Genomic DNA, 100,128 nt, shown 5'->3' on the forward strand with positions numbered 1-100,128 from the left:
CTAAAGATATTGAATCTGCCACAGCATGGTTGCTTGAATACAACGCATGGTGCACAAGATGGGATTCGTTCTTAAGAGAATTCACCATAAAAGATGGCAAGAAACTTTGGACGCATGAGCGACTTCGTAAGGCAAGAGGTGTCTTAAACAGGCTTGTGAAACAGACAACGTTGTTCACCTTTATTGAAATGCAGCAAGAGCATGGCGGGCAGTGGCCCTCCACCAATAATGCTGTTGAAAGCGTAAACGCGAGACTGCGTGAGATGCTAAGGCTTCATAGAGGACTTCCGCTTATGCACCGCATCAAAGCAATCTTTTGGTGGTGTTACATGAAGTCTGAAAACCCGCTTCCTGCTTCTGAAATCGTACGCATTATGCCCACTGACGATGACATAGATGGGTTGTTTTCGAGTGCATCGAAAGATGCTGGCAAAGGTGAGGGCACACCCGACAGGTACGGCTCAGGCATCGTCTGGGAGGAGTTCCACATGCCTACGAATTACAGGCAGTGAATAATTGGATCGGACACACTTTTTGAAACATAACCCTTGGTTTTGGACTGCGAGCCCAGATTCGCCAAACATAAAAAAACAGGTCAGGCAATCACTGCCTGACCTGCGTAATTAGTGGTGGAGCCTAGGGGGATCGAACCCCTGACCTCATGGCTGCCAGCCATGCGCTCTCCCAGCTGAGCTAAGGCCCCTTCAAAAGTGCGAGGACTAGTATACCCGAATCAGATTAGGGGTCAAGCAGTTTTTTATAAAAATTTTCTCGCATAGGCAGACCGGACGCTCAAGACCCCCTCGAGGCCTCCTTCGCGCTTCCGAGACCGTGCGGCCGCTCATCCAAAACAAGGCGTCGCGCTGCACCCCGACGCCCACCCTAAGGGACGTCCGCACCGCCCGGGCAATCCGGGCTCGACCATTCGTCAACATGGCGAACCGAACGCCGGATCATGCAGTACAATAAGAAAAAGTAGCATGCTTATCAGCCATGTTGTCGGAAACGGAGCACCATGCGAGCACGGGACCGCATTGCCGCCTGGAGAGAGCGGACGATCTCCCGCAACGCTCTCGAAACGCTGCTTGTTTGCATTTTGACGGCGCTCGCCCTCCTGATCTTCTCCCCGACCGAAGCTTTCGCCGAAAACCACCCCGACCAAACTGGAAAGCGCGTCGTGCGCGTCGCCTGCTACGAAGACGGCACGTACATGTCGAAGAGCCAAGACGGCACCCGCAAAGGCTTCAACATCGATTATCTCCGAGCTATCTCCCTGTACGCGAACTGGAAGTACGAGTTCGTCGACTACCCCGGATGGGAATCCGCGCTCAATGCGCTCAAAGCCGGCGAGGTCGACATCCTTCCCATGGTCTACCAAACGCCGGAACGCCTTGAAACCATGAGGTTTTCCCACTCGTCGCTGTGCGAAACCTTCGAGACCGTCAACGTGCGGGCGGACGAAACGAGATTCGCCTACGAGGACTTCGAATCGTTCGAGGGAATGCGCGTGGGCGTCGTTTCCGACAGCTACGATGCGACCACGTTCCTGGAGTACTGCAACGAAAAGGGCTTCACGGCAAACATCGTCCCCTACGAAAGCACCGTCGATCTGACAAGCGCCCTGGACAACGGCGAAATCGACGCCGTCGCCGCCACGTACCTTGGAAGCGAATCCCGCTTCCGCATCGTTGCCCAATTCGCACCCCGGCCGCTCTACGTGGCCTTCCCGCTCGATCGGATCGAAATCGCCGACGAGTTCGATCTTGCCCTGGAAAGCCTCAAGCTACGCGATCCCGGCCTCATCTCCATGCTGTACGACCGCTATCTCAGCTTCAACCCGGAACAAGATCCCGTATTCACCCAACCGGAATACCGCTACCTTGACTCGGCCCCCGCCTTGCGCGTGGCCTACGATGCGCGAAACGCGCCCTTCTCCTACACCGACCCTGAAACCGGCACGTTCGCAGGCGTCGCGTCCAAGCTGTTCTCGGATATAACGCGCATAACGGGATTGCAATTCAAATACATAGCGGTCAACGGTCCGGAGGAAGCCTTCCGATTGATCGAAGAGCGGGCAGGCGGACATCGTGTACGGAACCGAGCGCGGCTCGGACCTCGCTCAAAGCAACCTGGTGACCACCACGGGACCCTATCTGCGGGACCCCGTCGTCTCGATCGTGGGCTCGAACCCTTCGGGAACTCGCATAGCGCTTCCCGAAGGGTTCGCTTTCGCGGACCGCATAGCGCAGAGCAAGGAAAGCAGCCGGATCGTTTATTGCGCCACGCCCAAAGACTGCATGGATGCCGTGCATTCGGGCACGGCCGACGCAGCCTACATCGATGCGCATGTGGCTCATTACCTGCTATCGGAGCCGCAATACGAATCGCTCACCATGACCACCATCACGGAGTTCTCGAACAACCTGAGCATCGCCGTGCGCAACGATGCGGACCCTCGGCTCCAAAGCATCCTCGATCGATGCGTCCAGTACACGTCGAACCGAACGATGGACGCCTGGATCTCCCAAAGCTCCCTGGCCATCCACCCCACCAGCCCCCTCGACTTCCTACGACAATATCCCCTGCAGATCATCTTTGCCCTTGCCCTGCTGTTCGCTGCCATACTGGGCGCAGGCGTCTATTTGGCGCGCGCGAAACTGCGCACGGCGCGCCAAATTCAAAGAATGTCGTTCACCGATCCCCTGACCGGAGGATGGAGCCTCGCCCGGTTCCGCACCGTCCTCAACGAACGGCTCGAAAACGCCCCCGACGAAACGTACGCGCTCGCCTACCTGGACATCAAGCGCTTCAAAAGCTTCAATGCCGCATTCGGATACGCAGCGGGCGACGAGCTGCTCAAGGGCCTTGCACGCACCATCGAGCGCATGCTGCACGAGGACGAGTACCTGGCCCGGATCACCGCCGACGAATTCGCGATACTCCTGAAGTGGGAGGGCTGGAAGCCCATGCTCGATCGCTTCAACGAACTGGACGAGCGGTTCAACAACCTGCCCGTGCTGAAAGACCTCTCGCATCGCTTGTCGCTGATCGCGGGACTGTGCGTGGTGCGCCGCTCGCCCGATTCATCGAGCATCCGCTCCCAAGACGTCATCGAGCTGATCGATTGCGCCCGCTATGCGCGCGAGAGCATCGATGAAACCGCCCACAGCGCCGCAGCTCTCTACACCTCCGACATGAAGGAGCGCGATCTAGCCGAACGCGCGCTCGTCGCGGCAGCTCAAGATGCGCTCAACAACGGCGAGTTCACCGCCTACTACCAACCGAAAGTAAGCATGAGAACCAATAGGATCCTGGGGTTCGAAGCATTGGCGCGTTGGGAATCGCCGGAGCGCGGGCTGGTGAGCCCCAGCGAGTTCATTCCGCTGTTCGAGCGAAACGGATTGATCATCGAGCTTGACCTGCGCTTGTTCGAGCTCGCTTGCCGGCGTATCCGAGCATGCCTGGACGTTGACGGACGAGCCCCTATCATCGCCTGCAACTTCTCGCGCCGTCACCTGGAAAACGACCGGTTCCCCGACACGCTCAAAGAAATCGCCGAACGCCATCGCGCACCGATCGCCAACCTCGAGCTCGAGCTGACCGAGAACATCGTCATGGCGGACCTCGAACGAACCACAAGCGTATGCGAGCGCCTGAAAGAACTGGGATTCCGCATCTCGATCGACGACTTCGGAAACGGGTACTCGTCGCTCGGAACGCTCAAGGACCTGCCGATAGACGTCCTCAAGCTCGATCGCTCGTTTTTGATGAGCAGCCAAAGCGAGGACCGCAGCAAGGCCATTCTGAAAGGCGTGGTGAACATCGCCGCGCTCTTGAACGTGCGCATCGTTGCAGAAGGCGTGGAAACCAAAGAACAGGCCGACATGCTGATGGCCTTGGACCCGCATATGGTGGCGCAGGGCTTCCTTTACTCGCGCCCCGTCCCGCTGCCCGAATCAGACGCGCAATTCAGGGCGGGCGCGCTCATGCCGAAAGAAGCAATCTAGAAGCGAACGACAGGCCGCGAAAAGCCATGCAGCGCACGGCCGCACCCGCGATGCATGGCGAAAAAGAGGGGCGACCGTTTCGCCGGCCGCCCCTCGACTGCGCTATTCGGTTTTCTCGGACGCGTAGAACGTCGCCTCGTCGAACAAATCGGCGATCGATTTCCCATCCGCAAAAGGAAGCGTCAGGAACTCGCTCACCGTAGGCACCAGATCGCTCGCGTCGACATAGTGTCCCTTGTCGTTGAGCCGGTCGGTAGCCTGGGCGCGCCAGTACCGATCGTTCACGTCGGTAAGGTAGTACGTTGCGCCGCCGACCTCCATGTACACGGAATGCTTCGCGTGCAGGTAGTTCGGCAGCTCGTCAAAGGATACGTCGAGCGCCTCCGCTGCTTTCGTTCCCATAACAACCCCTTTCATCCGGGATTACCTTGCGCTTATCATAGCAAGAAGCAAGCGGGGTTTCGTCGGAAAACGAATATTAGCCGATCGGGAACGTCGGGAACCAAGGAAACGAGCCCTCCATCCGCCGCTCGCAAGGCATCGGCCGAAACGAAGCCGCCTACCTGCGCGACGCGCTGCGCGAGCGCCCGAAGGGAACGAGCGTCAAGACGGCGCCGAGAACGCTCAGCACCCACACGACGACGGCCACCGCCAGCGAAACGTCGAGCACATGCACGCCCACCCCCACCAACGCCCAGACGAATACCAGCTGGAACACGATGTCGTCGAACCGGCGCCACATGAAAATCCCCAACGACACGACGCCGGCAGCCAGAGCAACCACAGAAGCGCCGTTCAGAAGAAGCATGCCGCCGTCAAGCGCCCGGGTAATGAGGATGGCCATGTTCGACAGCGTCGCCACGGTTATCCACGCCGTGTACAGCGATATGGGAACCCATCCCAAAGCCGACGAAGCTCCGGTGCGAACGTTCAGGTAAAGCGCCGCGAGGACGAGCCAATCCAGCAGGATGACCACGAAAGCAGGGACTATCATCTGGAAATGCCAAACAGCCAGCCAAAGAACGTTCAGGATGCTGCTGGCAACGAACAGCCCCGCAACCGGAGTGAAGCGGCGTGGACGCGAGGGAGCGCCCTTCGTATAGGAAACCAGCCATACGATAAGCGCCACGTAAATGAGCGACCAGATGGAGAACACGTACCCGGCGGGCGTGAACCAGGTGAACACGCCGTAGGCCACGGTAGCCGAGGTGACGCCGCCCAAACGACCGGCTTCGATGGCCACGTTGCCCGCGATCATGAGCACGTACGCAACCCACATGACCACCACCTCGAGCGTGAAGTAGCCGCGACTTCGCTCCCGGGCGCGCTCAGGCTGCGCCATGTGGGCGCGCTGCACGGCATCGGGAACCGTTGAAGCACGATGGGCATGACCGGACATGGTGCACCTCGCTTTCCTTGGGAGCAGCGCGATCGCTTTCGATCGATACCCTAGTGTAGCCCCGAAGGAGCGCCCGCATCGTAACGGCAACTTCTCAATGAGGAATCGCTTCGGTACGCTCAGTCCGCCCTGATGCGCAAGAAGTCTCCGCTTAGAACGGGGGCATCGACCAGGAACGCATAGCTCTCGGAAGCGCGGTTCGCCACGGCGACGGGCACAGGCGCGGGCACAAGATGCGGATCGTCCTTATCGGGCCGAGGCAGCCAGGCAAGATTGCGCACCGACGCGAAGCCGACCGGCTTGCGCGGCGAGAGAACCTCCAAGCCGTCCCCTTCGCAGAACCGGTTGCGGCAAACCGCGCGCACGCGCCACAGCCCCTCGCCCGCAGGTTCGCACGACTCGACCGTTGCGGCGTGCAGGCATTCCTTCAGATAGCCATCGCGATCAGGAGCCTGCTCCGCCTCCCCATAGTAGAACCCCGTGCCGTACGGACGGTGCGAGATGGCCAGCAACTCGGGCGCAACCTCGGCAGGGTCCGCGCCGTCGAGCACGGCACGGTACGCATGCACCACCGACGCCACGTAGAACGCGCGCTTGTTCCTGCCCTCGATCTTGCACGAGTCGACGCCCGCGGCGGCCAAGTCGTTCAAATGCGCCAGCATGTTGAGGTCTTGCGCGTTCATGACGTAGGAGCCGCGCACGTCCTCCTCGATGGGATAGTACTCGCCCGGGCGCTTCTCCTCCACCAGCGCGTAGCTCCAACGGCACGGCTGCGTGCAGTGCCCCTTGTTGCCCGAGCGCCCCGCCATGACCGAGCTGATCAGGCATCGGCCCGATACCGCCATGCACATGGCACCGTGCACGAACGCCTCGATCTCCAACTCCCTCGGCGCATCGGCGCGCATGCGGGCGATGTCCTCCATGCTCATTTCCCGCGCGCACACCACGCGCGACGCCCCCAGCTCGTGCCAAACGCGCGCCGCTTCGGCATTGGCTACGGAAGCCTGCGTGCTCACATGCAGCGCCACGCGGGGAGCATGCCTCTGCGCCAGGCGAAACGCTCCCAAATCGCTCACGATGAACGCATCCACCTGCGCGGCGGCAAGCGCCTCGAGGTATTCCGGCAACGCCGCCAGATCCTCGGCGTGCATGAGCGTGTTCATCGTCACGAACACGCGAGATCCCGCGGCATGCGCGAACGCGACCGCATCGGGGATATCGGTCAGCGCGAAGTTCTCCGCACGCTGGCGCATGCCGAACCGGTCAGCTGCCAAATATACCGCGTCCGCGCCGAAACGCACGGCCGCTTCAAGCTGCGCGCGCCCTCCAGCAGGGGCGAGCAGCTCGGGGACAGGGGAAGCATTCTCATCAAGCATTATGGACATCCTGGTCGTTCGCACCGTAAACAAGAAGCGCGGAAGCGCCCCGTCGCACCGTTGCGGGCCCCTCGCGCGCTGCCGCGCGCTCCGTCGGGCTTCCACGGTGGCTCGAGGCGCCTTCGCGCTTCGCACCATCAATCAAGTTCGCCGGCTTTCGAGCCGTCGAACGCCTACGCCAACGACACGCGCGGGCCCTGCGGGGTATCCTCGATGACGAACCCGAGAGCGCACAGGCCGTCGCGCACCGCATCGGCGCGCGCCCAGTCCTTCGCCGCGCGGGCCTCGGTCCGCGCGGTCAGCAGCGCCTCCACCGCCTCCGCGGCGTCCGCGCCAACGTAGCCGGCCACATCGGCGGCCAGGGGAACCACTTCGGCAGGATAGGCGTCGGCCTCTCCGCATTCGGCAGCCGCTTCCACATCGATGCCGAACACGCCCACCAGCTCCACGATGGTATTGCGCACTTCGCGCACGATGGGCACGTCGGAAAGCGAGAGCGTCTTGCCCGTTGCCTGCGCGTTCACGTCGGCCACCAGGTCGAACACCTCGCCCAGCGCGCGGCACGTGTTGAAGTCGTCGTCCATGGCCACGATGAACGAAACCTTGGCCTCCTTCGCGCGCTTCATGAGCTCGCGCGTATCGAGCGGCGACGGAACATCCTCCACGTTCTCAAGCTGCCAATCCAAGTTGCGAACCGCGTTCTCGATGCGCCCGAGGGCCGCTTCGGCCTCGGCCAAACGCTCGTCGGAAAAGTCCAGCGGGCTGCGATAATGCGTCTGCAGCATGAGGAAGCGCAGCACTTCGGGGCGCGTCGTGTCCAACACGTCGCGCAGCAGCATGAAGTTGCCCAGCGACTTGCTCATCTTCTCGGCGTTGATCTGCAGCATGCCGCCGTGCATCCAGTAGTTCGCGAACGTGCACCCGCAAGCCGCCTCGCTTTGCGCGCACTCGTTTTCATGATGGGGGAACACCAGATCGGCGCCGCCGCCGTGAATGTCGAAGGGCAGGCCCAGATACCGGCGCGACATGGCCGAGCACTCGATATGCCAACCAGGACGGCCTTGGCCCCAAGGCGATCCCCACGAAGGCTCGCCGGGCTTCGCAGCCTTCCACAGCGCGAAGTCGAGCGGATCGCGCTTGCGATCCTCGATGCCCTTGCCATCGGCGCGCAGTTCGCGGTGGCCGCATTCCATCTCGTCCACGTTGCGGCCGGAAAGCTGGCCGTACGCAGGGAACGAGCGCACGGCGAAGTACACGTCGCCGTCCACCTCGTAGGCATGGTCGCCGTCGATGAGCTCCTGGATGAGCTCGATCATGGCCGGGATCTCTTCGGTCGCCTTCGGGCGAATATCGGGATCGAGCACGTTCGCCCTGCGCATGTCCTCGATGAACGCAGCCGTGTACTCAGCCGCCACTTCGGCAGCTTCGCGCCCTTCCTCGTTCGCCTTCGTGATGATCTTGTCGTCCACGTCGGTGACGTTCTGCACGAACGTCACGTCGAAGCCGCGCCACATGAAGTAGCGGCGAATGACGTCGAAGCTGATGAACGTGCGCGCGTTGCCGATGTGAATGTAGTTGTACACCGTGGGCCCGCACACGTACATGCCCACCTTGCCGCACTCGCGCGCTTCGAACGGCACCTTTTCGCGCGCTTTGGTGTTGTAGAGTTTGATCATGAGCGCCCCTTCTGCTCCTCAAGTTCCTTCAACCTGCGTTCGAGCTCTTCTATGCGCTCGCATTGGTTCGCGCACCGCTCCTCGATGGGATCGGGCAGGTTCTCCCTATGCTGGGCCGCATCCTTCGCCTCGCTTTCGACGCGATGACCGTCGCGCACCACCACGCGGCCGGGAATGCCGACCACCGTGGAGTTCGGCGGCACGTCGTTCACGACCACGGCGCCGCCTCCCACCTTGGAGCCGTCCCCTATGGTGATGTTGCCGAGCACCGCCGCGCCCACGCCCACCAGCACGTTGTCGCCCAGCGTAGGATGGCGCTTGCCCGTCTCCTTGCCGGTGCCGCCCAACGTGACGCCTTGGTATAGCGTGCAATCGTCGCCGATGATCGTCGTCTCGCCGATGATGACGCCCATGGCGTGGTCGATGAAGAAGCGACGGCCTATCACGGCGGCCGGATGAATCTCGACGCCGGTCATGAAACGCGTGAACTGCGACGATATGCGCGCAAGGCTCTTCAAGCCGTGGTTCCACAGCCAATGTTCGACCACATGGGACCACCGGGCATGCAAGCCCGGGTACGTCAGCCAGATAACGAACGAGTTCTGCGCAGCAGGATCGCGGTCCTTGACCGCCCGAATGTCCTCGCCAATGGTTTTGAATATATTCATGAGTACCCTAACTGTCGATGTGGAATTGTAGCATAGCGAAGCGCGCCGGCCGCAATTCAGGGCAGCCGGCCCCTAACGACATCGACAGAGCAAACAGACTGCGGTAGCGGAAATGCCCTCTTCGCGGCCTTCGAACCCAAGACGTTCGGTAGTCGTGGCCTTCACGCCCACGTTCTCGATGGGCACGCCCATCGCGCGCGCCAGATTCTCGCGCATCCGATCGCGGTACGGCGACAGCTTGGGGGCTTGCGCCGCGATCACGCTGTCCACGTCGAGAATCTCGTAACCGCGCTCGCGCACGAACGCCGCCACGGCCTGCAGCAATTTGAGGGAGTCGGCATCCTTGTAGGCAGGATCGGTGTCGGGGAACAGCTTTCCGATGTCCCCGCCGCGCACGCCGCCCAAAAGCGCATCGGAGATGGCATGCGCCAATACATCGGCATCGGAGTGGCCCAGCAGCCCGTGCACATGGGGGATGTCCACGCCCCCCAAAATCAGCTTGCGCCCCTCGGCGAACGCATGCACGTCGTAGCCCTGCCCAATGCGCAGGCTCGACAACGGATTGTCGCTGCAGGACATGCTCATGAACGGACCTCCGGGATAGTCGTCGCGCCCGCCACTACTCTTCCATCCCCTTCATGTACATGGCCCGCACCGCAGCCACCAGCATGAGGTAATCTTCCGGCACCGTCAGCTTGATGTTGTCGCGCTTTCCTTCGACCACGAGCACTTTGCCGCCCAAGCGCTCGATGAGCGACGAGTCGTCCGTGCCCATGAACCCGTCGGACAGCGCGGATGCATGCGCACGGCGATAGATGCCGGCGCGAAACACTTGCGGCGTCTGCGCGTTCCAGAACACGCGCCGGTCGGGCGTTCCCATGATGACGCCGTTCTCCACTACCTTGAGCGTGTCGACCGCCGGATGGGCCACCACGGCGCCGTCCGATTCGATATTGCCCTTGAGCGTGTTGATGGTATGCGCGATAAGCTCCGGCGTGATCAGGGGTCGAGCGCCATCGTGCAAAATGACGTAGCCGTAGTCGTCGGGGACGTACTCGAGCCCGGAGAACGCCGATTCCTGACGGCTGGGACCCGCAGGAGCCATCACGATGGGCGTCACGAACGGAAACGGATCGATGGCGCGCTTCAGGTACTCGTCGCAGCGCTCTTCCGGGCACACGATGACGATGAGCCCGATATCCCCCACCGCATCGAACGCCTCCGCAGACCAGGTGAGAATGGGCTTGCCGGCAATCTCCACCAGCTGCTTGCCGCCCTCTTTGCCGAACCTATCGCCCGTGCCGCCCGCCAAGATGATGGCTGCGGTCTGCGGGTTCTTGTCGACCTCTCCCTTAAGACCCTCCATAGCCTGCGAGATCGCGTCGAAATCGAAATGATCGAAAGCAAGCTCCGGCGACTTGAGCACCGCCGAGGAGAATACGGGGTCGATGGTTTTGGTCATGGCGTTCCTTCTTGTAAGTCGTTCGTGGCGTCAAGCAGATCCGGCGGCTTGCGCCGCCGGAATCACCTTAGTCAGCTGCACCGCCGGACATGGAGCCCCCGCTGGACACGCCAGCATGGCCCAAGTCGTAGTTCGTCAGCAACAATTCTGCGTCTCTTGCTATGCTATCACGTTTCCGGGGCGCCGGGATAGATCCCGAGCCCGGCGCGAAGACCAGTTCGCCGTCGGCAACGTCCACGTCGATGACCGAACCGCTCGTCCACTTCCCTTCCAAGATCTCCTCGGACAGCGGATCCTCCAGCAAGCGCTGGATGGCACGGCGCAGGGGCCGGGCTCCATAGGCGGCGTCGGTGCCCTCCTTCGCGATGAGCCTGCAGGCGGCATCGGTCAGGTTGATGGACATGTTCTGTTCGATCAGGCGCTCGCGCAAATCGGCCACCATGAGCTTCACGATCTCCGCGATCTGCTCGTCGTTCAAGGACTTGAACACGATGATCTCATCGATGCGGTTCAAGAACTCGGGACGGAACAGCTTCTTCATCTCGGCCATGACGCGGCTCTTGATCTCCTTGTCGGACAAGCCCGCCTGCTCCTCGGTGGAGAAGCCCAGCGTGGTGGGCTGTGCGATTTCGCGCGCGCCCACGTTCGACGTCATGATGATGACCGCATTGCGGAAATCGACGGTACGGCCCTGGGCGTCGGTCAAACGGCCCTCCTCCAGAATCTGGAGCAAGATGTTGAACACGTCCGGGTGCGCCTTCTCGATCTCGTCGAACAGCACCACCGAGTAGGGACGCTGGCGCACGGCCTTCGTCAGCTGGCCGCCTTCGTCGAAGCCCACGTAGCCCGGAGGGCTGCCCACCAGGCGGGACACGCTGTGCTTTTCCATGTACTCGGACATGTCGAAGGACAGCAGCGCGTCTTCGGAATTGAACAGGAACTCGGCAAGCGCCTTGGAAAGCTCCGTCTTGCCCACGCCCGAAGGGCCCAGGAAGATGAACGAACCGGCCGGACGCTTGGGATCCTTGAGGCCGCTGCGCGAACGGCGAATGGCCTTCGACAACGCCGTGACCGCCTCCTCCTGGCCGATGACGCGCTCATGCAGCACGCCCTCCATGCGCAGGAGCTTCTCGGTTTCCGCTTCCGTGAGGTTCGACACGGGCACGCCCGTGGTCATGGAAACCACGTCGGCGATATCCTCGACCGTCACCTGATGGACGGACTTCTGCGCGTCTTCCTCCCACTGCTTCTCGGCCTCTTCGCGCTTCTTCTTGAGATCGGATTCCTGGTCGCGCAGCTGGGCGGCGCGCTCGAAGTCCTGAGCGCCGATGGCCGCGTCCTTTTCTCCGCGCAGCTTGCGCAGCTCTTCGTCCAGATCGCGCAGCTCCTTGGGCAGGGTCATGTTGCGGATGCGCATGCGCGCGCCCGCCTCGTCCAGCACGTCGATAGCCTTGTCGGGCAGGTAGCGATCCTGGATGTAGCGGCCCGCCAAGCTGACGGCGGCCTGCAGGGCCTCGTCGGTGAAGTGAACCTGATGGTGCGCTTCGTAGCGATCGCGCAGGCCCTCCATGATGCGCAGCGCCTGCTCCTCGTTCGGCTCGCCCACCGTGATAGGCTGGAAACGGCGCTCCAAGGCGGAGTCCTTCTCCAGATGCTTGCGGTACTCGTCGATGGTGGTGGCGCCGACCACCTGGATCTCGCCGCGCGACAGCGGCGGCTTCAGGATGGCGGCGGCGTCGATGGAGCCCTCGGCAGAACCTGCGCCGATGAGCGTGTGCATCTCGTCGATGAACAGGATGATGTCGCCCGCATCCATCACTTCCTTGATGCACTTCTTCAGACGCTCCTCGAACTCGCCGCGATACTTGGATCCGGCGACCAGCGCGCTCACGTCCAGCGTGAACAGGCGCTTGCCGCGCAGGATGTCGGGCACCTGGTTCGAAACGATGAGCTGGGCCAAACCCTCGACCACGGCGGTCTTGCCCACGCCCGGCTCGCCTATCAGAAGCGGGTTGTTCTTCTGGCGGCGCGAAAGCACCTGCATGACGCGCTCGATCTCGCCGGCACGGCCAATGACCGGATCGAGCTTGCCATCGCGAGCCTTCTGCGTGAGGTCGGTGCCGAATTCCTTCAGAACGCTATCGGACGTCCCTCCGGTGGGGTCGAAGGGGTTGCGACCCGCATAGACCGGGCTCTGCCCCACCAGATCGTTGAGCGCGCTGCGCACGTCGTCGCCGGACACGCCCAAGCGCGTAAGCACCTCGAGCGCCGTGCCGTCGCCTTCGCGCACGATGCCCAGCAGCAAGTGCTCGGTCGATATGTAGCTTTGTCCCATCTGCATGGCTTCGCGCAGGGAGTTCTCCAGCACGCGCTTCACGCGCGGCGTGAACGACAGGTGTCCGGATACGTCGGTGTCCTCGTCGATGGCGACCACCTGACGGATAGCCTGCACCACAGCGTCGTACTTGACGCTCAGGCGGTCGAGCGCCTGAGCAGCCAAGCCGTCTTTCTCCTGGATAAGGCCAAGAAGGATGTGCTCGGTCCCCACATAGGGCTGATGGAGCGAGCGCGCTTCGTCCTGGGCCAGGACGAGCACCTTGCGCGCCTTGTCCGTGAACTTCTCGAATGACATGTAAGCCTCGATTCTCGCGGCGATACTTCAGTGTTACCTCTCCATGTTAGCACTCGCAATATCCGAGTGCCAACTTGCCCGACCGCCCACACGGCGGCTCCATAAGTTCGAGCGCCTTGCCAACAGCCGGCCCGCACGGCAGCGAGCGGCCGGCTTCGCCGTTCGGTCGCGCCGTTGTCCATCCTACCACGACCGCCCGCGCACAATGCCCGAACGTGCAAGAAGGCCGCCCGGCGATATCGCGCGCGGGCGGCCTTCTTCGAAAGCGATTCTGCGAAGCTCCTTAGTACAGCTTCGCGCCGGCAGGAATGCGGTCGTCAACCATCAGCAAGTTGAGACGCTCCTCGCCCTCTTCCTCGTGAATGGCGGAAAGCAGCATGCCGCACGATTCGACGCCCATCATCTTGCGCGGCGGAAGATTGGTGATGGCGACGAGGGTGCGCCCCACCAGATCCTCCGGCTCGTAATACGCATGGATGCCGGACAGGATGACACGGTCGGACCCCGAGCCGTCGTCGAGCGTGAACTGCAGCAGCTTCTTGCTCTTGGGGACGGCGACGCATTCCTTGACCTTCACGGCGCGGAAATCCGATTTGCTGAACGTGTCGAAGTCCACCTCGTCCTCGAACAGCGGCTCCACGACAACCTTCGAGAAGTCGATGGGCTCGGCCGCCGGCGCCTCGGCAGAAACGTCCTGCGCAGCCGCGCGCGGACGGCCGCCCGCCGGCGCCTCGTCGCGCATGTGGGGGAACAGCAGCACGTCGCGGATGGACGGAGCGTCGGACAGCAGCATGACCAAGCGGTCGATGCCCACGCCCACTCCGCCCGCCGGCGGCATGCCGTACTCGAGGGCGCGCACGTAGTCGTCGTCGTAGCCCATGGCCTCGTCGTCGCCCAGATCCTTTGCAGCCACCTGCGCCTTGAAACGCTCGGCCTGATCGACCGGGTCGTTCAGCTCGCCGAAGGCGTTCGCGTACTCGTGCCCGCAAATGAACAGCTCGAAGCGCTCGGTCAGGTTCTCGTCGTCGGCCTTCTTCTTGGCCAGCGGCGACACCTCGAGCGGATGATCGATGACGAACGTGGGCTGGATAAGCTTCTCTTCGGCGACGGCTTCGAATATCTCGGCGATCAGCTTGCCCTTGCCCCAAGCCGCATCGGCATGTCCTCCGTTCTTTTCCAGAATAGCAACCAGCTCTTCGAGCGTACGGTCGAAGTTCACCGGCTCGCCCGCCCCTTCGGTGGCAAGCTCGATCATGGACTTGCGCGGCCAGTCGCCCGACAAGTCGATCTCCTGGCCCTGATACGTCACCTGCATGGTGCCGCATGCGGCCATCGCAGCAGCCTGAATGTAGCCCTGCGTAAGCTCCATCATGCCGTCGAGGTCGGAAAACGCCTGGTAGGCTTCCATCGTGGTGAACTCGGGGTTATGGAACGGGTCCATGCCCTCGTTGCGGAACTGACGGCCGATCTCGAACACCTTCTCGAACCCGCCCACCAGCAAACGCTTGAGGGGCAGCTCGGTGGCGATGCGCAGATAGTAGTCGCGATCGAGCGCATTGAAATGCGTGACGAACGGCTTGGCGTTCGCGCCGCCCAAGATGGGATGCAGAAACGGAGTTTCAACCTCATAGAAGCCCTGGTCCTCCATGTAGCGGCGAATGGCCGCCACGATCTTGAAACGCTTCTCGAACGTCTCTTTAACCTCGGGATTCATGACCAGGTCGACGTAACGCTGACGGTAGCGCGTCTCCTTGTCGGCCAAACCGTGGAACTTCTCCGGCAAAGGACGCAGGCTCTTGCTCAAAAGCTCGAACGACTGCACGGCCACGGACAGCTGCCCGCGCTTGGTGCGCATCATGGTTCCGTGCACGCCGATCCAGTCGCCCACGTCCAGGTCCTTGAGCTCCGCGAACGCATCCTCGCCCAAGACGTTGATGCGGCAGAACAGCTGGATGTCGCCCGTCGAGTCGCGCAGCTCCAAAAACGCGAGCTTTCCCTGATCGCGTTTGGCCATGACGCGACCGGCCACGTCCACCTCGTCCTCGGTGGAAGCGCCGTCTTCGAGGTCGGCGTACTGTTGGACAAGATCGGTCAAATGATGCGTGTACTCGAACGCGTGGCCGTAGGGGTTCTTGCCCGCAGCGATGAGAGCCGCTCGCTTCGCGCGGCGCACTTCAATGGGGTCGTCTTCGATGATCTGGTCGGTGGTGTCGCTCATCTGCGGTTCCTTTATCTTAGTGATCGATCTTCTCAATGGTGATGGTAACCTGGCGGCCGGTCGGGCCCGTCGTCTCCACCACATCGCCCTTCTTGCGGCCCAGCAACGCGGCGCCCACGGGAGACTCGTTGCTGATCTTGCCGGCAGCAGCATCGCTTTCCGCGCCGCCGACGATCGTGAACACGCGCTCGCGACCGCCCATGGTAACCGTGACCACCGAGCCGATGTTCACGCGCGATGAACGCTTCGGCGTGTTCACTACGGTCGCCTCGGAGAGGATTCGGCTGATCTCGGCGATGCGCGCCTCCATCATGCCCTGCTCGTTCTTCGCGTCGTCGTACTCGGAGTTCTCGGAGATGTCGCCGAACTCGCGAGCAACCTTGATGCGCTCGCCGATCTCGGCTCGTTTCTCGGTCTCAAGGTAGTGCAGCTCTTTTTCGAGGTTGTCCTTGCCTTCTTGTGTAAGAATGAAGTTTCCGTCTGCCATGTTTTCTCACCTGTCCCAATTACAAAAACAGGCACGCTCGTGCTTTCAAGCGTGCTTCCTTATATTTTTTGCTGTGATGAAATGCGCGGCTTCGGTGTTTCCGCACTGATATGAAAAAAGCGGTATGTGCGAGGCCAGACCTGCACATACCGCATACCGAACAAAACTGTTGAGCTATTCGGCCTTTTTCTTAGCGGCGGTGGTGGTCTTCCGAGCCGTCGTCGTCTTCTTAGCCGGCTGCTCTTCCACTACCTCTTCGATGATTTCTTCCTCATCGTCGGCGTCCTCGATGGACTTGCTGCCCATGCCGTCGCGAAGGTTCTTGACGGTTTTGCCAAGCGCGCTGCCAAGCTTCGGAAGGTTCTTCGGGCCGAAGATGAGCAAAATCACCGCAAGGATGATGAGAAGCTCCGGCATCCCCATTCCCAAAATTTTCATACGTTCCTCCAAATTGCTCGTGCAAAGGCCGCGCCTTACGACCCCGCCCCACCCTGCTTGTCAGGGTGATGTACCTATGCAAAAAAGGGATGCTGCAGAAAAGCACATCCCTTCCAAGCTCCATACCTGGGATGACGTGGCTTGGGATCGCTACACCGCATCCCAAAGCGGTTCGCAGCCAAGCCAGGTCGTCGTCCGAGATTCGTATAAGCGACACCGTCGGACAACTCTGGGTATATTACCGCAAATGCACCAGCATGAGAAGCATGCTTCCTGATTTTGCGAGAAATTGCCTTGCAGTCGCCATAGTATGCGAAAACGAAGCGGCGCTCCGGCGGAGGGTTCGCAGGTGGCCGCCTTAACGCCCTACCGATCGCCGCGACTCCGAAAACGAGAGAAAGCCGCCCGCGAAGCATCGTCCAAAGGCGCACGAAGCCGTTCGGCCTCCGTGGAAGATCGCGAAACCCCCTGGATGCGCTCCAAACGATCTGCAGCAGTACGGCTCTGCGGCACGCCCGCGATGCAACCCCAGCTCTACGCTGTCGATGCCCCGCGCTGCGCAGATGCGCCCCAGTTTTGCACGATTGAGCCCAACAGAGAAGAAAAAAGGTCAGCCGCGAACGACTGACCTGCAATTTCTGGTCGGGTTGACAGGATTTGAACCTGCGGCCTCTGCGTCCCGAACGCAGCGCTCTACCAAGCTGAGCCACAACCCGAAGTACTGCTTCAAGCAGCGACGGATATGATAGCACAACGAATCGAAAAGCAAAAGGAAAAATGACCCGAATTTCCGTCAGAATTTTCCCACCCGTTTACCGAACTCGCTTTCAGCCGTCTCTCCTGCAGCCTCACGGCCACTTCGGACAACAACGGCAGCGCGCTGCCCAACGGGAAAAGCCCACGATCGCGGCGCAGATCCCGTCATCAGCGCGCGGCGGCGCGCTCTTGCTCCTTCTGAGCAAGACGAGCAAGCGGCACGATCTTCGTCATGATCACGCCGTCGGACACCACATCGCCATCCTCGTCGTAAGCGACCACATTCCAATACTGCTTGATCCCGCCCGCGGTCGAAGGCTCCTGACGGTCAAGCTCGGCCACACCGCGCAACACGCCGTTCTTCCCGCTCTTGCGGTGGCGCACATGCACGTCGATGCCGAAAGGACGCTCGCTATCGAAATCGGTGTTCTGCTCGGTCCCGATGCTCGCCACCGTTTCAAGCAAGGCGATGGTCGCCCCGCCGTGCAGGTAGCCATGCGGCTGGTACAGGTCCGGCGTGATGGGCATTACCGCTTCAACGCGGGTTTCGCAAACGTCGGTCGCCTTAATATGCAGGGTATCGGTCAAGGCCATAAGGCTCCTCCTTACTGATCCGCATCGTGCGGATCCACCATGTTCGAGCCTTAGTATACCCGTCCGACGCCAAAGCATCCCCGGCCAGTCCCGCGAAGCCGTCCGGCCTTACCGAGCGCCCTCGGAACACGACCTGATAAAGCGCTTGACCTCGTCCGGAATGTCACGAGGATGCTGCTCGGGACGCGCGATCAGATACCCTTGCAGGTAGTCAACGCCCAGATCGAGCACAGCGCGCAACTCCGTTTCGGTTTCCACCCCTTCGGCAACCACGCGGATGCCGCGGTCGTGAGCGTATCCTACCAAGTTGCGGGCTATGTCCTGCTGATCCTTCTGGCAGTCGATTCCTCGAACGATGCATGCGTCAAGCTTCACGAAGTCAACGTGGTAGTCCAGTAGAGACGTCTCCCCGTTGTAGCCGCTGCCGAAATCGTCCACGGCAAGGCGGGCACCCAAACGCCGCGCCAGCGCTTCTTTGTACACGGCCATTTCGCGACTGTAATCGCTTTCGATGATTTCAATGACCAGATGCTTGAGCATGCCGCCGTAGCGTTCGATCAAGAACAGCTCGTCTTCAGAGGACAGGCGCTGCGTGGCAATGCTGTTCACGAACAGCAAAGACCCTTGGCCTACGTAACGCCGCGAGAACGCGTCTAAAGCTCCCAGAAACGTCATGCGTTCGACATGGTGAAGCTTCGACTGCGAGCGCGCCAGCGCCAACACGCGATCCGGCGTGGAAATGGACTCCAGCTGGGGACGCATAAGCGCCTCGAAGGCAATGACCTCGCCGGCCCGAGCATCCACGATCGGCTGGAAATGGTAGTCCACAAGCTGCTCATCGAACAGACGGTTCAAGTCCTCGCCGGTGTTCACGATGAACGACTTCTCATCGTAGCTGGCGCGGTCGAACATGAACAGCTCGCCTTTTCGACTGCTCTTCGCCAGGTACATGGCGAAGTCGGCGTACTCGCGAAGGCGCGCGTAGGTGGTGGCGTCGTCGGGGCAGAACGCAGCGCCCATGGAAGCGCGCACTTTGAGCGCCTTTCCGTCAGGAGCAGCCAGCACGCTCTCGTCGAACGCACGGCAAAGATCGGCGAACAGCGCTTCGACATCGGCTCGATCCGAGCAGACGTCGACGAACGCCAAGAACTCGTCGCCGGACACGCGCGAGCAAGGACCCTTGTTGCCGAACGCCGACTCCACAGCGCGCGCGGCAGCCTTAATGTACTGGTCGCCCCAATCGTGCCCGTACGTGTCGTTGACGAACTTGAGGTTGTCCAAGTCGAGCATGAGCATAGCTCCAAGCCTCTTACGGCCCCGCAGCAGCTCGGTCACCTGCTGCTCGAACGCGCGGCGGTTCAGCAGCCCAGTCAGGATGTCGTGATCGCGTTCATGCTCCAAGCGGCGGCGCGTTCGAATCTCGTGCGTCACGTCTTCCACCAGCCCGTACATCACGCCGCGATCCTCATCCATCAAAACGACCAAGCGCACCCACGTGGTGCCGCGTTCGTCGAAGAACAGGTAGCGATCGTCCCCCTCGCGTTCGACGCGCACGCGGTACCAATCCATGAACCGATCGAAATCATCCGCCGACATGGTGCCCGAGCCCGCGCGTCCCACGCAGAAACTCGTCGCTTCGGGGCACTCCAAGATGGACAGCGTAGAGAACAGCCCTTCGGTATAGCTGACCGTTTCCAGGATGGCGTTGTACTCAAACGCGCCGATACTGCGATCGGAAAGCTGCAGTATCTGGGACAAGCGCGAAGACGCTGAGGCAACCTGGGTTCCCAACGACTCGATCGCCTCGGAAAGCTCGTCCACCTCGACAATGCCGGTAGGCGTGAAGGAAATGGGCTCTTCGGGACCGGTCGCGCGAACCTCCTTCATAAGGTTGCGCAAACGCGACGACGACAGCCACGCCACCAGCACGGCCACGATCAGGCCCATGACGAAGGCAACAAGAAACGACCGGAACAAGCTTTCGGAAAGCGCATGCGAAGCCGAGAACAGCCCTTCTTCGGGAACAATCCCCACAAGCGCCCATCGGTCGGAGGCGAACGGAGACGTGCTGTCGTACAACGCCAACTCCATCGCGGATGCCACGGCGCGCTTGTCCGGGTCGGCCGAGTCGAAAGCCGGATCGACCACCATACGGGCCTGGTTGTCCAGAAAACCCTCGATGGAGCCGTTTTCAACGTACAGGCTTTGCGTCGCGCCGCTTGTAGCCAGCACTTCGTACGTGCGCGGCTCGTCCGGCAAGGGCTCCACGCCGGCGCTACGTTCGGAGTTGGCGGCCTGCACGGTTGCGAGCAGGTACGAACCGTCGCCTCGCTCGTTCAGGTCGCGATACGGAAAAAACGACTCGATGCGATCCTGGCGTATCTCGACGCCCAGCACTCCGCACAACTCCCCCGAAGCGGTTCGAATCGGCACGCTGTACGTCACCGAAGGCGTTCCCGCCCAGCCAAGATCAACCGGTCGTCCCCAGTACCCCAGATCGCTTGCCTCTGCATCGGGATGTTTCTGGGCGGCGCGGAAAGGCTCGTAGTAGAAGGCGCTGCGCTGATTGCCTTCGGCAGCCAGCGGAAACGTTGCCGACCACTGGCTGTCCAGGGCTATCTCCATAGTGCGCCCCACGCTGATCGGACACGATGCAACCATCAGGTCAGATCCGCCTTCGGTGTTGACCTGCGGGTTCGAATCGCGAATGTAGAGCGCCGTGCGAGCATCGGCGGCCTCTCCCTCCGCCCCGCCGTTCGTCAACACGAAGTAGGCGCCGTCCACCTCGCTGTGCCGGATGAAAGACACCAGATCGTCGGCCATCGCGTCGACAATGGACAAGGCCACGTCCGAACCCGGAACAATATCGGACACCGAAGCTCCGCGCTCCGCCAGCACCTCGTCAACACGACCGGCCACAACATCGGGCATCGAGCCGAAGTCCGACCAGCGAAGAACCATGTCGCTCTCGAGATAGCTTGCCCGACTGGCCACGCGTTCCGAGAACAGATCGTATGCGGCGTCGTCCATCTGAACGAACACGCGGCTCCCGGACAAAATCGCAGCGCTCATGACGCCCTGCAAAATAAGCACGATGCAGAAAGGCAGCGCGATAAGGGCCTTGAACGTCAAGCCCTTTCGCGCGCCCTTCACCTGTTTCATGCCCAGCGTCATGCCCTCGTAGCTCTATTCTTCAACATCCTCGCCCTCGGGAACTATGCCACGACGGCTTCCAACTGCATCTTCAAATCAGTCAACCAAGCGTCGAAAACCGATTCGTCCAAAAACGCGGCGACAGCCTCGGCGGGATCGGCGCCCGCCTCGATCTGAGCGCGCACGGCAGCCTGATCCCGCACCGCCCGGTCGAACAGCGACTTGCCCAACACCGAACGAGCCTCGCTGCCCTTCGGAGCCGGAAACGTCCGGTACAGCCCCGCATCCATGGTCTCGAGCGCAGCGGGCAGGGTCTCAGCGTAATTGCGGGAAGAATTCCCCAGCGACAGGGCAACCTCTTTCAAGAATTCCGGCTCGATCGCCTCTTTGGTCACGGGCAGGTACCCTGCCTCCACCGCGAACTCGGCATTCTGCTCCTTGGCCGTGAACCAGGTAAGAAACTCGACGCACGCGCACTCTGTACGCTCGTCGGCCTTCGTCACCACAAAGCCCGCACCCTGCTGAGGGGCGCACGGAACGCCGTTTTCGAACGTGGGAGCAGGCAAAGCTATCACCTCGATAGGATAGCTGGTCCGATCGTCAACCGTCACGGTCTGCGGAAAATACACGACCGACGAGGACGATCCCACGTAGCTGAGCAGGTCGCCGGTCTTGACGGCGTCCGAGCGGAACTTGCCTTCGGAAGAGAACCAGCCCTGCACCATGGGTACGTAATAGTTGTCCCACAACGTCTTCATCGTAGCGCGATCAAGATCGAGCTCGATGCGTCCGTCACGAACGGAAAACACTTCGTGGCCTAACTGCTTCGCACCGGTGACTAGGTAATTCGTCAATGCATCCCGTCCAAAGAACGCGCGTCCGTCGTTCGGCACGTCCGGGGTTTGCGCATCGGTCCATTCGTAATAGCGCTGCGACACCGCCACGATCCCCTCGACGGTGGCAAGCTCATCGAGCGTGCTGCCCGTTGCATCGGCGAACACCCGCCAATCGGTCAGGTTCATCTGAAACGTCTCGGTTGATTTCGCCACGGGGAACACTTTCAAAGAACCCGTGCCGTCTAGATCCCCTTCAGCCAAAAACGCCTCGACGTACTGATCCTTCTGCTCGTCGGTCAGGTATCCGGAAAGATCGGCCACGCGCCCGAAGCTGTCGACAAGCGAAGCCGTATCCGGATACGAAAGGAACGCGTCGGGCATATCGGCATATCCCACAAGTCCCTGCGCCGACCCGGTCACCGCTGCGGCCAAATCGTTTACGCCGCCTTGGCTGGAACCGGTAACCACCACGCCTACGCTTTTGCCCCGAGTCGCGTTGAACTCATCGACAAGCGATTCGAACGCCTGCTGCTGGGTTCCGTTGTAGTACGTCCACAGCTCGATTTGCACGGGGTCGGCGGGATCGAGCAGCGAAGAAGCGTCTTTGCCCGACGCAGCCGCGCCCAAGCTTGAGCAGCCCGCCAAGGCCAGCATCCCCGCAAGAGCAAGCGCAACAGCCTGCCGCAGCGTCTTTTTCGCACCCATCCGCTCCCCCTCTGCGTCGCGCACAACCGCCCCGCGCCTATACGTACGTTTCAGAACATTCTAAGTCATGAAGCGGGGCTGCTGCCGACGAACTTGCGAACGCGCCGAGACGGCAGGAAGCCTTGGGTTGACGGCAGGATCTTACGAGTCCCGCGGCGCTTTCGGAGGCTTCGTATCGCGCGGAGCCGCCGAAGAACGGGGAACGGCCGCCTGCTCGTCGCCACGATCGCGCAACGGCTGATCGACGTCCAAGGGAGTCCGCTGCTCGTCAAGGTGCCGCGCCACTGCCGACACCCCCGACAAGCGGCCGGCAGCATCCGGATCGTTCAGCATCTGCTTGGCATCGCGCTTGAACGTCTTGGTTGTTTGAATGAGTATCGCGCCGATAAGAAACGGCATCCAGAACACGATGCCGCGATAGACAAGCGCAATGGACAGACCCGCCGCCGCAGTCGCCCCGAAGGACGTGAACGCCACCACCACGGCAGCTTCCACCACGCCTACGCCCTGCGGCGTGATCGAGATCATGGCGAACAACGTTGCCACCACGTAGCCGCAGATGAGCGCTTCGGGAACCGTTACGCCGAATCCAACGCCCACCAAGCTGAAGCAGGCGAGCTCGCACGCGCTCGCGGCAATGGAGCACCCGAAGGACTTCGCCGTGGTCTTGGGATTGTGCGCGATAAGGCCCGCCGCATCGGAAAACGAGCATACCGTACGTTCCACCCACGGGTCGAGGGGCCCTTTCTTGAAACGGGCGAGAATGCGGTTGACCAACCGTTCGATGGGCCGCAGCACGCGCAGCACGAGCGCCGGACGCTTGCGACCCAGCACCAAGATGGTGATCATTGCTCCCACCAGCGCGATGACAAGCAGCCCGAGCAGAAACCACAGGGGCGACAAGCCCACCGTGGCGGCCAATATGGCGAAGCCTATCAGCATGATGGTGGCGAATCCCGAATCGATGGTGATCTGCATGAGCAGCGCCGCGCTGGTTGCCTTGCCCGGGGCAATGCCGCGCTGGCGCGCATCGTCCACCACCAGCGTAGTGCCGGCCAGGTTGAGCGACGGCGCGATCGTGTTCATGAAAAACGTCCCGAACACCAAAGGCAGCGTCGAGCGCGGATCCATGCGCTCGTCAACCGCTTCGAACGCATACGAATACGCGAAGCTCTGCGCGAAGTACTTGCCCAGCTGGGTGCACAGCGCAGCGATCAACGGGATGGCCGCGCCCTTCTTGATGGTTTCCACCAGCTCGACCAGCTGATCGCCGCGCAAAAGCACCACCGCAAGCACGATGACGATAACAAGCCCGATGAGCAGGTTTCTGATGTTGAGCTTCACAGCCTTGCCCGCGCCCCGAACGCCTCCGCCTAGCGGAGGAATTCCTTGAGGTCGGAGTGCATGAGGAAGTCGAGCTCGTTGGCCGATTCCGCATCCGTTTCCAAGAACAGGAAGCCGTAATTGCCCACGCGCCGAACGTCGAACGGCCGCATCTCGAGCACATGGGAGAAACGGCTGAGGAACGCATCGTAGTCGAACCGCTCGTCCCCTGTAGCGTCGGCCGGCGGATTGAGCAGCGACATCGTGTACACTTTGTCGCCCTTGCCCTCGAACGCGCGATCGAAATCAGGGCGCTCATCTTCCAGGAACGCCTCGTACGTGCGATACCCGTAGCCGTGCCAGCTGACGTCGGTGCCGCCCAAACCCGCGAAACGAAGCGGGTTGAACTCGATGGGACACACGTGTCCGTCGAGGACGCGCACCTCTACGTGCACGGGGAAGTTACGCGCTCCCACAAGCGCGTTCACGCGGTCGAGCCATTGCGTGAACAGCGCGGACGTTTCGCGCACGATAGGCGCACTGGTCACGTACATGCGGTCAGACGTGTCCTCGGCGGAGACGAAGTCGTGGCGCAAGACGTTAAGGATATGCGCCGCGCCGGTGGCGTCGAAGTACGCGTCGAGCGCGTACTCGGTCCCCTCGATGTAGCCCTCCAAGATGAACGATCCGGACCCGATGACGCTTTCGGGGTACATGTCGTGCCAGGTGGACGCGTTGCGCTGAATGTCGGCAAGCGCGCGCTCCCAGTCTTCGCGATCTTGGATGGCGTACACGCCCATGCTGCAGAACCCGACGGACGGCTTCAACACGAACGGCACTTCCAGCTTCGAGAAATCCAGCTTGAACAACTCGTCAACCGAGCAGGTTTTGAAGAACAGATCAGGGTCGAGGGCAGCCAGAACCTGCCGCATGGCGGCTTTGTCCTTGAACAGCCCGATAGCGCGCGACAGGCTTTCGTTGTGCGCGTTCTCGACGATCCACGCCAGGGCGTTTTCGGAATTGGTGTACACGCGCTCGCCTGCATCGATGCGGCGCACGGCTTCGTCTGCCGACACCAGGTTCAACGCACGGCCCGCAGCCGTCGTGCGCGCGAATTCGTTGTCGAGCACGGGATGCTGCGAAGACTCCATCCACGCAAGCAGCGGTTCTGATGCATACGGCTCGTCAAGCACTATCATTGCTTCGAATCCTCCTTCATCGGTGCGCTTCAAGCATGCGAAGCGCTTCGCGCATCCGCCGGCGCGAACGTCGCGCGGCGACAAACAAGTAGTATAGCATGGGCGCGCCCGCACCCGGCAGCCTTACTCCCGACCGGCGGCACGATAGACGCGCACAAGGTCGCGCGCGTTCGTGATGTCGAAAAGAACCGCAACCGCAAACGCAAGGCCCAGCCCTATCGTCACCGCACCTTGCCGCGGCGCGATCATGAACACGAACGGCGCCAGCACCAGCGCGATGGGAACGAAAAAGCCGATCAAACAACTTCCCAAACGCTTCCACAACCCGTAGACGAACGACGCCACCACGTACACGAACAGCCCGGTAGCAGGAGACCCCGCCAAACTCAGCACCGCCAAAGCCGCCGCCTTCGCCGCAACAACGGCGCCTTCCTTCTTAAGGCCTTCGCGCGCCTCGTCGCGTACCTGCTGCGGCGTTTTCTGAGAAGTCGACGCTCTGAAGGGCGCGAACGGGTCGAACGGGTCGAACGGCACGCCGCCGGGCGCGCCTTCTCCGGCAGAGCGGGTGCCGTCCCACGAAGTCCACACGTAGGCGGTACGTCCCTGCCCTTGCGACTGGCCCTGCCCGAACGGCCAGTCCGCAAACGGGTCCCACTCGACTTGCTGGGGCGACCCGTACGGATTCGCCGTAGGATGCGCATACGGGTTGCCTGCATAAGGGCGCGGGTCGCGACGCGGATCGAACTCGGGCGTCCACGAGCGGTTGAGCAGCACGTCGCGCGCTTCGTTGATTTGCTTGGTCAGCTCCTCCGCTTCGGTGCGCTCGACAGAATCAAGCGGAAATTTGTCCGGATGATGGGCGATGACCAGTTTGCGATGCGAGGCTTTGACCTCGTCGTCGGTAGCCCCCTCGCTCAGGTTCAGTATGTTCAGCGCTTGAGATTTCTTCATGCCGCCCACTATACCGAAGCTCATTGCGCGTTACGCCCCCGGTGCGGCTATGTTCCTTTTACGACAAGGAAGGAACATAACCGGGAACGGATCGACCTTCGAATCTCCGGAGCTGACGCCGCCGCCTCGCGCGTCGATCCCGCAGACCCGCAGACCGTTTAGAAAAAATCGCCGTGCATCTATGGTTTCTGCTGAAAAATTGCGTTTGCGAATGATCTTTTTCGAGGATAGTCAAAGTAACAATTCTATGACCTGGTGTTTTAATTATTGATTCTATTACTTATATAATTTAACCCTCAAGAAATCGTTCGCAAACGCAATTTTTCAGCAGAAACCGAGCCTTCGGGAAGATTTTTGCATCGCAGGCACCCGCCGCTTCATCCGCCGCGCCCGTCAGGAACGGCCGATAGACCGAGCAAGCGCACGTCCCGGATCGGCAACCGCAATGCAACGACCGTCTCTCGCTTCGGGAACCCGGCGCGCAGCCGGAGCGGAGGATCGCCATGCACCACCCCTTCCTGCAAAAAAGCTGGAACCCGTCTGTCGGGTTCCAGCTTTTGGAAGAGCATGGTCCGGCGCTTCGAGCCTTAGTCGATCGCGCCGTCTGCGGGCCTAGTGCCTGAAGTGGCGATGGCCGGTGAACACGAGCGCGATGCCGTGCTCGTCAGCAGCGGCGATCACCTCGTCGTCGCGGATGGATCCGCCCGGCTCGATGATGGCCGTCACGCCGGCCTCGGCCAAAGCGTCAAGGCCGTCGCGGAACGGGAAGAACGCGTCCGACGCGGCCACGGAGCCCTTCGCCTGCTCGCCCGCCTGCTCGACGGCGATGCGCGCGGAGTTAACGCGGTTGGGCTGGCCGCCGCCCACGCCCACCGTGGCATGGTTCTTGGTAAGCGCGATGGCGTTGGACTTGACCGACTTGCACACGTTCCAGGCGAACAGCAGCTCGGCCATTTCCTCGTCGGTGGGCTGGCGCTTCGTGGGAACCGTGAACGCAGCCGGATCCTCCAGCACGCCGTCGGAATCCTGCACGAGCAGGCCGCCCTCGACGGAGCGGTACTCCACTTCCCCGCCGGCCTTGTTCACGCCGCCCGTGGACAGAAGACGCGCGTTCTTCTTGGCGCTGTACATGTCCAGCGCGTCGCCCGCGAACTCGGGCGCCACGATGGCCTCGACGAACTGCTTGTTCTCGAAGATGGCGACCACCACGTCGGACGTGACCGGGCGGTTGAACGCCATGACGCCGCCGTACGCGCTGACCGGGTCGCACGCATGCGCGCGCTGGTACGCGGCCACCAGGTCGGCGTCCTGGCACACGCCGCACGGCGTAAGGTGCTTCACGATGACGCACGCAGGCTCGTCGAACTCGCGCACGGCCGTCCACGCGGCGTCCAGGTCCAGGTAGTTGTTGTACGAAAGCTCCTTGCCCTGGTGCTGCTTGGCGTGGGCCAGGCTGTGCTCGGCGCCGGCGTAGCTGTCGCGACGGTAGAACGCGGCGGACTGATGCGGGTTCTCGCCGTAGCGCAGATCCTGCACCTTGGTCAGGTTGAGGGCGCGGGCGGCCGGGTACTTCTGGTCGCCTTCGAGCTGCTCGCCCATCCAAGCGGCGATGGCGCCGTCGTAGGCGGCCGTCGTGCGGAACACGTCGAGCGCCAGCTTTGCGCGCGTGTCGCACGTGGTGGCGCCGTCGTTGGCGCGCATTTCGGCCAGGACGTCCTCGTAGGTTTCCGGGCGCGTGACCACGGCCACGCTCTCGAAGTTCTTGGCGGCGGAACGCAGCATGGACGGGCCGCCGATGTCGATGTTCTCGATGCAGGTTGCGAAGTCGGCGCCGCCGGCCATCGTCTTCTCGAAGGCGTACAGGTTCACGACCACCATGTCGATCATCTGGATGCCATGCTCGGCCGCCTGGGCCATGTGGGCCTCGTTGTCGCGCTTGGCAAGCAGACCGCCGTGCACGCGCGGGTGCAGCGTCTTCACGCGTCCGTCCATCATCTCCGGGAACTGCGTCACGTCGTCGATCGGCGTGACCGGCACGCCGGCCTCCGCGATGACGCGGGCCGTGCCGCCCGTGGAGATGACCTCCGCCCCGAACTCCTCTACGAGGACGCGGGCGAAATCAACGACGCCCGTCTTGTCCGTAACGGACATCAAAACGCGCTTGACCTTCGGATTGCTCATATGGTCTTACATCCTTTCCTTTTGGGTTCCGCCGCCTTGCGAACGACGAAACGACTCGACGCTGCGGGCCCTATTGCCCTGCACCGGCATTGCCGCCGGCGCTCTATCTACCTGCCCAAGCTGCTCTCATGCTTGGCACGGGCTTCTTCACTGTACCGCTGCCGGTAGCGCACGTCCACCAGCTCGCCGACGATCGCTATCGCCAATTCGGCGGGCGTCTTCGCCCCGAACTTCAAGCCGATGGGACGCTTGACGCGCGCCCAGTCGTCCTCGGTAGCGCCCGCCGCCAAAACCAGCTCGTGCACGCGGTCGTTCTTGCCGGCGCAACCCATCATGCCCACGTAATGCGCGCCGTGCTTCGCCGCCCACACGCAGGCTTCGGGATCGAACATATGGCCGCGCGTGAGCACGCACACGTAGTCCGCCGGCGTGCAGGACAGCTGGTCCAGCGCATCGAAGCCGCCGCCGGGAAGGACAATGCGCTCGGCATCCGGGAAGCGGGCTTCGCTCACGTACGCGGGATCGTAGTCGACCACCGTCACGCGAAAGCCCACGTGCGCGGCCAGCGCCGCGACTTCGCTGGCCGCGTCCGACGCGCCCAGCAGCCACACGCGCACCTGCTCGAACAGCGGAACGGATAACCAGGTGAGTCCTTCGAACTGCTCGTTGTGCATCGAAGGCCCGCGCGTGACGTCCTTCATTTGGAACGCGTCGCGCGCGGAATGCGGGCGCGCGGCCACGATCTCCTTCGCATCGTTGCAGAAGAACACGAGCGGCTCGCCGTCGGCAGAGCCTTGGTCGCCGTACTTCTTCGTCACCTCGTTGTCAGTGTTGGCCTGGGCCCGCTCTGCATCGTAGACCACCTTGAAGCCTATCCAGGCAAGATCGCCCTCGTCGATGGCGCGCACGGCGCGCTCGAACACGACGGCATCGGCTTCGCCCAAGCTGCGCGCGATCGTGTCCGCATACGACGGATCGACATGCTGGTTGCCCGCAAGGGCGTCCGCCAAAAAGCAGGGAAAGTCGTCTGCGGAAAGAACGGGCGTGCGGCCCGCGCGCAGATCGGCCGCCAACGCGGCGAGAACATCCCTCATCATGCTATATGCACCTTCCTGTCCTCGCCCACCGTCACGCGGCCCTCGGCGATCTGCCGCAGCACCTCCGGATAGACAACGTGCTCGACCTCGTGGATGCGCGCCTCCAGATCCTCCAGAGCGTCGCCTTCGCGCACCTCGACCGCGCGCTGCGCCACGATGGGGCCCTTGTCGTAGTCCTCGTTCGCGAAATGCACGGTCACGCCCGTCACCTTCACGCCGGCATCGTAGGCGTCTTGAATGGCGTGCGCGCCCTTGAACGACGGCAGGAGCGCCGGATGCAGGTTGAGCACGCGGTCCGGGAACGCGTCCAGCATGACCGGCGTGACCTTGCGCATGTAGCCGGCCATGACCACGTACTCCGCGCCGGCCGAACGCAGTTCGTCCACGATGCGGGCGTCGGCGGCCAGCGGATCGGCGTACACGTCGCGGTTGAGCACGACGGTCGGGATGCCCGCGGCCTTCGCGCGCTCGATGCCGTACGCGTCGGGACGCGACGACACCACGCACGCGACGTTCACCGGCAACCCGTCGCGCACGGCATCGATGATAGCTTGCAGGTTCGTGCCACTGCCGGACAGCAGCACGCCAATATTGAGCGGCGTGGTCATGCAGGTTCTCCTAATTCGCTTCGTAGCCGTACAGCGCGCCGTCGTTCGCATAGCGGACCCCGGCCGCGCCGGACACGATGCGGCCCACGCGGTAAGTCTGCTCGCCGGCTTCGGCCAACGCGGCCTCCACCTCGTCGGCGCGCTCCGGATCCACGATCAACACCAGGCCCAGACCCATGTTGAAGGTCTTGAGCGCCTCGGACTCGTCCAGATGCGCCGCCCCGCACACGAACTTCGCGATGGGGGGCACCGGCCACGTGCCCAGGTCGACCTGCGCGTCCACGTTCTCCGGCAACGCGCGGTTCAGGTTCTCGGTGATGCCGCCGCCCGTGATGTGCGCAAGCGCGCGCACCGCGTTCGGGCAGGCCTCCAGCACGGCGCGCACGGGCTTCACGTAGATGCGCGTCGGCGCCAAAAGCGCGTCCTGCAGGCTTGCTCCGCCCAGCTCCTCGCGCTCGATGCGCAGCTCGTAGTGGGTCTTGCCCTCCACGCACACCTTGCGCGCCAGCGAGTAGCCGTTGGAGTGCAGGCCGCTCGATGCCAGGCCGATCAGCACGTCGTCTTCGCGCACGGCCGCCGGATCGAGCATCTTCACGCGGTCCACCACGCCCACGCAGAAGCCGGACAGGTCGTAGTCGTCCGGATCCATGACGCCGGGGTGCTCGGCCATCTCGCCGCCGATGAGCGCGCAGCCGGCCTGCTTGCAGCCTTCGCCGATGCCGGCCACGATCTCGGCCATGTTCTCGGCGTTCAGCTTGCCGATAGCCACGTAGTCCAAGAAGAACAACGGCTCGGCGCCCGTGGCAAGGATGTCGTTGGCGCACATGGCCACCAGGTCGATGCCCACGGTGTCGTGCTTGCCGGCCAGCTGGGCCACCTTGAGCTTCGTGCCCACGCCGTCGGTGCCGCTCACCAGCAGCGGATCGACCATGTCCTTGGCCGCCGCAATGGAGAACAGGCCGCCGAAACCGCCGATGTCGCCCACCACTTCGGGACGGTACGTGTCGTGCACGACGCCCTTGATGGCCTCCACGGCGCGCGCGCCTTCCGCCGTATCGACGCCGGCCTGCGCGTACGTGACCGCATCCTCGTCCATCCAGCTGGGCATCTGGGGGCCGTCCTCGTTCTGGCTCGCGTTCACGGTGATTCTCTCGGTCATAGCAGTTCCTCCTTGCCGTCCCTTAGGCGGACGCCTCGTTATCGTAGGCTTCAGCGAAATCCCTCTTCGTCATGAAGCTCTTTTTCGTCAATGGCTCGGGGATGCTCACGGGGTACTCCCCTGAGAAGCACGCCTCGCAAAAACCGCGCGCACGCACGTCGGGCAACGCATCGCGCAAACCTTGCAGCGATATGAACGCCAGCGAGTCGGCCCCGATCCAAGAGCACATCTCGTCAAGCGTCATGTTCGCGGCGATCAGCTGATCGCGCGTATCGGTGTCGATGCCGTAGAAGCACGGCCATAGCACTTCGGGGCTCACGATGCGCAGGTGCACCTCCGCAGCCCCCGCCTGCCGCAGCATCTCCACCAGCTTCTTCGAGGTGTTGCCGCGCACGATGCTGTCGTCGATGACCACCAGGCGCTGACCGCGAATGACCGAGGGCAGCGGGTTCAGCTTCAAGCGAATGCCCAGCTGCCGCATGGCCTGGGTCGGCTCGATGAACGTGCGGCCCACGTAGCGGTTCTTCACGATGCCGTCCGAGTACGGGATGCCGCTTTGCTGCGAGAAGCCCATAGCGGAAGGCACGCCCGAATCGGGCACGCCCAGCACCAGATCGGCCTCGACGGGCGCCTCCTGCGCCAGGATGCGCCCCATGTTGCGGCGCGCCTGGTACACGCTTTGCCCGTCGATGACGCTGTCCGGTCGCGCGAAGTACACGTACTCGAATATGCACGATGCGCGCCTGCCCGCGGGTACGCCCTGTTCGGAATGCATGCCCTCGCGGCTGAAACGGACGATCTCGCCCGGCTCCACGTCGCGCAGGTACGCTGCGCCCACGATGTCCAGCCCGCACGTCTCGCTCGACACCGCCCAACCGCGGCCGTCGGGCAGCTCGCCGATGCACAAAGGGCGTATGCCGTTCGGATCGCGAAACGCGTACAGCGAGTCGGGGCTGGCGAGCACCATGGCGTAGGCGCCCTCCAGGTGCTCCATCGCGTAGCGGATGCCGTTGCGCAGATGGTGCGTTTCCTGGGTGACGCGCCCGATGGCCTTCGCGGCCACCTCGCTGTCGGTGCCGGCGCGGAATTGCACGCCCTCGCCCACCAGGCGCGCGCGCAGCGCGTTCGTGTTCACGAGCGTGCCGTTGTGCGCAAGCGCGATCAGCACTTCGTCGATGGCCGAGATATGCGGCTGCGCGGCCTCCCACGACGCCGCCGCGCCGCTTGTGGAGTACCGAGCGTGCCCCACGGCCACGAATCCGTCGAGCGCGGCCAGGCTCGCCTCGTCGAACACCTGCGTGACCAGGCCCAAGTCCTTGGCGACCATAACGGTTTCGCCATCGCCCACCGCAATGCCCGCGCTTTCCTGCCCGCGATGCTGAAGCGCCTGCAGGCCGAAGCACGCCATGCGGGCGACGTCCTCGCCCTCGCCGGGAGCGAACACGCCGAACACGGCGCACTCCTCCTCAAGGCGATCGGGGCGCTCGCCCGGGAATGCGGACATGCTCATGAAGCGATCTCCTTCGACGCGTCGCCCACGGCTTCGGCGGCGTTGGGGTCGGCCAGGCCGCCCTCGGCCGCATCGGCGGGCGCGGGGCCGATGGTCGATTCGGCCACGTAGCTGAACAGTACCCAGCGGCCGTCGGACGGCAGGTTGTCGCACGTGGCGAACGCGAACGTCTGCTTCATATCGGCCGCTGCGGGCAGATCGGAAACGCTCACCACCGAACGGCCGATCTTGTCCTGCACGTAAGCCGTGCGCTCCTCTTCGCTGGCGAACGCAGTTTGCGCAAGCGGGTCGTCGGCGGCGCAATGCACGAGCGAGAACGTGGTCAGCTTGAGATTGCCCTGGGGCGTGAGGATGTACGCGGTGCGACTGGCATTGAACGCCGCAGGATCGTCCATGCCCGCGATGGAGGCGAACATGGATCCGTCGTTGAGGTGGTGGCCGTACACGATGTTGTTCGCATCGGAGAAATCGCCCGCGTTCTCGGCCGCCAGGAAAATGGCGCCGAACGTGGCGATCCAGCCCTCCGAACCCTTGAAGTCGTGCGTGAGGTACTTCTCGTTGTCGGTCGTGTGCACGATGGGGTAGTTGATGTTCGTGCCGGGCACGTAGATCCAGCCCACGGTATCGGGGTTGATGGCCTTGAGCGCATCCCAATCAACCTTGAAATCCGCAAGCGACGTTCCCTCGACGTCCGCAGGCGGTTTGAAACCATCCTGAGCCACTTCGTTGTACGTTTGCTGGCCTTGCCAATAGCTGAAGCCGATGGCGCCGAGGGCGGCCAAAGACACCACGAACACCACGAGCGCGATCCAGAAGACCACGCGCCACGGACCGCCCTTCTTCTTGCGGCCGTTCGCGCCCGGCCCGTTCGGCCCGGACGGGCCCATGCCGCCGTAGCCGTACGAAGCCGGTGCCGGACGGTACGCCTGCTGCCCCGCCTGAGGCTGCACGGGACGATAGGCTTGCTGATAAGGTTGAGGTTGGGGCCGATACGCGGCCTGCTGCTGCGTCGGCTGCGCGTAGGGCTGCGCCGGACGCGGCGCCTGTTGACGGGGAGCCTGCTGGCGCGGCGCCTGGTACTGCGGCGCCGGCTGCCCCTGGCCGGGCTGCTGGGACGCAGGAGCCCTTCGAGCGCCGGGGCCGGCGGCGGCCCTGCGATCCTCGGGGTTTGCAGGACGTCGATTCCCGGCCTCCTGCTGAACCCGCGCGCGAGCATGACGGCCGCGCGGCTCGGGATCGGGATACTGTCGATAGTCGGTCATGTTCGCCTTTCGGATGATCGTCGAACCACGGGCGTTGTCTCGTCCTCGACCGTTTGGCGCGCCCGTTGCTGCCAGACCGTTACCATAATAAGCAAAACGCCCCCGATACGAGGGCGCGATGTAGTCAAAAACGCAATTTTCACGACTTCGGGCCAGCGCCCGCAGCAGCTACTTCTTCATCTCGTCGATGAATCCCTTCGCAATGAAGACGACGATGATGAGCACGATGATCGCGACGACGACCCAGATGGCCTCCATGGGCACGGTCATTCCAAACAGAGTCATGGCTTCCCCTTTAATCAAGCGCGCGAAAGCACGCAGTCGGTGTTAATGGCTAACGATCATAGTAACGCGATCTCAGTTTTCACGCAAGCGAGCTTCCAGGGCGTCGTTGATAATTTTGAGCGCCTTCACGCGCGCGTACCGCTTGTCATCGCTTTCCAGGACGATCCACGGAGCGAAGGGCGTCGACGTGAGCCGGAACATATCCTCGACTGCGGCCTGGTACTGCGGATGCTTGTCGCGATTGCGCCAGTCCTCATCGGTGATCTTCCATTGCTTCGCCGGATCGTTCTGCCTGTCGTGGAACCGACGCAGCTGCTCTTCGGGGCTCACGTCGACCCAGAACTTGAGCAGGATGGCGCCCCAGCGCACAAGGTCTTGCTCGAACTCGTTGATCTCGTCGTACGCGCGAGCCCATTCAGAAGGCGATGCGAACCCCTCCACGCGCTCGACCAGCACGCGCCCGTACCAGCTGCGATCGTAGATGCCCACGTGCCCCGCTTTCGGAAGGCGCGTCCAGTACCGCCACAGATGCGGGTGCAGCAGCTCGGGCTTCGTGGGGGCGGGACTGGGGAATATAGTGTAGGCGCGCGCATCGAGCGCCTGGGCCACGCGCTTGATATTGCCGCCCTTGCCCGCCGCATCCCAGCCTTCGTACATGAGCATGAGCGGGATGCGCTTCTGGTACATTTCCATTTCCAGCCTGTTCAAACGCCGCTGCTGCTCTTTGAGCTGCTCTTTGTAGACCGTCAGATCCAGCGCGAGACCATGGTCTACTTGATCGAGGGCGGGAGGATCGTCCACCTGGCGAAAACGCGAGGCGCGAGGAGCGCGGGCGCGGGCTTCGTCGGCTTCTTTCTGCGCGGCGGCCAAGATGCGGGCCTCCTCTTCCGGCGCGCGGCCGAACAGAGGAGCCTCCTCCAAAGCGCCCGCGGAGTTCGCCTGGGCCTTCGCTGCCGCCGCAGCAGCTTCGGCGTTGGGCTGCGCGGCAAGCGCGCCGCTCAACGCGTTGACGAGCGTCTCGGCTATCTGCAGGTTCGCGCGGCGCTTGTCCTCCCCGTTGACCAGATGCCAGGGAGCGTACGCGAAGTCGCTGCCTTCCAGCAGGTTGTCGTACAGGCGGTAGGCCTCCTCGTAGTTTCCTATGCGCGCCAGCTTCTCCTCGCTGACTCGCCAGCGCGTAGCGGGATCGTCGTGCAAGCGCGTCAGGCGCTTTCTCTGCGCTTCCTTGGTCACGTGCACGAAAAACTTCACCACCAGATAGCCGTCGTCCACCAGCTGGCGTTCGAAGTCGGCCGCCGACGTAAGGTGGCGGCGCAGCGCGCTGATGTGACGCTCGTCGCGCGCCTCGGCCATGGCGGCGGCCACGGCCTTGCGCTCGCCCTTGGCCTTTTCAGCCTGGGCCATGGTCAGGCTTCCGTATTCGGCGTACAGCATGTGCTGAACCGCAGCGGTGTACCAACCGCGGTCGTAGAACGTGGTGGTGCCGCGCATGCCGAGCGATTGCCAGAACTCCTGCATGATCGGGTAGAATCCCGTGACGCCGTACAGCGCGCCCGCAAAGGTCCGTGCAGCCTTGACGTCGAGGTTCTCCGTGACGTGCACGCTGGTCGCGCGCGCATCCAGATGATAGAGGAGATCGGAGATGCGACTGCCCTTGCCCGCCCCGTCCCAACCCTCGAACAAGACCACCAGCCCGACTCCTTGCGCGCGCGCTTGCTGCTGCAGCACCACGAGCCGATCCGTAAGCTGGTCGCGACGCAGTTTGTACTCGTCTTTCGGCAGGGCTTCCAGCGAGAAATCGACGGTCTCCAGCATACGCGCATCCTTTCTCCGGGGATGCACCCCATCATAGCACAGCGAGAAATCGGGCCGTTCGACCGCATCAACTCAAGGTAAAATCTTGGTGCCGGGTTCGCGAGCGCGCTTTGCGACCAGCCACGGTTTGCCTACAATGGAATCAATGACCAACCAGCGCGGCGACGTGCGCAAGACGCCGTTCGCACGGCGCCTGCCGCAGCAGCCGAACGACCCACGAAGAAGCCATCATGCCCAACTACGGAGTAATTGACCTCGGATCGAACTCTATTCGCCTCGTCATATACGAAGCGAAGGACAACTGCCGGGAAACGTACACGAACAAGGATTTCAAAAGCCTCATCAACGACAAGGTGATGGCCGGCCTTTCCGCCTACGTTGTGGACGGCACGTTCACCCAGGCGGGCATCGATCGGGCCGTCAGCGTGCTCAAAGGCCACGCAAAGCGCTCGCGGTACTTCGATTGCAAAAAGCTCGAGGTGTTCGCCACCGCCGTGCTGCGAAACGCCTCGAACTGCAACCAGGCCGTAGCCGAGATCGAGGAGCGCACCGGGCTGCCCATATCCCTGCTTTCCGCGCAAGACGAGGCCCACCTGGGGTTCGTCGGAGCCACCTGCGATCGAGCGGTCGCCTGCGGAACCTTGGTGGACATCGGCGGCGGCTCGACCGAGCTCACGCGCATCGAAGACGGCCGCGATTTCGACAACGTCAGCTTGGGGCAAGGATCGCTCTCGTCGTTCGCGCGCTACGTGCGAGCCATCCTGCCCGCAGACCCCGAGATGCGCGCCATCGAGCATGCGCTGCGCGACCATCTGGACAAGCTGCCGCACCCTGAAATATACCGAGCGGACACCCTGTACGGCATTGGCGGCAGCACGCGCGCCGCCGCCAAGATGCTGCAACAAGCCACAGGCACGGCAACCCGGCCCAAAACCATGACGCGCGACGACATTCATGCGATACTGAAGTGGTGCCGTATCGACCCCGACGCATTTGCCCATGCCGCGCTCAAAGCCTCTGCCGAGCGCGTGCATACGTTAGTACCGGGCTGCATCATTCTCCATGCGCTGTTCGACGCCTTCGGCGCGCAACGCCTGGAAATCTGCAAATACGGCGTTCGCGAAGGATACCTGATCGAACGCATGCTGCTCTAAAGGAACCGATTCGCCATCACGCGCATCAGCGCGCGTTGACGGAACGTACGGGAAGGGAAGCTCATGGAAGCAAGCAAGAAGCCGTCGATCGAAACCACCTCCAAGCAGGGTGCGGACCATCCGAAAGCAAGCCCGGCCGTTCCCGATCACCAGGAGCCAGCCGCCCATGCATCCGCCGCAGACGGCGTTGCAGACGAACGCATGCAGGCGGCGCCCTACCTGCAGAACCGCGAGCTGTCGTGGCTTACGTTCAACGAGCGCGTGCTTGACCAGGGAGCCGACGAAACGGTGCCGCTGCTCGAGCGACTGAACTTCATCTCCATCTTCTGGAGCAACCTTCAGGAGTTCTTCATGGTGCGCGTGGGCAGCCTGACCGACTTGGCCCTGGTGAAAAAGCACATCATCGACTCGAAGTCGAACATGACGCCCGCCGAACAGCTTGACGCGATTTACGCGCGCTGCCGCGAACTCTACCCCATTCAGGAACGAACCTTCGAGGAGGTTCGCCGCCTGCTGCGCGAACGCCGCGTATGCCACCTGCGCCCCGAAGACCTGACCGACGACCAGCGCGCGTTCCTGTCGCGCTACGTTCAGCAAAACGTTCTGCCGTTTCTGTCTCCGCAGATCATCAATACGCGCCATCCGTTTCCGCACCTTGAAAACGGAGCCTTGTACGTCGTGGTGCGACTGAACGAGGAGATCAACCTGGGCAAGAAAACCGCGAAGGCGAAGGGCGCGGACAAAGCGGCCAAACCCGACAAGGCGAAAAACCTTGGAGCCGAAGGCGTAACGCTGGGGCTGGTGCCCATGCCGAAGCAATGCGCGCGCGTTATCGAGCTGCCAGGCGACGGACTGCAGTTCATCTTGCTGGAGCACGCCATCGAAATGGTGGCATCCGAGATTTTCAGCATGTACGCCGTCAAGCACACCAACGTCATCTGCGTCACGCGCAACGCCGACCTGGACGCCACCGAAGGAACCGACGAGAGCGACGAGGATTACCGCGAGCACATGAAGCGCATCCTCAAGAAGCGCGCCCGTCTTGCTCCGGTGCGATTGGAAAGCGAACGGCCCTTGTCGTCTACGCTGGAAAAGCTGCTGCTCAAACGCCTAGGGCTGAAATCCCATCAGGCGTTCGTCACCTCGGTACCGCTGGATATGAGCTTCACCTGGGGGCTGGGCGGCCGCCTGCCCGAGAAGGAGCGCGCCAAGATGACGAACGTTCCCTTCACGCCGCAGTGGCCGGGGTGCCTTGACCGCAACCGCCCGGTCATCGACCAGGTAACCGAAAAGGAAGTGCTGCTGTCCTACCCGTACGAAACGATGGACGCGTTCGTGCAGCTTCTGCGCGAGGCCGCCAACGACCCGAGCGTCATCTCCATCAAGATCACGCTGTACCGCCTGGCAAGCCAGTCCCATCTGGCAGAAGCGCTCATCGCGGCAGCCGAGAACGGCAAGGAGGTCACAGCGCTGTTCGAGCTGCGCGCGCGGTTCGACGAAAGCAACAACATCGAATGGTCGCAACGCTTCGAGCAGGCCGGCTGCAAGGTGATCTACGGATTCCGCGACTTCAAGGTGCACTCGAAAATCTGCTGCATCACCCGTCAAACCGAACATGGCCTGCAGCACATCACCCAACTGGGTACCGGCAACTACAACGAGAAGACGGCGAAGCTCTACACCGACCTGGCGTTCATCACCTCCGATGAGACGTTCGGCCGCGACGCCACCGAGTTCTTCCGCAACATGGCGCTCGAGAACACGTCGGACAACTACGACATCATGTGGGTTGCCCCGCTGCAGATCAAGCCGATGATCCTTGCCGGCATCGACCGGGAAATGGAGCGCGCTCGCGCGGGCGAGCCGTGCGGTCTGTTTTTCAAGACCAACTCCGTCACCGACAAAGACGTAATCGAGAAGGTGGTCGAAGCATCGCAGGCAGGCGTTCCGGTCACGTTGTTCGTGCGCGGCATCTCGTGCATCGTGCCCGGGCTTGAGGGGTTCACCGAAAACGTGCGCGTGGTGTCCATCGTAGGACGCCTGCTCGAGCACAGCCGCATCTACGGGTTCGGGTCGCGCGACAACATGAAACTGTACCTGTCGAGCGCCGACCTCATGACGCGCAACATGGACAAGCGCATCGAGATCGCATGGCCCGTGCTGGACAAAGAGCTGCGCGAGCAGATCCTGGGATACCTGGACGTCAGCATGGCGGACACAGCGAAGCTGCGCGAACTGCTGCCCGATAAAAGCTACACCGCGCTCGGATCGCTTGCCAAGCAGGGCGACAACGGCGAGACCGCGCTGTTCGAGTCGCAGGAGTTCTTCATCAAGCAGGCGCAGAAGCGCCGATTGGAAGCGGCCGAGAACGAAGCGGCGCGCGACGCGACCCGACGCAGGATGGCGGCGCGGGACGAGTCCGAGCCCGACGCAGCCTTCAACCGCCAAGCCGCCGCGCCTGCGGAAAGCGACGAGCGCCCCGCAGCCCCTACCATGCCCGACGCGCAGGCATCGGCCCGGGAAGCCGAGGTCATAGCGGCTGCCGCGAACAAGGCCGCCGAACTCGCTGCCGAGGCGGCGGCGCGCGCTGCAGCTCAGGCAGCCGAAGCGGTGAGGGCGGTCAAAGCCGAGGAGCAGGTCGAGGCAGCCTCGGCCGCAGCCGACGAAGCAATGGAGGCGGAAGCCCTGGAAGCGGATGCGATAGAGCCGCCCGCAAACGAGGGCGGAGAGTCGGCCTCGCATCAGGAGATCGTAGCCGCTTCTGCGCCCGGCAAGAAGAAGCCGAGCCTGCTCGTACGCTTCCTCAGCCTGTTCGTGAGAAAGTAACCGCGTCCCGCTGCCGAGCGCGGCGTTAGGGACTTTCACCCGCTGGAAACGCGCGCCATGCTCGGCGTGCCAAAAAAAGAAACCCGCCGGCGGGTTTCTTTTTTTTGGCGACAAGGACGCTACACCTCGCGCTCGACCACCGCAGCGATCGCCGCTGCATGACGCTCGGCGTCTTCGGCGCTTGCAGCCTCCACCATCACGCGCACCACCGGTTCGGTTCCAGAGGGTCGCAGCAGCACGCGCCCGGAATCGCCCAAGGCGTCTTCGGCAGCGCGAACGGCAGCCTGCACGACGTCGTTGCCGTCCACCGCATGCTTGTCCTGCACCTTCACGTTGATGAGGGTTTGCGGGAAACGCGTCATAACGGAAGCGGCGTCCTCAACGGATTTACCGGCCCGTTTGCAGGCGGCCAGGAACTGGAGGGCCGTCACCAGGCCATCGCCCGTGGAATTATGCTCGAGGAAGATCATGTGGCCGCTCTGCTCGCCGCCAACGACGAACCCGCCTTTGCGCATGGCCTCCAGCACGTAGCGGTCGCCCACCTTCGTCTGGATAAGCTCGATGCCCGCGTCGCGCAGCGCATGGGTGAGGCCCAGGTTGCACATGACCGTGGACACGGCCGTGTTGCCGGGCAGCAGATCGCGCTGCTTCAGATCGATGGCGCACACCGTTTCCACTACGTCGCCGTCGATCTCGTTTCCCTGCGCGTCCACCAGCATGACGCGGTCGGCGTCGCCGTCATGCGCGATGCCCACGTCGGCTCCGATTTCGGCCACCAAATCGCGCACGGGACCCAGATGCGTGGAGCCGCATTGCACGTTGATGTCAGTGCCGTCGAAGTCCTCGTTGATGACAACGACCTCGGCCCCCAAGCGGCGCAGCGCCTCGGCGCTGGTCATGCACGATGCGCCATGGCCCACGTCAAGCGCCACCTTCAAGCCCGACAGGTCTATCCCGTCACGCTCCACCGTGGACACGGCATGAGCAATGTAGAGCTCGCACGCATCCTCGACCGGCAGCGTAACGCCCACAGCGTCTCCCGCCGGCAACTCCTCGGCTGCCGCACCGCCGCGCACCACAAACGCTTCGATATCGTCCTCCACCGCATCGGGCAGCTTGAAACCCTGGGCATCGAACAGCTTGATGCCGTTGTACTCCGGCGGATTATGGGAGGCGGAAATGACCACGCCGCCGTCGCAGTGCAGCTCGCGCACCAGCAGCGCGATAGCCGGCGTGGGAATAATCCCGGCCAGCAGCGCCGTGCCGCCCATTGACATGACGCCCGCAGCTACGGACGATTCCAGCATGTCGCCCGACAAGCGGGTGTCCTTGCCGATCAGAATGGTTTTCCCCTGAAACGCCACGGCGGCTTGCCCCAGCTTGAAAGCCAGGTCGCACGTGAGCTCCGTATTGGCGACGCCGCGAACGCCGTCGGTTCCGAATAGTCGTGCCATGTCGATGTCCCTCTCTAGTCTCACAGGTTCAGTAAAAGTCAGCGAGGTCGGAGGGCGGAAACCCGCACCGCCGGACCGCTTCGATGGTCGCAAGGCCATCGGAACCGTCTACTTTCCCCTTTTCACGAACGCTTCGTGCAGGCGAACGCCGCCGCGCGGGCGCTCCTCGTCGGTCATGCGGTTGTTGAGTTCAGCCGCAAATTCGTCCAAGTCGATACCGTACCGCTCAAGCAGAACGAACAGGTGGTACACCACGTCGGCCGCTTCGTAGCGCAGATGGTCAACGGCATCGGAGTACTCTGCCGGCAGATCCACGTCAAGAGACGCCGCTTCCTCCCCGCGCAGCGAATCGACTTGGGATGCCAGTGCAGCCGCCAACGACGAGCACGCCCAAGACTCCACGTCTTTAGCTGCGAGCGCGACTTCGCCCGCCTCTTCCATGATCTTTTTCAGCACGTCGTCAACGGAACCGGAAAGCAAGCGATGCGTGTAGCTTTCCTCCCCCGCCTCGCGCCGTGAGGCGATGGCACCGCTCAAAGATTCGAGCGTTGCACCCACATGAGAAGCCGGCGGCGTTTCGCCAGCCGGAATATAGGTTTTATGTGACACAGGGCAACCTTTCTCGACGATTCGCCGACGTGCTCGGCCTCAGGACATGCACAGCGCGCTGCAGCGCCGAAACGCCGCATCCCCAACCCGAGCACGGGCCTATGCAAAAGGGGCGCGCCTGAGCGCGCCCCTTGCAGCTGTTACTCCGCGTCGTCCGCGTTGGAGGCTTCCTCTTCCTCCTTGCCCGTCAGGCCGAAGCCCAGCGAGCCCACAGATCCCAGCAGCGCATCCAACTCCTCCAGGTTGCGCTGGTAGGAACGAGGCGGCAATGCCTCGCCCAGCATGTCCTCGCCTTCGGTGTTGAAGGTGGCAGGCTCGTCGCCGCCAATGAGAACGGTGTCGTCCGGGCTGAACACCATGTCGAGCAACTGGGACATGTCGTCACTCGTAGCCGCCAGATCGTCCTCGATCACGTGCGTCAAACCGCGCTCCTCCAAGCCCTCCTTCAGTTCTTCGATGGCCTTCACGCCAATGCCCTCGATGCGCAGCAGGTCCTCTTCGGTGTGTCCCACCAAATCGGCAACCGTCTCAATGCCGGCCTCGCTGAACTTGTTGGCCCAGCGCTGGGACACGCCCAGGTCATCGTAGATGTACAGGCGCGCATCCTCATCGGTGAGCTGCGGACCGCGATGGCCCAGCGACAGACCGCTGTAGTAGCTGCCGTAGTTGGTGCCCATGTTGAGGTAGCCGTCGCCGTCAAGCGACCAATCCTGCGGCTGCGGCAGCAGCTCCTCGATCTCGCGCAACGCATCCGGAGCGAAGTCGGGAAGCGTCTCGCCCGCCACGCCGGAAACCGGACGACCCTTGTAGGTGAGGCCCACTTCGCGGTAGCGCGTCAGGCCCGTACCCGCCGGGATCGGCTTGCCGATGATGACGTTCTCCTTCAGGCCGGCCAAATGGTCGATCTTGCCCTCGATGGCAGCGTCCGTGAGGACCTTCGTGGTCTCCTGGAACGATGCGGCGGACAGGAACGAATCCGTGGCCAGCGACGCCTTCGTGATGCCCAGCAAAAGCGGCTGGCCCACGGGCGGCTCCTTGCCTTCGGCGATAAGCTCGTTGGCAACACCTTCGAACTCGAAGCGGTTGACCTGGCGACCCGGCAGCAGATCGGAATCGCCGGCATCGAGCACGGCCACCTTGCGCAGCATCTGGCGCGCGATGACCTCGATGTGCTTGTCGTTGATGTCAACGCCCTGGGACACGTACACGCCCTGGACCTGGCTCACGATGTAGCGCAGCGTGGTGTTCGGATCGGTCAGACGCAGCAGATCGTGCGGGTTCACGGAACCCTTCGTCAGCTGCTGGCCCACCTTGACCTGGCAGCCGTCGCTCACACCCGGAAGCATCTGGGCACGAGCGCTCACCACGTACTCGCGGAAGTTGCCCTGCTGGTCGTGGATGGTCAGCGTCTTGAACTGCTTGTCGCCCGAAATCTGCAGCGTACCGGAGATCTCCGCCAGCACGGCAAGACCCTTCGGCTTGCGCGCCTCGAAAAGCTCCTGAACACGAGGCAGACCGTGCGTGATGTCCTCGCCTGCGACGCCGCCGGTGTGGAACGTACGCATGGTAAGCTGAGTGCCCGGCTCGCCAATGGACTGGGCAGCGATGATGCCCACCGCCGTGCCGATGTTCACCGGACGCGCCGTAGCCAAATCCCAACCGTAGCACTTCTGGCACACGCCCTGGTCGGCATGGCAGGTCATGACCGTGCGGATGACCAGCTCCTCGACGCCGGCAGCGTCCATGGCATGCAGCTGGTCCATGCTGGTCATGTACTCGCCCGCAGCCAGGATGACCGTGCCGTCCGTGCCCTTCACGTCGTCGAGCAGGCAGCGGCCGATCAGGTTCTCGTCCACCTCGCCCTTGTCGTTATGCAGCGGATACGGCACGCCATCGGTGGTGCCGCAGTCGATCTCGCGGATGATGACGTCTTGCGCCACGTCCACCAGACGACGGGTCAGGTAACCCGAGTCGGCGGTACGCAGGGCCGTGTCGGCCAGACCCTTACGAGCACCGTGCGTGGAGATGAAGTACTCCAACACCGACAGGCCCTCGCGGAAGTTCGCCTTAATGGGTCGGTCGATGATCTCGCCCTTCGGGTCGGACATGAGACCGCGCATACCGGCCAGCTGACGGATCTGCTTGATGTTGCCTCGCGCACCGGAGAACGCCATCATGTAGATGGGGTTGAACTTGTCGAAGTTCTCGGCCATCGCGTCGCCGACGGCCTCGTTGGCTTCGTTCCAGATGTCGACGACCTGCTTGTGGCGCTCGTCGGGGCTCATGAGGCCCATTTCGTAGTCCTCGTCGATGGCCGCGACCTTCGCGTCGGCGGCAGCCAGGATCTCGCCCTTCTGCGGCGGCACGGTGGCGTCGTACACCGAAACGGTAACGCCGGCGCGCGTAGCGTAGTGGAAGCCTGCGTCCTTCAGGCCGTCGAGAATGGCGGGCACCTTCGACAGCTCGTAGCGGTTGCAAACGTCCTCCACCAGACGGCTGATCTCCTTCTTGTTCATTTCGTAGTTCAAGAAGGGATAGCTATCGGGCAGCACGTTGTTGAACGTGATGCGACCGATGGTGGTTTCGATGCGCTCGCCGGCCTTGTGCTCTTCGAACTTGCCGAAAGCCGTTGCCACCTGGGTGTCCTTGCTCAGACGCACCCAGATCTTGGCCTGAAGGTCAAGATCAGCGCGAGCGTCGTAGGCGTTCAGCGCGTCAGCGAAGTCAATGAACGCACGACCCTCGCCCTCGAAGCCGTCGCGAGCGGCCGTGAGGTAGTACAGGCCGATGATCATGTCCTGCGTGGGCACGGTCAGCGGACGGCCATGAGCCGGGGATTTGATGTTGTTGGCGGACAGCATGAGCACGCGGGCCTCGGCCTGAGCCTCGGCGCCCAAGGGCACGTGCACAGCCATCTGGTCGCCGTCGAAGTCGGCGTTGAAGGCGGTGCAGACCAGCGGGTGCAACTTGATGGCCTTGCCCTCGACCAGCACCGGCTCGAACGCCTGGATGCCCAGACGGTGCAGGGTTGGTGCGCGGTTCAGCAGCACCGGATGCTCGGTGATGACTTCTTCCAGCACGTCCCACACGTAGCTGGCGCCACGGTCGACAGCGCGCTTCGCAGCCTTGATGTTGGCGGCGTATTCAAGCTCCACCAGGCGCTTCATAACGAACGGCTTGAACAGCTCGAGCGCCATCTGCGACGGCAGGCCGCACTGGTGCAGCTTGAGCTGCGGGCCGACGACGATAACCGAACGGCCGGAGTAGTCGACGCGCTTGCCCAGCAGGTTCTGACGGAAGCGGCCCTGCTTGCCCTTGAGCATGTCGGACAGCGACTTCAGCGGACGGTTGCCCGGGCCCGTGACGGGGCGGCCACGGCGGCCGTTGTCGAACAGGCTGTCGACGGCTTCCTGCAGCATGCGCTTCTCGTTGTTGACGATGATCTCGGGAGCACCCAGGTCCAGCAGGCGCTTGAGACGGTTGTTGCGGTTGATGACGCGACGGTACAGGTCGTTCAAGTCCGACGTGGCGAAACGGCCGCCGTCGAGCTGCACCATGGGGCGCAGGTCGGGCGGGATGACCGGGATGACGTCCAGGATCATGTCGGACGGCTTGTTCTCGGACTTGAGGAACGCGTCGACCACCTTGAGGCGCTTGATGGCCTTGGCGCGCTTCTGACCCTTGCCGTTGGCAATGGTATCGCGTAGCTCTTCGGACACGACGGCAAGGTCCATGGCGTCAAGCAGGTCGCGCACGGACTCGGCGCCCATGCCGCCCGTGAAGTAGTCGCGGTAGTTGAGGCGCATCTCGCGATACAGGGCCTCGTCCGGAACGAGCTGCTTCGGCTCCACCTTCATGAAGGCATCGAAGGCGTCCTGACGCAGCGACTTGCGCTCGTTGAACTCCTCGTAGATGTCGGCGATCTCCTCGTCGACCTCCTCGGCGGTCATGCGCTCGTCCTCGTCGATGTCGTCGACGAAGTCATCGTCCTCGGGCACGTAGTCCACGGACAGACGGCGCGTGGCCTCGATGAGGCGGTCGCGCTCGGCGTCCAGCTCTTCAAGGTCGGCGGCCAGCTCGTCGCGCAGCTCGTCGGCGTCCTCTTCGCGGGCCTCCTTGTCAACCGACGTGATGATGGAGGAGGCGAAGTACAGAACCTTCTCCAGCTCCTTCGGCGGGATGTCCAGCAGGTAGCCCAGACGGCTCGGGCTGCCCTTGAAGTACCAGATATGGCTCACGGGCGCGGCCAGCTCGATGTGGCCCATGCGCTCGCGGCGAACCTTGCTGCGCGTAACCTCTACGCCGCAGCGCTCGCAGACGATGCCCTTGAAGCGGACGCGCTTGTACTTGCCGCACGCGCACTCCCAGTCCTTCGTGGGGCCGAAGATCTTCTCGCAGAACAGGCCGTCCTTCTCCGGCTTGAGCGTGCGGTAGTTGATCGTCTCGGGCTTCTTGACCTCGCCGCGCGACCAGCTGCGCACGTCCTCGGCATTGGCCAGAGAGATACGCAAAGCGTCGAAATTGTTAACGTCGAATTCCGTCGTCATTTATCGCTCCTCTCCTTCACCGATGAGGTCGTTCGTGTCGTTGTTGCTTTCGCCCATCAATTCTCCCAGCTCAGCGGCAATGCTGTCGAGAGCGTTCGCCGCGTCGTCCTCTTCCGTCTTGCGCGCGTCGGCCGCGATGGCCTCGTACAGCGCACGGTCGCCGTCATCCTGGCGATCGATGTCCTTGGTGACGTCGATCGTCTGGTGGTCGTGACCCTCAAGCTCCACGTTCAAGCAGAGCGACTTCATTTCCTTGACCAGAACCTTGAAGCTCTCGGGCACCTCGGCAGCCGGGATGTTCTCGCCCTTGACGATGGACTCGTAGGACTTGACGCGGCCGGCGGTGTCGTCGGACTTCACGGTCAAGATCTCCTGGAGCACGTTGGAAGCGCCGTACGCGTACAGCGCCCACACTTCCATCTCGCCGAAGCGCTGGCCACCGAACTGGGCCTTGCCGCCCAGAGGCTGCTGCGTGATCAGGCTGTAAGGGCCGGTCGAGCGCGCGTGGATCTTGTCGTCCACCATGTGGCCCAGCTTCAGGATGTAGCTCTGGCCAACCGTGATGGGCTCGCGGAACTTCTCGCCCGTGCGGCCGTCGTAGAGCCAGGTCTTGCCGGTGCGGGAAAGCTGCGGCACGAACTCGTCGCGAGCCTTCTCGCCGTACTTGTAATGGTTGTAGTTGATGAGGTTGCGGTTCGCCTTCTCGATGGCGTCGGAGATTTCCTTCTCCGTAGCGCCGTCGAAGACGGGCGTGGCCACGTGCATCGGGCCCTCCACGACCTCCTCGGTCTCCTCCTCGTCGGACCAGCCCCACTTCGCAGCCCAGCCCAGGTGGTTCTCAAGCAGCTGGCCCACGTTCATTCGGGACGGAACGCCGAGCGGGTTCAGGATGACGTCGATGGGGGTGCCGTCGGCGAGGTACGGCATGTCCTCGACCGGCAGCACGCGGGAGATAACGCCCTTGTTGCCGTGACGGCCGGACAGCTTGTCGCCCTGCTGCACCTTGCGCTTCTGAGCCACATAGATGCGAACGAGCTCGTTCACGCCCGGAGCCAGCTCGTCGCCGGCGTCGCGGCTGAAGCGGCTCATGCCGATGACGCGGCCGCCGGAGCCGTGAGGCACCTTGAGCGACGTGTCGCGGACTTCGCGGGCCTTCTCGCCGAAGATGGCGCGCAGCAGGCGCTCCTCGGCCGTGAGCTCGGTTTCGCCCTTCGGCGTGACCTTGCCCACCAGCACGTCGCCCGGGAACACCTCGGCGCCCACGCGGATGATGCCGTCGGCGTCCAGGTCGCCGATCATGTCGTCGGAGATGTTCGGAATCTCGCGGGTGATCTCCTCGGGTCCCAGCTTCGTGTCGCGGGCATCCACCTCGTACTCGGAGATGTGGATGGACGTGAGCAGGTCCTCGGCCACCACGCGCTCGGACACGATGATGGCGTCCTCGTAGTTGTAGCCTTCCCACGGCATGTAGGCCACCATGAGGTTCTGGCCCAGCGCCAGCTCGCCGCCGTCGCAGGACGGACCGTCAGCCAGCACGTCGCCGGCCTGGACCTCGTCGCCCTTGCGCACGATAGGACGGTGGTTGATGCAGCCGCTCTGGTTGGAGCGCTGGAACTTCGGCACCAGGTACTCGTCGTACTCGCCGTCGTTGTTCAGGATGATGATGGTCTGGCCGTCGACGTAGTCCACGACGCCCGAGTTCTGGGCAACCAGGATCTCGCCGGAGTCCACCGCGATGCGGTGCTCGATGCCGGTGCCCACCAGCGGCGCGCTCGGACGCAGCAAGGGCACGGCCTGGCGCTGCATGTTCGAGCCCATGAGGGCGCGGTTCGCGTCGTCGTGCTCGAGGAACGGGATGAGCGAGGTTGCGACCGACGTCATCTGACGCGGGGACACGTCCATGTAGTCGATCTGCGCGGGCGGCACCTCGTCGGGCTCGCCGAAGACGCCGGCGGCGTCCTTCGTGCGGCAGAGAACCTTCTTGTCGACCGTGAACGAACCGTCCTCGGCGTACGTGACGAACTCGCGCGTTTCGAGGTCGAACGTCTCGTTCGCCTGGGCGATGGTGTAGTTCTCCTCCTCGTCGGCGGTCAGGTAGTCGATCTCGTCGGTCACCTTGCCGTCCACGATACGGCGATACGGCGTCTCGATGAAGCCGTAGGGGTTGATGCGAGCGTACGTGGCCAGCGAGCCGATGAGGCCGATGTTCGGGCCTTCAGGCGTCTCGATGGGGCACATGCGGCCGTAGTGGGAGGTGTGCACGTCGCGCACCTCGAAGCCGGCGCGCTCGCGGGACAGGCCGCCCGGGCCGAGGGCCGACAGACGACGCTTGTGCGTGATGCCGGCGGCAGGGTTGGTCTGGTCCATGAACTGGGACAGCTGCGAGGAGCCGAAGAACTCCTTGATGGCCGCCACGATGGGGCGGATGTTCACGAGCGACTGCGGCGTGATCTCGTCGGGCTCCTGCATGCTCATGCGCTCGCGCACGACGCGCTCCATGCGGGACAGGCCGATGCGGAACTGGTTCTGGATCAGCTCGCCCACGGTGCGGATGCGGCGGTTGCCGAAGTGGTCGATGTCGTCGGTCTGCACGCCCTCGACGCCGGCATGCAGCGCGACGATGTACTGCATCGTCTTCACGATATCGTCGTCGGTCAGCGTGGAAGCCTCGTAATCGGGATCGAAGCCCAGCTTCTTGTTGATCTTGTAGCGACCGACTTTCGCCAGGTCGTAGCGCTGCGGGTTGAAGAACAGGCCCTCGAGCAGCGTACGGGCGGAGTCGATGGTGGGAGGCTCGCCGGGACGGAAGCGCTTGTACAGCTCGATGAGCGACTCTTCCTTCGTGGTGGCGGGGTCGCGGTCGAGCGTGCGCAGCACCATTTCGTCGGCGCCCAGAAGCTCGATGATCTCCTCGCGCGTCTCGGCCAGGCCGAGGGCGCGCACGAGCAGCGTAGCCGGCTGCTTGCGCTTGCGGTCGATGCGCACGGATAGGATGTCGCGCTTGTCGGTTTCGAATTCGAGCCACGCACCGCGGCTGGGAATGACCTTGGCGTTGTAGAGCATCTTGTCAGACGCCTTGTCGCGCTCGGAAGCGAAGTACACGCCCGGGGAGCGGACCAGCTGGCTGACGACGACGCGCTCGGTGCCGTTGATGATGAACGTACCGCGCGGGGTCATGAGCGGGAAGTCGCCCATGAACACGTCCTGCTCTTTGATTTCGCCCGTTTCACGGTTGATGAAGCGGATCTCCACGAACAGCGGCGCCTGGTAGGAGACGTCCTTCTCCTTGCACTCGTCAACCGAGTACTTCGGCTCGCCGAACTCGTGCTTGCCGAACTCCACGCACATATCTTTCGTGTTGTTCTCGATGGGGCTGATGTCACGGAACGCTTGCGCCAGGCCCTCGCCCTTGAAGAACTCGAAACTATCCGTCTGGATAGCGATCAAGTTGGGGACGTCCATGACGTCCGGAATCTTGGCGAAGTTTCGCCGATCCCTGTAAAGGCTGGTCTGATCAGTCGTTTTTCCTTGAGCCACGAGGCTTTTCCTCCTTCATGTGCACCCGCAAAAATGCGAAAAAGTCGCAAGTTCTAAAAATAGTGCGCCCGTCAAGCCATGTCAAGAAAAATTTTTACGAACTGTGGAAATTTATTGTGGATTTGGCTGTTCATCTGGGCGGATGTCGTTGGAATTTTTGGATGCGGAGGACGATTTTCCGCACGGCGGAGGGGTTGAGAGGCCGTGCACGCGGCGGGAGGCGACCAAGCGGCTGCGCGCGGCTGAGGTTCGGGCGCCCCCTCCCCCGGAGCCCGTCTGGAACGATCGCCGCCAGAGCGCGCACATCCACGGCGGATTCCGGCCTTGCGCGCGGCGTCCGCTGCCGCCTGCTGCCTGCCGCCTACTGCCAAAACGAGCGAGTTTTACTGGTCCTCAAGCCAGAATAATGACGGATGGCAAGCTTATGACCTGGCACGATGCAAAACCGTCTCACACCGAACCATCCCGGTGCGGCAAAAATCGCCGCAAAACTCGTCCGTTTTGGCAAGAAGAGCACCGCTCTGGAGCTGAACGAGACGGCGCAACGCGGCTGCTCGAATGACGCGACGCAACCGAATCAACCCTGCCGACGCCACGCCGTCGACGGGATCGCCCATTCAGCAATTCTGTTTAATTTGTCGCAAAGCCATGGAGAAGACGTCGCCGAACTGGCTTTCTTACGCGCGCGCGTGAGAGACTTATTGTTCCGTTTCGTGCTGATTCCTCCGATCGGCCCCAGCGGATGCGCGTCTTGGCGCGCACTACCATAAACGCAGATGAAACGCACCATACACGCAGAACGGAGGTCCCCATGGGACAACCCAGCGCACCGAAGGCGCTTGCCTTGGGCGTATCGCTTTCCCTTGCATGCAGCATGATGCCAGCAGCGGCCCTTGCCGACGAGCCCATTCCTTCCGAAGCTGCTTCGACGGAAGCATCGGCTTCGAGCGCAATGCAGAAGCCCGCGGATTACGACAAGGACGACTTCTACTCCGACAGTTCCCCGAAAACCAGGCTTGCTCGCTCGATCGCGATGCCGTACGCGGTGTCGCTCGATCCGGTTGCAGTTTCAAGCGAGATGAAGTACTTCGCAAAATACGAGAGCGGCAGAAACTACAACCAGGGGCTTTCCTATGGCGACGGATACCATGCAATGGGGTATTACCAGTTCGACAACCGCTACACCCTCAAGGGATTTCTGGAGGCATGCTACGCGTACGATCCTGAAACGTACCACATGTTCGAGTGGGTCTCCTCCACGAACATCTCGGGCGATTTGTACGACGAAAGCGCCGGGAAGCTGAACAGCGTCGGCCAGAGGCTCGAGGATTCGTGGCACCTTGCATACGCTGCCAACCCGACCGAGTTCTCCGGCCTGCAGGACAGCTACGCGTACAACAACTCGTACATTCCTGCGCAGGAATACCTAGCCAGCAGGGGCATCGACATTTCGAATCGCTCCGATGCCGTGAAGGGCTTGTGCTGGGGTTTGAGCAGCCTGTTCGGATCTTCCGGCTGGAAGAAGTTCGTGGGCGGCGTTTCAGATGGGTACGACCGGAACGGCACGTACCATTACCTTAGCGAAGGGTACGACTGGCCGGGAGCCGGACTCACCAACGACATGACCGACCGCGAGTTCGTCACCAAGCTGTGCAACTACGTGGTGGAGAACGTGAGCGTGTTCTACAAGGGTCAGCCCCAGTACCACCAGGGCTGGGAAAACCGCTACCGCAACGAGCTGAAGGACTGCTTGGCGTTCATTACCCAGCACGAGCAAGATGCAGAGGCGAGCAAGCCGGTGCCGGCACCCGACCCCGAGCCCAAGCCCGAGGTGACGCCGGCTCCCGTGCCGGTTCCCAACCCCGAGCCCACGCCAACTCCGGACGAGCCTTCGACGCCCATCGAACCCGCCCCATCTCCCAATGAACCGTCGACGCCCGCTGAGCCTTCCACGCCTTCCAATCCCGAGAACGGCGGCTCTGGTGAAAATGCGCCGGGCAATGCCGATCGACCGGGATCGGAAGATACTGTCGCGCCTACTCCCCCGACAGGCAACGAGAACTCTACGCCGGAGGAAAGCACACCCGGCGCGGAAACTCCGAACGCACCCACCCCGCCCGACAGCTCGACGGGCAACGGGGACCAGCCGACGGCGGGCAACGGAGGATCGAACGAAGGAAGCTCGTCGAACGCCGACAGCCAAGGATCGGGAAACGGCCCGAAGCAGGAAGTCTCCGGTTCGGGATCCGGGAGCAAGTCGGAGGAACCTGGTGCAACCTTGACGACAGAAGTCTCCGAAGCATCCAAGACCGAGGCCAAACCCTTGCCCGCACCCGCAAAGGAGTCGAAAGCCTCGAACTTGACCCAAACGGGCGACGAGGGCACGAGCACGCCCCTTGTGGTAGCCCTTGCTTCGGCATGCCTCGCCCTTGTGGCAGGCGCCGCGCTGACCATGAGAAAGCTTTTGGGAAGAGGTTAACCGCACAGATCAACGCACACCAAAAAAGACGAGCCCTGAAATGGGGCTCGTCTTTTTTGGTGTGCAAATCGAGAAGTCAAACGCAAAAGCCCGATCAAAGAGCCGACAATTCCGCCCGATGCCACTTCAACAAGCACTGAGTCACCAATAGAATGTGGGAGAAATAACCATAGGGGCTTTGCTCTTCCACGCAATCTCTAAAGGGTTCAATCCAATCAAGCGGGTGATCGTCGATAAAGGAAGCAAGCTTCTGCCGAGCGTCCACGCCCCCAACAGGATCACCCGACAGCCACCGGCACCGATCGGAAAGATACAGCAGCTCTATGCCCATATGGTCTTCGTACTGGCGATTTTCGTTTCGAAGCTCAAGGCCGGCCTCGCGCAACAATTGACGCATTTCAAAAGTTGCTTGACCGAAGCCAACCGAAACGTTCGAAGCTCGATACATCGTTTCCCACGGCGGCGCCAAAGGAGATGGCGGACCTATGAACAATCGGGTGTATTCAACAGCGCAACGCTCGATCAGGTCTTCATCGCTTTCCTCAGCACGCAAGCTCGCAGCCTGAGTCCAACGTTCGCATGCAGCAACAGCGTTGGATATACCCTGGTCTTCAAATGTTGGGAACGCTTCCCAAAAGTGCATGTCAAGACCAACCGAAGCAGTCATGGTCATAGGAGCAAGCAACGAATTACCCAAAAACCCATAGGCTTCGGACAAAGACTTCCAAGGAATCTCGGCCATGAAGTCGTCCTTTCTCAAGATCGACCGAAGCGCCGGATTCGTTGGAAAGTATCCGGCGCTTCATTTCGTCTACTGAGCAGATTCCACTGCAGATTTGATGGTACGGCGTGCTTTTGTCGTAGAGACATTCGTCCCATTTGTCGGCATCAGCATGCGCGTCAGCGCCATAAACGCCAAAGCCCCCAATGCCACAACGCCCAATACCACAACAGCTTCAACCCAGGTAGGAACGTAGGTACCAGCCAGCGCCCACATGTCGGTACCTCCCTGCTGGGCATTAACAGTTCCCAACGACACACCCGGAGCACCCGGCACATTAAAATGGGAGAACGAGGTAAGCAGCAGCCACACGCGCTTGAAGAACACGCCAGCCACCACCAGCACGCTGGAGAAAACAACCAAACCTTGCCGTTGACGGTTTTTTGCAAACACCAGAATGCAAAACGGGATCAACAAGCCAGCAAGAATTTCGAACCAGAAGAAAGGTGCAGTCACTCCGGTTGCCATGATGGCCAACGTATTGGCTCCGGCAGCACCTGGATAAGCCATGGTCAAAACCTCACAGCCGATAAAGAACGCATCGACAGCAACGCATACAGCCAAAAGCCCCGCCAGATTCGCCAACAGTCTCTTGTCCGTCTTGAACACACCCGACTTGTTCAATCCGTTCAACACCAGAAGCAGCAACGCCAAGCCCGAATCCATAGCCGAAGCCACAAACAACGGCGCCATGATGGCAGAATACCAGCCCTCTCGTGCAATCTGCAAACCGAAGATCCATGCGGTCACCGAATGCACCAAAATAGCGATGGGCAAGGCAAAACGACTGACGATAGCAACCTTATCCTGGGCGCCCGGCTTTTTCGACGTCATGAAATACAGGTACGCCAGGTTGATAACAAGATACATCGTGATAACGCAGATATCCCAGAACAAGGGGGAGATCACGTTCGGACCCGTAACAATACGCCACACCCGTTGGATGCCGCCAAGATCGATAAGCACGAACATTCCTGCGCAGCAGATGCACACCGTGGATAGAATAACCGCGGGCAACGCCACCTTTTTGTAGTCGGACACATGAAACACGCTAGCCGACGATGCAACGATGAGGCCGCCGGCCGACAAGCCCACAAAGAACATGAAGCACGTGATGTAAAGGCCCCACGACGTGCCGTTATTCATGCCCGTCACGCCAAGACCGCCCATCAGCTGATAAACCCAAGCGGCAACACCCGCCACCGTCAGCATCCCCAGCACCCCGATGGCAGCTTTAGTTTTCGTAGAGGTTTGCATGGTTTGCACCTCCTCCCTAGTTGAAGTAATGGACTTGCGGGCGAGTACCTTGCTCCTCAAGGAGGACGCCGGCCTTGCGAGCAGCGATGAGTTTCGATATCTCGCTCTCGGGATCATCGAGATCACCGAATGTGCGAGCTTTTGATAGGCAGCATTTCACGCACATAGGCTGCTCGTCGCGGTCGGTGCGCTCTTTGCACAACGTGCACTTTTCAGCAACGCCCTTCCCACGCACCGGTACGCTTTTGTCTCCATAATTGAAATCAGGATCGCGAACCGGATAACTCCAATTAAACACGCGTGCATTGTACGGGCAGGCAGCCATGCACATACGGCAACCGATGCACTTTTCGTAGTCAATTTCCACGCGTCCCTTGTCATCCTTGTACGTAGCCCCCGTCGGGCATACGCGCAAGCACGCCGGATTCTCGCAATGCTGGCAGGCAATAGGCAGATACGTGCGCGTAACATCAGGGTAAATTCCTTGAACTCCGAACTCAGATTCGCATCCCTCATTAATCACTCGGTTCCACGTCATGCCCATGGGCACATTGTTCTGCATCTTGCACGCCATTGCACACGTATTGCAACCAGTGCAGCGATCCAAATTGATAGCTATTCCCAGCCTAGTCATTCGATCACCTATGCTTTCTTAACTTCGATGAGCGTGTCGTTGAAAGGAGTGACACGACCTTTGGCAAGTGCTTTTCCTCTGGGGTTGACGGCATCATTGGTGACATTTTGCAAGTCCCCAGAACCCATATACTGACTCCAAATGCCCTCGACAATAACAGCGATGCCCGGACGAACCGCCTCGGTGGCGACGCATTCGCAACTGAAGGAACCGCGATCGTTGAACGCTTCGACCATGTCACCGGACACCAACCCACGCGAAGATACGTCGCCCGGGTTCATTTCTAGCGTCGGTTTGTAATACTGACGTATCCACGTAGCGTCCATGAGGTTCTGATGAATGAAGTACTTCGATCGACGCTGGGTCATAACCAAAGGGTATTTCTCTCGCAAGGGATTCTCTTCGTAAGCCTCGCAAGGAGCTTCGTATTGAGGCAAGGCTTGATCATGCTTTACAAGATTCTCGTAATACAGATCTATCTTTCCCGACGTGGTTTTATAGGTTTGGCCACTATAGCTACGCGCAATCTCAGGCTGATTCTTAAGCGCCACCACACCGTTGCTGGCAATAACCTCGTCAAGCGTTATGCCAGCAATCGCTTTGTCGGTGGCACAATCAAGCTGAAAGCGTGCAAGTTCTTCCTGGCTTTTCGGCAGAAAATCTCCGTACCCCAAACGCTTCGCCATTTCGCAATCGATCCAAAAATCGGTTTTGCTTTCAAACAAAGGATCGAGCACTTTCTGCTGGAGAAGAACATGACCGCGCAGCGCGCGCAAGAAACCCACTTTTTCGTCGACTTCAAAATGAGAGCAAACAGGAAGGACTATGTCAGCCCAATCAACCGAAGGAGTATGCCAAATGTCCTGAACGACAACGAAATCGAGCGTTTTCGCCCATTCGTTCGTTCGATTCTGGTTTCCCGCAATTTGCTGAAAGCCTCCGTTTTGCACCCACATGAAACGAATGCCGCTCTCTTCATCGCGGTAGTCAACGCTCGCTTTGGGAGCCGGTGCCGTTTTGCATTCATCGGGAAGCGGCCAACTAGCCAGTTTTCCTGCACCGAATATCTTTTGGTAAGCATTGACGTACGCACCTGCGCCCCAACCAGGAATGTCAGTTCCAAACGAACCCACAAGGGTCGCAAGCAAAACGGCTGCATGCCCGGCAACATCAGCGTTATAAAACTTCTCACCACCACCGAATCCAAACGAGAGAATCGAAGGTCCGTGGTTTGCATACTTGTCGGTTATTTCGACAAGAACATCTTCATCTACGCCCGTTGTCTTCGCAGCCCATGAAGCGGGGTATTTTTTCTGGCTTTCTTTTAGCAGTCGAAAAACAGTGACGAACTCTTCGCCATTGATGGACGTCTCGAAATCAAGCACTGGGTCTACGCCATCTGCGCGGTATCCAGCAAGCGAGCCCGTGCGCCCATCCCAAACCATGAACGGATTATCGTCACCTGTTTGCTTGCTATCGACGGCAGGGCGCTCCCTTAAAAGCAATCCATCGGAACGCTTGACCAAGAAAGGCATGCTGGTATTAGTCTTAAGATACGGCTCGTTATACCATTCATTCTCTAGAATGATTGTAATCATCCCCAGATACAATGCCGGATCAGTACCCGCGATCATAGGTATCCAGCGAGAGCTTTTTGCAGCAGTAGTGCAAAAATTGGGATCCAGCGTGATAATTTCTGCACCCGCTTCCTTTGCCTCAAAGAAGTAAGGAGCCGTCACCATGCAGGTTTCGAGCATATTGCAACCGACGTTGAGAATGGTTTTAGCGTTTTTCCAGTCAGCAACCTCATTCGAAGATGCTCCCTGTTGACCAGATTCAGCCAATGCCGGCGAAAACCCATTCCCTAAACCGATATCAATGCCGCGGTGGGGTTTTTCTTGTCCTTTGAGAAGCTTTGGCAAGAACGTGGTTAGGGAATCCACTGCCGTCTGGAAAGCAATGGCTCCTGCACCGTACTTTTCTTGGGTTTCCTTTACCTTGTCGGCAATGGTGTCAAGAGCCTCTTCCCAAGTTATCTCGATAAAATCTCCCGACCCCCTCTCGCCAACGCGCTTTAGGGGAACCTGCAGCCGCTCAGAGCTGTATGTATGCTGTATCTCAGAGATACCCTTCAAGCATACGGTTTCGTTTCTCTTATCCGGCCAAGTATTTGGCTCGACAAGAACCATGCGACCATCGCGAACGGTGCACTTCAAGTGGCAGTTGCATTGACAATGTCGATAGTGGAATGTATACCCCACTCGCTCCTCAGGCTCGGCGTGGGCCTCCGAGGGCGCAAGCCAACCATCGGGCGTAGTCATGCCAACGGCGCCCGCAAGACCCAACGTCCCAGCTGCAACGCCGGTCGTTTTCAGGAAACTCCTACGCGTGAGCCCGCTCTGCGAGCTGGTTGTTCCTGACATTTCTCCTCCTCCAAAGATCTCGTCAGGATATCCCCCTGCGAAATGGATCGCGAATCTATTGCCGCGAATCCCAAGCGCAATCCTATCGGATATCCCCCAATACGTTCCTGACAAGAATTGGCCAAATTCCCTCATGTGCACTATACGAAATTATCCTATGACAATCAATGATTGTCATAGGATAATTTATCGGTAGCATTATTCTATTTTGGAAACAATGTCAGCGGTCGCTTCAGCTCGTACCGTTCAATGCAAAGCGCGGGAACCTTCAAATCCAGCAGATCAATAGCAGGAACGTCGACCCCGCACATCCGAGCAGTCGACAAGCACAAGCATTCAACCAGCATCAAGTCCGACAAGCTTACGCCGCACAATTATCAAGGGCAATCGGACGAGAATTGTTGCGTACGCATGAATTATGTACAAAACAGCCGCGCAACTTGGAAGCACGGCGCCAAGACCTTACGCCTTCCCGCCTTTCCCGCCAAGAGCGTCTTTCGCAGCGTCGCCGAGCACGTCCCCAAAGCCCTCGCTGAAACTGCTTGGCACCACAACCGTGCCGCCGGTTTCTCGAACGCTCTCATACAGAAGATGCATGGAGCGCAACCGCAGCGCAGCATCGTTTCTCGCGTATATATCGCCCATATCGTCCATCATTTCGCAGATATCCTGCTCAGCCTCCATAAGAATGATGCGAGCCTTCTTGCGCTGCTCGGCCTGAGCCTCAAGCGACATAACATCTTGCAACTCCTTCGGCAGCAAGATGTCGCGGATCTCCACCGACAGGATGGTAATGCCCCAAGGCTCCACCTTCTCTTCGAGCGCGCGTTTGAGCTCGCGGTCCAGCTGCTCGCGGCGAATGGCCACCTCGGCCGCGCCTCCCCGACCGATAGCGTCGCGCAAAGCCGTCTGAGCGGCAAGCTCCACCGCGCGCGTGAAGTCCCCCACTTCCATGCACGCCGCCTTTGCATCCCACACGTGCCAGAACAGGACCGCATTCACATCGAGTGGCACCAGGTCGGCCGTCAGGGTTTCTTCGGCTCCGAACGTGGTCACGCGAACGCGATTGTCCACGCGCATGGTGTTCTGCTCGACAATAGGGATGGTCCAGAACAACCCCGGCCCGGAAACTCGATTGAACTTGCCGAAACGCAGCACCACGACCTTTTCCCACTGCTGCGCGATATGCGTCGACATGGCAGCCAGCAGCCCCATAACCAGCGAAAGCGCAAGAGAAACCAGCCCCATACGACCCGTTGCCCCTATCGAGATGCCCATAACCAGGCAAAACGTCACCAGAAACACCGTCGCGGTAAACAACAGCACGCCCGCACTCGAAGCGCGCTCGCCCACCACTTCCGTATTCGCATCGGGAAGCACCCTCCACGAGGAACGCCCTCCGAACGAACGCGACTCGGCTTCAGTCGTCCGCCTGCGCCGAGCATTCCTGCTGTTTTCAAGATTCATGTCGGTTTCTTCCCTCTTCTTATACCAGTTGATCATGCGCCGCGCACTTTGCCGCCAGATGCACCGATCACGTCCACCTTCACGATACGGCCAGATCCCTCCACTGAAGTATCGTCCTCAATCCCCTCGGCCATTTTTGCCTGCTTGATCTTAAGGAGCATGCACCGCTGCACGTCGTCAAGAGACAAGCCCAGGTCGCGACACGCCGCAATGCAATCGTCCATAAGGCTATCGATCTCCTTTGCGAACCCCTCGTCCATCTCCGCGTCCAAGTCGCGCACGAACACGCCGCGCCCACGCGTCGATTCCAGATATCCATCGGACACAAGGCTGAGATACGCCTTGTTCACCGTGTTGTAGTTGATGGAAATGTCGGACGCCAGCCCACGCACCGTCGGCAACCGATCGCCAGGCTTGAAATAACCGGAATTGATCAAATAGATAAGCCGCTGGCGCAGCTGTACCCACAAAGGCACGTCGGTAGTTGCATCAACTTCGAAAGGGAACGTGGACTTATCCATTGGTCGCACTCTCCATCCTTATCACAATCCCATCTGCAAAACAGGCTGCATTCCCGCTTCAACCAGGCAATACCGCAAAGCGAGCCCACCGGCTAAAACACCCGCAGCCACAGCTAAAGCCATCATCGGCAAAGGCTTCGCAACCCGCACGATCGCCAAATCAGCCGCAAGCGGAAAGGCAAGTCCGCCCGCCGCGAACACAACCCAAAACAGCCACGCGTCCGGGCCGCCAACCAAAACCTGCGACGAGACGGCCAGCGCCTGTCCGGTGCCGCTCGAACCGGAAAACGCAGGAGCCCCCAGCGCGGTCAGCCCCGAAACCGCAGCTACGTAAGCTGCCGCAACCAGAATCTCGCACGCCACGACCACGGCATCGACAGCCGCCAGCCGCCGAAACACGCCCCCGAACATTCGCGCTGCGCCTGAAAACTGACCGACAGCCAGAACCATAGCGCATCCGCACGAAAGCGACGAAAAGACGAACAGCACCGGAAGCCAAGGCGTCGACCAGAGCGGCACCGAGGGCATGCTCTGCAGCAGCAAGCCCGTATACGCCATGGTCACGACCGATGCCAAAGCCAGCAAAACCTCGGCCACGCGAACCACCGCAACCGAGAGGCGGGCCAAGCCGACCCATGCAACCAGCAAGAAGCACGCCAGCAAGAAGCACGCGGCCAAAGCCCAGGCGCCCGCCGCAACGTACGACAATGAAGGGTTCAGAAGCAGCGACGCCACGCGATCGATGCGCCCGACGTCCGCCAGCAAGCAGACCATGCCAGCTCCAAGCGCCGTCAATCCCGCGGCAAGCCCCGGAGCAAGCAATCGCCTATACGCTTCAGGCAGGCGAACGATCCTGCAAGGCGAACCCGTGCGACCAGGCATGCGCTGCACGGTCAGAGAAGCAGGAGACAGCAAGCTCAGCGCAGCCGAAACCAGGCAAGCACCGGCTCCCGCGCCGCCCAAGAACAGGTAGCACACGATCAGCGTTCCGAACAACGCGCCGCCCCCTCCCTGGCCACAAGCCTTCTCCCAAACGCCCGCACATTATCCTAAGACAATTATCGAGAACATTGTACGCGATTTCGAGAAGGTATGCAGCGGAGCATGACGAAGGGCCTGCCGCATCGCCTCGTTGCAGCTTGAGACTTCTAGCGCAGCGCGTTTCCCGAAGGGCGCTTCGGCATCAGAGGTGATTGATCGAGGAAGCCTCCGCGGGAGGCGGAGGCGACGAAAGACGCAGCGCTTGGAGGCGATGGCACGAACTGGCGGGTCTGCGCTGCGTGAAGCGCCCTACGGAGGGCGTCGTTTCGTGCGCTCGCACGAAAACACCAGGCCAGGGAACAGGGGGTCGCGGGCGGCGTGGTGGCGGAGTCGCCCGGGGAGCGCAGACCGGGGATTTCGTGCCCGCGCGAGGGGAATACAGGGCAACCGAAGCCGAGCGAGACGGCAAAAGAACCGTCGCCGCCCGACCGACAAGATGGCAAACCACCCCTCGCCCTGCCCGCAAACCCTCTATCCCTGGAACAACGCCAGAAAGCGATCCCACAGCGTCGGCTCGGCCTTCAACTCCTCTTCTTGCGACGCTTCGGGCTTCTCGATAGCCGCCGTAGACATCACGAACTGCACGGCAGCAACGTTCTTGTTGTCAGACGACACGAACGACACCGGGTCGAATTTGGGGAAATCGAATTCCGCGGTCATCTCCTCGATCTGCTTGCGCATGGTTTCCGGCAGCGTGATCGTAGTCGCATTGAGCTGACCCAGGCCACCGCTCAACGAGCCCGCGCCTCCCGAAAGCTGGCTTGCGCCACCGGCAAGCGACGACGTTCCGGACTCGAGATTGCCATAGCTGGCAGCTAAAGCCGACACGCCGGAGGTGTACTGCACCAAGCCATCGTGAAACTGGCCGTACGAAGCAGACAGCTGGGACAACCCTTCGACCGCCTGCACCAGCTGGTCGATCCTCCCGTCGGCCACAGCCGCTTCCAGCAGCTTGCCGATGGCGCGCAGCGCAGTCACCTGCTGGTCGAGCGCGGCCGCGGAGGCGGACAGCGCATTGTCGGCATCGTCGAACGCCGGCTTCCCCTCGACGTACGCCGCTTTGACCGCCTGAGCGGCTTCGCGCACCGACAGAAGCTTCTGCACGGTTTCAGCTTGGGAAGGATCGTCCTTGACGTATTCCTTTAACGAATCGATCTGGTCTTGCGTCGGAGCATTCGCCAACAGTCCCCCGATTGCCCCGTCGAGCGCCGTCATGGCTTGGGCGTACTCTTGCTGCACCGCGTGCGTCTGCCGCGCAACCGCCTCAAGCCCGTCCGCTATCTGATCGATCGCATACGGCAGCTGCTTCAACTGCTCAAGCTGGGCAGGATCGATCTTCGACAACACCGCAGACATGGCATCGAACGCGGTCTTGATCTGGCTCGAGGCGCCCACAAGCGCACCCGAAGACGAGTCGAGCTGCGCCAAGCCTTGCCCAAACGACGTCGTGCCCGACGAAAGCTCCTGAACGCCGCTCGACAGCGCACTCGCGCCCGAAGCCAGCGACGACGCCCCGGCTGCAAGCTGGCTTACGGCATCGGACAAGCTGGTCATGCCGTCCGCCATACCGCTCGTGTCCGGCATCTCGATAACCGAGGAATACGGCAGCGCGGCTATTTGCGCGCCCGCCATATGGAAATCCTTCACCTGGGCCTTCAGTTCGAAATTGCCATTATGGCCGGGCAGAACGGTGAACGCCACCGTAGTGTCCTGGCCTGCGCTTGCCACCGTGGCCCCCTCGGCCGTCACGTCGGATGCTGCAGCCCCCGGCAGCGTAAACGTAATCTGCATCATGAAGCTGTCGTAAAACGCCGGGGGGACCGCATCGTTTCGCGCAGTGCCTACCCGGATGGACAAGGCCCCCGACGCGCCAGCCAGCTGATCGGCCGACACGGTTTTGCCGTCCAGCTTGTATTCGAGCGACACGCTCCAAGGCAACGCCGTCCGCGCCGCATCGCCCTGGTAGAAGAACGCGCCCTCGCCCGCCTCGAACACGGTGGCGTTGCCCTGGCGCTTCAGATCCGTCCGATTGGTCAGGTTCTGCACCGCCGTGTAATCGCCGTAGTCCGCGATCGATCCCGCACCGGTTACATCGAAGCGATTGACCACGTACACCGCTTCCGGCTTTCCGCTTGCCGCCAGGTTCGCGTACACCACCTCGGACTTTCGATACGTTGCGGTGGAGGCCGGCTGCGCCGATGCGTTGCTCGCCCCGAGTTCTTTCGCCGATTCGCCCTGGGCAAGCGCGAGCGCGCCGGGCACGCACGCCACCGACAAAGCAACGGTCAGCAGGGCCGCAAGACCCGTGCGCATGCAGGGATGATTCCTCATGATTCGTCTCCTTTATCTTTATGGAGCACGGAAACAAAAGCGCCTCCAAGCGCGACCGAAGGGTTCGAGCAGCAAGCTTCCGATGCCGCAGACGCATCGCTTGCCGCGCCCTCTTGCGTCTTGGGCGCGAAATTCGCACGCCAGGTGGTCCGGCGAATGGGCCCGTCAAGCAGCACGAGCAATGCCGGCAAGAAACACGTGACCAACGCAAACGAAAGCAACGCACCACGCGCGAGCAGCATGCCCAAGCTGGCAACCGCCGACATGGTGGACGAGAACGCCAACGCGAGCCCAGCCGTGGCAAGAATGCCCGCCGAAACCAGAAGCGACGGGAACGTCTCGCCCAGGGCCCGATACGCCGCCTTGCGCGCAGGAAGATTCTTGCGATGAGTCAGGTAATGCGTGGTCAACAGGATGGCGTAGTCGATGGTCGCGCCCAGCTGCACCGTGTTGATGACCAGGTACCCGATGAAGTTCACCGAATCGCCCGTGAAGTACGGGATGGACAGGTTGATCCAGATGCCCGACTCTATGGTCAGCAGCAGCACCAGCGGCAGCAGCAGCGAGCGGAACGTCACCAACAGCACCAGCAGGATGGCCGTGAACGCCACCGCAGCAACCACCACGTTGTCGACGGCCACGATGTTCTTCATATCGTACAGGTTCGCCGACTGCCCTGCCGTGTAGTACGTGCCGTAGTGCGCAGCCGCCGTGCGCTGAATGGCTTCCACCGTAGCAAAAGCTTCGCTGCTCTCCACGTCGGTATCCGTGTAAGCGATGATGCGCGCCCAATTCTGCGAGTAGAACTGATCCAGCACGCTCGCGCCCACGAATCCCTGCGGGATGGTCGCCCCCACGGTTGCCGCATACGAGATGACGCTGGCCACGTTGTCGACTTTCGCCAGGTCGGCCGAGAGGGCCGCTTCGGCGGCGACGTCCCCGCGCGGGACCAGCACCACCACTGCGTTCTGCTGGCCGAACTCGTCTTGGATCATGAGCGTGTCAGCTCCTGCGCGCAAATTCGGATCGGGCTCGCTGTTCTGGTAGGTGAACACGGTGTGGGCCTGGCCCAGATACGCCGGCGCCACCAGCGCAAGCACCAACACGAGCGCCGGTACGCGCACCTTCGCCAGCACGCGTCCCACATTGCGAAACGAAGGCAGCAAAGGCCGGTGCGCCGTCTTGTCGATAAGCCTGTACAGCGAAAGCGTAAGAGCCGGCAGAAACACCATGACCGTGAAAAAGCTGAACACGATGCCCTTGACCAGGTTGATACCCAGATCGGCGCCGATTTGGAACTGCATGAACGACAACGCCACAAACCCGAAAAGCGTGGTGACGGCGCTTGCGGCGATCGTGGACAGCGACGTGCGCATGGCCACCGCCATCGCACGCTCGGGAGTAGGCTGAAGAGCCCGCTCGGCCGCGAAAGCGTGCAGCAGGAAAATGGCATAGTCCAGCGAAACCGCCAACTGCAAGATAGGACTCACCGAAAACGTGATGAACGACACCTGGCCGAACACGATGTTCGTGCCCATGTTGATGATGATGGACACGCCGATGGCCGCAAGAAACAGCACCGGCTCGATCCAAGACCGAGTGGAAAGAACCAGCAGCAGCACGATGATGGGAACCAGGACCAGCGCGGCTTTTCCGGTTTCCTCGCCCGTACTGGCCGTGGTCTGCGCGGTATCGGAGGCCTCGCCCGACACCGCGTTTCCCGGCCCCGCCTCGTCCACCAGCGCACGCAACGCGGGAACGGCCCGACCCTCGAAGCCTTCGGCAACCGCCACCTGGAACAGGGCCGAGCCATTGCGGTAGTACGTTTCAACCAGCGACGGATCGGCCATTTCCAGCGGCGTTGCCACGTCCATGACGTCGTCGAGCCACATGACGGACTCCACGCCGTCAACAGCGGCGATCTTGCTCTTAAGTTCGAGGGCCTGCGCCACCGACACGTCGTGTATCAGCACGTTCGCGTTCGGAACAGCCTGAGTGAATTCCGTGTTCATGATTTCCACGGCGGTGGTCGACTGAGCTTCGTCGGGCAGATAGTCGACCATATCGTAGTTGACGCCGACGAACGGAATCATGGCCGCGCACACGATAGCGACGGTCACGAACGCCGCCACAACCGCTTTTCGGCGCGCGATCACGCCGTCTATGATGCGGTCCGTACAATTCGTGCGTGTCATGAGGGCAATCCCGTTCGCCTTGATGCCGTTTCGTACTTCGAATAATACCCAACACCAGGTAGGGAAACAACCAACAAGCGCGCGACGATGCGCTCGCGCTCCAACACGCTACCGCACAAGCAAGGCAGCCAGCCGTTCAACCTGGTCAAAACGAAGTCGCAGCCCTTCCCTCACGTAGCGGTCGAACGAACCGAACGCGTTGTCCACTTCCGTAAAGAACGCGTCCAGATACGCCGGTCGCGCCTCGAGAAACGACTGGAGAATCGCCTGCTCCCCGTCGGTCATGCCCGCGCCGAGCGATGCGGCCTCCGCGCGCATGGACACGGCGTTCACCTGGTTCGTCGCAAGGTAGTCGGCCATGACGTCGTCGGGATGAATCCCCGACGCGCGCAGCAGCACGGCGCAGAGCACGCCGGTGCGGTCCTTTCCGTTCACGCAGTGCACCAGCGCGGGAACGCCCTCCGCTGCAATCGACCGCAGCGCCGTGCCGATGAGCGGATATTCGCTCACGTAGCGCCGATAGTTGCGCACCATGCGCTCCTCGGGCGCGCCGTACGCGCCGATAACGCCGGCAACCAGGCGTTTCCCCGCATCCTTGCGCCTGGTTTCCGCCGAAGGAGCCAGCGCGACGGTTTTCGCGCCCACCAGGTACGGCTCAGGTCGCGCGGCAACCTCGCTCTGGTTGCGAATGTCGTATATGGAACGAACGCCCAGCAACCCAACGATAACGTCGGCTTCCCGAGCGTCGATGGAGGACAGATCGCACGAGCGAAACAGGCGCGCACCCACAAGCGGCCCGCCGCCTATCGCCCGAATGCGCGAAGCTCCGTAGGCTTCGGGCACGTCGCGCACGGAATCCGCACCCAAGACGTTCGAGCTTGCGGCATCCGTCACGGCAGGACCTCGAATGCGAATCCCGACACCAACGAAGACGATCGACCGCGCGCGTCCCGAGCGCGGGCTTTGAGCAGATAGCAGCCCGGACGCTCGGGCGTGTACACGAAGCGCCAGTTCACACCGCGCTCGGCCACCGCTCCCGTTGTCGCATACGCCGTCCAGGTCTCGCCGTTGTCGAGCGAGAATTCAAGTGCAGACACCCCTTCGGCGAAGTCGTCCACGTAGCCCTCGAATTCCACCGGGTCCCCTACATGATAGATGCGGCGGCAACCGTCGGCGCGCGCACCATCAGCCATGAGCGCCGCCCTCCCCGTCGCGCATGGCTTTGAGTTTCGCCAAGACGGCAGGATCGATGCGCGACGCAACGGTGTTCTTCTGCGCCACCTTCGGCGTTTCGTCCAAGCGGGCGTCTTCGTAGTGCATGCCCACCTCGCGGCTGAAACCGTCGGCGCTCATACGATCCACGCCGAAGCCGAAAACGGTGTCCTGGATGGTGGCATCGCTTGTGACCACGAGCGTTTCCACCTGACGTTCGCGCGCGTCGTGCGCCAGCTTCTCGATCACCTTGTCGGCCGACTGGCCGGCCGGACTGAACATGATGCGCACGCCGCCGATGGTCTCCGCCTCGCCGGTGGAAAACGCGTTGCGCGCGCCATCGAACACGATGATGGCGCGCCAGTCGCGCCCCGCGTAGTTGATCACGTCGTTAATGAGCGTTTCGCGCGCGACGTTGAACGTGTCGTCCGTGTAGTCCGGGTCGGTGACCTGACGGTACCGGCTGCCCGAACGCAACACGTTGTACCCGTCCACGATCAGGAGCTTTTTACGTTGCCGTGCCATAGCGGTGCATCGCCTGCAATCAAGCGCGGTTCTGACGAAGCCACTCGTACATGCATGCGGTAGCTGCCTGCGCCACGTTGAGGGAAGCAACCTCGCCCTCGAGCGGCAGCTTCGCGAACAGATCGCAGTTCTCCAGCACCAGGCGAGAAACGCCCTCGTGCTCGTTGCCCATCACCAGCGCGATCTTGCCCTTGAGGTTGGTATCCCAGATAAGGTCCTGGGCATGCTCGGTGGCGGCGGCCACCCAAAAGCCCTCTTCCTTGAGGCGGTTGATGGCTTGGACCAGGTTCGACACCTGCGCCACGGGCACGTGCGCGATGGCGCCGGCCGAGCTCTTGTACGTTGAAGCTTCCACGTGCGCGCTGCGCTTGTTGGGGATGACCAGGCCGCACGCGCCCACCGCTTCGGCGCTGCGCGAAATGGCGCCCAAGTTGCCGGCATCGGTGATATGGTCCAGGATCACCACGAGCGCACGGCCGTCGTTGTTGGCCGCGGAAGCTTCGGCCGCGCCCACGATGTCGCCGATGCCCACGTAGGGGAACGGCTTCGTCTTGGCCATAACGCCCTGATGGCTGCCGCGATCCGACTTGTCGTCGAGGATCTTGCGCGGGACCATCTCCACCGTTGCGCCGGCGCGCTTCGCCTTGCGCAAGATGTCCTCGATAAGGCCGTCGCGCTTGACGTTGTCGGCCATGAGGATGCTCTTGACGGGCACGCCCGTGCGCAGCGCCTCGATGATGGGGCGCTTGCCTTCTATGTAGTCAGCCATGTGGTTGCCTTTCGTGGAGGATCGCGCGATCATCTGCGCCGATCCTGGAGAATTCGATCGCTCGAAAGTGTACCACGCCGCACATGCGCCGGGAAACGAGGGGACGAAAAGCGCACAGGGCGAACGCGGAGGGCACAGGATGCAGGAGACAGGATGCAGACGGCGGAATACGGGTCGCGCACCCGACGCCGGCGGCCTCGCGCCCGTTACTCGTCGTCGCGACGACGCCACAGCACGCGGCGCAGGCTGCGCTTTTGCGCCGCCGTCGCGTCGCCGCCGTGCAGGAACACGCCCGACACCACGCGCTTCACCTTGCCGACGCCGCGCGCAACATGGGGCGTAAGGTCCGCTTCGCTGCGCGTCTTCCAATCGTAGTACACGCTCCAATAGCGCAAAAACACGACCGCGAACACGCAGGCAACGCCCGCGATGGGCAACGGAGCGCCCGCATACGCCAGCGCGACGAAAGCGAGCGAGCCGCCCAAACCCGCCACCGCGTAGAAGTTGCTCTGCTTGAAGATGCCGGGCGTCTCCCCCACGCAGATGTCGCGCACCGCGCCGCCGCCCACAGCCGTGATGGCGCCCAGGATGATCGACAGCACAACGCCCTGCTCGCACGCATACGCCTTGCTGGCCCCGGCCAGCGCGAACAGCCCCACCGACAGTGCGTCGGCGAAGAACACCGTGGCATCCAAATGCCGGAACAATCCGCGGAAGTAGAATACGAACGCGCAGATGGCAATGCAGATAACGATAAGGTCGGGGTGCGAGGTGAAGTACACGCCGTGATCCTGCATGAGCACGTCGCGGATGATGCCGCCGCCGTAGCCCGTGAGCAAGCCCAAGACCACGGTGCCGATGATGTCGAGCTTGCGGTCGCATGCGAACAGCGCGCCCGTCAGCACGCCGACGACCACGGAAAAGTAATCGATGCTCCACGGCACGGTAAGCACCTGCGAGTCGGAGAGCATCTGATGGAAGAAGGAGGTGTCCATAAGCCCCTTATCGGTCGATGCGCCTATGAAACCACAACGAGGGCCGACGCGCTAGAGGGAGATATCGAAAAGCGGCGGCTCATGTGCGATACTGAGGAGCCGAAAGCAGCGAAAAACCAGCCGCCACGCCAGAGGAGAATCTTCATGCCGAATCGCCCCCTTCCCCACCGCCCCTCTGAAACCATGAAGGCCGTCGTTTGGGACGGCGAGGACATACAGCTGGCCGATCGGGACCGACCGCGCGTAGAAGCGGCCACCGATGCCGTGGTGCGCGTCACGCGGTCGAGCATTTGCACGAGCGACCTGCACATACTCCATCATGCAGTGCCGCGGGCCGTGCCCGGCACCGTGCTGGGGCACGAGTTCGTGGGCCTGGTGGAATCGGTGGGCGCAAGCGTCGCGCGCGTGAAACCCGGCGACCGCGTGGCCGTGAACGTGGAGACGTTTTGCGGAGAGTGCTTCTTCTGCAAGCGCGGCTACGTGAACAATTGCGAACGGGGCGGCTGGGAGCTGGGGTGTCGCATCGACGGCTGTCAGGCCGAATACGTGCGCGTCCCGTTCGCGGACAACGGCTGCACACCCATTCCCGACAACGTGACCGACGAAGACGCGCTGTTTCTGGGAGACATTTTGGCAACGGGCTATTTCGGAGCCGAGATAGCCGAGATCGAGCCCGGCGACACCGTAGCCGTTATAGGGGCCGGGCCGGTAGGGCTGTGCGCCATGATGTGCGCGCGATTGTACGGCGCGGCGCAGGTGATCGCGCTGGAAGTGGATGCCGAGCGCAGGGCGCTGGCCGTGGAGCGCGGGCTGGCGGATGCGGCGATAGACCCCGCCGACGCAACGACGGACCCCGAGCAGGCCGTGCGCTCGTTGACCGAAGGGCGCGGCGCGGACGCCGTCATCGAGTGCGCCGGCGCATCGGGAACGTTCGAGCTTGCTTGGCGCGTGGCCAGGCCCAACGCCGTGGTTTCGGTCATGGCGCTGTACGAGGAGGACCAGGTGCTGCCCCTTCCCCGCATGTACGGCAAGAACCTGGTGTTCAAGACCGGCGGCGTGGACGCGCATTGCTTGGACCGTGTAATGAACCTGATCGCTGCGGGGCGGTTGGACACCGGGATTTTGATCTCGAAGCGCTTCCCGCTGAACGAGGCGCTTGAGGCGTACCGCGCGTTCGAGGCTCACGAAGACGGCTGTTTGAAGGTGGTGCTGACTCCTTACAAGGAGTAGGGAGCGGTTTGGCGATCATGATGACGACAACCGCGAGCCCGACGTCGCGGTTCGCCACTGGGGCGTTTTCGCTGCGCCTTCACCCGAGCCGTGTCAATGCTGGTCTAGCACGGAGAAGTCGGTGCTTAGGTACAAAATCACCGGTCTGCGCTCTTGGGCAAGGGCTTTCGACAACTGTCGAATCCGCTGCATCTCGGTGAGCTGGCTCGTTGATGCAAGCGCACAAAACGAATGCAGGCGATGAGCAGATCCAGCAGCGCAGACCCGTGATTTTGTACCGCGAATGGGTCGGCCTCCATGGCAAACCAGCTTCCGGTACGCCGAGGGCTTCCACGACCGAAAGACAGGCGAGCGCGCTTGGCTACGACACGGTCCACGTGCCCAGCAAGGCCAGGTGGTCGGTGCCCTTCACGTTGATGGTCTGCAGGGAGCCAACGGACATGCCGCTGTTCTTGGAATAGACGATGTGGTCGATCTCGATCATGGGCGGCACCGGCAGCATGGCGTAATCCGGTTCGGACGGATACGTCATATGGAAGCCCTCCCCCGCTTGCTGCGAGGCGTCTACCAGCGTGTCGCCGAGCATCTTGCGATAGCGCGAATGGTCCCACGTGGAGTTGAAATCGCCCATGATCAGGTATTCGTCGTCGTACTGGCGAAGCGAGCTCAAGTTGCGCAGGCTCTCGTTCCAGAACCCCCGCGTGCCCGACTTGGGCGACGTGGGATGCGTGCTGACCAGACGCACCGCATGCGAACCGGCGCTTATGGTGGCGGCGGGGACGGCGGACCCCGTGACGGGAAGGATGCTCGAGGAGACGTCGCTCATGGGAGCAAGCGAGTAGAGGACGTTCACGCCGCCGTTGTCGTAGGGGCCGGGCTCGCCGAACACGTGAGACGGAAGCAGTTCGTCGATGCCGGCCGCGGCAAGCCGCTCGATCAGCGAGGCGCTGACTTCCTGGAGCGCAAGGACCTCGACGCGCTGGTCGCGCACGATCGAGACGATCTGATCGGCATCGGCCAAGCCGTTCTTGGTGTTGAGGGTCATGATGCGCATGACGGTATCGGCAGACGTCTGAACGGGAACGGGCTCCACCGCCTTCGGCGCTATGCGCGAAGCGGGCAGGAAGAACCCTACGTGCCAGAAAACCTGGCAGACCAGGCAGAGCGCCGTGAATGCAGAAAGCGCTTTTCTCCTGGTCAGAAGCGCAGCAAGAAGCACAAGCGCACTTGGGATGGCAAGCCATGGAACGAATGCGGCCACCTCGGGAATGAGCCGCCCGTTGCTGAGGACGGAAGGCGCATAGCGCGAAGCCATGAGCACGACGAGACATGCCGTCAGCGTCCATAAAAGGACGCTTGCGATCGTGCGCCCGAGGGAGCGCTTGGGTTGCGCGTTGCGGACGGCGTGTTTGCCCTCGTTCGGTTCCATGGATCCCTCGCTTTCGGCCAAGCATATGCGAAAAGGCCAATCTACCACGTTTTGGCGAACGGCGATAGCGAAGGATCGACGCGACCGGTTGAGCGGCTTGCGGCGGCGCAGTCACGACCGCTACAAGCGCTCGACCAGCTTCTGCAGCTTGCGAACGAGGCCTTGCTGCAGCGGAATGCCGGCAAGATCCGCCTGATGGGCCTCCTCCACGCTGCGGATGGCCGCGCGCAGCGCACGAGCCGCGTCCTCGGCGGTTTTCGGGCGCGACGCCTTGAGGTGCGCCTTCAGCTGGCCGAGCGACATATCTTGACGCTGGTACTCCGCGAACAGGTCGCGCTGCTTTTGGGGCGGAAGCTCCGATATGGCTCGCATGGTGACGGGATCGACGGTGCCGGCTTGCGCCTCCACAACCCAGTTGTCGTCGAGCTCGCCCGTGAGGAGCTCGGCCTCCTCGCGCGTTTCGCGCAGGCGCTTCTCGGCGGCGATTGCGCGCTTGACCGTGGCGGGCGATACCGACTGCCCCGTCTCTTCGGTCACGATGCGCGCGATGATGTCGTTTGTGCGCACTCCTTTGAGCGAGGGGTCGGTTGCGCGCAGCGCGGGCACTTCCCTACCGATTGCCGCATAGCGAGCGCCGCGCTCCTCTTGCGATAGCCGACGCGTAACCAAGTTGGTCACGTTCAACAACACGCGGGCGCGCGCGTCGTCCAAGTCGTCGATGAGGGTCACGGGGATGGACGCGTAGGCTGGATCGTCGGCGGCCAGGCGACGATACGCTTCCAAGCGACGGTGCCCCGCAACCATCTGGTAGGTTCCGTCCGGCAGCACGCGGACGAGCGGCAACTGGCCAAGGCCTTCGGATCGAATGGATGCTACCAGCTCCTGCATCTCGCGCTCGTCCATGGTGTAGTCGTTCTCAGGGTGAGCAGCAATGCTGTCGATAGGAAGCGTTTTGGTTTGGTATGGCATGTTTAGCACATCTCCTTATTGCATATTTTTATCGTTTTATTCACTATTTTTGTATATTAATTCTTTTATTATGAATAAATATAGTTCTCAATATTGGATATTCTTATTGCTTTTCTTTTAGGCTTTCGTACGGGGTCATCGTGACCCCGTACATCATACCACTCCCCTTTTATCGATAATGGCGGTTATGTAAGGACGAGCGCGGAGGTTGGGGATGAGGTTGACACGGAAGCGGATGCGGCGCCGGTCGCCCTTTCGAACGAAGAGGCCGCGCGTATCCTGGCGTCGAGCAACTCCGGCGTGAAGGTCAGCGAGCGGCAAGCCGACCAAGCGAGGGTCTTAGGCTGTCATCTTGAGAGTTCGAAGCGAACCGAAGAATCTTCAGTCGGGGAAGCCCTCCTGCCTCGAGAAGGCCGTCTTGTCGTTATCGAGGGCCTGGACGGTTCCGGCAAAGAAACCCAGGCGAGCCTTCTGCGAAAGCGTTTGCTGAAAGACGGCATCGACCTGCGATCCCTCTCCTTCCCCTGTTACAAAAGCGACTCTTCAGCCCTCGTGCGAATGTACCTGGAGGGCAGGTTTGGCTCGAAGCCAAACGACGTCAACGCGTACGCTGCTTCGGCTTTCTACGCGGTTGACCGCTACGCTTCCTACAAGGAGAACTGGGGGGCGTTCTATGAAGCGGGCGGGCTTGTGCTCGCCGATCGATGGACCACCTCCAACGCCGTGCACCAATGCGCGAAGCTGCCGCGTTCTGATTGGGACACCTATCTGGACTGGCTCTTCGATTTCGAGTACCGCTTGATCGGGGTACCAAAACCAGACCTGGTAGTTTACCTGAGTATGGGCGCAGACGTGAGCACAAGGCTCGTCGAGGGCCGCTGCGCACGCGAAGGCACCGCCAAAGACGTGCACGAGGCGGACGCCTCTTATATGCAGCGCTGCCGTGAAGCCGCCGACTACTGCGCGGACCGCTTGGGTTGGAAGAAGGTCGAGTGTGCTCCCGAAGGCGCTCTGCGGACGATGGGAGATATTCATGAAGAGATTGCGAGGCTAGTGGAGCAAGATGGTAGATAGAGAAATTCTTGTAACAAGGTCATCCATGCCCCCATTCGAAGAATACTGCAATGAAATTCGGGGGCTTTGGAATACTCGTTTCCTTACAAACTGCGGCAAAAAGCACGCTGAACTTGAGCAGGCGATCAAAAACTACCTGGGTGTCCAGCAATTGTCTCTATTCGTGAACGGGCACTCCGCCCTCGAGTGCATTCTCGAAACCCTGGAGCTTGGCAAAGACGGACGAAACGAGGTGATCACTACACCGTTCACATTCGCATCGACTTCCCACGCCATCGTGCGCAAAGGACTTAAACCTGTTTTTTCCGATATTCGAGAAACCGACTACACTCTCGACCCAGAAAAAATCGAATCCCATATTACCGAAAAAACCTGTGCGATCTTGCCAGTTCATGTGTATGGCAATGTCTGCAATCACAAGCAAATCCAAGCAGTCGCTGCCAAATACGATCTCAAGGTAATTTACGACGCCGCGCATGCGTTTGGCGTAAAGAAGGACGGTGCTCCAGTAGGCACTTTTGGAGATGCTTCGATGTTTAGCTTTCACGCAACAAAGGTCTTCAATACAATCGAAGGTGGCGCCGTGGCCTACTCCGACGAGACTCTGGCAGAAAAGCTTTCGCAATGGAGAAATTTTGGCATTACCGGTCTGGAGTCCTGTGAATATATCGGCGGAAACGCCAAAATGAATGAGTTTTCTGCTGCTATGGGTCTGTGCAACCTTCGTTATGTCGACAGGGAGATTCGAAAGCGAAAGATAGCCGCAGAAAGGTACTTCGACCTTCTTGCATCCGTGCCGGGACTCTCGTTGTGCATCCCTCCCGCCAACATCGAACACAACTATTCGTACATGCCGGTTATTGTCGATCCGAACTTGTTTGGTGCAAATCGGGATGAAGTGCTCGCCGCTCTTGAAGAGAACCGGATTGGAGCGCGAAAATACTTCTACCCGATCATAAACGATTATGCTTGCTATCGAGGGACTTACGACAGTAGGGATACACCCGTTGCAAAGCGTATTGCCCAACAAGTGATCACCCTCCCATTATATGCGGACCTATCAACCGATAAAGTGAATCAGATTTGCGAAATAGTTAGAGGCTTGCATGGCTAAATTCGAAAACCACGAATCAAAACCACAGAAGAAGGCTCTGATTCTCAACGCCAGTCATAACGACATGCGCATGATTCAAGCCTTAAAAGCGCTGGGCTACTATGTGATTACGATCGGGCAAAACCCCGGCCTCATTGGGGAAAAGTACGCGGATGAATACATCTGTCAAGATTATTCCGACGAAGAGGCAACGCTTGCCCTGGCAAAGGGTCTGAATATCGATGCGATTTGCTCTTGCTGCAATGACTTTGGGGTATTGACCGCTGCTTATGTTGCCGAGCGGCTGAAGCTTCCTGGACATGATTCTTACGAAGTGGCTCAAGTGCTGCATCATAAGGATAGGTTCAAGTCTTTCGCGCGCGAGCTCGGCATCAAAACTCCGTTGGCGAGAGTTTTCATTAGCCCACAAGCCGCACTGGAGTGGATAAAATTTCATGGTGAATATCCGCTCATGGTAAAAGCCCCTGATTTGAGTGCTGGCAATGGCATCACCAAAGTATGCAGATGGCAAGAAGCTCGGCCTGCCGTAGAATTAGCCTTTGAAAAATCCAGAACAAAAAGCATTGTTGTCGAACCTTACATTGAGGGAACCCAGCACGCCATCTGCACGTTTCTGATTGACCGGAAGGTTGTCGCAGCATGCTCCAATAACGAATACTCATTTATTAACCCTTATCGCGTAGAGATCGACACCTTTCCTGCTGACGGTATTGAAGCACTGCAAGACAGACTTATTGCGGAAATTGAGAAAATGGCCGAGGCGTTGCACTTGACTGACGGCATTTTTGAAATGCAGTACCATATGACCCCCGATGGTGATTTTTGGATTATGGAATGCATGCGGCGCGTACTCGGAAACCTATACAGCATCCCTTCTTCAAGCCTTATGGGATTTAATTGGGACTACTGGGAGGTGCGCGCGCGATGCGGACTTGGATGCAGAGACTTTCCCTTGCATGCCCAACCCTCTGGGTTCTTCGCCTATAGAGCCCTCATTGCTGAGAAGAACGGTATCTACAAGTCTTTAAACGTTGCTGATAGTGTTCGGCAGTACATTGTTGAAACCTGTATGCTTCAAGATTTTGGCTATGAAATAAGGAACCATAAATCAGACCCCATGGGTTTCCTTTTCTTTTCCTTTCCCGATAGAGAAACGATGGACTCAGTAATGGTTGATCAATACCGCAACGTAAAAGTCGAAGTAGAGGAGTTGCTGTGACGAAGTCTGTAACGCTAGGCATGGCGGGGGCAGGACGTGCTTGCGAATTGCACATGGAAGGACTTCGTCGATTCAGCGGTGTTCCCGTTCGACTGAAGACAGTTATGGCTCGTAGGCAAGATCAGCTTGATGAAGCCGTGAATCGCTGGTCGTTCGAGCAATCGACCAAGAGCTTCGAAGATATGCTCAACGATCCGGAGATCGACGTAATCGATATTTGCACGCCACCTTACCTGCATCTTGAAATGGCGGAAAAGGCTCTTTTGGCCGGGAAACACGTCATTTGCGAGAAACCACTCGCTGGGTACTTCGGGCAAGAGGGCGATGAGGAGCCTATTGGAGACAAGGTTTCAAAGCGCATAATGTACGAACGGCTTCTGGAAAGTATGGAAAAGCTTCGTGAGATTGTAGAAAGCTCAGAATGTAAATTCATGTATGCAGAGAATTTCGTCTACGCTCCGGCCGTCATGAAGGCGGCAGAAATCATACGCGCGAAAGGAAGCAGGATCCTGTACGCAAAAGGCGAGGAGAGCCTCAAAGGATCAAGCTCGCACGTTGCGGGCGAATGGAGCAAAACCGGCGGTGGCACATTCATAAGGACCGGGACTCATCCGCTGTCTGCGATTCTTTGGTTGAAGCAGCAAGAGGCGCTTGCGCGCGAGGAAGACATTCGCGTGGAAAGCGTATTGGCTGACATGGGTCGCGTAACTCCCAGCTTAAGCGATTACGAGCACCGACATATTTCAGCACATCCTCGTGACGTGGAAGATCTGGGAACCGCCATACTTTCCTTTTCTGACGGATCAAAAGCCAATATCGTTGCTTGCGATACTTTGCTCGGCGGCTCGAAGAACGTTCTCGAGCTGTACTGCAACGATGCGGCAATCAATTGCACCCTCACCATGTCAAACATCATGAGCACTTATTTCCTTGATGAGGATTGCCTTGACGGGGTCAGCATATCTGAGATGCTCCCAGCAAAGACGGGCTGGAATAACCCGTTTCTTGCAGACGAAATACTCCGTGGCTACACCGACGAAATGCAGGACTTTATGGCATGCATTTATTACGACGCAGAACCCAAGTCAGGTTTTGATTTGGCCTACCAAACCATCAAAGTTCTTTACGCTGCCTATCTTTCCGCTGAAGAAGATAAGCGAATCTTTCTTTAAGGAGCACAGCCGATAATGACTATGGAATTTCGTCGCCGTCTTCCGATTCCCGCAGAGGTAAAGGAAGATCTGCCGCTTCCTTCGAGATACGAGAAGAAAAAGGCGGAGAGAGATTGGGAGATCGGGCAAATTCTCCAAGGAGTGGATGCTACGAGAAAGCTGCTCGTTATCGGGCCTTGCTCAGCCGACAGGAGCGATGCCGTTCTCGAATACTGCGCAAAGCTTGCAGAGCTTCAGGAGAAAGTGAAGGACAAGCTGCTGATCATTCCCCGCATTTATACCAGCAAGCCTCGAACGACAGGAGCTGGCTATAAAGGTATGTTGCATCAGCCAAACCCCAGCAGCGGATCCGACATGTTAGAAGGCCTAAAAACCATCCGAAGCCTACATCTCAAAGTGATTCAAGAAACCAACTTGTTCGGTGCGGATGAGATGCTTTATCCATCAAGCTACAGGTTCGTATCGGACCTACTATCTTATGCCGCAGTGGGTGCGCGCTCTGTGGAAAACCAAGAGCACAGATTGACCGCATCCGGTTTGGATATACCAGTGGGAATGAAAAACCCTACGGGAGGGGATATTTCCGTCATGATTAATGCAGTGTATGCGGCGCAGCAAGGACATATGTTCATCTATCGAAACTGGGAAGTTGTGACTTCGGGGAACCCTCTTGCGCATGCAATTTTGCGTGGCTACAAAAGATCTGACGGCAGAAATCGACCAAACTACCACTATGAAGACCTTCTCCTCCTATGTGAGGAATATTCAAAGATGGGATTGAAGAACCCGTCGGTGGTCATCGACTGCAACCACGCAAATTCGAATAAGAAGCACGTGGAACAGCCGCGCATCGTTCGCGATGTTCTTCGCAGCTGCTCCGAGTCGAAAGAAGTCTCAACCATGATAAAGGGCTTCATGGTTGAGAGCTATTTAGAGGAAGGAAGCCAGAAGGTCGGTGGGAGTGTATATGGGAAGTCAATAACAGACCCCTGTCTTGGCTGGAGCGGAACCGAACGTCTGATCCTAGAGTTGGCAGATGAGCTCTGATTCCATGTCTGAAAACTCCTTTCCAGGCTCCAGTAACTCCCTGCGAAATCGGCGCTGGAGAAAAAGATCCTTGTATGAAAGATTCGGGAAAAGGGCAATCGACGTAGCGGTTTCAGCTTTTGTCCTGGTGGTTACGCTTCCGGTCAATGCGTGCATTGCGATTCGCACATATTTTGATGTGGGGAGTCCCATCCTGTTTAAACAAGAGAGGGTCGGCATACATGGAGAGGTATTCACGTTAGTCAAGTTCCGCAATATGACCAACGAGACGGATGAGAACGGTCAGCTGTTGCTACCCGAGGACCGCGTAACTGATTTCGGGCGTTTCGTTAGATCGACGTCGCTCGATGAGCTTTTGAATTTCTGGTCGATTTTCAAAGGGGATATGTCGCTCATCGGCCCGAGGCCGCTGTTGGTTGAATATCGAGACTTATGGACGGAAGAGCACCTGGAGCGCTTGGGTGTTTTGCCAGGCCTCGAGTGTCCTACGCCTAAGAGAATCGATCATGCTATTACCTGGCAAGAGCAATTTGACAACGACGTATGGTATGCAGCCAATATCAGCCTGAAAACCGATATCAAATTGCTGGTCCGCCTCTTTTCACTGGTCCTGGATAAAGAACAGAGAAAAGCTCGGGAGGACGGCACGAAAGGCTATTTCATTGGTTACAGAGATGGCGAAGCGATCACCGAAGCCGAAGTGGATAACTGGCGAAGCAGCAGAGTGTTCTTTCCTGGCCGAAATTTGAGCGAAGATAAATGAAAGAGACTTCGATGAGGGTTCTAGTATACGGAATGGTCGGCACGAACAGAGGCGGTATCGAAACCTTCCTGCTGAATATGAACGAGCACATGTCAGATGGCTGTGTTTTCGATTACGTTATAGAAGAAGAGACATGCATACATGAAGACAGGGTTTTCCAAAAAGGCGGAAAGCTATTCCGAATAGCACCGAGAAAGACGCATCCGATGAAGAACGCCATCGATTCGTGGAGGTTAATGAAGAGCGCGGCGGCAAGCAATATGCCCGTGTATTTCAATTTGTCTTCATTGAGCTGGATTGTGCCCGTCGTCGAGGCGCGGTTGCTCAAGTTGGACGTATTCGTGCATGCGCACAACTCGGAGCTCATTGACTGCAACAGCGGCTTTTTCTACAAATTGGCTAACTCAATAAGTCGATGCATTATCAAAAAAATGAGAATCCATCGATTGACTTGCTCGGATCTCGCAGCATCGTTTATGTTTGGCGACGAGAAAAACGTCTTGATGATCCACAATGCCATAGATCTGCAGAAGTTCCGCTTCAACGAAGAAGCCCGAAACAACATAAGGAAAAAACTAAATATTTATAACGACATCGTTGTTGGTTTCGTAGGAAGGATCGCCTATGAAAAAAACCCGAGCTTTTTGCTCGATATAGCAGACAGTCTGTCGAAGCAAACCGAGAAGAATTGGACTGTCGTGCTGCTTGGAGACGGCCCCCTGCGTGAGTCGTTCGAACGTCAAGTACGAGAATCCAATTTCAAGTCTCATTTTCTATTGCTTGGCAATGTTCCTAATCCAAATGACTACATGCAAGCATTCGATGTGCTATGCCTGCCTTCGAGGCACGAAGGTTTGCCTTATGTATTGGTGGAAGCCCAAGCATCAGGACTCCGGTGCCTGGTATCCGACCGCATAACTCGCGTGGCGGCAGTCACGGATTTGGTTTCGTATTTGCCCGTAGGCCAAGACTCCGAGCTTTGGGCTGATGCGATTCTCAAACTGGAAGACAGAAACCGTTCCGTTTTCCTCGATACAATGTCTGAAACACGTTTTAACATTGATATCGAGGCGCCGCGCTTGGAGGGGATACTGCGTTCGTCATGGTGAAGAGCCGCATACAGAATTCTATCTCCAGTATAAGAGTGGCGGATCTCCTTGTTTTTCTGATCGCGCTCTTTTTCTTCAGACCTTCTTTGTTTGAAAAGTATGAATCGCTTAACATGGGTTTCAATCTTGGATTGATCGCCCTGCTCGCGCTTTACCTCGTCATTGCTTCTTTGAAAAACAAGACCGGAGTTACGGTTTATTCCTGCATGGCTGTAGGTTACTTTCTACTCTTGCTCACCTCGACGTATATCAATGATGGGTCTTTAACTAGATCGATGATGTATGTAGGCGTGGGAATCCTGAGCGTTCTCGTATTCGCAAGCATCTTCAAGTACGAGATGGCGGCATTTTTGAACTCCATGCAGGTACTAGGCCTTATCTTCATTCCTTTAAACCTGCTGACAATGCTTGTGATCCCCGGTGGCTTCACGAACAACGGCGTGCACCCAGTTTTTCTACTGGGTCAGGCTACCAGATTCATCTATTTCTTTTTGCCTATCTTTGTTTCCCTGTTGGTTCGCGATTATCGAAAAGGGACGCATCCGAGCAAATGCACGATAGCTCTATGGATTTGCGCGGAAACATCCCTTGTTATTGGGCAGACAGCTGCAGGGATAGTCGTGGTCTCGGCGCTTCCGTTGTTTATCTTGCTTTTGGGCAATCGCTTTGCAAAAACACTATGTTCTCCGCCAGTCTACCTCGCGGTTCAGCTCACCCTGTTTTTTATCTTAGTGTTTTCTACATTGCCAGAACAGACCTTAGGTCTGCTGCAATCATTGTTCCAGAAGGATGCAACACTCAGCTCAAGAACGTATATATGGGATAAAGTTATCCTGCAGACTGAGTCAAACCCTCAGCAGTTCCTGTTCGGTTTTGGAGTACTTCAGAACAATGAGATGATCGCGCTCTTTAATTTTGTTCATTGTCATAATCATCTGCTTCAAGTGCTGTTTAATGGAGGTGTCGTAAGCCTGACGATCTTTATCACGCTGATCGGCCTTTCATACTGGGAGTTGATGAAGACCAATTCGGAAGCCACCTCTCGAATTATATCGTTTGGGATATTCCTCTTCTCTATAGCACTATTGTTCGACACCGTTGATGGCGTTCGAAACTACTACCTTGTCCTATTGATCCTAGGTAGCTGTTCGAAATACATAAGTCAGTGCGATGACTATTCTCTTCCAAAGCTAGAACGAGGTGATAGATGAAAAAAGTAGGAATCGTGACGCTGCATCGTTCTTATAGCTATGGCGCCTGCTTGCAGGCATATGCCACGAAACTGGCAATAGAACAGATGGGGTGTAATGCAAGCTTCGTAAACTATGTAAACGAGAACGAGCAGTACCAAAAACGCTTCGTATCACGACGACGAGATCATTCCTTTAACCAGAACGCGGTGGCTTCGCTAAAAAATATTATGTTAGGTCGCATACCTAACGAACGCAAAGCTTTCGATCAATTTCATGAAGAGTTCCTCCCGTCTTTAGATGAGACTTCCAACATGGCTTCAATAAGTTACTCCAATTTCGATATTTTATTATCTGGAAGCGATCAATTATGGAATCCAGAACTGTTTGGTGGACTGGATCGAGCTTATTTTCTCCAATTTGGGAATTGTAGGAAGATTGCGTATGCAGCTAGTGCGGGAAGCTACAGGTATTCGAAAGGCGAACTGGCTACTTTGGAAAACTATCTGGCAACATATAACCAGATTAGCGTACGAGAAGCCAATCTGAAGAGCCAAATCTCCAAAATAGTAGACACTCCAGTTGAAGAGGTCTTGGATCCAACCTTCTTGATAACTGGTGAAGAGTGGCTCGACCTCGCAAAGAAGCACGGTTCCTTTTCGCATGGCAAGCCCTATGTATTAGTTTATTTGGTTGGTGTATCGAAAGCTCATTATGAGATCGCTTATGCGAAAGTGATCGAAGAAGTCAAGAGACGCTACGGCTGCGAAGCTCTTTTGATTAGGTCGGATGGAATCAGCTTCTCCGGATGCGACAAGAAGCTTAAGAGGATTACCCCATGGGATCTGATTCTAGCTATCTCAAACGCAGAGTTAAACATTGCAAGTTCTTTTCATGGGGTGGCATTCGCAGTTAACCTTGGCGCCAACTTCATAGCATTGGATAATCCAAGCAACCCTTTACGAGTGCAAAATCTTCTTGCCGATACCGGTCTGGAGTGGAAGCGATATGCTGATACAGGTAGTGTTTCCTCCTGCCTCGATAAGCCAAGCTATGCAGAGGTTGGTAGGAGAGTTGATGAAGCAAGAGCGAAATCACTCGGATGGCTTTCGCAGGCTTTAGATTGTCAGAGTTTCTAGATTGCTTATGTTTGCCAAACGTGTCGACAAGGAAGCGATAGGTGCTTGATATGTATACGACAATGAAAAATGTTCAAATATTGTTAAGTCTGCTCAAGCAACGCGGAATTTGCAGAGTAGTTCATTCTCCCGGTGGTAGCAACGTGGCCTTATCCCGCTCCATACAAAACGACCCCTTCTTTATCGAATACTCGGTAGTGGACGAGCGAAGCTCGGTGTTTTTCGCAATGGGTCTTGCGATGGAGCTTGACGAGCCCGTCGTTGTTTTATGTACTTCAGGAACCGCAGTAACAAACTTCTCTTCCGGTATGGCGGAAGCATATTACAAGGGAGTCCCGGTTGTCGCAGTGACTGCAGACAGAAGCACGTATCTTCTAGATCAGCTTGAGACCCAGAAGCTCAATCAGACCGACATATTCAAATCGATAACTAAGTGCGAGGTGACACTGCCTGTTGTTCAGACGGATGACGACGCTTGGTATTGCAATAGACTGGTGAATGAGGCTCTGCTGGAGCTCTATCATCATGGAGCAGGTCCTGTTCACATTAATGTTCCCACCGTGGGCAGTAATGGTGGCTTCTCAGCGATGGAGTTGCCTTCTCAGAGGATGATCACAAGGTTGACCATTGAAGATTCTGCGGAGGAATGGCTCACGAAGAGAGACGAGTTGCTTTCTGCGGAGAAAGTCCTTGTTGTCATGGGAGAAAACGGACGGTACTCTCAGGATGACCTGAAGGCCATTGAAAAGTTTGCGATCGCTTACGATTGCGTCGTTTCGGTAGAGCACATGTCGCCCTACAAGAAAGAGCGCTCTCTGATCACCTATCGCGCAACTGAGGCGATGACTTCGAGCGCGTTTGAGCCTCTCGTTCCAGATCTAGTGATCAATGTCGATGGCAACATCGCTTCGGTCAATCTAAAAGACTACTTGAGGCTTAAACGGGGTAAATTCCGGCATTGGTCCATTATGCCAAATGGAAAAGTGCGCGATGTGTTCAAAGGGTTGACGGATATATTCGAATGCTCCCCGAGGTATTTTTTCAATCGTCTCGCCGATCTCGCTGATAGTGTAGAGAAAAATAGAAGCGACTATTACGTACTGTGGCAGGAAGCTGTCGAGGCGGTTGAGATGCCCGAACTTCCTTTATCGCATTTGGCCGTAGCAAAAAGCCTAGCTTGCAGAATACCCGAGAATTCTCTTCTAGAGCTTGGAATCCTCAATTCCACCCGCACCATGCAGTTTTTTGACCTCGATCCAAGCGTAAAAGTTTCGAGCAATATCGGTGCATTAGGCATTGACGGCTCCTTATCGACTTTGATAGGTCGCTCTGTTGCAACTGATGCGTTGTCGTTTATCATTCAAGGTGACCTGAGTTTCTTTTACGATATGAATGCCTTAAACATTCGCCACGTTCCCTCTAATTTGCGAGTACTCGTTGTCAACAACGGAGGAGGTGGCGAATTCCACATCGGCATGAATCCTGATGAAGTTGACGACATGGATACCTACTTGACTGCCGCTCATAGCACGCGTGCTGAAGGGTGGGCTAGATCTCGAGGGTTCAAATATCTATCTGTCAATCGTGAGGGCGAGCTGGATGCTGCAGTAGATGAGTTTGTTTCGCCCGATTCAGAAGCTCCGGTTTTCCTCGAAGTATTCACGAGTAAATTTGATGATGCAGAACTACTAAAACGCTTCTACAAGAATAACAGTGGAGCGTCGCTAAAGGAGCGGGCTCTTGACGAGGCGAAGCAATTCGCGAAGTCGAATTTCTCTGGAAAATTGTTCTCTGCAGCTTCCCGCCTCGGCAAACATAATAGAGCCTGAACCCAATGAGCAGGGAGCTTTCTCTAATAAAAAACACCGCGATATTCGCAGTGGGCAACGTCGGCTCGAAACTTCTCGTCCTGCTCCTTCTTCCTATCTGCACATACTTCATCGACCCATCAGGAGTTGGCGTATATGATCTATTGTACTCACTGCTGGAGGTTCTTAAACCTGTGGCGGTGCTTGCAATACCAGAATCGTTGTTTCGTTGGCTTCTGGATAAAGACGCTAATCGTCGTGGTGTGTTTGCTAGTTGGACTCCGCTTTTTGTTGTACTGCTATTAGCATTTACGTTTCTGTATGTAGCTGTTTGGTCTCTACTAAGATTTAATGATGCAGCGCTCGTGTACGCCCTGATAGTATCCGGGGTTGTGTACATGAGCCTTCAGTTTGCAACACGCGGTTTACACAATAACAAGTTATTCGCAATCCAAGGAATTGTGTACTCAATTGCACTTTGTTCGGCAAGTCTACTGTTCGTAATCCCGCTGGGCCTTGATTACAGAGGGATGCTGCTTGGAATCCTGGTTGGTAATCTCGTGTCAAGCGTGTTAATGATTGTGATTCAGCGTAAAGATTTCAAGTTCTCTTTCAAGGATAGAAACCTCGCACAAAGCAAGGAGATGTTAAGGTACTCTGCCTTACTACTCCCTAACAGTCTTTGCTGGTGGCTTATTAACGGATTTTCGCGAGTTCTTGTAGTAGGGGTATTAGGCTTAGCTGCAAATGGAGTCTTCGCAATTGCAGCAAGGTTTCCAACTGCATTAACTATGCTTTCGAATATATTTCAGCAAGCGTGGACAGAACAGGCTGTTGGAGAATTTGATGCGACGGATAGAAACGAGTACTTCACAAAGATCTTCCGCCTGTATAGCAGGATAGTGCTTTCGATTGCCATAGTCCTTATACCGTTCACTAAGTTATTTATAGACCTCTTTCTTGATTCCGGCTATACCGAGGCCTGTAACTATATAGGATTACTTTATTTGAGCGGCGTATTCAACGCCTTTTCAAGTTTTTTTGGAACAGGCTATTTTTGCGGGAAAGACACCAAGGGAGCAGCCTCTACCACTATTGTAGGCGCATTAGTTAGCTGTGGACTTAGCGTAGCATTGATCTTTCCCTTTGGGTTATTAGGGGTTGTAGTCGGAATGCTTGCTGGCCAGATGACGATGTGGATGGTGAGAATCCGACAGAGCTCCTCTTATTTCATGATACACATTGACTGGGTTCAGATAGTAATTGGTGTCGTAATTTGTCTACTCTTTTCGGGTGCTGTTATTTTTGTAAGTGACCAAACGGCAGTTGCTCTACTATTCCTTGGTGCGGTTGTTGCAGTTTTGCTCAGTTGGGATATTTTGAAGTCTGCTTTTCGGAAGTGCGCAAGGTTTAGCAGAGAATAATGGGGCCGATATAGACATGGAGGCAAAATGCGAGTTCTTCTATTGGGCGGAACAGGCGCGATCGGAAGAAACCTTGCAAAGATCTTGTCGTCGATGGGTTGCGAAACGGTTGTAACATCACGACAAAAACGCATTTCAAACAACGATGACATTGCCTATGTTCAAGGTAATGCCAAGGACATTGGATTCTTAAACGATATTCTTGGTCAAAATTGGGATGCTATCGTTGATTTTATGGTGTGGTCGACAGACGAGTTCTCTGGCATAGCTGACCGTTTTCTAGGTTCAACAGACCAGTACGTCTTTATTTCAACTTATCGAGTATATGATCATTCTCCCCTTATCACAGAAGATTGCCCGCGATTACTTGATTCAACAAATGATCGGGAGTTTCTTGCGACAGATGATTATGCGCTAGCAAAAGCTCGTTGTGAGAACATTCTTTTTTCGAGCCCGAAGAGGGGATGGACGATAATTAGACCGTCGATTGTTTATGATGGATCTGGGCGGTTTGATCTTGGAGTTTTGGCTTCAGGTGTTTGGCTGTGGCGAGCTCAACATCATATCACGATACCTTTTCCTGAAGAGATGCTCCACAAAGAAACAACGATGACGTGGGGTGGAGATGTCGCGCGGATGATAGCAAGGATTCTCGGTAAGAGTGAGTCGCTTGGTGAGGTTTATACCGCTGCGACTTCTTCCTGCATTAGTTGGAAAGAGGTGGCGGCGGCGTATCAGGAAGTGATTCCTTTTCTGTTGAAGCTATATCCACTAGATATCTTTGAAAGAGCCAAAGGAGATTTGTATCAGATTAGATACGACAGGATGTTTGATCGTGTCGTTGATAATTCTAAAATCATGAGAGCCACGGGTCTAGTGCAGGACGATTTAGTTAATCCCAAAGAAGGTCTTCGCCATGCCGTGCGCGAATACCTTGAGTCGGGCGTAGAGCTACGCCCACGCGTTGGCGAAAATGCAAGAATGGATCGTCTTGTCGGTGGGATGCCGTCACTCTCCCCCCTAATTGACTCAAAAGCTGGGGCAAGTCAGGTAGTGCGCTATCTAGCAAGAAGGTCATCTCTGTTAGATAGTCTCTGAAGGTAGCTTTTCTGAGTAGTAAGGCCAAACGGTGCCGTCGTTCAGATGAAAATGGTACCGCTGCTAAGAGGTAATTGCTCTCGTTCGGTGGCGTGCCGCCTGTTTCAGTGCGCCCCGGCAAGAAGGGCGTCCCTGTCGCGTCTGCACAGCGCCTCGCCGGCAACCCCGGCACCGACCCGCTCGCCGCGGTCAGCAACCTGCCCACATTCGTCTTCGGTATGTTCCGTGCCATCGACCCCATCATCCTCGGGTTCGGGGTGGTCCAAGTGGGCCTCTCTCTCAAAAGCCACGATCCCTCCTGCGTTGCTTGACCAATTTGGCGATTTTCAGGACATGGATCTATTTCTTAACCTTACAACGTTAATGAAAAGGTTGCTGTCTTTGTTGACTAAAGGATCAAAGACGCCGAGCGATTCAAGCTCATCATCAAGTTCGAGATAGTCCGAAGCAAAAATGCCATCGCTATGCTTGATAATTTCGCAATTCTCAAAGTATCTACTCGTTGGTTTCGCCCGGCTTTGCGCTCTGCAAATACTGCTGAAATAATTCTATGGTGAAGAAGTGCGCCATAGGGGTAAGCCTCTGAGGAGCGATGTTTCGCTCGATGATGTCGAAGAGCTGTTCTTCGGTTTTGACGTCAAGGTATTTTATAAAGAACAGAGCATCGTCGCGGTCCTTACCCACAAGTCGAGCTGACGTCAGCTTCATTGCTAGCATCGCTTCCGCATCGGGCATTCGAACGGTAAGGTTCCCGTATTCTCGAATCGTAACCAACTCCATTCGCGACGTGTCGATGAAGCCTTTTGCGGCATCATTGAGCCAATCCATTTCAAGCCCTTCGCAGGCTGCTATGGTCCGGGCTATTTCGCTTATTGGCCCAGTCGGGGCGAAGAGGCCATCGACGCCTTTCGTCGACGGCCTCGCCTCGTAAACCATCGTCATAACGGCCCCTCCGCAAATGACAATCTCTTCTGCGATGTCGCGCTTCTCCATTTCATCGTTTATTTCCCGAAAGAAACGCTCAATGTCGTTTTTCGTAATCATAAGAAGTCTTTCTAGGCTCGTGATAACGCATTGTCACCAAGGAATATGTTGTGGCAGCGGAATTCCATCGGCGTCGTTTCTTTAAGGAATGCCTGGAAATCGGGGTTTTCGGTATTCATGCCATAAATTGGAGTTGGTGACACGTATTGCTCGTCGAGCGCCCATTTGGGAACAGGGCGGGAATTATCGTGAGCAAGTTTATGGGCAGTTGCCGCTAAGAGGCAAAGCCAGTAGGTAGCGTCCGATCCCTTCCAATCAGGTTCTTTGCTTATTAAGCCGGCTTTATCATCTGAATGGGAGAAGTCATCCAAGAACTGGCCGTAGAGAAGATCCGGGTCTTCTTCGATGGCTCGTTCAGCTAATTTATTCAGTGAAAGACGCTCTCTTCCATTCATCGAAAGAAATGTCTCCGTGGATTTCCGCACGACGTCTGAAAACGTCATGCCATGGCGATGAGCGTATTGCTCAATCGCATGTTCTTCGATTTCAGAAAAACGTATCGCGCGCGGTTTTGTTTTCATATCCATATCCCTTCAAGCATGTAATACACAGCGTATTACATCTGGTGCAAATCTGCTTGCTTTGTCTGTCGATCGCCCAGCATGAATCTTGTTTTAGGTGATATGGAGCGCACGAAACCAGTGATACGCAACGAATGAAACGGCTAGGCAGCATGGCGATACGGAAAGCGCGAAACAGGTGTTACGCGAAACGCGAAATAATCACTTGACGGCGGAGCAGCTTTCGATCTACGCCGGCGTGCCTCCGTATCGGTTCGACGGAGGATTGATCGCGCTATGGCATTTCACAACTGAAACGCCTTGCGAGATGCTCTCGAACGGGGCCATTGTCTATGCCTCGGGCGCTGAGGTTTCTCTGCGGGAGAACACGGTGCGCGATCCCGAGCCGCCGGCTCCTGCGTTTGCCATGCCCGATGCCGAAACAGGCATGAGCAAGGCGGCAGAGTGGGAGAGCAGGACGGCGGCCGCAGTCCTGCTTGAATCGCTGAAGGCGCTGAGCGGGCAAGACGCGACATCCGGGTTCCGCGGGCAGAGCAACGACGATCTTAACGGTTCGGTCGCGCTGCTGATGGACGCAACGTTGGCGAAGTCGAGCGACGTGCGCCAGATCGAGCAATCGGGCGATCCTGCGAAGGAATCACTCGTATCGCTTTTCTCCTCCCTGTCGACAGTATGAGCTCTCGCACCCGTTTTCGAGGCGTTCTTCCTGCTTGGGCAGCGCTGGTGTTTCGCGTACCGTCTGCAACGGTTCGTACGTTACCTGCGCATTTCAGCGTTCTCGAAAAGCGGTCTGGCGTTTCTTTTTGTTTCTGCGGCTTGCGCTGCACTTGCGATATACCTTGCAGCGAAGCCGTCACCCGAGCCTGAGGATGACGAGGAAGACAAAGGCGAAACGGTCATCGCGTTCAAGTCGATCGGATTCTACACCGACACTTCGAAAAACGATGGGGCCGTGTGCGTACGCCCTGATTTCGACGCCTCCCCCATCTTGCCCGAATGGACGGTGGGATGCGATAGGTCGTTGTCGGCCTACTGGCGCGTTCCCGCCGAGCGGCATCCGCTTCTGCGGGTGACGATCGAGGTCAAGAAGCTGAAAGCCCCACCTCCATCACTCTCAAGGCCTCGGCGATAGGTGAGGATAAGCTGCTTGGATCGCTTGCCGCCAAGAGCGTTTCGCTTTCCTGTTTAGGATCGGTCGTTGTAGACTTTCCGCTCGCAGAGCATCGCATGGCGTCGAGCGCATTGGGGTCGCATGCTGTCCGTTTCCAATGGGTGCTCGGAGATCGGATCTGGGGTTCCACCAATCATGAGGTGCACCTGCTTGCCGCACGGCCCGCACCTCCCTGGTCGAGCGTGTCGGAAGCTGGCGATGTGCCGACGGCAGGAGCTCTTCGACTTGCCGCGGGCGTGGTGAGCGTCGCAAGCTCCGAGAGCGAAGCGAACCGTCGGTTCTGCTCGCAGATCGTCACGTGGATCCAGACATCTAAAAAGCTGGTTTGACGAGCCTGGATAGATGGGTCTGTTTTCTCGCGATGGAGCGGAAGCCACTGATCCCTCACGTTCGATGCGAAGGCATTCCTCAAAGCTCTCGATTCGTCTCCCGTGCGTGCGGGTGCTCTTGATTGCTCGTGCTTGGCGTTGGTTCTGGCTCGTGCGGAAGGCCTGACGGGCGCGCGTATTGCGGAGTTGTCGGGCGTGGCAGGCATGGGCTCGGTAGAGGTGCGATACGCCTGTCGTCTAGGTGCCGAGAGCGCGGAACCGGGTTTTTCGCAAATCGCTATCCTGTTATCTGTACAGATGACGGGGGCCGCACCCTTGTATACGACCCGTACTTATGCCCTGTCGATCCGAGCGGAAAACATACGAGTGTGGCAGGGCTTCCGTTTTCCACGGGCTCCGAGTCGACGGACGTTGTGGTGAAGGCGGATGCCTCCACGTACCGGGAGCTGGTTTGCGAACCGGGTTCAACTTGCTGCATCGGGCTGAAGGTGGAGAACCTTGCCATCGGCAGTCTGCCTCTGCAAGGAATCGCTCCAGGAAATCCTATTGCGAAAAGGAACGACTACCGACCGCCGTTCGATGATTTCATTGTCAAGGCGCTGCAGGTGAATCCCTGCCCGGTGCGCTGCCATTCGGTGAGCCTCATTAATGGCATCAAAGTGGATCTACCCTAGAAAAGAACCAAACTTGGAAGGGGCGTGATACCCGTGAGCACTAACACGCTGCTGCGCAAGAAGGTGGTGTCGTGTCTGCCATAAACCGGTTGCAAAACCTCTAAAACTGAACCCCGCGAAAAATCCCTGTAGTCAGGGAGTAAAGAGATCTTGTCTAAATTGGGCTTGATCAGGTGTTTTCGTTGCCAGTGATTGGTTCATTTAGGAAAGGTTGCGCTGATGGTGAGATGATTTTTAGTGTCTGTCACCTACTTTATTGTTTAGAGCCTACAATCCGCGTTGTAATTTAGAATCGCCGAACCGAATCGAACCGATTATTTGGAGGCACCCCCAAGGCGCAGTTCGGCGAAACGATCAATTGCCATTTCGGTTTTATATGCTTCAAACAACTCACGACAACCAAATTTAGGTATGTAGCCCAGCTCGTCCTTTGCGTTTTGCACATTCATCAAGAACCCGCCGCCACTAGGAAGTTCAGGACGGTAGATAACTTCAGAACGACCAGATGCTGGAGCGAACACATCCGGCAACGCAATACAACTGATGCCGCGTAGCTCAATAAGATATGCTAGACAGCTTCTAGCGCTATCTAATGCGATCGCACCCTCATGGTATGGTCGTCCACCAAAATCCTCGAGCTCTAGGTAGCCTCCAATCTCATACTTAAACACTTTATGCCGCCCTCAAACCCGAGCGGCACAGCCAGGTATCTAGAGGACCGCACTCAAGAAGCCCCCCTCAATCCTGCAAATCGATTGGCAGACATTTCATACTTGAAATCCTCCAAGAAGGTAATGAAGTCATATTCAGGTTTGTAACCGAGTAATTCACGACAATTAGAAATATCCATAATGTAAGAAGGTCCACTTGGCTTATCAGGCCGATACACAATCGACGAATCTCGGCCTTCTGGATTAAATACCGCAGCAATACCGCGAATCCACTCCTCGGTCGTAGTACCAATCCCGGTACCCACATTAAAGCAACCGCCATCAACATCCTTTGCAAGAACAGCCTTACGCAGAAGTTGACAAAAGTCCTTCACGCTAACAACATCCTTGGCTCTGGTCGGATCGCCCCATATTTCCAATTCCTCTCCATCCATCGCTTTGTCCATAAGCAGCCGGTAGCCAAGTGTACGGCGTATGCCGTTAACATTGTAGGTCTTATCTGGCGTGTAGGCATAAACAGTAGGCAGCCGAAACACGAAGTCCTTGATTCCATACTCGGCAGCGTAATGCCTAATTAAATCCACAGCAAAACACTTTGATAAAGCGTAAACAGTATGATCACCTGCCATAATAATATTACGATTATCATAGGGGCGTATAATCGGAGAATCAGGCGTGACGGAACCGAGTACATCAGAAATCGTTTGTGCATATAGAATTCTATCCGCACCGACCTTACGGCAGTACTCAAGTACATTAAGTGCGCCTCGACTATTAACATCAATATAAAGAGATGGTTTATAACCGTTCATATACGCAGGTAAAACACCTGCCAAAAGAATGACAGCAAAAACATCTTCTTGCGGAAGTGTCGAAAGAGTGGCTGCGTCAGCCATATCTACACATGCATAACCAATTCCATATTGCTGGAAAAAGTCAGTATCTCGACGCCCAGCCGCAAATACCTCATACTCATGCCCAGGAAGGTTCCTGACTAAATCCTCAGTGAGGTAAGCACCCGTGTTTCCCGTGGCTCCAATGATGACAACTTTCTTCATATCTAGCTCACCTTAACTCTCATAAAATCACCTGGGGCATTACGGAAATTGTCGAGCTCTAATCGAGTGTCGAAGCGCAGCATTACTGAACCAAATGCGTGATTAGCAGCTGTAAAAGCCTCCACTTTCGCGCCTGGCTCCACCCATAATTGCTCTTCAACCACGCACGCATCGGCAAAGCCGGAAGCATACTCCAAACCAACAAAAATGCCGCCATGATCACTATGTAACATTTGCTGAAACCAAAAGCCATCATATGCAGGCATTGATAACGTATCAATAGGTTCACCCAAGGCCGACTGCACAGAGCAACGAATTAGATCAACTTTGCCACCAGTAGCATGACGCAACATCTCGCACAAGCGATTTCCGCCTCCACGCGGCGAGCTTTCCATAATATATGCTTTGTCGTTAGTAGCAACACGGGTCTCAATGTTAAAGACGCCGTCACGCAAGCCCAACAGATTGGCCAAACGTTGTAACTCTCCTACCAGTTCATCTTGAGCCCATGTAGGCATCGTGGCTGGCATAGTATATGCAGCAGGCGTATAGGGATTTGGTACCTTAGGGTCAAACAGTTGCGAGGTAAAACTCACGCATTTAAACTCACCATCAACGATAAAGCCATCAGCGTCAGAAGAGTCGCCCTGCTTTTCTAGAAACTGTTCCACAATACAACGGCCATCACGTGAGAACTTAAGCGCGTATTCCACCGCAGTTCGCAACTCGCAAGGATTAGTTGCACAAGAGCAACCTTTTGATCCCGCGGAATCCACAGGCTTAGCCATCACGGGATAGGCAATAGAATCAGCTTCCGCCATTGCCTCGTCGACAGTACGAAAAAAATGTAACTCTGGGCAGTTGAAGCCATTATCACGTAAAAAAGTGCGGTAGCGCTCTTTATCTTGCAGAATCGACACCGCCCTGTAGCTCCCCTGGAATGGCAACTCCAACTTCTCTGCAGCATAAGACGCTGCAACCACACCCGGATCGGCAGCAAACGACATAATACCATCTGCACCACATTGACGTGCGGCCGCAAGTACCGCCTCACCATCAACAATACTTGCGTTTATGTAAGCATCCGAATAATTATGTGCGTAATTGTGCGGTAAAAAATCACAAGTCACTACTCGGGCGCCTAATTCATGGGCTGCGTCAATAACGGGTAACGCGTAACGCGCACCACCCAGCAAGAGAAGAGTTTTTGACATTTCTAACCCACCTTTCCGCAAGAAAGAACGGTGCCACAGATCCGATCCACATCCGCAAGTGCTAAATCTGCATACATCGGCAGTGTTAAAACACGCTCTGCTATGTTCGCCGCTACAGGGGTTCTTTCGCTGGCATAAACACTGCGGTAGCACTCATAATCGCTGATGAGAGGGTAGAAATATTTCCTGGCGCCAATCCCCCGCTCAGCCAAGGCTTTGAATACATCGTCGCGCGTTGCACCAAATTCATCAGTGAAGACAACTGGTAGGTACGCATAATTATGCTTAACGTTGTTCGGCGGTAGACACAGTCGAATTCCCGAAGCATCCGAGAAGTTCTCCCAGTAGCGCTCAGCTACGGCTCTGCGTTTTGCGATCCCCTCATCAAGATGTCGGAGGTTGCATATACCCATTGCGGCGCAAAACTCATTCATTTTTGCATTACCGCCAACATATTCAACGGCCTCAGGGCCGGTAATGCCGAAGTTTTTCCACTGATTAAGCGTGTTGTACAGTTTAGAATCCCTAAGGCAAACCGCACCGCCTTCAATAGTGTTAAAAACCTTGGTTGCGTGGAAACTAAACATACTTGCATCGCCAAAAGATGCCGCTGACGCCCCATCACGCTCAATACCGAATGCGTGGGCCGCGTCGTAAATCACTTTGAGTCCATGTTCGTCTGCAATCTGCTGGATTGCATCTACATCGCAAAGGTTTCCATACACATGCACCGGGACAATAGCACAGGTACGCGGGGTAATGAGCTTTCGTATTGAGCTTGGATCTAAGGTGTAATCAACGGGCTTGATATCCGCAAAAACAGGAGTGAGCCCCTTGCGCTTGATAGCATGCGTTGTCGAAGCAAAAGTGAAAGGGGTGGTTATAACCTCACCCTGCAGTTGCATTGCCTCCAAAACACATTCCAAAGCAGAATGCCCATTGGTAAAAAGAGCAATATTATTCACCTGAAGTCGGCTTCTCAATTCCGATTCGAGTTGCTTATGCTTTACCCCCATATTGGTAAGCCAGTGACTCTCCCATAGCGGCGTTATTTCATCCACATACTCCTGTAGCGGAGGCATGGACGAGCGTGTGACCAGTATGCGATCTTGCTCCATGCGTTTCCTCTCTTCAGTTTTCAAGTTGCGATTTTGCAAAATTTGAATTCTACCTATCACTTAAAACATAACGCCCAAGCATGACTACCCTCTAGACCTCATGAAACCCTTGACAGTTGCGAGTAAATATTCAAATGCTTCAACATGAAAAAGCTTCGATAAAGCTAGATAGACAACAGTCATCACAAGAGCCTGAATTGCTATGGTCACCAACGGCGGCATACTTAATAATGAAAAAGGCCAAGCACATGCAGCTGCAACGATCGTCAAAATGAATGCCGGGAAAATATCTTTGAGCTGTTCTGAATACGAATAACCGATAACTTTTTTATTAGGGTAGGCATTAACAAAAGTACCTATAACCCCCGTTAGTAAATACGATGCAACCATTGCATAGATATCTTGCAGAACAAGTGCTGTGAGCAGAATAAAGACTATTCCGTAGCTTTTCTTTATGAGTTCAAGCTTGAGGAACAAATCACTTCGTCCCATGCCATTTAGCGCCTGTAAGTTAGAGGTATGAATCGGAAGCATTGCGTATACGAAACAATACACCTGCATAAACCATACACAGGGAAGCCATTGCTCACCAAGAAGGACCAACACTAGAGATTGCGCAGTTGACGCAAACATAACCATTGCTGGCATAATTAAGTATGTGCTTGTTTTAAGCGCACGCCTTACCAATCGCTTTACCTGCTCAACGTCGCTTTGCACATGACTTACAGCCGACAACATAACCGACTGAATAGCACCATCAAGAATACCGCCGACCGCAGCTGGATATTTCTTACCCTGAGAAACAAGCCCCAGACTAGCTGTTGAGAACTGTTTACCAATAATGAGATCCGACAAGCTCTGATAACCAACATCCAACAATCCCGAAACAAGGAGTTTCCACCCAAAACCGAATAGTTCACGAGTTCTTTTTAAATCAAAAACTAAAGAAGGCTTCCAGGAAACTTGAAAAGCAAGAACTAAGCAACTAATGAGTTGATAGAAAATCTGCTGCGCAACCAGCGCCCACAACCCTGCGCCCAGAACGGCCAGGACAATACCAATTGTCCCGGAAACCACTACAGATGAAATACTGGAATAGAAAACTTTTTTGAACTCTAAACGTCGCTGAACAATAGCGACCTGCACCGAATTGTAAGCATTGATAATTAAGACCAAGCCCAAAACCCTAAGAGGCCAAACAAGGTCGGCGGATCCATAAAATTGCGAGATTGCCGGCGCCGCAAAGAACACAGCAATATACAAAACCAACGAGATTGATGAAGAAAGCCAAAACACTGTAGAGCAATCTTTATTACTAGCAGTTTCGCTCTGAACAAGCGCCGTATTAAGGCCTGATACGACAATAGTATTACCAACATTGATAAAGACTAGCATGATGGCAAGCAGACCAAATTGTTCAGGCGCAAGCAGTCGCGCAAGCACTATTTGAACTATAAGCTGGACAGCCATACCGCCACCTCGTTCAAATAGCTTCCAGAATAGGGCTATTACTGTTCTCTGTTTTAGGCTGTTTATATTTTCGCTATTTATTTTGAGGATTTGATCTTCTTGAGGCATTTCACCACAGTTCAAGCCTTGAACCGCCCTTCCCAAATCAACTTAACGATTGCAGGGGAACAATAAAAAAGCAGCAGAAGGAAAAGCCATTTTACTCCGCGTGCCTTGGCTGCCTGAACAGCATCTTTTCTAGAAAGGATCCCCCGTTCGCCTGTTGCAAACATAAGACTAAGTCGCTTATCGTCATCAAATGATTTGGTCGAGGTTCGATAACGCCCGTTTGTATATTCGTCGAAATACTCGTAAAGCGATACGTACGATTGAATGGCTCTCAGTCGGGCAGCTCTGCTCTTTCCCCACGACTCCATCATGGAGCCTTCACTTGCAATGCGATAAACCGTAGTACTCCTGTCGATATAATAGGAATTCCCTCTGATTGCCATGAATAATTGATGCGCTCTATCTCCCCCGAAAGCCTCTTTCGGCAATTTTGGCTCTTGAAGCCAAATGTCGATTCTGGCAAAAAACGACGCTGTGGGAATAAAATTAAGTCGGATAACAGCATCGGCAGACAGCTTTCCTCCACACGACAAGATGGAAGAATCCTCTCGAGAGCTTGGTAGCATTGCACCAAGCTCTCTCCCATCTGTTGCGCTGATTTTCATGGCGTTCGTAAAACAGAAAACGCCGTTCTCATCCGATTCTAGAGTATCGAACTGCGCTTGTAGCTTCTCTTCGTCAATCCAGTAATCATCGCCCTCGCACAATGCGAGATACTTTGCGTTGGTTTGGATTAGATATTCTTTATACCAATAATAATTGCCCTTTCGGTATTGGTTTTCCACTTCATATATCCCTTTGATGATATCCGGGTATTTCCTTTCGTACTCCCTGATAATACGTGAGGTTCCGTCTAATGAGGCATCGTCGTGAACAAGAACAATATATGAAAATTCGGTCTTCTGACTCACGAATCCATCCAGAGCGTCAGAGATATAACGCTCCTGGTTATATGCAGAACATATAACCACAACCTCAACATCTAGGTTTCTGACTTCTTCCGGCAATAACCCGATTTTTGTTGAATCATGCATGGTAAGACAGCCCATTCTTTAAACTATGGTTTTCACTATTTGGGATTAATGCTCCGCTTGCTTAAAATGTTCGAAATACAGTACAGGATAGTCATGGTAGCGAGATCACCAAATACAAAAGTAAATGTGGTCATCATTGACCCTCGGAGTAAATAAAAAGTTAGGCACAGCAAAAACGGATAATACAGGGCAAGTATAGTCACCTTGTCTTGATTGATACTCAAGCGCTGCCTCCAATACTTTGCGTCAACCTTTCGAACTACCAATCCATAGACAATGGCAAAAGAGACCAATCCCATTATGCCGAAATTGATAAAACCCTCGAATGGAAGAGCAAACGACATATCAGTGAATGGATAATTCATCGATGAAAAAACCAATTCACCCGATGGAATAGGTTTTCCAGGCCATAGTGTTCGTGGGATAAAAAATAGTAGTGCGCCTATCAACTGACGTCCAAGCGCCACGCCGTACATCTGCACATAGTCAAAGCACCAGAACATAATAGAAAAGGCATCATAGTTTCCGGTTGAATACCCTGACGTCAGGGAATTAATGATTATTTCCCAAGATTCATTCAAGCTTGCAGATTCCTGGATATATTTAAAAGCGTCAAATAGTGGATACGCCAGGAGAAAACCGACAATGAGAAAGAAGGAGAACAGACCTCTTTTCCGAGAGAAAGCGGGGAAGAGAAAGATTGCAAGACCTAGATAAATGGACGCAATGTTAAACCTAGCGAGTGCCGCAGGAAAACAGGTCAATATCAAACAGACTCCAGCAACAACGGCAGCACCGTAATGGCGACGTTTCAAGCGAGCATTCAGCGTCAATAGGGCAAAACTACCGAACACGAACGCGCGCGGACAAACGGTGGCAATCAATGCCAAGCTACTTGAATCAAGATCGACACCGGCAGAGGTCCTTATAAAAAGACTACCGATACCAATTGTGGCAATAAGAAGCGTAGTACATACAATGCTTCCTAAGGAAAGAAACACCACCGCTGCCGGGCTTAACCGAAACACCATCTTCTGGGACATATGCTTTTCATTAAGATCGGCCTTATCCTGCGAAACGCGCTTATCGCGTCCGCTTGCAAACGAAAACACAACGCCCCATAGCAATGTGAGCAGACATGTGCTCAAGATTTGAGGTTCTGAAGGGCTGTATCCCCATGGCCAAAAGCTAGCAAAGTACTGATTCAATGGAGCAATCGAAAAGAAAGTCACGTAGAAGATCCAGTGAACCTGCCTCAACGAATAAGGGCAATCTGCCATTGAGATCCAGAGCATGACCATGCCGAATAATCCATTTATCGCAAAGGCTAAAGAGACACTTGTGAAGAGCGCGTTCTCTTTTGTAAATGGGATGATCAGAAGAATTGCCAGCACGATGATGCACATCCATGCAAAGCCGTTCTGGACGGAGTTCTTTCGGCGCTGAGGAGAACCCGCCGCACTGGCGGTTAATGCCTTGATCTTGCCATCAAGTCCAACATTGCTGCGGTTGCTTAGCGCGTCCATTTCGATTATCTCCCCGTTACTTTCGCGTAAAATGCCCAAGATAATCTATAAAAAGGAAGCCCTAGCAATAATGCGCAAAGAGCAGCCTTGTCGCGTTTTGGGGTCCGTTTGTTTTCTAGGACGTTTGCGCAATGGCATAGGGTGTCTTTTCGAACTGCTTTCGCATTTCGTCGTTGCTCGGGAATCTTCAGATTGCATGCACGCAAAACGCTTAAAGAATGAAAAACGTAGTAGCGCTCCGCTGCTGACTCTACTTCTTGATCAGGACCCGAAAGATCAATGTAAGCTTGTCGCGCAAGCGCCCACCTGTCAAAAACCCCGATACCGCCGGAGTGAGTGATAGAGCTCTCGCGCATGACGTAGTTATATAGAGGCGCTCCACCGACGGCTACAGAGTCCGCTAACTGAATAAGTTTATAGGTGGTTCCCACATCTTCATATTTTTTCCCTAATGGAAAACGGATGTCGGCAAATAGCGAACTACGAAGCAGTTTGCCGTTCGCGGAAACGTTAATCATGTCATCAAAAAGCAAGGACAGGAGAGCTTCTCTGCTGGAGAGCACGATAGGCTGTTCCGCAATTCTTTTCCACGGCTTCTTGCCATTTTCGCGACAGAGCATAAAGACGCATGTCGCGATGTCAGAATCTTTCAGTTTGATGGAATCATGCAAGTACTCTAGGTAATTCCTCTCCACCCAATCATCGGAGTCAATGAATGAGACGTATGCTCCTCGAATACGCTCTAAGCCGAAGTTACGGGCATCGGAGAGACCGCCATTTTGCTTATAGAAATACTTGATTCGAGGGTCTCGTTCGCATGCTTTTTTGCATATTGCTGCTGATCCGTCAGTCGAGCCATCATCAATGAGAAGGAGTTCGAAGGACTTGTATGATTGGTTGAGGATCGATTCGATGCACTTTCCTACATACTTTTCCACATTGTAGACCGGAACAACGACACTAATTGTTGGGTTAGATTGCAATATCATAGATTATCCCGTTGATAGCTAAAATATCAAGTTGACCACTAGGGTTTCTTGCATCTTCATAGATTGAAATCGCATGTGGAGATCTTCTTATTGTTCACAATCCTCTTTGAGTGATCAGCAGAAACGCTAGCGAACAAGGCAAACATCCTGATCTTCAAGGAATTGGCAGCGTCAATCCCGAACTGTCCCTCAAATGCCATGCCGTCCCCTTACTGCCCCTGCTTCGCGTACTTCGCCTCGGTGGCCTCCTTGGCGGGGCGCCACCATGCCTCGTTGTCGCGGTACCACCGGACGGTGTCGGCCAAGCCCTCGGCGAAGTCCGTGTGCCTGGGCTCCCAGCCCAGCTCGCGGCGCAGCTTCGAGGAGTCGATGGCGTAGCGGCGGTCGTGGCCGGGGCGGTCGCGCACCCAGTCGAACTCGTCGGCGGGACGGCCCATGCCCTCCAGGATGGCGCGCAGCACGTCGATGTTGTTCCTCTCGCCGTCGGCCCCGATCAGGTAGGTCTCGCCCATGCGGCCCTTCTCGAGGATCGTCCACACCGCGCTCGAGTGGTCCTCGGTGTGTATCCAGTCGCGCACGTTCAGGCCGTCGCCGTAGAGCTTCGGCTTGACGCCGCAGATGACGTTCGTGATCTGGCGCGGGATGAACTTCTCCACGTGCTGGTAGGGCCCGTAGTTGTTGGAGCAGTTGGATATGGTGGCGCGCACGCCGTAGGTGCGGTGCCACGCCCGCACCAGCATGTCCGACGACGCCTTGGTGGAGCTGTACGGGGAGCTGGGGCGGTACGGGGTGTCCTCCGTGAAGCGCGCCGGGTCGTCCAGGGCGAGGTCGCCGTACACCTCGTCGGTCGAGATGTGGTGGA

77 protein-coding genes, 2 tRNA genes and 2 pseudogenes are annotated in these 100,128 nt (G+C 58.2%); 24 read left to right on the plus strand and 57 right to left on the minus strand.

Translation table 11 applies throughout. The annotated features are described in order from the left end of the window. Nucleotides 1–512, plus strand: a pseudogene (locus tag DMP08_RS12430) (IS256-like element ISSlgl1 family transposase); the annotation flags it as partial. A 115-nt stretch (nucleotides 513–627) separates the two neighbouring features. Here the strand turns inward: DMP08_RS12430 and DMP08_RS05135 are convergent. Further along, a tRNA-Ala gene (locus DMP08_RS05135) sits at nucleotides 628–703 on the minus strand. 507 nt (nucleotides 704–1,210) lie between these two features. Between DMP08_RS05135 and DMP08_RS12795 the strand changes: the two are divergent. Both DMP08_RS12795 and DMP08_RS05150 read left to right on the plus strand, forming a co-directional pair. Further along, nucleotides 1,211–1,405 (plus strand): annotated as a pseudogene (locus DMP08_RS12795) (transporter substrate-binding domain-containing protein); the annotation flags it as partial. Between the two features lie 682 nt (nucleotides 1,406–2,087). After that, nucleotides 2,088–4,007: an EAL domain-containing protein gene (locus DMP08_RS05150; RefSeq protein WP_123191897.1), complete on the plus strand. Its 1,920-nt coding sequence runs from the start codon at nucleotides 2,088–2,090 to the stop codon at nucleotides 4,005–4,007. A gap of 102 nt (nucleotides 4,008–4,109) precedes the next feature. On the opposite strand, the gene DMP08_RS05155 is transcribed toward DMP08_RS05150, so the two are convergent. The 25 genes from DMP08_RS05155 to DMP08_RS05275 form a co-directional block, all read right to left on the minus strand. After that, nucleotides 4,110–4,409 (minus strand): CDP-alcohol phosphatidyltransferase, encoded by a 300-nt coding sequence (locus DMP08_RS05155; RefSeq protein WP_123191898.1) that lies wholly within the window; start codon nucleotides 4,407–4,409, stop codon nucleotides 4,110–4,112. Between the two features lie 157 nt (nucleotides 4,410–4,566). Continuing rightward, the gene (locus DMP08_RS05160; RefSeq protein ID WP_123191899.1) at nucleotides 4,567–5,406 is read right to left on the minus strand and encodes a tryptophan-rich sensory protein; all 840 of its coding nucleotides are present in this window, start codon (nucleotides 5,404–5,406) and stop codon (nucleotides 4,567–4,569) included. Nucleotides 5,407–5,525: 119 nt separating this feature from the next. After that, the gene (locus DMP08_RS05165) at nucleotides 5,526–6,782 is read right to left on the minus strand and encodes a peptidase U32 family protein (protein WP_244596817.1); all 1,257 of its coding nucleotides are present in this window, start codon (nucleotides 6,780–6,782) and stop codon (nucleotides 5,526–5,528) included. A 173-nt stretch (nucleotides 6,783–6,955) separates the two neighbouring features. After that, on the minus strand, nucleotides 6,956–8,458 hold the full coding sequence (gene cysS, locus DMP08_RS05170) for a cysteine--tRNA ligase (RefSeq protein WP_123191901.1): 1,503 nt from the start codon (nucleotides 8,456–8,458) through the stop codon (nucleotides 6,956–6,958). Then, nucleotides 8,455–9,126: a serine O-acetyltransferase gene (gene cysE / locus DMP08_RS05175; protein ID WP_123191902.1), complete on the minus strand. Its 672-nt coding sequence runs from the start codon at nucleotides 9,124–9,126 to the stop codon at nucleotides 8,455–8,457. The genes cysS and cysE overlap by 4 nt, the downstream gene beginning before the upstream one ends. A 72-nt stretch (nucleotides 9,127–9,198) precedes the next feature. Beyond that, nucleotides 9,199–9,705 carry a 2-C-methyl-D-erythritol 2,4-cyclodiphosphate synthase gene (gene ispF / locus DMP08_RS05180; RefSeq protein WP_123191959.1) on the minus strand — a complete coding sequence of 169 codons (507 nt, stop codon included), beginning with the start codon at nucleotides 9,703–9,705 and terminating at the stop codon, nucleotides 9,199–9,201. 40 nt (nucleotides 9,706–9,745) lie between these two features. Further along, on the minus strand, nucleotides 9,746–10,588 hold the full coding sequence (gene ispD / locus DMP08_RS05185; RefSeq protein WP_123191903.1) for a 2-C-methyl-D-erythritol 4-phosphate cytidylyltransferase: 843 nt from the start codon (nucleotides 10,586–10,588) through the stop codon (nucleotides 9,746–9,748). Nucleotides 10,589–10,655: 67 nt separating this feature from the next. Then, the gene (locus tag DMP08_RS05190) at nucleotides 10,656–13,220 is read right to left on the minus strand and encodes an ATP-dependent Clp protease ATP-binding subunit (RefSeq protein WP_123191904.1); all 2,565 of its coding nucleotides are present in this window, start codon (nucleotides 13,218–13,220) and stop codon (nucleotides 10,656–10,658) included. Nucleotides 13,221–13,503: 283 nt separating this feature from the next. Further along, a complete protein-coding gene (gene lysS, locus DMP08_RS05195; RefSeq protein ID WP_123191905.1) occupies nucleotides 13,504–15,438 on the minus strand; it encodes a lysine--tRNA ligase in 1,935 nt (644 codons plus the stop codon). Nucleotides 15,439–15,454: 16 nt separating this feature from the next. Beyond that, on the minus strand, nucleotides 15,455–15,925 hold the full coding sequence (gene greA / locus DMP08_RS05200; protein ID WP_114567913.1) for a transcription elongation factor GreA: 471 nt from the start codon (nucleotides 15,923–15,925) through the stop codon (nucleotides 15,455–15,457). A 174-nt stretch (nucleotides 15,926–16,099) separates the two neighbouring features. After that, entirely contained in the window at nucleotides 16,100–16,363 is a 264-nt protein-coding gene (gene tatA, locus DMP08_RS05205) for a twin-arginine translocase TatA/TatE family subunit (protein ID WP_114567912.1), read from the minus strand. A gap of 639 nt (nucleotides 16,364–17,002) precedes the next feature. Further along, nucleotides 17,003–17,079, minus strand: a tRNA-Pro gene (locus DMP08_RS05210). 208 nt (nucleotides 17,080–17,287) lie between these two features. Beyond that, nucleotides 17,288–17,713: a PaaI family thioesterase gene (locus DMP08_RS05215; RefSeq protein WP_123191906.1), complete on the minus strand. Its 426-nt coding sequence runs from the start codon at nucleotides 17,711–17,713 to the stop codon at nucleotides 17,288–17,290. A gap of 108 nt (nucleotides 17,714–17,821) precedes the next feature. Then, nucleotides 17,822–20,875: an EAL domain-containing protein gene (locus DMP08_RS05220; RefSeq protein WP_244596818.1), complete on the minus strand. Its 3,054-nt coding sequence runs from the start codon at nucleotides 20,873–20,875 to the stop codon at nucleotides 17,822–17,824. Nucleotides 20,876–20,928: 53 nt separating this feature from the next. After that, nucleotides 20,929–22,407, minus strand: a complete 1,479-nt coding sequence (locus DMP08_RS05225; protein WP_123191907.1) for an extracellular solute-binding protein — start codon at nucleotides 22,405–22,407, stop codon at nucleotides 20,929–20,931. Between the two features lie 141 nt (nucleotides 22,408–22,548). After that, entirely contained in the window at nucleotides 22,549–23,751 is a 1,203-nt protein-coding gene (locus DMP08_RS05230) for a lysylphosphatidylglycerol synthase transmembrane domain-containing protein (protein WP_244596819.1), read from the minus strand. 29 nt (nucleotides 23,752–23,780) lie between these two features. Then, nucleotides 23,781–24,929, minus strand: a complete 1,149-nt coding sequence (locus tag DMP08_RS05235; protein ID WP_123191908.1) for an ATP-grasp domain-containing protein — start codon at nucleotides 24,927–24,929, stop codon at nucleotides 23,781–23,783. 123 nt (nucleotides 24,930–25,052) lie between these two features. Beyond that, nucleotides 25,053–25,904, minus strand: a complete 852-nt coding sequence (locus tag DMP08_RS05240) for a J domain-containing protein (RefSeq protein WP_244596820.1) — start codon at nucleotides 25,902–25,904, stop codon at nucleotides 25,053–25,055. Between the two features lie 588 nt (nucleotides 25,905–26,492). Further along, the gene (gene purH, locus DMP08_RS05245; protein WP_123191909.1) at nucleotides 26,493–28,061 is read right to left on the minus strand and encodes a bifunctional phosphoribosylaminoimidazolecarboxamide formyltransferase/IMP cyclohydrolase; all 1,569 of its coding nucleotides are present in this window, start codon (nucleotides 28,059–28,061) and stop codon (nucleotides 26,493–26,495) included. 107 nt (nucleotides 28,062–28,168) lie between these two features. Beyond that, nucleotides 28,169–29,158, minus strand: a complete 990-nt coding sequence (locus DMP08_RS05250) for an XdhC family protein (RefSeq protein ID WP_123191910.1) — start codon at nucleotides 29,156–29,158, stop codon at nucleotides 28,169–28,171. Next, on the minus strand, nucleotides 29,155–29,766 hold the full coding sequence (gene purN, locus DMP08_RS05255) for a phosphoribosylglycinamide formyltransferase (protein WP_123191911.1): 612 nt from the start codon (nucleotides 29,764–29,766) through the stop codon (nucleotides 29,155–29,157). The genes DMP08_RS05250 and purN overlap by 4 nt, the downstream gene beginning before the upstream one ends. A 10-nt stretch (nucleotides 29,767–29,776) precedes the next feature. Then, entirely contained in the window at nucleotides 29,777–30,925 is a 1,149-nt protein-coding gene (purM, locus tag DMP08_RS05260) for a phosphoribosylformylglycinamidine cyclo-ligase (RefSeq protein WP_123191912.1), read from the minus strand. A gap of 22 nt (nucleotides 30,926–30,947) precedes the next feature. Beyond that, nucleotides 30,948–32,435: an amidophosphoribosyltransferase gene (gene purF / locus DMP08_RS05265; RefSeq protein WP_123191913.1), complete on the minus strand. Its 1,488-nt coding sequence runs from the start codon at nucleotides 32,433–32,435 to the stop codon at nucleotides 30,948–30,950. Next, a complete protein-coding gene (gene srtB / locus DMP08_RS05270) occupies nucleotides 32,432–33,697 on the minus strand; it encodes a class B sortase (protein ID WP_123191914.1) in 1,266 nt (421 codons plus the stop codon). The genes purF and srtB overlap by 4 nt, the downstream gene beginning before the upstream one ends. Before the next feature lie 357 nt (nucleotides 33,698–34,054). Continuing rightward, nucleotides 34,055–35,797 carry a polyphosphate--AMP phosphotransferase gene (locus DMP08_RS05275; RefSeq protein WP_123191915.1) on the minus strand — a complete coding sequence of 581 codons (1,743 nt, stop codon included), beginning with the start codon at nucleotides 35,795–35,797 and terminating at the stop codon, nucleotides 34,055–34,057. A gap of 230 nt (nucleotides 35,798–36,027) precedes the next feature. Here DMP08_RS05275 and DMP08_RS05280 point away from each other — a divergent pair, with 230 nt between their 5' ends. Together DMP08_RS05280 and ppk1 are read left to right on the plus strand one after the other, a co-directional pair. Continuing rightward, nucleotides 36,028–36,951 carry a Ppx/GppA phosphatase family protein gene (locus DMP08_RS05280; protein WP_123191916.1) on the plus strand — a complete coding sequence of 308 codons (924 nt, stop codon included), beginning with the start codon at nucleotides 36,028–36,030 and terminating at the stop codon, nucleotides 36,949–36,951. A gap of 201 nt (nucleotides 36,952–37,152) precedes the next feature. Next, the gene (gene ppk1, locus DMP08_RS05285; protein WP_420541188.1) at nucleotides 37,153–39,777 is read left to right on the plus strand and encodes a polyphosphate kinase 1; all 2,625 of its coding nucleotides are present in this window, start codon (nucleotides 37,153–37,155) and stop codon (nucleotides 39,775–39,777) included. A 119-nt stretch (nucleotides 39,778–39,896) separates the two neighbouring features. Here the strand turns inward: ppk1 and glmM are convergent, their stop codons facing one another. From glmM to rpoB, 4 genes are all read right to left on the minus strand, one after another. Further along, nucleotides 39,897–41,231, minus strand: a complete 1,335-nt coding sequence (gene glmM / locus DMP08_RS05290) for a phosphoglucosamine mutase (RefSeq protein WP_123191918.1) — start codon at nucleotides 41,229–41,231, stop codon at nucleotides 39,897–39,899. Nucleotides 41,232–41,339: 108 nt separating this feature from the next. After that, nucleotides 41,340–41,840, minus strand: a complete 501-nt coding sequence (locus DMP08_RS05295) for a phosphoribosyl-ATP pyrophosphatase (protein ID WP_123191919.1) — start codon at nucleotides 41,838–41,840, stop codon at nucleotides 41,340–41,342. 140 nt (nucleotides 41,841–41,980) lie between these two features. Further along, nucleotides 41,981–46,387 (minus strand): DNA-directed RNA polymerase subunit beta', encoded by a 4,407-nt coding sequence (locus DMP08_RS05300; protein ID WP_123191920.1) that lies wholly within the window; start codon nucleotides 46,385–46,387, stop codon nucleotides 41,981–41,983. After that, the gene (gene rpoB / locus DMP08_RS05305) at nucleotides 46,388–49,924 is read right to left on the minus strand and encodes a DNA-directed RNA polymerase subunit beta (RefSeq protein WP_123191921.1); all 3,537 of its coding nucleotides are present in this window, start codon (nucleotides 49,922–49,924) and stop codon (nucleotides 46,388–46,390) included. 437 nt (nucleotides 49,925–50,361) lie between these two features. Between rpoB and DMP08_RS12435 the strand changes: the two genes are divergently transcribed. Both DMP08_RS12435 and DMP08_RS05315 read left to right on the plus strand, forming a co-directional pair. Next, a complete protein-coding gene (locus DMP08_RS12435) occupies nucleotides 50,362–50,694 on the plus strand; it encodes a hypothetical protein (RefSeq protein ID WP_161555421.1) in 333 nt (110 codons plus the stop codon). Between the two features lie 41 nt (nucleotides 50,695–50,735). Beyond that, complete coding sequence (locus tag DMP08_RS05315) at nucleotides 50,736–52,403, plus strand: VgrG-related protein (RefSeq protein ID WP_123191923.1); 1,668 nt, start codon at nucleotides 50,736–50,738, stop codon at nucleotides 52,401–52,403. Between the two features lie 94 nt (nucleotides 52,404–52,497). Here DMP08_RS05315 and DMP08_RS05320 read toward each other — a convergent pair whose 3' ends face one another. The 14 genes from DMP08_RS05320 to DMP08_RS05385 all read right to left on the minus strand — a co-directional run bounded on the left by DMP08_RS05320 (nucleotide 52,498) and on the right by DMP08_RS05385 (nucleotide 68,554). Beyond that, a complete protein-coding gene (locus tag DMP08_RS05320) occupies nucleotides 52,498–53,145 on the minus strand; it encodes a TorD/DmsD family molecular chaperone (protein ID WP_123191924.1) in 648 nt (215 codons plus the stop codon). A 69-nt stretch (nucleotides 53,146–53,214) separates the two neighbouring features. Continuing rightward, entirely contained in the window at nucleotides 53,215–54,441 is a 1,227-nt protein-coding gene (nrfD, locus tag DMP08_RS05325; protein ID WP_123191925.1) for an NrfD/PsrC family molybdoenzyme membrane anchor subunit, read from the minus strand. Nucleotides 54,442–54,457: 16 nt separating this feature from the next. Continuing rightward, complete coding sequence (locus DMP08_RS05330; RefSeq protein ID WP_123191926.1) at nucleotides 54,458–55,075, minus strand: 4Fe-4S dicluster domain-containing protein; 618 nt, start codon at nucleotides 55,073–55,075, stop codon at nucleotides 54,458–54,460. Between the two features lie 8 nt (nucleotides 55,076–55,083). Continuing rightward, nucleotides 55,084–57,498, minus strand: coding sequence for a molybdopterin-dependent oxidoreductase (locus DMP08_RS05335; RefSeq protein ID WP_123191927.1), 2,415 nt, complete (start codon nucleotides 57,496–57,498; stop codon nucleotides 55,084–55,086). Nucleotides 57,499–57,960: 462 nt separating this feature from the next. Further along, the gene (locus tag DMP08_RS05345; RefSeq protein WP_225748755.1) at nucleotides 57,961–59,001 is read right to left on the minus strand and encodes a slipin family protein; all 1,041 of its coding nucleotides are present in this window, start codon (nucleotides 58,999–59,001) and stop codon (nucleotides 57,961–57,963) included. Next, on the minus strand, nucleotides 58,998–59,486 hold the full coding sequence (locus DMP08_RS05350; protein WP_114567008.1) for a GntR family transcriptional regulator: 489 nt from the start codon (nucleotides 59,484–59,486) through the stop codon (nucleotides 58,998–59,000). The genes DMP08_RS05345 and DMP08_RS05350 overlap by 4 nt, the downstream gene beginning before the upstream one ends. A 21-nt stretch (nucleotides 59,487–59,507) precedes the next feature. Beyond that, nucleotides 59,508–60,482: an NrfD/PsrC family molybdoenzyme membrane anchor subunit gene (nrfD, locus tag DMP08_RS05355; protein ID WP_123191929.1), complete on the minus strand. Its 975-nt coding sequence runs from the start codon at nucleotides 60,480–60,482 to the stop codon at nucleotides 59,508–59,510. 516 nt (nucleotides 60,483–60,998) lie between these two features. After that, entirely contained in the window at nucleotides 60,999–62,858 is a 1,860-nt protein-coding gene (locus DMP08_RS05360; RefSeq protein ID WP_123191930.1) for a hypothetical protein, read from the minus strand. After that, the gene (locus tag DMP08_RS05365; RefSeq protein ID WP_123191931.1) at nucleotides 62,855–65,053 is read right to left on the minus strand and encodes an efflux RND transporter permease subunit; all 2,199 of its coding nucleotides are present in this window, start codon (nucleotides 65,051–65,053) and stop codon (nucleotides 62,855–62,857) included. The genes DMP08_RS05360 and DMP08_RS05365 overlap by 4 nt, the downstream gene beginning before the upstream one ends. A gap of 108 nt (nucleotides 65,054–65,161) precedes the next feature. Further along, the gene (locus tag DMP08_RS05370; RefSeq protein ID WP_244596822.1) at nucleotides 65,162–65,947 is read right to left on the minus strand and encodes a tyrosine-protein phosphatase; all 786 of its coding nucleotides are present in this window, start codon (nucleotides 65,945–65,947) and stop codon (nucleotides 65,162–65,164) included. Continuing rightward, nucleotides 65,944–66,246 carry a hypothetical protein gene (locus DMP08_RS12525; RefSeq protein ID WP_211328390.1) on the minus strand — a complete coding sequence of 101 codons (303 nt, stop codon included), beginning with the start codon at nucleotides 66,244–66,246 and terminating at the stop codon, nucleotides 65,944–65,946. The genes DMP08_RS05370 and DMP08_RS12525 overlap by 4 nt, the downstream gene beginning before the upstream one ends. Next, nucleotides 66,239–66,790: an NYN domain-containing protein gene (locus DMP08_RS05375; RefSeq protein ID WP_123191932.1), complete on the minus strand. Its 552-nt coding sequence runs from the start codon at nucleotides 66,788–66,790 to the stop codon at nucleotides 66,239–66,241. Before DMP08_RS05375 ends, DMP08_RS12525 begins: the two co-directional genes overlap by 8 nt. Before the next feature lie 19 nt (nucleotides 66,791–66,809). Beyond that, entirely contained in the window at nucleotides 66,810–67,559 is a 750-nt protein-coding gene (gene rlmB, locus DMP08_RS05380; protein ID WP_123191962.1) for a 23S rRNA (guanosine(2251)-2'-O)-methyltransferase RlmB, read from the minus strand. Nucleotides 67,560–67,765: 206 nt separating this feature from the next. Beyond that, complete coding sequence (locus DMP08_RS05385; protein ID WP_123191933.1) at nucleotides 67,766–68,554, minus strand: trimeric intracellular cation channel family protein; 789 nt, start codon at nucleotides 68,552–68,554, stop codon at nucleotides 67,766–67,768. A gap of 144 nt (nucleotides 68,555–68,698) precedes the next feature. Here DMP08_RS05385 and DMP08_RS05390 point away from each other — a divergent pair, with 144 nt between their 5' ends. After that, nucleotides 68,699–69,784: an alcohol dehydrogenase gene (locus tag DMP08_RS05390; RefSeq protein WP_244596823.1), complete on the plus strand. Its 1,086-nt coding sequence runs from the start codon at nucleotides 68,699–68,701 to the stop codon at nucleotides 69,782–69,784. 361 nt (nucleotides 69,785–70,145) lie between these two features. Here the strand turns inward: DMP08_RS05390 and DMP08_RS05395 are convergent, their stop codons facing one another. Next, a complete protein-coding gene (locus DMP08_RS05395) occupies nucleotides 70,146–71,213 on the minus strand; it encodes an endonuclease/exonuclease/phosphatase family protein (RefSeq protein WP_123191934.1) in 1,068 nt (355 codons plus the stop codon). Nucleotides 71,214–71,333: 120 nt separating this feature from the next. Further along, nucleotides 71,334–72,182: a ParB/RepB/Spo0J family partition protein gene (locus DMP08_RS05400; protein WP_123191935.1), complete on the minus strand. Its 849-nt coding sequence runs from the start codon at nucleotides 72,180–72,182 to the stop codon at nucleotides 71,334–71,336. 300 nt (nucleotides 72,183–72,482) lie between these two features. On the opposite strand from DMP08_RS05400, the gene DMP08_RS05405 reads away from it, so the two are divergent. The 13 genes from DMP08_RS05405 (at nucleotide 72,483) to DMP08_RS12625 (ending at nucleotide 86,650) form a co-directional block, all read left to right on the plus strand. After that, on the plus strand, nucleotides 72,483–73,256 hold the full coding sequence (locus tag DMP08_RS05405) for a dTMP kinase (protein ID WP_211328391.1): 774 nt from the start codon (nucleotides 72,483–72,485) through the stop codon (nucleotides 73,254–73,256). Beyond that, a complete protein-coding gene (locus DMP08_RS05410) occupies nucleotides 73,246–74,370 on the plus strand; it encodes a DegT/DnrJ/EryC1/StrS family aminotransferase (protein WP_123191936.1) in 1,125 nt (374 codons plus the stop codon). Before DMP08_RS05405 ends, DMP08_RS05410 begins: the two co-directional genes overlap by 11 nt. Further along, complete coding sequence (locus DMP08_RS05415; protein WP_123191937.1) at nucleotides 74,363–75,589, plus strand: ATP-grasp domain-containing protein; 1,227 nt, start codon at nucleotides 74,363–74,365, stop codon at nucleotides 75,587–75,589. Before DMP08_RS05410 ends, DMP08_RS05415 begins: the two co-directional genes overlap by 8 nt. Continuing rightward, complete coding sequence (locus tag DMP08_RS05420) at nucleotides 75,586–76,761, plus strand: Gfo/Idh/MocA family protein (RefSeq protein ID WP_123191938.1); 1,176 nt, start codon at nucleotides 75,586–75,588, stop codon at nucleotides 76,759–76,761. Before DMP08_RS05415 ends, DMP08_RS05420 begins: the two co-directional genes overlap by 4 nt. A gap of 15 nt (nucleotides 76,762–76,776) precedes the next feature. Further along, nucleotides 76,777–77,808: a 3-deoxy-7-phosphoheptulonate synthase gene (locus DMP08_RS05425; RefSeq protein WP_123191939.1), complete on the plus strand. Its 1,032-nt coding sequence runs from the start codon at nucleotides 76,777–76,779 to the stop codon at nucleotides 77,806–77,808. A 4-nt stretch (nucleotides 77,809–77,812) separates the two neighbouring features. Then, the gene (locus DMP08_RS05430; protein ID WP_211328392.1) at nucleotides 77,813–78,571 is read left to right on the plus strand and encodes a sugar transferase; all 759 of its coding nucleotides are present in this window, start codon (nucleotides 77,813–77,815) and stop codon (nucleotides 78,569–78,571) included. 11 nt (nucleotides 78,572–78,582) lie between these two features. Next, nucleotides 78,583–79,680, plus strand: coding sequence for a glycosyltransferase (locus DMP08_RS05435; protein ID WP_161555422.1), 1,098 nt, complete (start codon nucleotides 78,583–78,585; stop codon nucleotides 79,678–79,680). After that, nucleotides 79,674–80,891 carry an O-antigen ligase family protein gene (locus tag DMP08_RS05440; RefSeq protein WP_123191942.1) on the plus strand — a complete coding sequence of 406 codons (1,218 nt, stop codon included), beginning with the start codon at nucleotides 79,674–79,676 and terminating at the stop codon, nucleotides 80,889–80,891. The genes DMP08_RS05435 and DMP08_RS05440 overlap by 7 nt, the downstream gene beginning before the upstream one ends. Further along, a complete protein-coding gene (locus DMP08_RS05445) occupies nucleotides 80,888–82,009 on the plus strand; it encodes a polysaccharide pyruvyl transferase family protein (protein WP_123191943.1) in 1,122 nt (373 codons plus the stop codon). The genes DMP08_RS05440 and DMP08_RS05445 overlap by 4 nt, the downstream gene beginning before the upstream one ends. 50 nt (nucleotides 82,010–82,059) lie before the next feature. After that, nucleotides 82,060–83,838 (plus strand): 2-succinyl-5-enolpyruvyl-6-hydroxy-3-cyclohexene-1-carboxylate synthase, encoded by a 1,779-nt coding sequence (menD, locus tag DMP08_RS05450; protein ID WP_244596826.1) that lies wholly within the window; start codon nucleotides 82,060–82,062, stop codon nucleotides 83,836–83,838. Nucleotides 83,839–83,843: 5 nt separating this feature from the next. Then, entirely contained in the window at nucleotides 83,844–85,241 is a 1,398-nt protein-coding gene (locus DMP08_RS05455) for a lipopolysaccharide biosynthesis protein (RefSeq protein ID WP_123191945.1), read from the plus strand. A gap of 27 nt (nucleotides 85,242–85,268) precedes the next feature. Continuing rightward, entirely contained in the window at nucleotides 85,269–86,339 is a 1,071-nt protein-coding gene (locus tag DMP08_RS12360; RefSeq protein ID WP_148042326.1) for an NAD-dependent epimerase/dehydratase family protein, read from the plus strand. Between the two features lie 74 nt (nucleotides 86,340–86,413). Next, entirely contained in the window at nucleotides 86,414–86,650 is a 237-nt protein-coding gene (locus tag DMP08_RS12625) for a hypothetical protein (RefSeq protein ID WP_244596825.1), read from the plus strand. Between the two features lie 184 nt (nucleotides 86,651–86,834). Here the strand turns inward: DMP08_RS12625 and DMP08_RS05470 are convergent, their stop codons facing one another. Both DMP08_RS05470 and DMP08_RS05475 read right to left on the minus strand, forming a co-directional pair. Beyond that, nucleotides 86,835–87,383, minus strand: a complete 549-nt coding sequence (locus DMP08_RS05470) for a DUF6036 family nucleotidyltransferase (RefSeq protein ID WP_123191947.1) — start codon at nucleotides 87,381–87,383, stop codon at nucleotides 86,835–86,837. Nucleotides 87,384–87,394: 11 nt separating this feature from the next. Continuing rightward, entirely contained in the window at nucleotides 87,395–87,904 is a 510-nt protein-coding gene (locus tag DMP08_RS05475) for a hypothetical protein (protein WP_123191948.1), read from the minus strand. Between the two features lie 178 nt (nucleotides 87,905–88,082). Between DMP08_RS05475 and DMP08_RS05480 the strand changes: the two genes are divergently transcribed. From DMP08_RS05480 to DMP08_RS05485, 3 genes are all read left to right on the plus strand, one after another. Further along, on the plus strand, nucleotides 88,083–88,580 hold the full coding sequence (locus DMP08_RS05480) for a hypothetical protein (protein ID WP_148042327.1): 498 nt from the start codon (nucleotides 88,083–88,085) through the stop codon (nucleotides 88,578–88,580). 551 nt (nucleotides 88,581–89,131) lie between these two features. Beyond that, nucleotides 89,132–89,404, plus strand: a complete 273-nt coding sequence (locus tag DMP08_RS12365) for a hypothetical protein (RefSeq protein ID WP_148042328.1) — start codon at nucleotides 89,132–89,134, stop codon at nucleotides 89,402–89,404. Between the two features lie 368 nt (nucleotides 89,405–89,772). Further along, the gene (locus DMP08_RS05485) at nucleotides 89,773–90,078 is read left to right on the plus strand and encodes a hypothetical protein (RefSeq protein ID WP_123191950.1); all 306 of its coding nucleotides are present in this window, start codon (nucleotides 89,773–89,775) and stop codon (nucleotides 90,076–90,078) included. A 314-nt stretch (nucleotides 90,079–90,392) separates the two neighbouring features. On the opposite strand, the gene DMP08_RS12370 is transcribed toward DMP08_RS05485, so the two are convergent. The 9 genes from DMP08_RS12370 to DMP08_RS05525 form a co-directional block, all read right to left on the minus strand. Then, nucleotides 90,393–90,749, minus strand: coding sequence for a hypothetical protein (locus DMP08_RS12370; protein ID WP_148042329.1), 357 nt, complete (start codon nucleotides 90,747–90,749; stop codon nucleotides 90,393–90,395). 53 nt (nucleotides 90,750–90,802) lie between these two features. Further along, a complete protein-coding gene (locus DMP08_RS05490) occupies nucleotides 90,803–91,807 on the minus strand; it encodes an NAD-dependent epimerase/dehydratase family protein (protein ID WP_123191951.1) in 1,005 nt (334 codons plus the stop codon). A 2-nt stretch (nucleotides 91,808–91,809) separates the two neighbouring features. Further along, nucleotides 91,810–93,021, minus strand: coding sequence for an ATP-grasp domain-containing protein (locus DMP08_RS05495; protein ID WP_123191952.1), 1,212 nt, complete (start codon nucleotides 93,019–93,021; stop codon nucleotides 91,810–91,812). Nucleotides 93,022–93,023: 2 nt separating this feature from the next. Then, the gene (locus DMP08_RS05500; RefSeq protein ID WP_123191953.1) at nucleotides 93,024–94,139 is read right to left on the minus strand and encodes a DegT/DnrJ/EryC1/StrS family aminotransferase; all 1,116 of its coding nucleotides are present in this window, start codon (nucleotides 94,137–94,139) and stop codon (nucleotides 93,024–93,026) included. 84 nt (nucleotides 94,140–94,223) lie between these two features. Beyond that, nucleotides 94,224–95,732, minus strand: a complete 1,509-nt coding sequence (locus DMP08_RS05505; protein ID WP_161555423.1) for a lipopolysaccharide biosynthesis protein — start codon at nucleotides 95,730–95,732, stop codon at nucleotides 94,224–94,226. Continuing rightward, nucleotides 95,729–96,751: a glycosyltransferase gene (locus tag DMP08_RS05510; RefSeq protein WP_161555424.1), complete on the minus strand. Its 1,023-nt coding sequence runs from the start codon at nucleotides 96,749–96,751 to the stop codon at nucleotides 95,729–95,731. The genes DMP08_RS05505 and DMP08_RS05510 overlap by 4 nt, the downstream gene beginning before the upstream one ends. Nucleotides 96,752–96,786: 35 nt before the next feature. Continuing rightward, complete coding sequence (locus DMP08_RS05515; RefSeq protein ID WP_123191956.1) at nucleotides 96,787–98,277, minus strand: O-antigen polymerase; 1,491 nt, start codon at nucleotides 98,275–98,277, stop codon at nucleotides 96,787–96,789. Between the two features lie 5 nt (nucleotides 98,278–98,282). Next, a complete protein-coding gene (locus tag DMP08_RS05520) occupies nucleotides 98,283–99,266 on the minus strand; it encodes a glycosyltransferase family 2 protein (protein WP_123191957.1) in 984 nt (327 codons plus the stop codon). A 209-nt stretch (nucleotides 99,267–99,475) separates the two neighbouring features. Continuing rightward, nucleotides 99,476–100,128 (minus strand): dTDP-glucose 4,6-dehydratase (locus tag DMP08_RS05525; protein ID WP_123191958.1); only part of this gene is annotated, 653 nt, incomplete at its 5' end.

The sequence above is a fragment of the Paraeggerthella hongkongensis genome (assembly GCF_003726035.1).
Lineage (GTDB): Bacteria > Actinomycetota > Coriobacteriia > Coriobacteriales > Eggerthellaceae > Paraeggerthella > Paraeggerthella hongkongensis.

Bases quoted from the DNA above. Each gene is read 5' to 3' on its own strand.
- cysS (WP_123191901.1), bottom strand. From the start codon at position 8,458: ATGATCAAACTCTACAACACCAAAGCGCGCGAAAAGGTGCCGTTCGAA.
- lysS (WP_123191905.1), bottom strand. From the start codon at position 15,438: ATGAGCGACACCACCGACCAGATCATCGAAGACGACCCCATTGAAGTG.
- ppk1 (WP_420541188.1), top strand. From the start codon at position 37,153: ATGCAGGCGGCGCCCTACCTGCAGAACCGCGAGCTGTCGTGGCTTACG.
- DMP08_RS05345 (WP_225748755.1), bottom strand. From the start codon at position 59,001: ATGATCAACTGGTATAAGAAGAGGGAAGAAACCGACATGAATCTTGAA.
- DMP08_RS05490 (WP_123191951.1), bottom strand. From the start codon at position 91,807: ATGAAGAAAGTTGTCATCATTGGAGCCACGGGAAACACGGGTGCTTAC.
- DMP08_RS05410 (WP_123191936.1), top strand. From the start codon at position 73,246: ATGGTAGATAGAGAAATTCTTGTAACAAGGTCATCCATGCCCCCATTC.
- purF (WP_123191913.1), bottom strand. From the start codon at position 32,435: ATGAGCATGTCCGCATTCCCGGGCGAGCGCCCCGATCGCCTTGAGGAG.
- DMP08_RS05350 (WP_114567008.1), bottom strand. From the start codon at position 59,486: ATGGATAAGTCCACGTTCCCTTTCGAAGTTGATGCAACTACCGACGTG.
- DMP08_RS05495 (WP_123191952.1), bottom strand. From the start codon at position 93,021: ATGTCAAAAACTCTTCTCTTGCTGGGTGGTGCGCGTTACGCGTTACCC.
- DMP08_RS05510 (WP_161555424.1), bottom strand. From the start codon at position 96,751: ATGCATGATTCAACAAAAATCGGGTTATTGCCGGAAGAAGTCAGAAAC.
- DMP08_RS05235 (WP_123191908.1), bottom strand. From the start codon at position 24,929: ATGATAGTGCTTGACGAGCCGTATGCATCAGAACCGCTGCTTGCGTGG.
- DMP08_RS12435 (WP_161555421.1), top strand. From the start codon at position 50,362: ATGCAAAACCGTCTCACACCGAACCATCCCGGTGCGGCAAAAATCGCC.
- DMP08_RS12360 (WP_148042326.1), top strand. From the start codon at position 85,269: ATGCGAGTTCTTCTATTGGGCGGAACAGGCGCGATCGGAAGAAACCTT.
- DMP08_RS12365 (WP_148042328.1), top strand. From the start codon at position 89,132: ATGGCGTCGAGCGCATTGGGGTCGCATGCTGTCCGTTTCCAATGGGTG.
- DMP08_RS05165 (WP_244596817.1), bottom strand. From the start codon at position 6,782: ATGCTTGATGAGAATGCTTCCCCTGTCCCCGAGCTGCTCGCCCCTGCT.
- tatA (WP_114567912.1), bottom strand. From the start codon at position 16,363: ATGAAAATTTTGGGAATGGGGATGCCGGAGCTTCTCATCATCCTTGCG.
- DMP08_RS05155 (WP_123191898.1), bottom strand. From the start codon at position 4,409: ATGGGAACGAAAGCAGCGGAGGCGCTCGACGTATCCTTTGACGAGCTG.
- DMP08_RS05320 (WP_123191924.1), bottom strand. From the start codon at position 53,145: ATGGCCGAGATTCCTTGGAAGTCTTTGTCCGAAGCCTATGGGTTTTTG.
- DMP08_RS05400 (WP_123191935.1), bottom strand. From the start codon at position 72,182: ATGCCATACCAAACCAAAACGCTTCCTATCGACAGCATTGCTGCTCAC.
- DMP08_RS05435 (WP_161555422.1), top strand. From the start codon at position 78,583: ATGAGGGTTCTAGTATACGGAATGGTCGGCACGAACAGAGGCGGTATC.
- DMP08_RS05280 (WP_123191916.1), top strand. From the start codon at position 36,028: ATGCCCAACTACGGAGTAATTGACCTCGGATCGAACTCTATTCGCCTC.
- DMP08_RS05395 (WP_123191934.1), bottom strand. From the start codon at position 71,213: ATGGAACCGAACGAGGGCAAACACGCCGTCCGCAACGCGCAACCCAAG.
- srtB (WP_123191914.1), bottom strand. From the start codon at position 33,697: ATGACCGACTATCGACAGTATCCCGATCCCGAGCCGCGCGGCCGTCAT.
- purN (WP_123191911.1), bottom strand. From the start codon at position 29,766: ATGACCACGCCGCTCAATATTGGCGTGCTGCTGTCCGGCAGTGGCACG.
- menD (WP_244596826.1), top strand. From the start codon at position 82,060: ATGTATACGACAATGAAAAATGTTCAAATATTGTTAAGTCTGCTCAAG.
- DMP08_RS05520 (WP_123191957.1), bottom strand. From the start codon at position 99,266: ATGATATTGCAATCTAACCCAACAATTAGTGTCGTTGTTCCGGTCTAC.
- DMP08_RS05250 (WP_123191910.1), bottom strand. From the start codon at position 29,158: ATGATGAGGGATGTTCTCGCCGCGTTGGCGGCCGATCTGCGCGCGGGC.
- purH (WP_123191909.1), bottom strand. From the start codon at position 28,061: ATGAGCAATCCGAAGGTCAAGCGCGTTTTGATGTCCGTTACGGACAAG.
- nrfD (WP_123191925.1), bottom strand. From the start codon at position 54,441: ATGCAAACCTCTACGAAAACTAAAGCTGCCATCGGGGTGCTGGGGATG.
- DMP08_RS05390 (WP_244596823.1), top strand. From the start codon at position 68,699: ATGCCGAATCGCCCCCTTCCCCACCGCCCCTCTGAAACCATGAAGGCC.
- glmM (WP_123191918.1), bottom strand. From the start codon at position 41,231: ATGGCACGACTATTCGGAACCGACGGCGTTCGCGGCGTCGCCAATACG.
- DMP08_RS05440 (WP_123191942.1), top strand. From the start codon at position 79,674: ATGGTGAAGAGCCGCATACAGAATTCTATCTCCAGTATAAGAGTGGCG.
- DMP08_RS05190 (WP_123191904.1), bottom strand. From the start codon at position 13,220: ATGTCATTCGAGAAGTTCACGGACAAGGCGCGCAAGGTGCTCGTCCTG.
- ispF (WP_123191959.1), bottom strand. From the start codon at position 9,705: ATGTCCTGCAGCGACAATCCGTTGTCGAGCCTGCGCATTGGGCAGGGC.
- DMP08_RS05220 (WP_244596818.1), bottom strand. From the start codon at position 20,875: ATGAAACAGGTGAAGGGCGCGCGAAAGGGCTTGACGTTCAAGGCCCTT.
- cysE (WP_123191902.1), bottom strand. From the start codon at position 9,126: ATGAATATATTCAAAACCATTGGCGAGGACATTCGGGCGGTCAAGGAC.
- DMP08_RS05375 (WP_123191932.1), bottom strand. From the start codon at position 66,790: ATGGCACGGCAACGTAAAAAGCTCCTGATCGTGGACGGGTACAACGTG.
- rlmB (WP_123191962.1), bottom strand. From the start codon at position 67,559: ATGGCTGACTACATAGAAGGCAAGCGCCCCATCATCGAGGCGCTGCGC.
- DMP08_RS05300 (WP_123191920.1), bottom strand. From the start codon at position 46,387: ATGACGACGGAATTCGACGTTAACAATTTCGACGCTTTGCGTATCTCT.
- purM (WP_123191912.1), bottom strand. From the start codon at position 30,925: ATGACCGAGAGAATCACCGTGAACGCGAGCCAGAACGAGGACGGCCCC.
- DMP08_RS05215 (WP_123191906.1), bottom strand. From the start codon at position 17,713: ATGGCCTTGACCGATACCCTGCATATTAAGGCGACCGACGTTTGCGAA.
- DMP08_RS05315 (WP_123191923.1), top strand. From the start codon at position 50,736: ATGGGACAACCCAGCGCACCGAAGGCGCTTGCCTTGGGCGTATCGCTT.
- DMP08_RS05385 (WP_123191933.1), bottom strand. From the start codon at position 68,554: ATGGACACCTCCTTCTTCCATCAGATGCTCTCCGACTCGCAGGTGCTT.
- DMP08_RS05475 (WP_123191948.1), bottom strand. From the start codon at position 87,904: ATGAAAACAAAACCGCGCGCGATACGTTTTTCTGAAATCGAAGAACAT.
- DMP08_RS05425 (WP_123191939.1), top strand. From the start codon at position 76,777: ATGACTATGGAATTTCGTCGCCGTCTTCCGATTCCCGCAGAGGTAAAG.
- DMP08_RS05240 (WP_244596820.1), bottom strand. From the start codon at position 25,904: ATGAGCTTCGGTATAGTGGGCGGCATGAAGAAATCTCAAGCGCTGAAC.
- DMP08_RS05160 (WP_123191899.1), bottom strand. From the start codon at position 5,406: ATGTCCGGTCATGCCCATCGTGCTTCAACGGTTCCCGATGCCGTGCAG.
- DMP08_RS05500 (WP_123191953.1), bottom strand. From the start codon at position 94,139: ATGGAGCAAGATCGCATACTGGTCACACGCTCGTCCATGCCTCCGCTA.
- DMP08_RS05365 (WP_123191931.1), bottom strand. From the start codon at position 65,053: ATGACACGCACGAATTGTACGGACCGCATCATAGACGGCGTGATCGCG.
- greA (WP_114567913.1), bottom strand. From the start codon at position 15,925: ATGGCAGACGGAAACTTCATTCTTACACAAGAAGGCAAGGACAACCTC.
- DMP08_RS05330 (WP_123191926.1), bottom strand. From the start codon at position 55,075: ATGACTAGGCTGGGAATAGCTATCAATTTGGATCGCTGCACTGGTTGC.
- ispD (WP_123191903.1), bottom strand. From the start codon at position 10,588: ATGACCAAAACCATCGACCCCGTATTCTCCTCGGCGGTGCTCAAGTCG.
- DMP08_RS05470 (WP_123191947.1), bottom strand. From the start codon at position 87,383: ATGATTACGAAAAACGACATTGAGCGTTTCTTTCGGGAAATAAACGAT.
- DMP08_RS12525 (WP_211328390.1), bottom strand. From the start codon at position 66,246: ATGGCTGATGGTGCGCGCGCCGACGGTTGCCGCCGCATCTATCATGTA.
- DMP08_RS05225 (WP_123191907.1), bottom strand. From the start codon at position 22,407: ATGGGTGCGAAAAAGACGCTGCGGCAGGCTGTTGCGCTTGCTCTTGCG.
- DMP08_RS05415 (WP_123191937.1), top strand. From the start codon at position 74,363: ATGGCTAAATTCGAAAACCACGAATCAAAACCACAGAAGAAGGCTCTG.
- DMP08_RS05335 (WP_123191927.1), bottom strand. From the start codon at position 57,498: ATGTCAGGAACAACCAGCTCGCAGAGCGGGCTCACGCGTAGGAGTTTC.
- DMP08_RS05515 (WP_123191956.1), bottom strand. From the start codon at position 98,277: ATGGACGCGCTAAGCAACCGCAGCAATGTTGGACTTGATGGCAAGATC.
- DMP08_RS05430 (WP_211328392.1), top strand. From the start codon at position 77,813: ATGTCTGAAAACTCCTTTCCAGGCTCCAGTAACTCCCTGCGAAATCGG.
- DMP08_RS05445 (WP_123191943.1), top strand. From the start codon at position 80,888: ATGAAAAAAGTAGGAATCGTGACGCTGCATCGTTCTTATAGCTATGGC.
- DMP08_RS05455 (WP_123191945.1), top strand. From the start codon at position 83,844: ATGAGCAGGGAGCTTTCTCTAATAAAAAACACCGCGATATTCGCAGTG.
- DMP08_RS05275 (WP_123191915.1), bottom strand. From the start codon at position 35,797: ATGCTGGAGACCGTCGATTTCTCGCTGGAAGCCCTGCCGAAAGACGAG.
- DMP08_RS05360 (WP_123191930.1), bottom strand. From the start codon at position 62,858: ATGAGGAATCATCCCTGCATGCGCACGGGTCTTGCGGCCCTGCTGACC.